The following is an 81,768-nucleotide window of genomic DNA, read 5'->3' on the forward strand; positions in this document are numbered from 1 at the left end:
ACTCGCTGCGATCTCTCGTCAGCGGGAGGCGAATTCTACAGCGTTTCAATCCGCTGTCAACCACCTTTTTCACCGCTGCCGATCTTTCGATCGAAGCCCCTCCGGTACTACCTGGAACATCTAACTCATTGAATCTCAAGGAGTTTTCCGTTCCGACTGCGCCGGAAGTGGGGCGAATTATAGACAGATCCACAGGGGCGTCAAGCACTTATTCAAGCTTTTGTTACAGAAGCTGTTTTTCGACTCGCAAGGCGCGGGATTCGTTTGGCAAGCAGCGGGATACGAAGCGCCAGCAGGAACGCACCAATACCCGCATACACAACCCACTCTTTGAGATCAGCCCGCACTATCCACAGAAAGTGCAGCAAGCCCAACACCAGAATCACATAAACCAGCTTGTGCAACTTCTTCCAGCGCGCACCCAGCCGGCGCTGACTATAACGATTGGACGTAACAGCCAACGCCAACAATCCAAGAAAGCCCAACGCACCAACAATAATGTACGGCCGCTTGCTCAATTCCACCCCCAACTGCCCCCAGTCCAGCCCCAGGACGAAGACCATATAGGAAGTCATGTGCAGCACTATATAAGCAAAGCACCACAACCCGAGCTGCCGGCGTGAGACGATCCACCCCGCCCAACCGGTCAAACGCTGTAGCGGCGTCATGCTCAGAGTGATCAGCAAAAAGATCAGCGCGCCCAACCCAAGGCGATCGACAAGAATCTTGCCCGGGTCCGGCCCCAGCGCATTCATGGCCGCCTCATACAGCCACCACAACGGCCAGATACTCGCCAGGATAAAAATGCCAAGGCGAAACAGTGGAAAGCGCATCAGTAGTTCTTCCTCAGGTCGAGCCCACTGTAGAGCCCCGCTACTTCCTCGGCGTAACCATTGAACATTTGCGTCGGACGCACGTTGGGACTAAACAGGCCGCTGGGCAGGCGCCGTTCCCGGGCCTGGGTCCAGCGCGGGTGATCCACTTCAGGATTGACGTTGGCATAGAAGCCATACTCTTCCGGCGCAATGGCCTGCCAGGTGGTACGCGGCTGCTCTGTCACCAGGCTGATACGCACAATCGACTTGATGCTCTTGAAGCCATACTTCCAGGGCACTACCAGGCGCAGCGGCGCACCGTTCTGGTTGGGCAGTTCGCGGCCATACATGCCAACCGCCAGGATCGCCAAAGGGTTCATTGCTTCATCAAGACGCAGGCCTTCTATATAAGGCCAGTCGATCAGGGCAAAATTGGAACGCTGCCCCGGCATGCTCTTGGGGTCCTGCAGTGTTTCAAAACGGATGTAGCGCGCCTTCGAGGTTGGCTCCACCTGCTTGAGCAATGCCGACAAGGGAAAGCCAAGCCAGGGTATGACCATGGACCAGGCCTCGACACATCGCAGGCGATAAATGCGCTCCTCCAGCTGATAAGGCTTCATGAAGTCTTCCAGCGCATAGCGCCCGGGCTTACCCACCTCCCCGTCCACTACCACCGTCCAGGGCTCGGTTTTCAGGCTGCCGGCATTGGCCGCGGGGTCACCCTTGTCGGTCCCGAACTCATAGAAGTTGTTGTAGTGCGTGGCGTCTTTATAGGGTGCGATCGCTTCCCCCGGGGCGGTAATCGCCTGCCAGCGGGTAGCATCAAGCTTGTCTGCAAACCAGGCCGGAGCGGTGCTCGCCTCGACATCGGCGTAGCGTGACACCTCCCCTGCACTCGCCCAACGCGGCAATGCAGAAACGGCCACGGCAGCAACTGAGCCACCCAGCAACGCGCGACGGGATACATACAGGGATTCGGGGGTGACGTCCGACTCTTGGCAATCGGAGGCTTTGGACAGCTTGATAAGCATGATGGCTCCGTAGAACTGGAGGACTGATGCACCAGTAGACTACGGAGCCCGAACGAAATTACATCACTCGATGTTTTTCCGCCGACGGATGCGCAGCAGGTACTGCACCGGACCGGAGGCCGCGTAGCCGAGGAACACCAGCAGCAGAATGCGCGGTGGATCACTGAAGACTACCGCGAACACCAGCACCACCGCGAGGATCGCTACGAATGGTACACGGCCCTTGAGGTCCAGCTCCTTGAAGCTGTTGTACTTGATGTTGCTGACCATCAGCATACCTGCTGCTGCGACCAGCAACGCCACCAGGAACGACAGTTTCGAGCCCTGGATACCGTAGTCGCTGAACGCCCATACGGTACCGGCTACAACACCCGCCGCAGCCGGGCTTGCCAGGCCAATGAAGTAGCGCTTGTCGGCGGTGCCGACCTGGGTGTTGAAACGCGCCAGACGCAGCGCTGCACCCGCGACATAGATGAAGGCAACCATCCAGCCGACCTTGCCCATGTCACCCAGGGCCCAGCCGAAGGCCAGCAGCGCCGGGGCTACACCGAAGGCGACCATATCCGACAATGAGTCGTACTCGGCACCGAAGGCACTCTGGGTGTTGGTCATGCGTGCCACACGGCCGTCGAGGCCGTCGAGCACCATGGCAACGAAAATGGCAATGGCAGCAAATGCAAAGTACTTGCTTGCCTCGCGCGGGTCACCCGCACTGAGGGCCGCCTGGGCACTCATGGAGTTGATGATGGAATAGAAACCAGCGAACAGGTTCGCAGTGGTGAACAAGTTGGGCAGCAGATAGATGCCGCGGTGCCGAACCTTGCGTCCTTCGGCGTCATGCCCTTCTTCAACATGCTCATCGATCGGTAGCAGGCTTTCGGCGTCAGAGGCCTTGTTCGGCTCTTCGGGACGTTCGCTCATGGACATTACCTTGCAACGGTGTGGAAAGTTTCGACAGAAGTCTGCGGCGAGGGTTCGCCGACAGACGATGAAGCTTTATACCAGAAGCTGACCGCCTAAACGAAAAAACGCGGCCGAAGCCGCGTTTTCATCGCATCAAAAGCCGATTAGTTCTTGGCTTTGTCGACGATTTTGTTCGCCGAGATCCAAGGCATCATCGAGCGCAGTTGCTCGCCGATGATTTCGATGCCGTGAGCGGCGTTGTTACGACGCTTGGCGGTCATCGATGGGTAGCCGGTAGCGCCTTCGCTGATGAACATCTTGGCGTATTCGCCGTCCTGGATGCGCTTCAGTGCGTTGCGCATGGCCTGACGGGATTCGGCGTTGATGACTTCCGGGCCGGTCACGTACTCGCCGTATTCAGCGTTGTTGGAGATCGAGTAGTTCATGTTGGCGATACCGCCTTCGTACATGAGGTCAACGATCAGTTTCAGTTCGTGCAGGCACTCGAAGTAAGCCATTTCTGGCGCGTAGCCCGCTTCAACCAGGGTTTCGAAACCGGCTTTGACCAGCTCGACGGTACCGCCACACAGAACGGCTTGTTCACCGAACAGGTCGGTTTCGGTCTCGTCCTTGAAGGTGGTTTCGATGATGCCGGTACGGCCGCCGCCAACGCCTGCAGCGTAGGACAGTGCAACGTTTTTGGCGTTGCCCGAGGCGTCCTGGTAGATAGCGATCAGGTCAGGGATACCGCCGCCTTTGACGAACTCGGAACGTACAGTGTGACCTGGCGCTTTTGGCGCGATCATGATCACGTCCAGGTCACCACGTGGCACAACCTGGTTGTAGTGGATGGCGAAGCCGTGGGAGAAGGCCAGGGTGGCGCCTTTCTTGATGTTCGGCTCGATTTCGTTCTTGTACAGCTGGCCTTGGAACTCGTCCGGGGTCAGGATCATGACCAGGTCGGCAGCAGCAACAGCGGAGGCTACATCGGCAACTTTCAGGCCGTGAGCTTCGGCTTTGGCAACGGTGGCCGAACCTTTACGCAGACCGACAGTGACATCCACACCGGAGTCTTTCAGGTTGCACGCTTGAGCGTGGCCCTGGGAGCCGTAACCGATGATGGCAACTTTCTTGCCCTGGATGATCGAAAGGTCGCAGTCTTTGTCGTAGAAAACTTTCATGAAAATACCCCTGTTATCTCGGCCCTTTAGGGCCATCGCTAATTTTTTGAGTTAGATGCTGAGCACTTTGTCGCCACGGGCAATGCCGGTGACGCCACTGCGCACTGTTTCGAGAATGGACGCGGTACCGATGGCCTGAATGAAGCTGTCAAGCTTATCGCTGGCGCCAGTCAGCTGAACGGTATAGACGCTGCTGCTGACATCGACGATCTGCCCACGATAGATATCGGTGGTGCGTTTGATCTCGGCACGCTGAGCGCCCGTGGCCTTGATCTTCACCAGCATCAGTTCACGTTCGATATGCGCGCTTTCCGAGAGGTCGACCAGCTTGACGACTTCAACCAGCTTGTTCAGGTTTTTGGTGATCTGTTCGATCACCTCATCATGACCGACCGTGGTCAACGTCAGACGCGACAGGGTCGGGTCTTCGGTCGGCGCTACGGTCAGGCTTTCGATGTTGTAGTTACGCTGCGAGAACAGACCGACCACGCGAGACAAGGCACCGGGTTCGTTTTCCAACAGCAGGGAAATAATGTGCCGCATGATTAGGTACGCTCCGTCTTGCTCAGCCACATATCGCGCATAGAGCCGTCTTTGATCTGCATCGGGTAGACGTGCTCGCTGTTGTCGACCTGAATGTCGATGAACACCAGGCGATCTTTCATGGCGAACGCTTCTTCGAGCTTGGGCTTGAGGTCTTTCAGGCTGGTGATGCGAATGCCCACATGACCATAGGCTTCAGCCAGCTTGACGAAGTCAGGCAGCGATTCCATATAGGAGTGCGAGTGACGGCTGTTGTAGGCCATGTCCTGCCACTGGCGGACCATACCCAATACACCGTTGTTCAGGTTGACGATCTTCACCGGCAGGTCGTACTGCAGGCAGGTCGACAGCTCCTGAATGTTCATCTGGATGCTGCCCTCACCGGTAACGCAGGCAACGTCCTGGTCCGGGAAGTTCAGCTTAACGCCCATGGCTGCGGGGAAACCGAAGCCCATGGTGCCCAGGCCGCCGGAGTTGATCCAGCGATTGGGTTTGTTGAAGCGGTAGTACTGCGCCGCGAACATCTGGTGCTGACCCACATCGGAGGTGATGAAGGCGTCGCCCTTAGTCACTTCGCACAGGGTCTCGATGACGGTCTGCGGCTTGATGACGCTACCGTCGCCCTTGTCGTAAGGGAACATGTCGCGATCGCCACGCCACTCTTCGATCTGCTTCCACCAGGCGTCGATTGCGGCTTTTTCCGGCAGTTCGCCGATTTCGCGCAAGGTCGCAACCATTTCGGTCAGGACGCTGTCGACCGGACCTACGATCGGTACGTCGGCCTTGATGGTCTTGGAGATCGATGCCGGGTCGATATCGATGTGGATAACTTTGGCGTTCGGGCAGAACTTGGCCGGACCGTTGACAACGCGGTCGTCAAAGCGCGCACCGACAGCGAAGATCACATCGGCGTGGTGCATGGCCAGGTTGGCGGTGTAGCTGCCGTGCATACCGAGCATGCCGAGGAACTGGCGGTCGGTACCCGGATAGCCACCCAGGCCCATCAAGGTGTTGGTGACCGGCAGGTTGAGCATCTGGGCGATTTCGGTCAGGGCAGCGGAGCCGCCGCCGAGGATCACGCCACCACCGGCATAGACCACTGGACGCTTGGCGGCCAGGAGCATTTCGGCGGCCTTGCGGATTTGTCCGGAGTGACCACGAACGGCCGGGCTGTAGGAACGCAGCTTGACCTTTTTCGGGTAGACGTATTCAAACTTCTCCGCCGGGTTGGTCATATCTTTCGGGATATCGACCACAACCGGGCCTGGACGGCCGGACTGCGCGAGGTAGAAAGCTTTTTTCAGGACTTCCGGGATTTCCGAGGCGTGCTTGATCATGAAGCTGTGCTTCACGATCGGCCGGGAAATACCGATCATGTCGGTTTCCTGGAAGGCATCGGTACCAACCATGGTGCTAGGCACCTGACCGGACAGGATGACCATCGGAACGGAATCCATATAGGCAGTTGCAATGCCGGTAATGGCATTGGTCGCGCCTGGACCGGAAGTTACCAGTACCACACCGGCTTTGCCGGTGGCACGGGCGTAACCGTCCGCCATATGGGTAGCGGCCTGCTCGTGACGAACCAGGATATGACTGACTTCCGGTTCTTTGAACAGGGCATCGTAAACATGAAGAAGAGCACCACCAGGGTACCCGTAGATGTGCTTAACGCCTTCGTCACGCAAAAAGCGGACGACCATCTCAGCGCCAGATAAAAGCTCCACGTTGTTCACCTCTAAAACGCCAGAATACCGCCCACGGTGGACGGGTCTTAATAGGTTTACTGCCAAGCAGAGCATGAGCGACGGAATCGCCGACTACGTCAGCACTGACTGAGCAAGTATTGGGAGCGCCCCAAAGTGTTGCGGGGTTTTCCCACCCAGCGCGAGGTAACGCGTTGCGGGGTGTAACAGGTCGGCGCGGGTGTGCGCCTCATGATCTGCTTAGCGGGTCTGCTTCTGGCAGTCCCTCTACAGCGGAATCTGGATTCTTCTTTTTCGGCGCGCGCAAGTCAAGAAAAATTATTGCCAATTTATCGCAAGGACGAACCGTCGCCACCACTATTGCCAAAGACAGCAGCAGAAAAACAAACAATACAAACAAAAAGAGCCACAATCTGTGGCTCTAAGGGGTAAAAGAGGGAAATTCAGGCAGATGGACTGATCAATTGGTCAAACTCTGCTAGCAGCCTGCGTAGCTCGCGACTTTCCTCCGGGCGATCCACGTATACCGTTTCAGCCATGACGAGGATGCCCGATGCGTTTGGCAATGGCAGGCCCTTCTCGAGAATCTCTTTCATCCGCGGCAGGAAAATCCACTGCAACCACTGATCGAAGCTCATGCTGTCGACGGCGAAGGGCACGGTACTGGCCAGTGCCTGGGCGCCTGGCGACACATCGCTCCACCAGCCCTGGGCGTGGAGTTCGTGCTCGATCAGCAGCAGGTGATCGGCAATATCGAGAATGCGCGGGTCCATCAGAGGCTGACCTGGGCTTTTTGCCGCGCCAGCGCCGCACCCGCCGAGTCGCCCTGTTTTTCACGGGCCTGGGCAATGATGTTCCACAGCCCGGCCTGCAGGTCGGGGCGACCGTTGGCGTAGGTCAGGGCGCGACGCGCCAGCTGCTCGGACTGCGCGGCATCACCTTGGGCCAGGCGCACCTGGGCCAGGCGGTAGAGCACCTGCGGCTCGCGCGGGGCGATACGCTGGGCGCGCTCCAGGCTGGACGAGGCGCCGTTGTAGTCGCCACTGCCCTGCTGTTGCTGGGCGGTGGTCAGCAACGCCAGTACCGGACCATCAAGCTGTTCGTCTGCTGAGAGGCCACCACTGGGTGCAGCACTGCGCGGAATGCCGGTGGGTGCGCTCGGGGCGGTGCTGGGCATGGTGTAGCTGCCGCCGTTGGCCGAACCGCTGTCAAACGGCGCGGCAGTGCTCGGGCCCGGTGTAATCGGCCCGGTGCTGATCGGCGCAGGCGCCGTCGAGGCCGGGAAGGTCTGGATCGGCGCCGCACCCGCCCCTTGCGGGACCATGACGGTGACACCGGAATCCTGAGGCACGGCCTGGGCCTGGCGCGTGCCGGCGTTGGCCTGGGCGGCACGGTTGGCCGTGACCCGCTCGCTGTTGGACACGCGCGTGCTGGAGTCAACCACAGGGATCGAGCCGCGTTGAACGCTGGCACAACCGTTGAGCAAAGCCAATGCCGTCAAGGCAGGAAACAACCACTTGTTCACGTCACACCCTCGTTGCCTAGTGCTTAATTCATCCAGCCCTTGACCCAGTCCATGACGGACTCGGCGGGATCCTGCGTGCCGCCACAGGCGGCGCCGGCAGGCGGTTCACTGCCGCGAATATACGGCATCTGTACGGCCCCCGGGCAACTGCCATCAGAACCCTGCCCGGTGTGTGGATCGACCCAGGCCTGCACCACGTTGTCCGGCAATGGCATATCCAGCGGCAGCGGGTCGGCCTTGCGCATGAAACTGGTCCAGACCTGCAGTGCACCGGTGGCACCGGTGAACGGTGTCTTGCCGTTGTCGTCACGACCAAGCCAGACCACGGCCAGCAGGTCCTGACTGAAACCTGCGAACCAGCTGTCACGTGAATCGTTGCTGGTACCGGTTTTACCGGCCAGGTTCAGCGAGCTTGGCAGCACACTGTAGACCGAGCGGCCGGTACCTTCGCGCATCACCCGCTGCATGGCGTTCTGGACCAGGTAGATAGCCCCCGGATCGAAGCTCTGCTGGATCTGGAACGGGTAGCGCTTGAGCGGTTCGCCCTCAGCAGTCAGCACGCTGCGAATACCGCGCATCGGCGTATTGAAGCCACCGTTGGCCAACGTCTGGTACATGGTGGCGACCTGCATCGGCGACATGCCGCCAGCACCCAGCAGCATCGACGGGAATGCCGGCCAGTCGACGTTCACACCCAGGCGCCCTATGGTTTTGAGTACATTGGGCACACCCAGTTCCAGGCCCAGCTTGGCCGTCGACAGGTTGTAGGAGTTCGCCAGGCCCTGGTACAGATAAATGGTGCCATGGGAACGGCGATCGTAGTTCTGTGGCCGCCATACCTGGCCGTCGGCACCTTTGACCGAGAACGGCTCATCCTGGACCCAACTGGTCAGGGTGTACTTGCTCGGTTTTTCCAGCGCGGTCAGGTACACCGCCGGCTTGACCAGCGAGCCAATCGGCCGCACCGCATCAATGGCCCGGTTGAATCCCGCGAAGCCTGCCTGGCGACTGCCGATCAAGGCCTGCACCTCACCGGTTTCCGGGTTGGTCACCACCATTGCCGCTTCGACCTCGTCAGCTCCTTTGCGCCCGGCCAGGCGCTTGAAGGTCTCGGCCATGGCCGATTCGGACTTCATCTGCAAGATCGGGTCGAAGCTGGTGAAGATGCGCAGGCCTTCTTCGGTCAAGTCTTCGTCACGGTAGTCTTGACGCAGCTGACGTTTGACCAGGTCAAGGAAGCCCGGGAACGAGCTGTCGGCCAGGCTGCCGCGCTTGGTTACGCCCAGTGGCATTTTCTTCGCCGCAGCGACTGCCTCGGGGGTGGCCACGCCCTGCTCGGCCAGCAGGTCGAGTACCAGGTTACGCCGTACGGTGGCACGCTCCGGATAGCGGCGCGGGTTGTAGTACGACGGCCCCTTGACCATGCCGACCAGCAGCGCCACCTGATGCAGCTTCAGTTCAGACAGCGGCTGGCTGAAGAAGAACTGGCTGGCCAGGCCGAAGCCGTGCACCGCACGCTGACCATCCTGGCCAACAAATACTTCGTTGAGGTAAGCCTCGAGAATCTCGCGCTTGTCGTAGTGCAGCTCCAGCAGCAGGGCCATCATCGCTTCGGTCAGCTTGCGGCTCAGGCTACGTTCGTTGGTCAGGTAGAAGTTCTTGACCAGCTGTTGGGTCAGGGTACTGCCGCCCTGACGCATGGCGCCCGAGGACGTGTTGACCCAGACGGCACGGGCAATCGACTTGGGCGACACACCAAAATGGCTATAAAAGTCGCGGTCTTCCACGGCCACCAGGGTTTCGAGCAGGTACGGCGGCACCTGATCAAGCTTGATCAGGATGCGGTCTTCAAGGTTCTTCGGGTACAGGCCGCCAATGAGCAGAGGCTCCAGGCGCACAACGTCGAGCTTGGAGCCATTGATACCACTGAGGCCGGCGACGTAATCACCGGAAAAACGCACGCGCACGGCCTGCGCCTGCTCCATGCCTTCATAGAACTGGAAGCCACGGGTGTTCAGGTCGACGGTATTGCCGCTGACCGCTGCAGCGCCCGGGCCATTGGCCACGCTTTCACGGCGATAGCCGAGGGCATCGAGCTCAATCAGGAAGTCTTCCTTGCTCAGCTTCTGGCCGACGAACAGCTCTAGCGGCCGGGCATACACCTTGGCCGGGATGGTCCAGCGCTTGCCGGAGAACTTCTCCTGGACCACAGCGTCGAGGTAAACGGCAAAACCGGCCAGTACCACAAGGCCGACCAGGCTGAGCTTGATGGCCCAGCCCAGCCAGGCGCGCGAGCGGCCAGACGGGCGTTTTTTCGGGGTACGGGGGGATCGGGTACGAGTCATGGCGGCGGATTATACGCACTTTATCGATCATCGACAGGCGCCCTCCGGCGGTTTGCACATCCCTCGCTTGCCGCCATAATGGCCGACTCGAAATCACTCAGACCCACAAGGATCGCCCGTGAGCCAAGTCTTGATCGCCGCGCTGCAGAACCCCGCCCTGTTTCCCCACCCGGTCAAGGACTTCCAGGTTATCGAAACCCATATTTCCTGGGTGGTGCTGACGGGCGACTACGCCTACAAGATCAAGAAACCGATGAATTTCGGCTTCCTCGACTTCACCGAACTGTCGGCGCGAAAACACTTCTGTAACGAAGAGTTGCGCCTGAACCAGCGCCTGACCGAAGGCCTGTACCTGGATGTGCTGCCCATCACCGGTAGCGCTGAGGCACCGCAACTGGGCGGTGAAGGCGAGCCGATCGAATACGCGCTGAAAATGCGCCAGTTCCCTCAGAGCCAGATGCTCAGCACCCTGCAAGCCAATGGCGAACTGACTGCCGAGCACATCGACCAGATGGCCGGACAGATCGCCCGCTTCCACCTCGATGCACCCAAAGTTGCCGTGGAGCACCCATTGGGTACCCCGGACGCGGTCATGGCGCCGGTTTCGCAAAACTTCGAACAGATCCGCCCGTTCCTCAGCGACAAGGCCGACCTGCAGCAACTCGATGCACTGCAAGCCTGGGCCGAGGATAACTTCAAGCGCCTGCATGGCCTGTTCGAAGCACGCAAGGCCGAAGGCTTCATTCGTGAATGCCACGGTGACATCCACTTGGGCAACGCCACCCTGATCGATGGCAAGGTGGTGATTTTCGACTGCATCGAATTCAACGAGCCATTCCGCCTGACCGATGTTTATGCCGACGTCGGCTTCCTGGCGATGGACCTGGAAGACCGCGGCCTGAAGTCGCTGTCGCGTCGCTTCGTCAGCCAGTACCTGGAACTGACCGGCGACTATGCAGGCCTTGAACTGTTGAACTTCTACAAAGCCTACCGCGCCCTGGTACGCGCCAAGGTAGCCCTGTTCAGCATGGGCGCCGACGCCGATGCGGTGCAGCGCGCCACTACCCTGCGCACTTACCGTAACTACGCCAACCTCGCCGAGAGCTACAGCGCTATCCCTTCGCGTTTCCTGGCCATTACCCACGGTGTTTCCGCCGTCGGCAAGAGCCATGTAGCCATGCGCCTGGTCGATGCGCTGGGCGCCGTGCGCCTGCGATCGGATGTCGAGCGCAAGCGCCTGTTCGGTGAACAGGCAGCCGCCAGCGCCGGCCAACTGCAAGCAGGCATCTACAGCGAAGACGCCAGCCAGGTTACTTACGCCCACCTGCACACCCTGGCAGAGACTGTTCTGCGCGCCGGGTTCCCGGTGGTGATCGATGCCACTTACCTCAAGCACGCGCAGCGCCAGGCCGCAGCACACGTCGCCAGCGCGACCGGCGTGCCGTTCCTGATCCTTGACTGCAATGCGCCCGACGCCGTCATCGCCAGCTGGCTGGCACAGCGTCAGGCCGAGCGAAACGATCCGTCGGATGCCACCCTGGACGTCATCAAGGCACAACACGCCAGCCGTGACCCGCTGAGCGCTGAAGAACAGTTGCAGAGCAAGCGCGTGGAAACCAACGAAAGCGGCAGCCTGGACCAACTGGTCGGGCAGATCCGTCAGCGCCTGCCAGGCCTCTGATCCCCGTCAGGACGTGAAGCAGTCGACACTTCATACCTGAATCCGGGCGCCTTCCGAGTGGTGGCACTATAGTGTCACCACAAGTCCAAACAAGGAGGCGCCTCATGAATCAGCCACGGCAACTGGACAGCGCACTGTACGCATTGGTGCATGACGAACAGATCGCCAGCTTCAATCGCGAAAAGCCTCAGGATGCTGTCATCGATTTTCGCGGCGGCGACTTTCGTGGTCTCGACCTGCGCGAGCTGGACACCGCCGGCATCGATTTCACCGACGCCTACTTTCGCGCCGCCGATCTGCGCGGCCTGGACCTTCGCGACAATGGCCTCGAAGGCGCTAGCCTTTCCCATGCGCAAATATCCGGCACCTACTTTCCCGCCGCGCTGAGCGCCGATGAAATTCTGATGTCGGTAAACTTCGGCACCCGCCTGCGCTACCGCACTCGCTGAGTGCTCTCCTGCCCCGCCAGCTGCGGCCTGGCGGGTTGTTTTCGGCTACCCGTCGGCCGAACGATGGCAAAAAGCCGCGTATTTTCCAAGTGCCGCTACACTGCTCATTGACCTGCCAGCGATACCTTCACAAGACCCGTTCAGCCGTCGCAAGGAGGCTTGATGAACGATGAACTTCAGCATCTGAAAAACCTTGGCAAGACCTCCGCGCAGTGGCTGCATGCGGTCGGCATCCACAGCGCTTCGGATTTACGGCGTCTTGGCGCGGTGAATGCCTACCAGGCGGTGCGCACCCGGGGATTTCGGGCTTCCAAGGTGCTGCTGTACGCCATTGAAGGCGCGTTGCTTGATATGCACTGGAACGACATTCCGCCCGAGCGCAAAGAAGCCCTCAATCAACAACTGGATGCCAAGACCCTGCGAAAAAATAATTGAAAATAGTGAGTCACGGTGATTGACACCGTAATGAGAATCGTTATGATTACCACAACTGGTCGCGAGATCGGTTGGGTAAGATGAAGGCCCCTGGTTCGGACTTTCAGATTATCTCCTCATCAGGCTAATCACGGTTATTGACCCGGCTTTTTGCCGGGTCTTTTTTTGCCCGGAGTTTCTCCCGGCGGCCAGCCGGGTGGATAACCCTCCAGCCACAAGGTATAAAGCGTCCGTTGCGGCCCCTTCACGCAGGACCCTCAGGACCATGCACTTTCTCTGTTTACCCGACGAATTGGCTGAAGGCCGCAGCCGCGGTTTCACTGTCGATGACATCTCGGTGTTTGCCGTGCGCCGTGCCGGGCAGGTCTACCTGTACCGCAATCGCTGCCCCCACCGCGGCATCCCGCTGAACTGGGAGCCTGACCAGTTTCTCGACAGCAGCGCCAGCCTGATAGCCTGCGGCCGCCATGGCGCGCTGTTTCTGATCGAGTCCGGCGAGTGCGTAGCCGGCCCCTGCGAAGGCGATCAATTGATCGCCCTGAGCTGCCGGGAAGACAGCCAGGGCATCTGGCTCACGGAGTAAGCAATACCGGGAGGGCACGATCGATGATGACCGCCTCACTATCGATACGGGTGCCATAGGCCAGCACTTCCACCCCCTCAGCCACGGCTGCACGCAATGCGACGGCGTAGGCCGCATCGATCTCATGCGCCGGGCGTACCGCCTCAATGCCGCTAAGGTTCACACAGTACAGTTGCACCGCGCGTACCCCCTGACGGGCGAGCGCAGCCAGCTCACGCAGGTGCTTCGCGCCTCGCTGGGTCACGGCATCAGGAAACGCCGCTACCGTCGAGCCGGGGAACCCCAGGGTTACGCTCTTGACCTCGACATAAGCCGGCCCCTGGGCGAAATCCAGGCGAAAGTCGATGCGGCTGCGCTCTTCGCCATAGGGCACTTCGCGCTTCAACCCGGTAAACCCCGCCAATTCAGGGATACGCCCGGCCAGCAGCGCCTCCTCGACCAGCGCATTGGCCCGCCCGGTATTCACGCAGGCCAGCCGTCCCTGAGGGGTTTCGCTGATTTCCCAGGTACCGGGTAGCTTGCGCTTGGGATCGTTGGAGCGGCTGAACCAGACCTGTCCGCCTTCTACCATGCAGTTGAGCATGGAGCCGGTATTGGGGCAGTGGATGGTCATCTGCTCGCCATTGGCCAGCTCGATGTCTGCGAGGAAGCGCTTGTAGCGGCGCAGCAAACGCCCACATTCAAGTTCGGGAGAAAATCGCATCAGCCTTGCCAGCTCCGCAAACCACGGGCAATACGCTCAACTGCTTGTTCCAGGCGCGGCAGGCTCTGGGTGTAGGCGAAGCGCACATGGTGGCCCGCCTGGTAGCGGCCAAAGTCCAGTCCCGGGGTGAAGGCGACATGCTCGGTTTCAAGAAAGTGCTGGCAAAACGCGAATGCATCGCCGCCAAAGGCACTGATATCGGCATACAGATAGAACGCCCCTTGCGGCTCCACGGCAATCCGGAAGCCCAGCTCACGCAGGGCGGGCAAAAGGAAGTCGCGGCGCCGGCCAAATTCGGCGCGGCGTTCTTCGAGGATGGCCAGGGTCTGCGGCTCGAAACACGCCAGTGCAGCCTGTTGCGCCATGCTCGGGGCACTGATGTAGAGGTTCTGTGCCAGTTTCTCCAGGTCCCCGACGGCGGCGGGCGGCGCCCCCCCCCCGCCGAGACGCCAGCCGGTCATGCCGAAATACTTGGAAAAACTATTCAGTACAAACGCGTCGTCATCGACTTCCAGTACGCTGGCGGCATCCATGCCGTAGGTCAGCCCGTGGTAAATCTCATCGACCACCAGGTGACCATTGTGCGCACGGGTCGCCGCTGACAGGCCAGCCAGTTCGGTACGATCGAGCACGGTACCGGTCGGGTTCGCCGGGGAGGCGACCAGGGCGCCGACCGTGTCCTGGTCCCAGTAGCGTTCGACCAGGTCTGCCGTCAGCTGGTAATTGACCTCGGGGCCGACCGGCACCAGCTGCGCGCCACCTTCGACCAGGCGCAGGAAATGGCGGTTGCACGGGTAGCCGGGATCGGCCAGCAGCCAGTGTTTGCCCGGGTCGACCAGCAGGCTGCTGGCCAGCAACAAGGCACCTGAGCCGCCCGGGGTGATGAGGATGCGCTGCGGGTCGATATCCAGTCCGTAACGCTGCTGGTAGAAGCCGGCAATCGCCTCGCGCAGCGCCGGCAAACCTCGCGCGGCGGTGTAGCGGGTATGCCCGGCAGCCAGGGCAGCCTGGCCCGCTTCTACAATCGGTGCGGCGGTGGTGAAGTCCGGCTCGCCGATCTCCAGGTGGATCACATCGTGGCCGCTGGCCTGCAACTCATTGGCGCGCGCCAGCAGGGCCATGACGTGGAAGGGTTCTATGGCGCGGCTGCGCGCACTGTAGGACTGGGCCATCAGCCTTCTCTCAAATGGGTCTAGAATAATGATTCTACCCATGTGCCGGGACGAACGTGTGGCTAAACCTGCGGTCTACTACGAAGGCAACCGGGAGTAGCGCGCCCCGATTCGATCTGGTAAGTTCGGCGGCTCGCAGTCGCAGGGCCGGCGGGCGCCGGAGATGGAGCAGCCTGCGCAATGGATTACAAGAGTGAGAGGCGGTCTATACATGTCCACCCTAGAAAAGCAGAAAGCCAGTCAGACCATGTACGGCGTTGAGCCCTATAAGGAAACCAAGGGTGAAGAGTACATGGGCGAGCCCATGAGCAAGCACTTCATCAAGCTTCTCGGGGCATGGAAGCAAGAGCTGATGACCAGTGTGGACCGGACTGTGGACCACATGAAGGACGAAGCGGCCAATTTCCCGGACCCAGCCGATCGCGCCAGCCAGGAAGAAGAGTTTGCCCTGGAGCTGCGCAACCGCGATCGCGAGCGCAAGCTGATCAAGAAGATCGACAAGACCCTGCAGAAGATTCAGGACAAAGAGTACGGCTGGTGCGACGCCTGTGGCGTAGAGATCGGCCTGCGACGTCTTGAGGCCCGTCCAACCGCCGATCTTTGCTTCGACTGCAAGGAACTGGCGGAGAAAAAGGAAAAAACCGTCGGTAAAGGCTGATAGCTGACCGACCTGAACGGGGGGCCATGGGCGCCCCGTTTCATTTGTGCACCACTGACTTTCCGGCGTTGTCATGAATCACACCAGCTATGTCGGGCGCTTCGCCCCCACCCCAAGTGGCTTTCTACATTTCGGTTCGCTGGTTGCTGCCCTCGCCTCTTGGCTCGACGCTCGGGCGGTGGGCGGGCAATGGTTGCTGCGCATGGAAGATATCGACCCGCCGCGTGAGGCCCCCGGCGCCCAGGCCGCCATCCTGCATACCCTGGAAAGCTATGGGCTGGAATGGGACGGCGAAGTGACCTACCAGAGCCAACGCCACGATGCCTACGCCGAGGTTGTCCAGCGCCTGTTCTCCATGGGCCTGGCGTACGCGTGCACCTGCTCGCGCAAGCAACTGGAAGGCTATAACGGCATTTACCCGGGCCTGTGCCGCAATGCCGGGCATGCCCAGCACGATGCTGCCATCCGCGTGCGCGTCCCGGAGTTGATCTATCGCTTCGAAGACAGGGTGCAAGGATCGTTCGAGCAGCATCTGGGCCGTGAGGTGGGTGATTTCGTCATTCGTCGACGCGACGGACTTTATGCCTATCAACTGGCAGTGGTGCTGGATGATGCCTGGCAAGGGGTGACCGATATTGTGCGGGGCGCCGACCTGCTCGATAACACCCCGCGCCAGCTGTACCTGCAGGAGCTGCTGGGCCTGTCACAACCACGCTACCTGCATGTGCCCTTGATCACCCAGCCCGACGGCCACAAACTGGGCAAGAGTTACCGTTCCGCACCGCTGCCGCCCGAACAGGCCACACCGCTGATCCTGCGTGCCCTGCGCGCGCTGGGGCAACCGACCGAGGCGAGCATGATGCAGGGTACGCCGACCGAGGTGCTGGCACAGGCCGCTTCGCATTGGAACCCCGACGCCATCCCCCGGCGCCTGAGCGTGCCTGAGGCGGACCTGCACTGACGCTAGTTGTAGGCGCAACTGTCTTTTTGGGAGCCGCCAAGCCGGGCCTGCTGTGCAGTCCATTGCGGCGGTCCGGCGCCCCGGTAAATCCTACAACTGGTGTCGGGTCAGCAATCCCACCTGTAGGCCATCGACGCAGGAGCTAGCGGGCGGCGTTCCGACTTGCCGGCGAACCAGGCACCACGGTGCCCCTGACGCACCGCGTCATCGTTTTTCGCGGGCAAGCCACGCTCCTACAGGTTGGGATGCATCGGGACGCCGGACCGCCGCGATGGGTTGCATCGCGACCCCAAAAATGGGACTGCTGCGCAGTCCGTCGCGGATAAGTCCGCCCCTACCACCGAACGCACCCAAAGCAGTTGCCCTCGCCCGGAAAGCCCAATAAATTCAATTCTTTGGCAAAAACGCACAAGCCCGTTACCATCGCCGCAGCCATTTGCGCCAATAATAAGTCCAAGCCGCAGCGCCCTAACCTTTGAGGCCAGCATGTATATCTATCGTTTGGTCCTGCTTCTGGTCGTGGGGATCTACCTGTTCTCCCCGGCCATCATGGACTGGTGGATCGAGCCCACCGGAGCCTGGTATCGCCCTTACCTGCTCTGGCTGATCCTGATCGTCGTGACCTTTATCCTGCAGAGCCAACGTGATGCCGATGAGCTTTAGCCTGACCCAGATGATCCTGATCAGCGCCGCCTACCTGCTGGTGCTGTTTGGCGTGGCCTGGATCAGCGAACGCGGCATGATCCCGCGCTCGATCATTCGCCACCCCCTGACCTACACCCTGTCGCTGGGTGTCTACGCCAGTGCCTGGGCGTTCTACGGCTCGGTCGGCCTGGCCTACCAGTACGGTTACGGCTTCCTGGCCTGTTACCTGGGGGTGTCCGGCGCGTTCCTGCTGGCCCCGGTACTGCTGTACCCGATTCTCAAGATCACCCGCACCTACCAGCTGTCGTCACTCGCCGACCTGATTGCTTTTCGCTTTCGCAGCACCTGGGCCGGGGCACTGACCACGATATTCATGCTCATCGGTGTGTTGCCGCTGCTGGCCTTGCAGATTCAGGCGGTTGCCGATTCCATCAGCATCCTTACCGGCGAACCGGTCAAGGCGCGGGTTGCCCTGGCCTTCTGTGCACTGATTACCCTGTTCACCATCTTTTTCGGCTCACGGCATATCGCGACCCGGGAGAAACACGAAGGCCTGGTGTTCGCCATTGCCTTTGAATCGGTGATCAAGCTGCTGGCACTAGGCGGTATCGGCCTGTATGCCTTGTACGGCGTATTCGGCGGCCCGCATCAGCTCGAAGTGTGGCTGTTGCAGAACCAGACAGCCCTGGCCGCGCTGCACACTCCCTTGCAGGAAGGCCCGTGGCGAACGCTGCTGCTGGTGTTCTTTGCCTCGGCCATCGTCATGCCGCACATGTACCACATGGCCTTCACCGAAAACCTCAACCCGCGCTCGCTGGTCAGCGCCAGCTGGGGCCTTCCGCTGTTCCTGCTGTTGATGAGCCTGGCGGTACCGCTGATCCTCTGGGCGGGCCTGAAGATGGGCGCCAGCACCAGTCCCGAGTACTTCACCCTGGGCCTGGGGATCGCCGCCAACAACCAGGCCTTGGCGCTGCTCGCCTATGTCGGTGGATTGTCGGCCTCCAGTGGCCTGATCATCGTCACCACGCTGGCACTCTCCGGCATGGCCCTCAACCACCTGGTGCTGCCACTGTACCAACCGCCGGCCGAGGGCAACATCTACCGCTGGCTGAAGTGGACCCGCCGGGCGCTGATCGTTGCGATCATTGCCGCCGGTTTCGGTTTCTACCTGACCCTGGGCAGCCAGCAAGACCTGGCCAACCTCGGTATCGTCGCCTTTGTCGCCACCCTGCAGTTCTTGCCGGGCGTGCTCTCGGTACTTTACTGGCCGACGGCCAACCGACGCGGATTCATCGCCGGGTTGCTGGCGGGGATTCTGGTGTGGATGGTGACCATGCTGCTACCGCTGGTAGGCAACCTGCAGGGCTTCTACATCCCGCTGCTGAACATGATTTATGTGCTCGACGACACCAGCTGGCACATGGCAGCGATCGCCTCGCTGGCCGCGAACGTGTTGCTGTTTACCCTGATTTCCCTGTTCACCAACGCCAGCACCGAAGAAGTCAGTGCCGCCGAGGCCTGCGCCGTGGACAACGTGCGCCGCCCACAACGCCGCGAACTTCACGCCGCCTCCCCCCAGGAGTTCGCCACGCAACTGGCCAAACCGCTGGGCGCCAAAGCCGCACAAAAAGAAGTCGAACAGGCCCTGCGCGACCTTTACCTGCCCTTCGACGAGCGCCGCCCCTATGCCCTGCGCCGCCTGCGCGACCGCATCGAAGCCAACCTGTCAGGGTTGATGGGCCCAAGCGTGGCCCAGGACATGGTCGAAACCTTCCTGCCGTACAAGTCAGGCAACGATAATTACGTTACCGAAGACATCCACTTCATCGAAAGCCGCCTGGAAGACTACCACTCGCGCCTGACCGGGCTTGCCGCCGAGCTCGACGCCCTGCGCCGGTACCACCGCCAGACCTTGCAGGAGTTGCCGATGGGCGTCTGCTCGCTGGCCAAGGATCAGGAGATCCTGATGTGGAACAAGGCCATGGAAGAACTCACCGGCATCCCGGCCAAACGCGTGGTCGGCTCCCGTCTGACCACCATCAGCGAGCCATGGCGCGGATTGCTGCTGGGCTTTATCACCGTGCCGGATGAGCACTTGCACAAACAACGCCTGGGCCTGGATGGCCAGACGCGCTGGCTGAACTTGCACAAGGCGGCCATCGACGAACCATTGGCACCGGGTAACAGTGGCCTGGTGGTACTGGTCGAGGACCTCACCGAAACCCAGGCCCTGGAAGACAAGCTGGTGCACTCCGAACGCCTGGCCAGTATCGGTCGCCTGGCTGCCGGGGTGGCTCACGAAATCGGCAACCCGGTCACCGGCATCGCCTGCCTCGCCCAGAACCTGCGCGAAGAACGCGAAGACGACGGTGAAATTACCGAGCTGAGCAGCCAGATCCTTGAGCAGACCAAACGTATTTCACGCATTGTCCAGTCACTGATGAGCTTTGCCCATGCCGGCAGCCACCAGCACAGTGACGAACCGGTGTGCCTGGCTGAAGTGGCCCAGGACGCAATTGGTCTGCTGGCCCTGAACCGGCGCAACTTCGAAGTGCAGTTCTTCAACCTGTGCGACCCCGAGCACTGGGTCGATGGCGACCCGCAACGCCTGGCCCAGGTCTTGATCAACTTGCTCTCCAACGCCCGTGACGCCTCACCGCCCGGCAGTGCCGTGCGGGTCAAGAGCGAAGCGAGCGAGCATACCGTCGACCTGATCGTCGAAGACGAAGGCAGCGGTATTCCGAAAAACATCATGGATCGTCTGTTTGAACCGTTCTTCACTACCAAGGACCCGGGCGAAGGGACCGGACTGGGGCTTGCTCTGGTCTATTCCATCGTGGAAGAGCATTATGGACAAATCACCATCGACAGCCCGGCCGATATACAGAGCCAGCGAGGCACCCGGATCCGTGTGACCCTGCCGCGCCATGTCGTAGCGACGTCCGCTGTGAACTGAGACCGTCGAGAGAATTGAATCAATGCCGCACATTCTGATCGTCGAAGACGAAACCATCATCCGCTCGGCGCTGCGTCGACTGCTCGAACGGAACCAGTACCAGGTCAGCGAAGCCGGCTCGGTACAGGAAGCCCAGGAACGCTTCAGCATTGCCACCTTCGACTTGATTGTCAGCGACCTGCGCCTGCCCGGCGCCCCGGGTACCGAGCTGATCAAGCTCGGCCAGGGCACCCCGGTGCTGATCATGACCAGCTACGCCAGCCTGCGTTCTGCGGTCGACTCGATGAAGATGGGCGCAGTGGACTACATCGCCAAGCCTTTCGATCATGACGAAATGCTCCAGGCGGTGGCGCGCATCCTGCGTGACCGCCAGAACGCGCCGGCTGCTCCTGCCGAAGCGCGTGGCAACGGCAAGACCGCCAGCGCAGACAAAGGCAGCAGCACTGCAGCCAACGGCGAAATCGGCATCATTGGTTCCTGCCCACCGATGCAGGATCTGTACAGCAAGATCCGCAAGGTTGCGCCCACCGATTCCAATGTGCTGATCCAGGGTGAGTCGGGTACCGGCAAGGAGCTGGTTGCCCGCGCCCTGCACAACCTTTCGCGCCGCGCCAAGGCACCGATGATTTCGGTGAACTGTGCAGCCATTCCGGAAACCCTGATCGAGTCGGAACTGTTCGGCCACGAGAAAGGTGCATTCACCGGCGCCAGCGCGGGTCGCGCTGGCCTGGTCGAAGCGGCCGACGGCGGTACATTGTTCCTCGACGAGATTGGCGAACTGCCGCTCGAAGCCCAGGCGCGCCTGCTGCGGGTGCTCCAGGAAGGCGAGATTCGCCGTGTCGGCTCGGTGCAATCGCAAAAGGTCGATGTGCGCCTGATCGCGGCCACCCACCGTGACCTGAAGAACCTGGCCAAGATTGGGCAGTTCCGCGAAGACCTGTATTACCGCCTGCACGTGATTGCCCTCAAGTTGCCGGCCCTGCGCGAGCGCGGCGCCGACGTCAACGAGATCGCCAATGCCTTCCTGGCCCGGCAAAGCGCCCGCATCGGCCGCAACGACCTGCGCTTCGGCCATGATGCCGAACAGGCCATCCGTCATTACTCCTGGCCCGGTAACGTCCGTGAACTGGAAAACGCAGTGGAGCGCGCGGTGATTCTGTGCGAGAGCCCGGAAATTTCCGCCGACCTGCTGGGTATCGATATCGAACTCAGCGACCTCGACGACGACGAACCCTTCGCCAGCCTGCCAGGCAACAGCAGTTCGGCCAGCACCACCAGCCATGAGCCGACCGAAGACCTGTCGCTTGAAGACTACTTCCAGCACTTTGTACTGGAGCACCAGGACCACATGACCGAGACCGAACTGGCACGCAAACTGGGCGTCAGCCGCAAGTGCCTGTGGGAACGTCGCCAACGCCTGGGCATCCCGCGGCGCAAGAGCGGTGCCACCAGCGATAGCTGATACCTTTCAGCCATGTGGGCGGGGAAATGCGGTAACAGAACGAAATGTGAAAAAACTGTTACCTCGCCACAATCTCGTAACAAAAGCCGGGGCTTACGGTAACGAAACCCCGGCTTTTTTTTGCCCGCCCGGGCCTGCCAAACCGCTCCAACCCCTTGTTTTACTGGGGTTTGAAAAAGTTGGCACGGCACCTGCTATATGTTTGGTACAAGAACAATAACAAGCACTGCAAAAGACAATAAAAATAAGACGAATCGGCTCACGCACAATAAGAACAAGACGGCGGAGGCGCAGCTAACTGATTCTTTTGGAGAGGAGTTGTTTTTGGGGCTTGCCCCACAACCAGGCAGAGAATAATAAAAACTGCACTCAAGCAGGGCCTGAACTGGTTGGATCACATGATCATTGCAACCTCAGCGACCAAAGCAATCCGTTTGCTCTTGAATCCCGGTTAGGGAGATCGTCCACAAGCTTTGCGTTTTGTGGATAGGGCACTCAACAAAAACAAGAAGCCCGGCAAAAAAACAATAAGAGCACGCAACTACTTCTTGGGGAGCTTCGGCTCCCCTTGTAGTTTCTCCCCCTCGCATCACCCCGCTTTGCTACCGCCTACACCATCCCCCCAGTAAATGCTAGAATCCACGCCCATCATGCGGCCATTCTTCGTTTTTGGCCGAACATTCCTTCAAACAGTGCATCCCATGCTGAAGAAGCTGTTCCAGTCGTTCCGTCCTCCCGTACGTGGTCCGCACCACAAGCGCACCACGCCTGAAGTGATCAATAGCGGTCAACACTCGCTGCAACGTGGCCAGTTCAGTCGTCATGCGGTGAGCATCGTTGAGCGCCTGCAAAATGCTGGCTACCAGGCCTACCTGGTCGGCGGCTGCGTGCGTGACCAGCTCCTGGGCATCACGCCCAAGGACTTTGACGTCGCCACCAGCGCCACCCCCGAACAAGTTCGTGCCGAATTCCGTAATGCGCGCATCATCGGCCGCCGCTTCAAGCTGGTTCACATCCATTTCGGCCGTGAAATCATTGAAGTCGCCACCTTCCGCGCCAACCACCCGGAAAGCGAAGCCGAAGACAGCCATACCTCGTCACGTAACGAGAGCGGACGAATTCTGCGCGACAACGTTTATGGCACCCTGGAAGAAGATGCGCAGCGCCGCGACTTCACCATCAATGCCCTTTACTACGATCCGGTCAGCGAGCGCATCCTCGATTACGCCAATGGCGTTCACGATATCCGCAATCGTTTGATCCGCCTGATCGGTGACCCGACCCAGCGCTACCAGGAAGACCCGGTGCGCATGCTGCGGGCCGTGCGTTTTGCCGCCAAGCTCAATTTTGGTATCGAGAAGCACACCGTGCAGCCGATCCGCGACCTGGCGCCGATGCTGCGCGAGATCCCGGCTGCCCGCCTGTTCGAAGAGTCCCTCAAGCTGTTCCTCTCGGGGCACGCTGCCGACACCTTCGAAATGCTGGTCGACCTGCAGTTGTTCGATCCACTGTTCCCGGCCAGTGCCGAGGCCCTGGAAGAACACCCGACCTACACCCACACCCTGATCAGCCAGGCATTGATCAACACCGATCTGCGCATCAAGCAGGGCAAGCCGGTAACCCCGGCCTTCCTGTTTGCCGCCATGCTGTGGCCCGCCTTGCCAGGGCGCGCGCTGCGCCTGCAAAGCCGTGGCATGCCACCGATTCCTGCGATGAACGAAGCCGCCCACGAGCTGATCAGCGAGCAATGCCAACGCATCGCGATTCCCAAGCGCTTCACCCTGCCGATTCGCGAGATCTGGGACATGCAGGAGCGCCTGCCACGTCGCAGCGGCAAGCGTGCTGACCTGCTGCTCGACAACCCACGCTTCCGCGCCGGTTACGACTTCCTGCTGCTGCGTGAAAGCGCTGGCGAAGAAACCGACGGCCTCGGCCAATGGTGGACCGACTATCAGGACAGCAACGACAGCGAGCGGCGCGACATGATCCGCGATCTGGGCAGCCGCGACGAAGGCGCAGGTAGCGCACCGCGCAAACGCAAGCGTAGCCCGAGCAAACGCAAGCGCGCTGACGGCGGCGCAGGCGAGTAAGCATGGAACGCGTCTACATCGGTCTGGGCAGCAATCTGGATGAACCGCAGGCGCAGCTGCACAGCGCGCTCAACGCCCTGCGCCAACTGCCCGACACCCAGGTGACAGCGGTTTCTGCATTTTATGGCAGCGAGTCGCTTTCACCGGGCCAGCCGCGCTACACCAATGCCGTTGCCGCGCTGGAGACCGGCCTTGCGCCATTGGCGTTGCTCGACAGCCTCCAGTCCATCGAAGCCGCCCAGGGCCGCGAACGCAAAGAACGCTGGGGCCCGCGCACCCTGGACCTGGATATCCTGCTGTACGGCGACCAGGTGATCGATGTGCCGCGCCTGAAAGTGCCCCACTACCACATGCAGGCGCGCCCCTTCGTTCTCTACCCCTTGGCCGAACTGGTGCCGGAAAGTTTCGTACTGGCCGACCAACGCCCCCTTGCCAAGCTGCTGGCAGATTGCCCGTTCGTCGGCTTGGAACGCCTGTAACCGGGCGTTCCCCCACAGGGTAACGCCCGTAACAGCGCTTTCGTAACATTGCGGTAACAGGGTAATTGACTTCAGTCCCCTCCCTCACGACTATAGGCGTCCCAAGGCGCCCGCGCGCCACAAGAAGGCGTAAATAGGCCTGGAACGGTCGTAACACTCAAACACCACGATCGATGATGTGCTGTTCCAGAAGATGAATACACGCGTTGTACGCAGTCGTTTTTCACAGCGCCTGAATGAGGATTCTTTTTCATGCCAGAAGTAACCCTGACCACCCTGCAGAGCCTCAAGGCCAAGGGTGAGAAAATAACCATGCTGACCTGCTACGACGCCACCTTCGCCCAGGCCGCAAGCCGTGCCGGCGTTGAAGTGTTACTGGTAGGTGACTCGCTGGGCATGGTCCTGCAAGGCCACGACAGCACCCTGCCCGTCACCACCGCCGAAATGGCGTACCACACCGCCAGCGTCAAGCGTGGCAACGAAGGCGCGCTGATTCTCGCCGACCTGCCGTTCATGGCCTGTGCCACCACCGAGCAGGCGTTCGCCAACAGTGGCGCCCTGATGCAGGCCGGCGCGCACATGGTCAAGGTCGAGGGCGCTGCCTGGCTGGCCGAAACCATCCGCCTTCTGGCTGAGCGCGGCGTTCCGGTGTGCGCCCACATGGGCCTGACCCCACAGACCGTGAACATCCTCGGTGGCTACAAGGTTCAGGGTCGTCAGGAAGCCCAGGCCCGGCAGATGCGCGCCGATGCCATTGCACTGGAACAGGCAGGCGCGGCCATGCTGCTGCTCGAATGCGTACCCAGTGAGCTCGCGGCAGAAATCACTCACGCGGTGAGCATCCCGGTCATCGGTATCGGTGCAGGCAGTGCCACCGATGGTCAGGTGCTGGTACTGCACGACATGCTGGGCTTGTCACTGACCGGGCGCGTGCCAAAATTCGTGAAGAATTTCATGATCGGCCAGAGCGACATCCAGGGTGCGCTCAAGGCTTACGTCACCGCCGTCAAGGACGTCAGCTTCCCAGGTAGCGAACACGGGTTCAGTGCATGAATACAGTCAAGACCGTCCGCGAACTGCGCGCCGCCGTAGCGCGGGCACGCAGCGAGGGCAAACGTATCGGTTTCGTCCCGACCATGGGCAACCTGCACAGCGGTCACGCAGCGCTGGTAACCAAGGCGGCACAGCGCGTCGATTTCGTGGTGGCGAGTATCTTCGTCAACCCGCTGCAGTTCGGCCCCAGCGAAGACCTGGACAAATACCCGCGCACCCTCGCCGCCGACCAGGAGAAACTGCTCCAGGCCGGTTGCCACTTGCTGTTCGCACCGACGGTCGAAGAGATGTACCCCGACGGTATGGACGGGCAGACTCGGGTCAGTGTTCCGCAGTTGTCCGAAGGGCTCTGCGGCGCCAGCCGCCCCGGCCATTTCGAAGGTGTTGCCACCGTCGTCAGCAAGCTGTTCAACATGGTTCAACCTGACCTCGCGGTATTTGGCCAGAAGGATTTCCAGCAACTGGCGGTAATCCGTGCGCTGGTCCGTGACCTGAACATGCCGATCCAGATCATTGGCGAGCCGACTGTACGTGCCGATGACGGCCTGGCGCTGTCGTCGCGTAACGGTTACCTCAACGAGGCCCAGCGCGACACCGCGCCAGCACTCTACCGTGTGCTCAGCGAGATGGCCGAGTCGATCCGCCAGGGGCAGCGCGACTACCCGGCAATGATTGCCCGGGGTCAGGCGCAACTGGCCACTGCCGGTTTTCGTCCGGACTATCTGGAAATCCGCCACGCCCTGACGCTGCGCCCCGCCGCGGCTGAAGATCGTGACGTGGTGATCCTGGCTGCTGCGGTCCTGGGCGCCACGCGCCTGATCGACAACCTGCACCTGAATCTCGACGACAAGTAACACCTCTCCCCTTCCTGCTCTGTAGGCCTGCTGCCTACTCCCTGTAACGCAGGCTGCATGCCTATAATTGGCATCAGCCTGCTAACAGGACGTTTTTTCCAGTGTCCAAGGCAGTTCACGCAATAAGGAAACCTGCAGCGATGGCGTATTACCGCACCCCTCACGACGTTACGACCCTGCCAGCCTGGCAGGCTCTCCAGCAGCACCGCGATGCCATGCAGGGCTTCAGCATGCGCGAGGCGTTCACGGCTGACCCCAAGCGCTTTGACCAGTTCTCCCTGAGCACCTGCGGGCTGTTCCTCGATTACTCGAAGAACCTGATCAACAGCCAGACCCGCGATCTGCTGGTCAAACTGGCCAACGAAGTCGATTTGCAGGAAGCGATAAAGTCGCTGTTCGCCGGTGAGATTCTCAATGCCTCCGAAGGCCGCCCGGCCCTGCACACGGCACTGCGCCGCCCGGTAGGCGACAAGCTGGCCGTGAACGGCGTCAACGTGATGCCCGAGGTACACAAAGTCCTCAACCAGGTCACCGAGCTGGTCGGCCGCATTCATGACGGCCTGTGGCGCGGTTACAGCGAAAAACCGATTACCGACGTGGTCAACATCGGTATTGGCGGTTCGTTCCTCGGCCCGGAACTGGTGTCCGAGGCTCTGCTGCCCTACGCCCAACGCGGTGTACGCTGCCATTACCTGGCCAATATCGACGGCAGTGAATTCCATGAGCTGTCAGCCAAACTGCGCGCCGAAACCACCCTGTTCATCGTTTCCTCAAAATCCTTCAACACCCTGGAAACCTTGAAGAACGCTCAGGCCGCACGCGGCTGGTACCTGGCCCAGGGCGGCTCGGAAGCCGAGCTGTACAAGCACTTCATTGCCGTATCGAGCAACAAGGCCGCGGCGATTGCCTTCGGCATCCGTGAAGAAAACATCTTCCCGATGTGGGACTGGGTTGGCGGTCGCTATTCGCTGTGGTCGGCCATCGGCCTGCCGATCGCGCTGGCCATCGGTACGGCCAACTTCAAAGAGCTGCTGTCCGGTGCCTACACCATGGACCAGCATTTCCAGAACGCGCCATTCGAGCAGAACATGCCGGTGCTGCTGGCGCTGCTGGGGGTCTGGTACGGAAATTTCTGGGGTGCGCAGAGCCATGCGATCCTGCCCTACGACCATTACCTGCGTAACATCACCAAGCACCTGCAACAGCTGGACATGGAATCCAACGGCAAGAGCGTTCGCCAGGACGGTACTCCGGTCAATCACGACACCGGTCCGGTGATCTGGGGTGGCGTCGGTTGCAACGGTCAGCACGCCTACCACCAGTTGCTGCACCAGGGCACGCAGTTGATCCCGGCCGACTTCATCGTCCCGGTGGTCAGCTTCAACCCGGTGGCCGATCATCACCAGTGGCTGTACGCCAACTGCCTGTCGCAAAGCCAGGCATTGATGCTCGGCAAAACCCGCGCCGAGGCCGAATCCGAACTGCGCGAAAAAGGCATGGCCGAAGCCGATGTACAGAAGCTGGCACCGCACAAGGTGATCCCGGGCAACCGCCCGAGCAACACCCTGGTGGTCGAGCGCATCAGCCCGCGTCGCCTGGGTGCACTGGTTGCGATGTATGAGCACAAAGTGTTCGTGCAAAGCGTGATCTGGGGTATCAATGCCTTCGACCAATGGGGCGTGGAACTGGGCAAGGAACTCGGCAAGGGCGTCTACCAGCGCTTGGTCGGCGGCATCGAGGACGCCGCTGAAGACGCCTCCACTCAGGGCCTGATCAACTTCTTCCGCAGCCGTCACCGCGGTTGATGCCCTGACGTTGCCCCGGGCCGCGCGAACGTGGCCTGGGGTAACGGCTACACTGTTCTGACAAAAAAATGCTCAGAACAGGACCCCACCATGTTCGATATCAGCGCCTTTCCCCATGCCGATGCCGTGAGCAAAGCGGCGCAGTTGAGCCAGGCCGATTACCAGCGCCTGTACCGCCAGTCGATAGAAGACCCAGAGGCATTCTGGGCAGAGCAGGCCAAGGCCCTGGACTGGATCACGCCCTGGAGCAGCATCCAGCACAGTGACATGAAGAGCGGCCAGGCTACCTGGTTCAAGGGGGCCCGACTCAACGTCAGCTACAACTGCATCGACCGTCACCTGGTGTCGCGCGGCGACCAGCCGGCAATCATCCGTGAAGGCGACAACCCTGCCGACTCCAGCGTCATCACCTACCGTGAACTGCACCGTCACGTCTGCCGCCTGGCCAATGTGCTCAAGCAACGCGGGGTAAAAAAGGGTGACCGGGTGTGTATCTACATGCCCATGGTGCCCGAGGCCGCCTACGCCATGCTCGCCTGCAGCCGCATCGGCGCGATTCACTCGGTGGTATTCGGCGGCTTTTCTCCCGATGCCCTGCGAGACCGCATCCTCGACGCCGATTGCCGTACAGTCATCACCGCTGATGAAGGCATTCGCGGCGGCAAGACCATTGCGCTGAAAAACAACGTCGACAAGGCGCTGCTCAGTTGCCCGGCTGTCAGCACAGTGGTGGTGATCAAGCGCACCGGCGGCACGATCGACTGGAGCGAAGGGCGCGACCTCTGGTACCACGAAGCGGTCAAGCAGGTCGGTGATGACTGCCCGCCCGAGCCAATGGACGCTGAAGACCCGCTGTTCATCCTCTACACCTCCGGCAGCACCGGTAAACCCAAGGGCGTGCTGCACACTACCGCGGGTTATCTGCTGCAGGCTGCGCTGACCTTCAAGACAGTGTTTGATTACCGCGAGGGCGAAGTGTTCTGGTGCACCGCCGATGTCGGCTGGGTTACCGGGCACAGCTACATCGTCTACGGCCCCCTGGCCAACGGTGCAATCACCGTGATGTTCGAAGGTGTGCCCAACTACCCCGACACCTCGCGCTTCTGGCAGGTGGTCGACAAACACCAGGTGAATATTTTCTATACCGCCCCCACCGCCCTGCGCGCCTTGATGCGTGAAGGCGAAGGCCCGTTGCAGAGCACTTCGCGCAAGAGCCTGCGCCTGCTGGGCAGCGTTGGCGAGCCGATCAACCCGGAAGCCTGGGAATGGTATTTCAATGCCGTCGGCGAGCAACGTTGCCCAATCGTCGATACCTGGTGGCAGACCGAAACCGGCGGCATCATGATCAGTCCGCTGGTCAGTACCCGACGGATAAAGCCCGGTTGTGCCACCCAACCGATGTTTGGCGTACAGCCCGTATTGCTCGATGACAAGGGCAAGCTCATCGAAGGGCCCGGCAGCGGCATGCTGGCGATCAAGGCCAGTTGGCCCGGGCAGATCCGCAGCGTGTATGGCGACCCGCAACGGATGATCGATACCTACTTCAAGCCCCTGCCCGGCTATTACTTCACCGGCGACGGCGCCCGCCGCGATGCCGACGGTGACCTGTGGATAACCGGGCGCATTGATGACGTGATCAACGTTTCCGGGCACCGCATCGGCACCGCCGAAGTCGAAAGCGCGCTGGTGTTGCACGACAGCATCGCCGAAGCGGCTGTTGTCGGGTACCCTCACGATCTCAAGGGGCAAGGCATCTATGCCTTTGTTACGCCCATGAACGGCGTAACCCCGGACGACACGCTCAGGCAGGAACTGCTGGCCCTGGTCAGCAAGGAAATCGGCAGCTTCGCCAAACCTGAGTTGATCCAGTGGGCACCGGCTTTACCCAAGACCCGCTCGGGCAAAATCATGCGCCGTATCCTGCGCAAGATCGCCTGCAACGAACTCGACAGCCTCGGCGACACCTCGACCCTGGCCGACCCGAGTGTGGTTCAAGGCCTGATCGATAAACGTTTGAACACATGAACGGCAGCCTTTCACGGTTGCCACGCACGCAAGGTAACCATGGAAGCGATTCGCCGCCGTATCGAAACCCAGGTGATGAGCCTGACCGGCTTGTCCCTGGGACAGCTTGACCTGGAAAACCCCAAAGGCGACCCCGGGCTGTTCGGCCCGGACAGCGCCAGCTGGCGAGTGCACGGCGACTTTCCGAGCATGCTGATCGGCGGCATCAGTGCCTTGCTCCTGCAACTCTTGCATCCGCTGGCGCTGGCCGGCGTCTGGGACCACTCCAACTTTCGTCAGGACCTGCTGGGACGCCTGCGCCGCACCAGCCAGTTCATCTCCGGCACTACCTTTGGCGCCACCCGGGATGCCAACTGGCTGATCGAAAAAGTCCGCACCATTCACCTGCAAGTGGTCGGCCATGCTGCCGACGGCACCCCCTACGCCGCCAGCGATCCCGACTTGCTGACCTGGGTACATGTGGCCGAGGTCAGCAGCTTTCTGGCCGCCCACCTGCGTTACCGCAACCCGAACCTGAGCATCGCCGATCAAGACGCCTACTACGCCGAGATTGCCCTGATTGCCGAACGCCTCGGTGCCCGCGACGTACCGCGTTCACGCCAGCAAATAGCGGATTACCTGCGCGCCATGCGCCCACAATTGCATTGTGATGAACGCAGTCACGAAGTGGTCCAGGTGTTACTGGATGCTCCTGCCCCCAGCCGCCTTGCACAGCCGGTGGGCAGCCTGATGCTACGCGCCGGTATCGACTTGCTGCCTGAATGGGCCAGCGCCATGCTCGACCTGCAACAACACCCGTTGCAACGACGCCTGATTCGCCTCGGGATCAACACCACGGCGCCGGTGTTGCGCTGGGCCATGCGCGATGGTTCGGCACACCGGGCGCGGCGGCGCATGGGCATCAGCTGAGCTCAGGATTGGAAGATCCCTGCGCATCTATGCCACCATGAGGCCCTATCAAGGCCTACCCGGCCTTCGCCGTTCTGACACTAAATCGAATAAGAGTGAGGACCCGCACCATGCAAGACGTCGTTATCGTTGCCGCCACCCGTACCGCTGTCGGTAGCTACCAGGGCGCACTGGCGGCAATTCCCGCCGTTGACCTGGGCGCTGCCGTGATTCGCCAGCTGCTGTCGCAAACCGGTATCGATGGCGAACTGGTCGATGAAGTCATCCTCGGTCAGGTACTGACCGCCGGCGCCGGTCAGAACCCGGCGCGCCAGGCCGCGATCAAGGCCGGCCTGCCCAACGCCGTACCGGCCATGACCCTGAACAAGGTGTGCGGCTCTGGCCTCAAGGCCCTGCACCTGGCCACCCAGGCCATTCGTTGTGGCGACGCCGAGGTGATCATCGCTGGCGGCCAGGAAAACATGAGCCTGGCCAATTACGTCATGCCTGGCGCACGCACCGGTTTGCGCATGGGCCACAGCACGCTGATCGACAGCATGATCAGCGACGGCCTGTGGGACGCATTCAACGACTACCACATGGGTATCACTGCCGAGAACCTGGTCGAAAAATACGCCATCAGCCGTGAAGAACAGGACGCCTTCGCCGCAGCCTCACAGCAAAAAGCGGCAGCCGCCATCGAAGCTGGGCGCTTCATCGACGAAATCACACCGATCCTGATTCCTCAGCGCAAAGGCGACCCGATTGCCTTCGCCACCGACGAGCAACCCCGCGCCGGCACCACCGCCGAGTCGCTGAGCAAGCTTAAGCCGGCCTTCAAGAAGGACGGCACCGTTACCGCCGGCAACGCCTCCTCCCTCAACGATGGCGCTGCGGCGGTCCTGTTGATGAGCGCGGCCAAAGCCCAGCAACTGGGCCTGCCGGTGCTGGCGCGGATCAAAGCCTATGCCAACGCTGGCGTAGACCCTGCGATCATGGGCATCGGCCCGGTCAGCGCCACCCGTCGCTGCCTGGACAAAGCCGGTTGGCAGCTGGCCGACCTCGACCTGATCGAGGCAAACGAAGCCTTCGCGGCGCAAGCACTGTCGGTGGGCAAGGAGCTGGAGTGGGATGCCAGCAAGGTCAATGTCAACGGCGGCGCGATTGCCCTTGGTCACCCGATCGGCGCGTCGGGCTGCCGTGTGCTGGTCACCCTGTTGCACGAAATGATCAAGCGTGACGCCAAGAAGGGCCTGGCCACCTTGTGCATCGGTGGCGGCCAGGGCGTAGCGCTGGCCATCGAGCGCTAGCACCTCGCGGGAGGGGCTGCCATGGCCCCGCCCCCGGCTTGGCTGTTAAACTGCACGTCCGCAAACCAAGGCCACGTGCATGTCCCTCTTGAATCAGGCGCTGCGCGCCGCCCTCGATGCCCGCAAGGGCCTGCTCAACGAACTGCATGCCCAAGGCACCGATTGCTATCGCCTGTTCCACGGTAGCCAGGAAGGCGCCGGTGGTTTGACCATTGACCGTTATGGCCCGCAGTTGCTGGTACAAAGCTTTCACCAAACCCTGGACGCCGAAGCGCTGCTAATGCTGCATGCCAGCATCGAGGCCGAACTGGGTCTTGAGTTGCTGCTGGTTTACAACGACCGCTCCCAGGGCAACAGCCGCATTGATCGCCGCGACCCGGTGTACACCGCCAGCGAGGCCGCCCTCGCCGACCAGATCGGCCATGAATGGGGATTGAACTACCGTGTGCGTGGCCGTCACGCCGGCCAGGACCCGCTACTGTTCCTCGACCTGCGCAATGCCCGCGGCTGGGTCAAGCAGCACAGCGCCGGCAAACGGGTACTGAACCTGTTCGCCTACACCTGTGGCGTCGGCCTGAGTGCCGCTGCAGGCGGCGCGGCCTCCGTATGCAACCTGGACTTCGCCGAAGGCAACCTGGCCGTGGGCAAGGAAAACGGCGCACTCAACCCGACACTGCCGCCGATGGAGTTCATTCAGTCCGACTATTTTCCGGCCATCCGCCAGTTTGCCGGCCTGCCTGTCAGCCAGCGCCGCGGGCACAAACTGCCGCCCTACCCGCGTCTTGAGCAGCGCGCGTTCGACCTGGTGCTTCTCGATCCGCCGGCGTGGGCCAAGAGTGCCTTCGGCACAGTCGACCTGCTGCGCGACTACCAGAGCCTGCTCAAACCCGCCTTGCTGAGCACCGCCGAAGGTGGCGTGCTGATCTGTTGTAACAACCTCGCCAAAGTCAGCCTCGACGACTGGCGTGAGCAAGTGCTGCGTTGCGCCGAGAAAAGCGGTCGGTCGGTACGCGACTGGCAAGTGCTCAAACCCGCCAGCGACTTTCCGTCGCAGGATGGCCAACCACCCCTGAAAACCTTGATTCTCCAGCTCTAAAGCAAAAAACCGGTAATTTCCGAGCGCACTTCGGAACCGATTTTACGTGCCATACTCCAAGCACTTCCGTTTCAGACAGACGACGCCGCACATGCTTAAAGGATTGAGACGCGCCCTGGGCGCCATGTTGGCCGCACTGGCCCTCTACAGCCTGCTTGGCTTTCTGATACTTCCGGGGGTGGCCCTGCGTATTGCCAACCAGCAATTGGCCAATTACGCCACGCTGCCCGCCCACCTGCAACGAATCGAACTTAACCCGTTCACCCTGGAGCTGACGCTCTGGGGCCTGCAGATCGGCGAAACCGGCAAGGAACAGGTGGGCTTCGAGCGTTTGTACGCCAACCTGCAGATCGACAGCCTGTGGACCAAGGCCCTGCACCTTGAACGCATCGAGCTGGACAAGCCACGCACCGAACTGCTGTTTGCCAAGGACGGCAGCCTCAACCTCACGCAACTGTTCAAACTGCCGCCCAGCGAGCCGGCACCACCCGCGCCCGCCAGTGATCCGTTTCCTGTGCGCATCGGCAGCATCAAGCTCCACGAAGGTTACCTGCATTTCCAGGACCTGCGGCCCAGCGAGCCGATCGAGTTCCTCTACGACTCGATGAACCTGGAACTGAAGAACCTCAGCACCCTGCCCGACGACAGCAGTGACATGACCCTTGTCGCTGTCGGCCCCTATGGCGGCCGTATCGACTGGAGCGGCAAGTTCAGTGTGGTACCACTCGCCTCCGAAGGCACCTTGAAGGTTACCGAGGGCAAGATGAAAGCCTTCTGGCCTTACGTGCGCGATGCCGTACCGCTGGTGCTGGAAGAAGGCGTCATCAGCCTCGATACCCACTATTCGTTGAACCTGTCCAAGAATACCGAACTGCTGCTCGATAAGACCTCGGTCAGCATCGCGCCGTTTGCCATCAAGGCACCGGACGGCCGCCCGTTGGCACGTCTGGCACGCCTTGATGTCAGCGAAACCTCGGTCGATCTCGCCAAGCAGCAGGTTACCGTCGGCAAGATCCGTAGCGAGAAGCTGGAAACCTGGGCGGCGCTTGAGGCAGATGGCCAGCTCGACTGGCAGAAGCTGTTCGCCAGCCAGCCGGCCAAGCCGTCGGCGAAAGAGAAAGCCGAGCCCGCTGCCGCCGAACCCGACAAAGCGCAACAAGCGGCAACGGCCGAACCCGGGAAGCCCTGGCAAGTACTGCTCAAAGACGTGCAATTACGTAATTATCAGGTGCACCTGGCTGACCGCTCGCAGAAAGAGCCCGTCGCCCTCGATGTCGGGCCGCTGAACCTCGACCTGCAAAACTTCGACAGCCTCAACCAGTCGCCCTTCAACCTCAAGCTCGACACCGGGGTTGGCAAGCAAGGCAAGCTGCAAGCCGCCGGCCAAGTCAATCTCGCGCCCGTGTCCGCCAAGCTCAAGGTCAGTACCCAGGACATCGACCTGCGTATCGCCCAGGCCTATATCAGCCCGTTCATTCGCCTGGAACTGCGCAGCGGCATGCTCGGCAGCGACCTCAATGTCGACCTCAAGAGCACCGAGCCGCTGGCCTTCAGCATCGACGGCAAGGCCCAGGTCAATCAGTTGCATACCCTCGATACCATCAAGGACCGAGATTTCGTCAAATGGCAGCAGCTGAACCTCGATGGGCTGTCCTATCGCCATGGTGATGCCCTGTCCATTGGCAAGGTCACCCTCAAGCAGCCTTACGCGCGCTTCATGATCAACGAAGACCGCACCACCAACGTCGATGACCTGTTGATCCCGCAGTCTGCCACCGCGCAATCCGTTGCTCCGGCGAAAGCCAAGGCCCCGGCGGGCAGCGACAAGCCACTGGGCATTCGCATCGGTGCTATCGATATCAATGACGGCTCGGCAAACTTTGCCGACTTCAGCCTGACGCCCAACTTCGCGACCGCCATCCAGCAGCTCAACGGCCAGATCGGCACCATCGATAGCCGTCAGCCCAAGCCGGCCAAGGTCGATATCAAGGGCAAGGTTGATCGCTATGCGCCAGTGACCATCAAAGGCGCTCTGAACCCCTTCGACCCTATGGCCAGCCTGGATATCGCCACCAGCTTCAAACGCGTCGAGCTGACCACCCTGACGCCTTACTCGGGCAAGTTTGCCGGTTTCCGCATCCGCAAGGGCCGGCTGAACATCGACCTGCACTACATCATCACCCAGGGCAGGCTCAAGGCCGAGAACAAGGTCGTGGTCGAGCAGCTGCAACTGGGCGAGAAGGTCGACAGCCCGGACGCCGTCGACCTGCCGATTCGCCTGGCGGTGGCCTTGCTCAAGGACACCGAGGGCAAGATTTCCATCGAACTGCCGGTTACCGGTGATCTGAACGATCCACAGTTCAGTGTCATGCCCATTGTCTGGCAGACGCTGCGCAACCTCGTGTTGCGTGCTGCCCAGGCGCCGTTCAAGTTCATCGGTGGGCTGATCAGTGGCGGTGACGCCCAGGACCTGGGCAGCGTGGCCTTTGCCGCAGGCTCCAGCGACCTCGCAGCGGACGCCCAGGGTGCCCTCGACAAGCTCGCAGCGGCGCTCAAGGAGCGCCCTGCGCTGCGCCTGGAGATCGAAGGAACCAGCGCCCAGAGCAGTGACGGACCGCTAATTGCCCAGCAACGTCTGGAACGTGAATACCAGAGTACCTACTACAAGATGCTCCAGCGTCGCGGCGAAAAGGTCCCGGCCCAGGCTTCGGAACTGAAAGTACCCGATAGCGACAAACCGGCGATGCTCGAAGGCATCTACCGTACCCGCATGAAGCAGCAGCCACCTGCCGAATGGGAACAACTGGACCGCGAACAGCGTACCAATCAGTTGCGCGACGCCGTGCTCAAATCCTGGGGTGAAAGCCCGCTGCTGCTACGCCAGTTGGGGCAGGCCCGGGCCAGCAGCATCAAGGATTACCTTGTCGACAAGGCCAAGCTGGAAGACGACCGGGTGTACTTCATTGATGCAAGCCTTGGCGAAGCGGAAGCGGATGGACGGGTAATCACACCGCTGCACCTGGATGCCGAGTAAAAACGAACGTCCAGCGCCGTTCGCCCAATAAAAAAGCCCCGGCAGCCAGTGCCGGGGCTTTTGTTTTTGCAGGTCAGTCGGTTTTCAGGCCATCAGCCGAAACCGCCTTAACGCCTTTGATCTTCTTGGTCATCGCGACTGCCGTATCTTTTTGCGACTTGGTCAGTGCGACGTCGGAAGACAGAGAAACCACGCCTTTGTTGGTTTCTACCTTGATGTCAGTGCCTGGAATGCCTTTCTCGGTCACCAGGTCGGATTTGACCTTGGTGGTGATCCAGGTGTCTGAGGTCGCCTCAGTTGCCTTGGTCATTTCACCGGCAGCGACAGTCAGCGGAGCCTGGGAAGGCTGTTGGGCGAACGCCGCGTTAGCCAGGGTCAGGGTCAGGGCGGTGGCAGTAGCGGCAGCAATAGCGAACTTCTTCATACGAGACACTCCTGTTTTTCGAAAAGTCTGCGCCGTAAGTCCTGGCAGCAGGGGTATGGATACCATTGCAGGGCCTGTGCCAGCTTTTGCCGTTAAAAATACATATAAAAATCAAATACTTACGAAAATAATCTGATTGTGCCATCGTGCAATTTGCAAGGCCCGGCAAAATCCTGCATGCAAGATGCATGTCCACAAGCTAAATCCTGCAGACATAAAAAAAGGACCCCGTAGGGTCCTTTTCTTCAACACATTCAGCTTAGACGCCGGATGCCTTGGCTGCAGCAACATCTTTGATCGACAGCTTGATACGGCCGCGGTTGTCCACGTCCAGAACCAGTACTTCGACTTCCTGACCTTCTTTGAGGATGTCGGTGACTTTCTCGACGCGAGCATCGCTCAGCATGGAGATGTGCACCAGACCGTCCTTGCCAGGCAGGATGTTGACGAAGGCACCGAAGTCAACAATGCGTTCGACCTTACCGACGTAGATCTTGCCGATCTCGGCTTCTGCAGTGATGCTCAGAACGCGCTGACGAGCAGCTTCAGCGGCGTCTTTGGTTTCACCGAAGATCTTGATCGAGCCGTCGTCTTCGATGTCGATCGAAGCTTTGGTTTCTTCGCAGATGGCACGAATGGTCGCGCCGCCTTTACCGATGACATCACGGATCTTGTCGGTGTCGATCTTCATGGCGATCATGGTCGGAGCATTTTCCGACAGCTCGCTACGGGACTGACCGATGATCTGGTTCATCTGACCGAGGATGTTCAGGCGCGCTTCCAGGGCTTGGCCCAGAGCGATTTCCATGATTTCTTCGGTGATGCCGTTGATCTTGATGTCCATCTGCAGCGCGGTAACACCCTTGGCGGTACCGGCTACTTTGAAGTCCATGTCGCCCAGGTGGTCTTCGTCACCGAGGATGTCGGTCAGGATGGCGAATTTCTCGCCTTCTTTAACCAGACCCATGGCGATACCGGCAACCGGTGCCTTCATCGGTACACCGGCGTCCATCAGAGCCAGGGAAGCACCGCAAACCGATGCCATCGAGCTGGAACCGTTGGATTCGGTGATTTCCGATACGACGCGGATGGTGTACGGGAACACGTCAGCGGCTGGCAGCATGGCCTGGACCGAACGACGGGCCAGACGGCCGTGACCAATTTCACGACGACCAGCGCCGCCCATGCGACCACACTCGCCCACCGAGAACGGAGGGAAGTTGTAGTGCAGCATGAAGGGGTCTTTTTTCTCGCCTTCGAGGGTGTCCAGCAGTTGCGCGTCACGGGCAGTACCCAGGGTCGCAACGACCAGGGCCTGGGTTTCGCCACGGGTGAACAGGGCCGAACCGTGAGTTTTCGGCAGAACACCCACTTCGATGTTCAGCGGACGTACGGTCTTGGTGTCGCGGCCGTCGATACGTGGCTTGCCGTTAACGATGTTTTCGCGAACGGTGCGGTATTCGATTTCGCCGAAGATCTCTTTGACTTCAGCAGCCGACGGCTGGCCTTCTTCACCGGAGAACTTGGCGATCGCCTGATCGCGCAGTTCGCCCAGGCGAGCGTAACGGTCGGCCTTGACGGTGATGGTGTAAGCCTGGGAAACAGCTTCGCCCAGTTCAGCGCGGATGGCGCTCAGCAGGGAAGTGTTTTCGGCCTTGGCAGTCCAGTCCCAAGTAGGCTTGGCAGCTTCGGCAGCCAGCTCTTTGACAGCCTGGATAACAGCCTGGAACTCGTCGTGGGCGAACAGTACAGCGCCCAGCATCTGGTCTTCGGTCAGCTCTTTGGCTTCCGATTCAACCATCAGCACGGCGTCGGAAGTACCGGCAACGACCATGTCCAGGCTCGAGGCAGCCAGTTGCTCGTAAGTCGGGTTCAGCAGGTAGCCGGTGCTTTCGTGGAAAGCAACGCGCGCGGCACCGATCGGGCCTTCGAACGGAATGCCGGAGATTGCCAGGGCGGCCGAGGTACCGATCATCGCAGCGATGTCCGGATCGGTCTTCTTGCTGGTGGAAACGACGGTGCAGACAACCTGCACTTCGTTCATGAAGCCTTCTGGGAACAGCGGACGGATCGGACGGTCGATCAGACGCGAGGTCAGGGTTTCTTTCTCGGAAGGACGGCCTTCACGCTTGAAGAAACCACCAGGGATCTTGCCGGCGGCGTAGGTCTTTTCCTGATAGTGAACGGACAGGGGGAAGAAGCCTTTGCCTGGATCGGCCTGTTTGGCACCGACCACGGTCACCAGTACGGTGACATCGTTGTCGACGGTGACCAATACGGCGCCGGACGCTTGACGAGCAATACGGCCCGTCTCGAGGGTAACGGTCGATTGACCGAACTGGAATTTCTTGATTACCGGGTTCACGGTTTCCTACCTTCTTCAGTGGCTCTGGGGGAACTGGTTCTTGCGAATTCTTGGGCAGCGCAGGGAATCGGCCCTGTGGGCAGTCCAGATAAAACTAGAGGTTGGGAGCCTGCCCTGCCCTGGCGGTAAACCGCTCAGGCGAGACAGACAGCCAACCTCATAGATACGCGCGGCGTGCTCATCGCTGCCGATGCCAGGCACCGGAAGCAATGAATGCAGCACGCCGTGCACACCACTGGCCAGGCCGCTATTAGCGACGCAGACCCAGGCGACCGATCAGGGCGCTGTAACGAGTGGTGTCTTTGCCCTTCAGGTAGTCCAGCAGCTTACGACGCTGGTTAACCATGCGGATCAGACCACGACGGGAGTGGTGGTCTTTGCCGTTGGCCTTGAAGTGGCCTTGCAGCTTGTTGATGTTGGCGGTCAGCAGTGCAACTTGCACTTCTGGGCTACCGGTGTCACCGGCGGCTTGCTGGTATTCGCCAACGATCTTTGCTTTTTCTTCAACGCTGAGTGCCATCTGGCTTCTCCAAATCAAGGGAAACCGAACAAACGGTTTCCAATAGGCCAGGGACAAATCCCTGTATTCATAAAGTGAGGCATGACCATGCCTATTAACAGCCATCCTCTTTACCGCCAGTGCCAGGCCGAAGCCTGAAACTGAAGGTTTCGATCACTCCGACCGAATCAAGCGACGTGGCGCAATACGCCCGTCTTCACTCACTTCACCGATACCAATGAAGCGACCGTTGTGATCTTGTACCCGGACCATACCGAATTTCGGCGCCTCGGGGGCTCTCACCGGTTGGCCATGCAACCAGTAGAACGCGCTGTGCTCGGAGAACTGCAGCAGTGGCCAGTCTTGCAGACCGCTGTCCGACGGCATCAGGAAGCGATCGACTGCTTCGTTGCCACCTTCGGCGTGGACCGCTTCGAGCTCTTCGAGGGTCACGGTCTGGGCCAGTTCGAACGGGCCGGCATGCGTACGACGCAATTCGGCAACATAAGCCCCACAGCCCAACACTTCGCCGATATCCTCGACCAGGGTGCGGATGTAGGTGCCTTTGCTGCAACCAACCGACAATCGAACCCGAGTGCCGTCGCACTCAAGCAGCTCCAAGCGGTTAATAGTAACAGAACGCGCTTCACGCTCCACTACTTCCCCTGCACGGGCAAGCTTGTACAACGGCTGGCCGTCACGCTTGAGCGCCGAGTACATCGGAGGTATCTGACTGATTTCACCACGAAATTGTGGCAGTACTGCTTCAACATCGGCGCGACCAACGGTCACGTCCCGAGTTTTGAGCACCTCGCCTTCAGCATCACCCGTAGTGGTGGTCTGCCCCAACTGCATCACCGTCTCGTAACCCTTGTCGGAGTCGAGCAGGTACTGGGAAAACTTGGTGGCCTCACCGAAGCACAACGGCAACACGCCACTGGCCAGCGGGTCGAGACTGCCGGTGTGGCCGGCCTTCTCGGCATTGAGCAGCCAGCGGACCTTCTGCAGGGCAGCGTTGGAGGTGAACCCCAACGGCTTGTCGAGCAGGATGATACCGCTGACGTTACGGCGAATACGTTTGACCTGGGCCACCGCTTACTCCTTGGTGTCCGGGGTATCGGCGGCCTGGTGCTGACTGTCTTCGGCAACAGCACGCTCGATCAGCGCCGACAGATGGGCACCGCGCGTCACGCTTTCGTCGTAATGGAAATGCAATTGCGGCACGCTGCGCAGTTTCATTTCCTTGCCCAGCTGCATACGCAGGAAGCCTGCAGCAGCATTGAGCACTTTGAGGCTTTGCTTGATGTCTTCAGCGCTGTCCTGGCCCATCACGGTGATGTACACCTTGGCGTGGCCAACATCGCGGCTGACGTCGACGGCGGTGATGGTCACAAGACCCACACGTGGATCTTTGACTTCGCGACGAATCAGTTGAGCCAGCTCGCGCTGCATCTGATCGCCAATGCGTTGGGTACGGCTATATTCTTTTGCCATTTTTGCTACCTGTAACTAAAGCGGCAAACGCCCGACCAGGCTTGAGCCTGACCGGGCGTTGCGTTCAGAGCCGCTGACGACCGCCTTGCGACGGGCGTTTCGCGCCTCCCATGCTCGATACTTAGAGCGTACGAGCCACTTGGACTTTCTCGAAGACTTCGATCTTGTCGCCGACTTTGACGTCGTTGTAGCTCTTCACGCCGATACCGCATTCCATGCCGGCACGGACTTCCGAAGCATCGTCTTTGAAGCGACGCAGCGATTCCAGTTCGCCTTCGAAGATCACCACGTCCTCGCGCAGTACGCGGATCGGACGGTTGCGGTAAACCACACCCTCGGTGACCATACAGCCGGCGATAGCGCCGAACTTTGGCGAACGGAACACGTCACGCACTTCGGCGATACCCAGGATGTTCTCGCGAACATCGCTGCCGAGCATACCGGTCAGGGCTTTCTTGACGTCTTCAATGATGTCGTAGATTACGTTGTAGTAACGCATATCCAGACCTTCCTGCTCGACGATCTTGCGCGCGCCGGCATCGGCACGCACGTTGAAGCCGAACAGTACTGCATTGGAAGCCAGGGCCAGGTTGGCGTCGCTTTCGGTGATACCACCGACACCGCCACCAATCACGCGTACCTGTACTTCGTCGTTGCCCAGACCGCTCAGGGAGCCCTGCAGGGCCTCGAGAGAACCACGTACATCGGACTTGAGCACGATGTTGAGGGTCTTCTTCTCTTCCTGGCCCATGTTCTCGAAGATGTTCTCGAGCTTGCCAGCGTGGGCACGAGCGAGTTTGACTTCGCGGAACTTGCCTTGACGGAACAGGGCAACTTCGCGGGCTTTCTTCTCGTCCGCAACTACCGACAGCTCGTCACCGGCATCCGGCGTACCGTCCAGACCGAGAATCTCGACCGGGATCGCAGGACCGGCTTCTTTAACCGGCTTGCCGTTTTCGTCGAGCATGGCCCGTACACGGCCGTAGTTCGAACCGCACAGAACCATGTCGCCCTGACGCAGGGTACCGTCCTGAACCAGCACGGTAGCCACCGGGCCACGGCCCTTGTCCAGACGCGACTCAACGACAACACCACGACCCGGGGCCGATGGAGTGGCCTTGAGCTCGAGGATCTCGGCTTGCAACAGAACGGCTTCAAGCAGTTCGTCGACACCGGTACCCATCTTGGCGGAGACCTTGACGAACGGCGTGTCACCACCCCATTCCTCGGACGTTACGCCTTCGACAGCCAGTTCGTTACGGATGCGATCGAGATCTGCACCTGGCTTGTCGATTTTGTTCACGGCTACAACCAGTGGAACGCCGGCAGCCTTGGCATGCTGGACCGCTTCCTTGGTTTGCGGCATTACGCCGTCGTCCGCCGCAACCACGAGGATCACGATGTCGGTAGCCTTGGCACCACGGGCACGCATGGCGGTAAACGCGGCGTGACCCGGGGTATCGAGGAAGGTGACCATACCGCGGTCGGTTTCCACGTGGTAAGCACCAATGTGCTGGGTGATGCCACCGGCTTCGCCAGCAGCTACCTTGGCACGACGGATGTAGTCGAGCAGCGAGGTTTTACCGTGGTCAACGTGGCCCATTACGGTCACGACCGGCGCACGGGTCTCGGTCTCGCCTTCGAATTTCAGCGATTCGGCCAGGGAATCTTCCAGGGCGGTATCACTGATCAGCGTGACCTTGTGGCCCAGCTCTTCGGCGACCAGTTGAGCGGTCTCCTGATCGAGCACCTGGTTGATGGTCACCGGAGTGCCCAGCTTGAACATGAACTTGACGACTTCAGCGCCTTTCACCGACATCTGGTTGGCCAGATCGGAAACGGTGATGGTCTCGCCGATTTGCACGTCGCGGATAACCGGGCCGGTAGGGCTCTGGAAACCGTGGGCATTGCGCTTCTTCGGCTTGCCCTTGCCACGGCCACCACGACGGAAGCCATCGCTTTCTTCGTCGGTGGTACGCGGAGCGGCACGCGGGGTTGGCGCCTTTTCCTTTTCCTTGACCTTGACCGAAACGCGCGGCGCTTCGTTGCGGCGCTCGCCACCGCGACGATCGTCGTCACGCGACTTGTCGTTGCGACGCACATCGTCTTTCTTGCGCTCTGCAACCGGTGCCGGCGCTGCATCAGCAGCCTCGATTACCGGAGCTGGCGCCGGAGCAGCCGGGGCTGCGGCGACAGGCGCAGCAGCCGGGGCAGCACCCGCTGGCTGGCGACGCGCTTCTTCTTCGGCACGCTGACGCGCTTCAGCTTCGGCTTTCTCGCGGGCTGCGTTCTCGACGGCCCGGCGCTCTTCCAGCTCGCGCTTCTGCTCGGCCTGGATCTCTTCCGGGCTGCGCTGAACGAATACTTTCTTCTTGCGTACTTCTACGCTGATGCTCTTGCTACCGGCAACACGCAGGGTGCTGGTGGTCTTGCGCTGCAAGGTAATCTTGCGCGGCTCTTCCACCTTCGCCTTGTGGCTGCTTTTCAGATGAGTCAGCAGAGCCTGCTTCTCACTGTCGGTCACTACCTGACCGGCGTCGGTGTGCGGCAGACCTGCCTCACGCATCTGCTGCAGCAGGCGCTCTACCGGTGCAGCGACCTCTTGGGCCAATTCTTTCACCGTGACTTGCGTCATGCACTTCTCTCCTCAGGCCGCGCCTAATTACTCGAACCAGTGGGCTCGGGCGGCCATGATCAACTTGCCGGCACGCTCTTCGTCGATGCCGTCGATGTCGAGCAGGTCATCAATCGACTGCTCGGCCAGGTCTTCGCGGGTAACTACGCCGCGCACCGCCAGTTCCATCGCCAAATCCTTGTCCATACCCTCAAGCGAGAGCAGGTCTTCGGCCGGATGGGCGTCTGCCAGCTTTTCCTCAGTAGCGATGGCCTTGGTCAACAAACGATCCTTGGCGCGAGCACGAAGCTCATTGACGATGTCTTCGTCAAAGCCGTCGATGTTGAGCATTTCTTCCAACGGTACGTAGGCAATCTCTTCCAGGCTGGTGAAGCCTTCATCGACCAGCACCTGTGCCAGCTCTTCGTCGACTTCCAGCTCGTCGATGAAGTTGCGCAGGATGTCACCGGTTTCAGCTTGCTGCTTGGCCTGGATGTCCGATTCGGTCATCACGTTCAGGGTCCAGCCGGTCAACTGGCTGGCAAGACGCACGTTCTGGCCACCACGGCCGATCGCCTGGGCCAGGTTGTCTGCACCCACTGCGATGTCCATGGCATGGGCATCTTCATCGACGATGATCGCCGCGACTTCAGCCGGCGACATTGCGTTGATGACGAACTGTGCCGGATTGTCGTCCCACAGGACGATGTCCACACGTTCGCCGCCCAGTTCACCGGACACTGCCTGAACACGCGAGCCGCGCATGCCGATACAGGCACCTTGCGGGTCAATGCGCTTGTCCTTGGAGCGTACGGCGATTTTGGCACGCGAGCCCGGATCACGGGACGCGGCCATAACTTCGATCAGGCCCTCGGCGATTTCCGGCACTTCGATGCGGAACAACTCGATCAGCATCTGTGGCGCGGTACGCGACAGAATCAGTTGAGGACCACGGTTCTCGGTGCGGATTTCCTTGAGCAGGGCGCGCAGGCGCACACCGACACGGAAAGTCTCGCGCGAGATGATGTCTTCACGGGCCAGCAGCGCTTCGGCGTTGTTGCCCAGGTCAACGATGACATTGTCACGAGTGACCTTCTTGACGGTGCCGGAGATGATCTCGCCCAGACGCTCGCGATAAGCATCTACCACTTGAGCGCGCTCGGCTTCACGAACCTTCTGGACGATGACTTGCTTGGCGGTCTGGGCAGCAATGCGGCCGAACTCGATCGATTCGATTTTCTCTTCGATCACGTCGCCGACTTTGGCTTCAGGATGGGACTCCTGGATTTTGGCCGGCCATACTTCGATTGCCGGATCATCCAGATCCTTTTCCTCGACGACTGTCCAGCGACGGAAAGTCTCGTAGCTACCGGTGTGGCGGTTGATTTCCACACGCAGGTCGACTTCGTCGTCAAAACGTTTTTTGGTTGCAGTGGCCAGAGCCACTTCCAGCGCTTCAAAAATTACGCTGGCCGGTACGCCTTTTTCGTTGGATACCGACTCAACAACCAGCAGTACTTCTTTGCTCATCGTACGCCTCGCCTTTCGCAAGCCATTGGATCCGCGCGGTCCGCGGGACCCGGCACGTCTCAGTCAAAACTGGGAATAATGTTGGCCTTGTCGATCGAATCGATCGGCAACAGGAACTCTTGATTGTCCACCTGAACAACCACATCCTGCTCCTCCACGCCACGGAGAAGGCCCTGAAAGTTACGACGACCTTCAAAGGGCGTACGCAGCTTGATCTTCACTTGTTCGCCGGCATGCGAAGCGTACTGTTCCAAAGTGAACAGCGGGCGTTCCATGCCAGGAGAGGACACTTCAAGGGTGTACTCGGAACTGATCGGATCTTCGACATCGAGAACACCGCTGATCTGACGACTGACAATCGCGCAGTCATCAACCAGAATGCCTTCCTCTTTATCGATATAGATACGCAGGACCGAATGTTTGCCTTGAGAGATGAATTCGATCCCCCAGCATTGATAGCCAAGAGCCTCGACCACCGGGGCCAACAAGGCCTGCAACTGTTCTAGCTTGCTCGACACCTGAACCCCCTCGTGCATGCTATGCAAATAAAAAATGGGCAAAGCGCCCATCCCTGATACGCCGTTGAATACCGGCGCTATGACTGTTCAGCCAAGAAAAAGCCCCTGCAAAAGGGGCTCCGCTGATACTGGTTGCGGGGGCTGGATTTGAACCAACGACCTTCGGGTTATGAGCCCGACGAGCTACCAGACTGCTCCACCCCGCGACAAAGCTGGGGCGAAAGTATACGACCGAACCCTGTTAGGGTCAATCTAACCTCCACCTACAAGAAAGCCCGCTGTAGCGGGCTTTCTTGTTTCAATTGGTACCGAGAAGGGGACTCGAACCCCTACACCCTATGGGCACAACCACCTCAAGGTTGCGTGTCTACCAATTCCACCACCTCGGCAATACTACTTTGAAACCCGTTACTTCTGCTCTTGAGCGGGAGGAACATCGCCAGTGTTAGTGGCTTCGCTCTTCTGCTCCTGGAGCACCGGTACATCATCTGTTGCCGGCTTTTGCTGCTTCACTTCGAGTACCGCTGGATCTGGCAACCCTACCTGAGTCAGCTGATGAGCTTTCTCTTTAGCAAAGTATCCTAACCCAAGAGCAGTTAAGAAGAAAGAGGCAGCTAGTATAGCAGTAAACTTACTCAGAAAGGTAGCAGAACCTTGGCTTCCGAACACAGTATTTGAAGCACCTGCGCCGAAAGATGCACCCGCTTCCGCACCTTTACCCTGTTGCAGCAACACCAGCACTACCAAACCCAGTGCGCCCAACAGATGAAACACAACGATCACTGTTTCCAGCATTTTTCAGTTTCCTGCGGCGCGACAAATTGCACCGAATTCGTCTGCGTTCAGGGATGCCCCACCAATCAGGCCCCCATCGATATCCGGCATGCCGAACAGTTCAGCCGCATTGGCCGCCTTCACGCTGCCGCCGTATAGAAGCCGCACATTTTTCGCGACTTCGGCATTCTCTGCCGCCAGCTGTGCGCGGATGGCTGCATGCACATCCTGCGCTTGCTGTGGCGTGGCCGTCAGACCGGTACCGATGGCCCAAACAGGCTCATAGGCAATCACCGCATTGGTGAAGGCGTCAACACCGAAAGCTTCGATGATGCTGCCCAGCTGACGCCCGACAATCTCAAGCGTTTTACCCGCTTCGCGCTCTTCGAGGGTTTCCCCTACACAGAGCACCGGCTTCAAACCGCAAGCCTGTGCCGCAGCGAACTTGCGATTGAGGACTTCGTCACTCTCGCCAATGATCTGGCGGCGCTCCGAGTGCCCAATCAGTACCAGCCCGCAACCTGCCTCGACCAGCTGACTCGGTGCAATTTCACCGGTCAGTGCGCCTTGCTCAGGCTCTACCGCAGAATTCTGAGCGCCGACGGTAATCGACTTCCCGTGCAGCCCATCAATCACTTGATTGATGTACAGCGCGGGTGGAAACACCGCGACCTCAACACCGCTCGGCAGGACTTGATTGCTCAAGCCCTTGATCAGCTCAGCGACGCTGGCGCGGGTACCGTGCATCTTCCAGTTACCAGCTACCATAGGGCGACGCATGCTGTACCTCGTCGGTCAAAGTGGGCGCAGATGTTACCCAACCCGATCACGGCTGGCAAGCGTATTTCAAACGCAAACTTCACTTACCAGTTTTGCCAGTGCTTCGGCATGCGCACGAACCTGATTTTCGTCGTCGCCTTCGACCATGACACGCACCAATGGCTCTGTTCCGGACTTGCGCAACAACACGCGACCACGCCCGGCCATTTCCTCGGTCACACGCGCACTGGCCTCTTTCACTGCCGGGTGCTCCAGCGGGTCAACCTTGCTAGCGCCAAAGCGCACATTGATCAGCACCTGCGGGCACTTGCGCAGCGCCTGACGCGCCTGCGCCAGAGTCTCGCCACGACGCTTGAGCGCCAACAGCACCTGCAGGGCGGCAATGATCGCATCGCCGGTTGTAGTGTGGTTACAGCACACGACATGCCCGGAGTTCTCACCACCGATCACCCAGTCGCGCTCCAGCAACTCGGCCATCACATAACGGTCACCGACCTTGGCACGCACGAAGGGGATATCGAGGTCCTTCAGGGCCAGTTCCAGCCCCAGGTTGCTCATCAGCGTACCGACGACACCACCTTGCAGCTTGCCGCGCTCCTTGAGGTCACGAGCGATGATGAACAACAACTCGTCACCATCGACGATCGCCCCGGTGTGATCAACCATCAGCACCCGGTCGCCATCGCCATCGAAAGCGATACCCAGGTGGGCATGACCCACGAGAACGGCAGCCTGCAACGATTCGATGTGAGTCGAACCACAGCTTTCATTGATGTTCAGGCCATCAGGCTGAGCCGACAGTACCGTTACCTCGGCGCCAAGCTCACGAAAAACGCTTGGAGCCACTTTGTACGTGGCGCCGTGCGCGCAATCGATCACCAGCTTCAGGCCGGCAAAATCAGTGCTGGTCGGCACGCTGCTTTTACAAAATTCGATATAGCGCCCGGCTGCGTCGTTGATCCGCGATACCTTGCCAAGCTTGCTTGACTCAACCACGGTCATCGGCTGATCGAGCAATTCTTCGATCATCAACTCCACTTCGTCAGGCAGCTTGGTGCCCTGACCGGAGAAGAACTTGATGCCGTTGTCGTCGTGCGGGTTATGCGAAGCACTGATGACAATGCCCGCCTCGGCATGGAAGGTGCGCGTCAGGTAGGCGATTGCAGGGGTCGGCATCGGCCCGAGCAGCATCACATCAGCACCTGCGGCGGACAACCCGGCCTCCAGGGCAGATTCGAACATGTAGCCAGAGATACGAGTGTCCTTACCCACCAACACCCGACAAGCGCCCATTTTGCGGAACGCCATGCCCGCAGCCCAACCGAGCTTGAGCATAAAATCCGGTGTGATTGGATATTCGCCGACACGGCCACGAATGCCGTCGGTACCAAAGTATTTTCTGCTCATAGACGCTCCTTCACACTTACTCGGCGGTTTGAACCGCCTCAATCATTCGCACGATATCGGCAGTTTCAGCGACATCGTGAACGCGCAGAATACTCGCGCCCTTGGTCATCGCCAATGCAGCCAGTGCCAGGCTGCCAAAGAGCCGCTGCTCGACAGGACGATCCAGGGTCTGCCCGATCATGCTTTTGCGCGAAACACCCACCAACAGTGGACGCCCTAGGCGGTAGAGGGACTCCATGTGCTTGAACAGGCTGAGGTTGTGCGCAAGCGTTTTGGCAAAGCCGAACCCCGGATCAAGGATGATCCTCCCGGCATCGATGCCCACAGCAGCACAGGCAGCCATTCGCTGCTCAAGATAGCTCGCCACTTCAGCGGTGACATCGTCGTAATGCGGATTGTCCTGCATGTCACCCGGCTCACCGCGCATGTGCATCAGGCACACCGGCAGCCCCGTGGCCGCCGCCGCATCCAGAGCACCATCGCGACTGAGCGAACGCACATCATTGATCAAGCCGGCACCCAGGCGCGCCGCCTCACGGATAACCGCTGGCGTCGATGTATCAACCGAGATCACCACATCCAGTTCGCGATTGATCACCTCGACCATCGGCGCAACGCGCTCCAGCTCTTCAAGTGCTGAAACCGCTCGGGCACCGGGCCGCGTTGACTCGCCGCCGATATCAATCAGCGTAGCGCCTGCCGCAACCATCGCTTCGGCATGACGCAACGCTGCATCACGCTGATTGAAGCGACCGCCATCAGAGAAGGAGTCGGGGGTGACATTGAGGATACCCATGACATGGGTACGGGACAAATCAAGAACCCGGTTGCCGCAAGGCAACCGGGTTGGGTACTGCTGTGAGGTCATATAAACCCTTAGAGTTGCGCCGCTGGGCCGCCAATCGGCGATTCCGGACGATCACCCTGCTGCGCAGGAGTGCCCGAAGCGCCTGATCCACCTTCCCAGTCGCGCGGCTCACGCGGTGTGCGACCTGCCATGATGTCGTCGATCTGATCGGCATCAATGGTTTCGTACTTCATCAGCGCGTCGGCCATTGCATCAAGCTTGTCGCGGTTGTCGGTAAGGATCTGCTTGGCGGTCGCGTAGCACTGGTCGATGATGCTGCGCACCTCGGAGTCGATCAGCTTGGCGGTCTCACCTGAAACACTGGCGTGCTGCGAGCCTGCACTGCGACCCAGGAACACCTCACCCTCTTCCTCGGCATACATCAGCGGCCCAAGTTTCTCGGACAGGCCCCACTTGGTAACCATGTTCCGCGCAATCTGGCTGGCACGCATGATGTCGTTGGACGCACCGGTCGTCACGCCATCAAAGCCCAGGGTCATTTCCTCGGCAATACGACCGCCGTACAGCGAGCAGATCTGACTGATCAGTGCGCGCTTGGAAAGGCTGTAGCGATCCTCTTCAGGCAGGAACATGGTCACGCCCAAGGCGCGGCCACGCGGGATGATCGACACCTTGTAGACCGGGTCATGCTCAGGCACGACGCGTCCGACAATGGCGTGACCAGCCTCGTGATAAGCGGTGTTCTGCTTCTCTTTTTCCGACATGACCATGGTCTTGCGCTCGGCACCCATCATGATCTTGTCTTTGGCCAGTTCGAACTCTTTCATTTCAACCACGCGCTTGCCGCCACGCGCAGCAAACAACGAAGCTTCGTTGACCAGGTTGGCGAGGTCAGCACCGGAGAAACCAGGAGTACCACGGGCAATAACGGCAGGATTGACGTTCTCGCCAATCGGCACTTTACGCATGTGCACTTTGAGGATCTGCTCACGACCACGGATGTCTGGCAGGCCAACGACAACCTGACGGTCGAAACGGCCGGGACGCAGCAGCGCCGGGTCGAGTACGTCCGGACGGTTGGTCGCGGCGATGACGATGATGCCGTCATTCATTTCGAAGCCGTCCATCTCTACCAGCAGCTGGTTGAGGGTCTGCTCACGCTCATCGTGACCACCGCCCATGCCGGCGCCACGATGGCGACCAACGGCATCGATCTCGTCGATAAAGATGATGCACGGGGCATGCTTCTTGGCCTGTTCGAACATGTCACGAACACGGCTGGCACCCACACCGACGAACATTTCGACGAAGTCGGAACCAGAGATGGTGAAAAACGGTACTTTTGCTTCGCCGGCAATGGCCTTGGCCAGCAGGGTCTTACCGGTACCCGGTGGACCCACCATCAGTACACCGCGCGGAATACGGCCACCCAGGCGCTGGAACTTGCCCGGGTCGCGCAGGAACTCGACGAGCTCGCCGACTTCTTCCTTCGCTTCGTCGCAACCGGCGACATCGGCAAGGGTGGTTTTAACCTGGTCTTCGGACAGCAGGCGCGCCTTGCTCTTGCCGAAACTCATCGGCCCGCCCTTGCCTCCGGCACCGCCTTGCATCTGGCGCATGAAGAACATGAACACGGCAATGATGACGAGGATCGGGAAGCTGGCCACCAGCAACTGGGTCCAGATGGACTGCTGCTCAGGCTGCTTGCCTTCGACCACAACGTGGTTGTCGACCAGATCGCCGATCAGGCCGTTGTCCTGAATGGCCGGACGGATGGTCTTGAAGCTGTCGCCATCAGTACGCTTGCCGGTGATGACATAGCCATCGACCGCTACGCGCTCGACCTTGCCATCCTTGACCTGCTGAATGAAGTCGGAATAGTTGAGGGTCTGCGGCTCATTCGGGCTGGAGAAGTTGTTCATCACCGTCACCAGGACAGCGGCGATGATCAACCACAGGATCAAGTTCTTTGCCATATCGTTCAATTAGCTACCCTCTGAAGCCGGCTGACGGCGCAGCCGTGCCTCGCATGATATTCACCGGCCTAACTTACTACATAACCCACACATCTGCAGGCGCCGTCTGTAACCCTTTGTGAAACCTAGACTACACGATGTTCATCCAAGTCAGGCAGGACATCCGATTGGAAAAAACTATCGGATGCCCCGAAAGCCACCGGCTTGAAGCCTTACTCGCCGCGATAACCCCGTGCCAGCAAGTACTGCTCGCGGGAACGATCCCGCGAGGAATCCGGCTTGAGCATCTGGACCTTGTCGAATTTCTGACGAGCGTCCTTCAGGTATACGTCAAACCCTTCGCCCTGAAAAATCTTGATCAGGAAATCACCACCCGGCTTGAGCACCCGGGTCGCCAGATCGAGGGCCAGTTCGCACAGGAACATGGCCTTGGGGATATCCACGGCAGGCGTACCACTCATATTGGGGGCCATATCGGAAATCACAAGGTCTACATGCGAATTACCGACCGCAGCAAGGATCTGCTCCAGCACTTCGTCCTGGGTGAAGTCGCCCTGAACGAAGGTTACGTCCGGAATGCTGTCCATTTCGAGGATGTCGGAGGCAATCAGGCGACCCTGGCCACCGATCAGACGACTGGTCACCTGCGACCAGCCACCCGGTGCCGCACCCAGGTCGACTACGCTCATACCAGGACGGATGATCCGGTACTTCTCCTGGATTTCCAGCAATTTGTAGCTCGCACGCGAGCGATAACCGTCCTTTTGCGCCTTTTTGACGTAAGGATCGTTGAAGTGTTCTTTCAGCCAGCCAAGGCTTGTCTTGGAACGCGCCACTGGGCACCTCGATGATTAGGGTCGTGATTAACTGGGCGGATCCACGGGCCCTCGGGTAAAATGGCCGCCATTTTTACAGAATCAGACACAAGGGTCAGATTATGCCGCTCAATAACGAGCAGAAGAAACAGTACAAATCCATTGGCCACGATCTGAAACCAGTTCTGATTGTGGCAGGCAATGGGCTGACTGAGGGCGTTATCGCTGAACTCGAACGCGCTCTGGCCGATCATGAACTGATCAAGGTCGAGATTCGCTCGGAAGATCGGGAAGAACGTGCCGCCGCAATCGCCGCACTGTGCAAGGCCGGTCGCGCCGAACTGGTGCAGACCATTGGGAAAAAAGCACTGATCTACCGCCGCAACCCACAGCCGAACAAGCAGCTGTCGAACATCCATCGTTACAAGTGATGTTCGTTCCGGTCAGTGGCGCGCTTAGCGCGCCCTGCCCGGCACCGGCTGAGCAGCCAGTACGATACCGCTGATCCCCAGAACAGCGAAGCAGAACACCTGCCATCGCTCCCCTACGGAAACACCGTAGCGCAAGGTGTAGTAGCCGACACACGCGGTAAACCCTACCAGCAGCATCTGGCCGCTGAAGGTCTGCCACCAGGCCGCAACCCCCCTCAACCTCACCAATACCGCCAGCTGGGTCAGCAGGCCGACTGCTGCCACGCCGATCAACCAGCGGTCAATCTGCACGGCGATGTCCTGCACCAGCAACGGCGCCAGGCCACTGACCTTGAGCGCCGGCACCAGCCCGACGTGAAACACCCACAGGCCGCCAACCCAGAAGACCTGGGCCAGCTGCCAGAGGATCCCTTCGAGGGTTGGCGCCGGCAGGTACCGGTCAGATGTGTTTGACTTCGACAATCTCGTACTCGACCGTGCCACTTGGCGTTTTGACGACGACGGTATCGCCTTCTTCCTTGCCGATGATTGCACGGGCAATCGGTGCCCCGGCAGAGAGCTTGCCCTTCTTGATGTCAGCCTCGTCCTCACCCACGATCTGATAGGTCACCTGATCGCCAGTTTCGGTGTTCTCCAGATCCACGGTAGTACCGAAGATGACCTTCCCGGTATGGGGAATGGTGGTCACATCGATCACGACCGAGTTCTGCAGGCGGCCTTCGATATCACGGATACGCGCTTCGACCATGCCCTGCTCTTCACGGGCGGCATGGTATTCGGCGTTTTCCTTGAGATCACCCAGCTCGCGGGCCTCGCCAATTGCCTGACTCAAGCGCGGGCGCTCGGTCTTGCTCAGGAACAGGTGCTCCTCCTCCAGGGCGCGAGCGCCCTGGACGGTCATCGGGTATTTGGTAATGCTCATGCTTTGAGTCCTGCATGCAGATCCTGCAAGCGGCGAACGGTCTTTTCCGGACCGAATTTCAGCGCTTCACAGATGGCTTCACCGGCCGCAATGGTGGTGGTGCAGTAAATCTTGTGCTGCAACGCATTGCGACGAATCGAGTACGAATCGGCAATCGACTGGCGACCTTCGGTGGTGTTGATGATCAGCGACACTTCGTCGTTCTTGATCATGTCGACCACGTGCGGACGACCTTCGGTCACCTTGTTCACGCGACGCACTTTCAGGCCAGCCGCTTCGATCACCTTGGCGGTGCCGACAGTGGCAACCACTTCGAAGCCCAGGGCGATCAGGTCACGGGCAACGCCAGCCACTTGCGGCTTGTCGTCGTCGCGGACGCTGATGAACGCAGTACCGCCGGTCGGCAGTACTTCGCTGGCACCCATCTGGGCCTTGGCGAAGGCTTCACCGAAGCTGTCGCCGACACCCATGACTTCACCGGTGGATTTCATCTCAGGGCCGAGGATCGGGTCAACACCCGGGAACTTGGCAAACGGGAACACCGCTTCTTTGACGCTGTAGAAGTTAGGAATGATTTCCTTGGTGAAACCGATTTCCTTCAGCGATTTGCCAGCCATGACGCGTGCAGCAATCATCGCCAGCGAGGTGCCGATGCACTTGGAGACGAACGGCACGGTACGCGACGCACGCGGGTTGACTTCGATCACGTAGATCTTGTCGCCCTGCAGCGCCAGCTGCACGTTCATCAGACCGACCACGCCCAGCTCCAGGGCCATTTTCTTGACCTGCTCACGGACTTCGTCCTGAACATGGGCTGGCAGCGAGTACGGCGGCAGCGAGCACGCCGAGTCACCGGAGTGAACACCAGCCTGTTCGATGTGCTGCATGATCGCACCGATCACTACGTCCTTGCCGTCACAGACCGCATCCACGTCCATCTCGATGGCGCAGTTGAGGAAGTGGTCGAGCAGTACCGGGCTGTCGTTGGAAACCTGTACAGCCTCACGCAGGTAGCGCTTGAGCTCGTCCAGCTCGTAGACGATTTCCATCGCACGGCCGCCCAGTACGTAGGACGGACGCACCACCAGCGGGTAACCGATAACACCGGCAGCCCGAATCGCTTCGTCTTCGCTGCGTACAGTGGCGTTTGGTGGCTGCAGCAGGTTCAGGCGCTGAACCATTTGCTGGAAGCGCTCACGGTCTTCCGCGCGGTCGATAGCGTCAGGGCTGGTACCGATGATCGGCACGCCGGCTTCTTCCAGGGCACGCGCCAGTTTCAGCGGGGTCTGGCCACCGTAGTGAACGATCACGCCTTTTGGCTTCTCGACGCGCACCACTTCCAGCACGTCTTCCAGCGTCAGCGGCTCGAAGTACAGGCGGTCGGAGGTGTCGTAGTCGGTGGAGACAGTTTCCGGGTTGCAGTTGACCATGATGGTCTCGTAACCGTCTTCACGCAGCGCCAGGGCGGCGTGTACGCAGCAGTAGTCGAACTCGATACCCTGGCCGATACGGTTAGGACCGCCGCCGAGGATCATGATCTTGTCGCGCGTCGACGGGTTGGCCTCGCACTCTTCCTCGTAGGTCGAGTACAGGTAGGCGGTGTCGGTGGCGAACTCGGCTGCGCAGGTGTCAACGCGCTTGTAGACCGGGAACACTTCGAGCTTGTGACGATGACGGCGCAGGTTCTTGTCGGTGATACCCAACAGTTTGGCCAGACGCTGGTCAGAGAAGCCTTTGCGCTTCAGGCGCAGCATCATGTCTTTGTCGATCGCCGACAGCGCGAGCGTCTTGACCTTCTCTTCTTCTTTGATCAGGTCTTCCATCTGCACCAGGAACCAGTGGTCGATACCGGTCAGGGCGAAGATTTCGTCGCAGGTCATGCCCGAACGCATGGCGTCGGCGACGTACCAGATACGCTCGGCACCCGGCACAGTCAGTTCGCGCTTGAGCACGCTGGCAGCGTCAGGGCTGGCCAGATCGACTTTAGGGTCCAGACCGCAGACACCGACTTCCAGACCGCGCAGGGCTTTCTGCAGGGATTCCTGGAAGGTCCGGCCGATGGCCATGACTTCACCCACAGACTTCATCTGGGTGGTCAGGCGGGCGTCGGCTTTCGGGAATTTTTCGAAGGCAAAACGTGGCAGCTTGGTCACGACATAGTCGATCGACGGCTCGAAGGACGCCGGGGTGCGACCGCCAGTGATGTCGTTCTGCAGTTCGTCGAGGGTGTAACCAACGGCCAGCTTGGCGGCGATCTTGGCGATCGGGAAACCAGTGGCTTTCGACGCCAGGGCCGAAGAACGCGATACCCGCGGGTTCATCTCGATCACGACCATGCGGCCGGTGTCGGGGCAGATACCGAACTGCACGTTGGAGCCGCCGGTTTCCACACCGATTTCACGCAACACCGCCAGCGAGGCGTTGCGCATGATCTGGTATTCCTTGTCGGTCAGGGTCTGCGCCGGCGCAACAGTGATCGAGTCACCGGTGTGCACGCCCATCGGGTCGAAGTTCTCGATCGAGCAGACGATGATGCAGTTGTCCTTTTTGTCGCGGACCACTTCCATCTCGTACTCTTTCCAGCCGATCAGCGATTCGTCGATCAGCAGCTCTTTGGTCGGCGACAGGTCCAGACCGCGAGCACAGATTTCTTCGAACTCTTCACGATTGTAAGCAATGCCGCCACCGGTGCCGCCCATGGTGAAGGACGGACGAATGATGCACGGGAAGCCCAGCTTCTCGAGCACGGCATTGGCTTCTTCCATGCTGTGGGCGATACCGGAGCGCGGGCACTCCAGGCCAATGGCCTTCATCGCCTTGTCGAAGCGCGAACGGTCTTCGGCTTTGTCGATGGTGTCGGCGTTGGCACCGATCATTTCCACGCCGAACTTTTCCAGGACGCCTTCGCGCTCCAGGTCCAGGGCGCAGTTCAGGGCAGTCTGGCCACCCATGGTTGGCAGCAGCGCGTCAGGACGCTCTTTCTCGATGATCTTGGCCACCGTCTGCCACTTGATCGGCTCGATGTAGGTGGCGTCGGCCATGGCCGGGTCGGTCATGATGGTGGCCGGGTTGGAGTTCACCAGGATGACGCGATAACCCTCCTCGCGCAGGGCTTTGCAGGCCTGGGCGCCGGAGTAGTCGAATTCGCAGGCCTGGCCGATCACGATCGGGCCAGCGCCGAGAATCAGGATGCTTTTAATGTCTGTACGTTTTGGCATGGGTATCACTCAATTCCGCAGGTCAGTCGGCAAGCCGCTTTGAACAATCTTGGGACAGCACCTGAACGCGGCTTGCACCGGTTCAGGGCCTTCTCGCAGGTGCTCAGCGGCGCTTGGCCATGGCATCGATGAAACGGTCGAACAGTGGCGCGACGTCGGTCGGGCCCGGGCTGGCTTCAGGGTGACCCTGGAAGCTGAAAGCGCTCTTGTCGGTGCGCTCGATACCTTGCAGGGTACCGTCGAACAGCGACTTGTGGATGGCGCGAACGTTGCTCGGCAAGGTCGCTTCGTCAACCGCAAAACCGTGGTTCTGGCTGGTGATCATCACCACGCCGGTATCCAGGTCCTGGACCGGGTGGTTGGCGCCGTGGTGACCATGGCCCATCTTCACGGTCTTGGCGCCGGAGGCCAGGGCCAGCAACTGGTGACCCAGGCAAATGCCGAACACCGGAATTTCGGTCTCGAGGATGTCCTTGATCGCCTGGATCGCGTAGTCGCATGGCTCCGGATCACCAGGGCCGTTGGACAGGAAAACGCCATCCGGGTTGAGCGCCAGTACTTCGCTGGCCGGGGTTTGCGCCGGCACCACGGTCAGGCGGCAGCCGCGGGCAACCAGCATGCGCAGGATGTTCAGCTTGACGCCGAAGTCGTAGGCAACCACGTGGTACGGCAGCTCGGCGGCATCGATGGTCGCGTGGCTGTCGGTTTTCAGTTCCCAGACGCTGGAGCGCCATTCGTAGCTGTTTTTGGTGCTGACGACTTTCGCCAGGTCCATGCCTTTGAGACCAGGGAAACCGCGAGCGGCGGCAATTGCAGCCTCTTCGCTGATGTTGTCACCGGCCAGGATGCAACCGTTCTGCGCGCCCTTTTCACGCAGGATGCGCGTCAGGCGACGGGTATCGATACCGGCGATCGCTACAACATTGTTGGCCTTGAGGTAGTCGGGCAGCGACTGCTTGTTACGCCAGTTGCTGGCGATCAGTGGCAGGTCGCGAATCACCAGGCCGGCCGACCAGACGCGATCGGATTCGGCATCTTCCGGCGTGGTACCAGTGTTGCCAATGTGCGGGTAAGTCAGGGTAACGATTTGCTGCGCATAGGAAGGGTCAGTCAGGATTTCCTGATAGCCGGTCATTGCGGTGTTAAACACCACCTCACCAACGGTTTGTCCGTCGGCTCCAATGGCTTCACCGCGAAAAATGCTGCCATCGGCAAGGGCGAGTATGGCTGGCTTAGTCAAGAAGACCTCCCGTAAATCAAGCCTGAAGGGGCGATCGCAGGTTGCAAAAAAGCGGAATGACGTATAGACACGTCACCCCGCTTTCTTAATCGAATTATCTGCGCGCTTTTAGTGGACACACTAAAGCTGTAGCTTACAGAAAAACGCTTTTTTGGTCTACCACTGATGTGCCTGAAAGGCGCAGGAATGCGACAGGGCGCATGGGAGGCTTGCGGGAGCGGATTCACCATTCCGGTTAATCCGCTCCCGCAGGGGTATTGCGATCAACGCAGGTCGAGCACGTCCTGCATGTCGTACAGGCCAGGCTCGCGCCCGTCCAGCCACAGGGCAGCACGTACCGCACCCTTGGCAAAGGTCATGCGACTGGAGGCCTTGTGGGTGATCTCCAGGCGCTCACCTTCAGCGGCGAACAGCACGGTGTGATCACCGACCACATCGCCGGCACGCACGGTAGCAAAACCGATGGTCTGGCGATCACGGGCACCGGTCTGACCTTCACGACCGTAAACCGCCACTTCCTGCAGATTACGGCCCAGCGCATTGGCAACGACCTCACCCATGCGCAGCGCAGTACCGGACGGTGCATCGACCTTGTGGCGGTGATGGGCCTCGATGATTTCGATATCCACGTCATCACCCAGTACGCGCGCAGCCATGTCCAGCAGCTTCAGGCTAAGGTTGACGCCAACACTGAAGTTGGCCGCAAAGACAATCGGAATGTCCTTGCCCGCTTCGGCCAGCAACTGCTTTTCCTCGACACTGAAACCCGTGGTGCCGATGACCATGGCCTTGCCCGCCTTGCGGCAGAACGCCAGATTCTTCAGGGTCACCGAAGGATGAGTGAAGTCGATCAGCACATCAAACTCATCGGCAACCTTTGCCAGGTCGTCGGAGAGCATCACGCCAATGCGACCCAATGCAGCCAGCTCACCCGCATCAGCGCCCACCAGCGAACTGTCCGGACGATCAATTGCCGCCGTCAGTCCGGCGCCCTGGGTCTGCTGCACAGCCTCGATCAGGGTCTTGCCCATGCGCCCTGCCGCGCCCATTACCGCTATACGTCGCATGCCTTATCCCTCTTACAAGTCGCCGAAGAAGCGCTTTACGCCTTCAAACCAACCACTGGCCTTGGGCGAGTGAGAACTGTCGCCTTCCAGCGAGTCACGCAGCTCTTCGAGCAACTCGCGCTGACGACGACTCAGGTTGACCGGTGTTTCCACCGCAACCCGGCACATCAGGTCGCCAGCACCGCCACCACGCACCGGGGCCACACCCTTGCCACGCAAGCGGAACTGCTTGCCGGTCTGGGTGCCTTCCGGGATCTTCAGCTTCACCCGACCATCAAGGGTCGGCACTTCCAGCTCACCACCCAGGGCAGCATCGGTGTAGCTGATCGGTACTTCGCAATACAGGTGCTTGCCATCACGCTGGAAGATCGCGTGCTCGCGCACATTGATCACAACGTACAGATCACCGGTAGGCCCACCGTGGGAGCCGGCCTCACCTTCACCCGACAGGCGAATGCGGTCACCGGTATCAACGCCAGCCGGCACCTTGACCGAAAGCGTCTTGAACTCTTCGACGCGGCCTTCACCGTGGCACGAGTTGCACGGATCGGTAATGATCTTGCCCTGGCCGTGGCAACGCGGGCAGGTCTGCTGGACCGAGAAGAAGCCCTGCTGCATGCGCACCTGACCAATGCCGCCACAGGTCGGACAGGTCGAAGGCGACGAGCCTTTCTTGGCACCTGAGCCATCACACGGCTCGCAGTTGACCAGCGTCGGCACACGAATGTTGACCGTGGTACCGCGCACCGCTTCTTCCAGGTTCAGCTCGAGGGTGTAACGCAGGTCGCTGCCACGCTGGGCACCACCGCGCGAACCACCACGGCCGCCACCAAAGAAGTCGCTGAACACGTCACCGAAGATATCGGAGAAGTTCGCGCCACCGAAGCCAGCGCCACCGCCACCCATGCTCGGGTCGACACCCGCGTGACCGTACTGGTCGTAGGCCGCGCGCTTGCTGGCATCGGAAAGAACTTCGTAAGCCTCGTTGGCTTCCTTGAATTTCTCTTCAGACTCTTTGTCATCGGGGTTACGGTCCGGGTGATGCTTCATCGCCAGGCGGCGATAGGCCTTTTTCAGGTCCGCCTCACTGGAGCCGCGCTCAACCCCCAGAACTTCGTAATAGTCACGCTTTGCCATAAGTCTTTGCACTCTTGAGGACGTTCGGCAAACCTCTGCGCATTTCGCGCTGTGCCGCCAGCATCCACCTCAACCTCCTCCCGAAGGCCTGACAGATGCTGTAAAAATTCGGGTATTCCAGACACGCCAACGCGGGAGCAAGCCCCCGCGCGGCGACATCCTACCAGTCAACCGCTAGTGAGCAGTCAGCCGGCCGACAACCTGTAGCAATTACTTGTTGTCTTTGACTTCTTCGAACTCAGCATCGACCACGTCGTCGTGCTTAGGCTCTTCGGCTTGCTGCTGCGCACCCGCTTGTGGCTGCTCAGCCTGTTGCTCGGCGTACATCTTCTGAGCAACCGGGGCCGATACTTTCGACAGCTCTTCGACCTTGGCGTCGATGGCAGCCTTGTCGTCGCCTTTGATGGCGGCTTCCAGGGCAACCACAGCAGCCTCGATCGCGGTCTTCTCTTCAGCGGTAACCTTGTCACCGGCATCAGCGACCATTTTGCGAGTCGAGTGAACCAGCGCATCACCCTGGTTACGGGCAGTGGCCAGCTCTTCGAACTTGCGGTCTTCTTCCGAGTTCGCTTCGGCGTCGCGGATCATCTGCTGAATTTCTTCATCAGACAGACCCGAGTTGGCCTTGATCACGATCGACTGGGTCTTGCCAGTAGCCTTGTCTTTGGCGCCTACGTGCAGAATGCCGTTGGCGTCGATGTCGAAGGTTACTTCGATCTGTGGCACGCCACGTGGTGCTGGTGGGATCTCGGCCAGGTCGAACTTGCCCAGGGACTTGTTCTGTGCAGCCTGCTTACGCTCACCTTGCAGCACGTGAATGGTCACAGCGCTCTGGTTGTCATCGGCAGTCGAGAACACTTGCGACTTTTTGGTCGGAATAGTGGTGTTCTTCTCGATCAGCGCGGTCATCACGCCCCCCATGGTTTCGATACCCAGGGTCAGCGGGCTGACGTCCAGCAGCAGTACGTCTTTCACGTCACCGGCCAGTACCGCACCCTGGATCGCAGCACCCATGGCAACCGCTTCGTCAGGGTTGACGTCTTTACGGGCCTCTTTACCGAAGAAATCGGTAACAGCCTTCTGTACCAGCGGCATACGGGTCTGACCGCCCACCAGGATCACGTCGTCGATCTTGCTGACGTCGATACCGGCATCTTTCATGGCGATACGGCATGGCTCGATGGTGCGCTGAACCAGGTCTTCGACCAGCGACTCCAGCTTGGCGCGGGAGATCTTCACGTTCAGGTGCTTAGGACCGGTGGCATCTGCAGTGATGTACGGCAGGTTGACGTCGGTCTGCTGGCTCGAGGACAGCTCGATCTTGGCCTTTTCAGCAGCTTCTTTCAGGCGCTGCATGGCCAGCGGGTCACCTTTGAGGTTCATGCCGCTTTCTTTCTTGAATTCGTCGACGAGGTAGTCGATCAGACGAATGTCAAAGTCTTCACCACCGAGGAAAGTGTCACCGTTGGTGGCCAGTACTTCGAACTGGTGCTCGCCATCGACTTCGGCGATTTCGATAACCGAAACGTCGAAGGTACCACCGCCGAGGTCATAAACGATCACAGTGTGATCGCCCTTGGCCTTGTCCATACCGTAAGCCAGTGCAGCTGCGGTAGGTTCGTTGATGATACGTTTTACGTCCAGACCGGCGATGCGACCGGCATCCTTAGTGGCCTGACGCTGGCTGTCGTTGAAGTACGCCGGAACGGTGATGACCGCTTCGGTGACAGGCTCGCCGAGGTAGTCTTCGGCAGTCTTCTTCATTTTTTTCAGGATCTCGGCAGAGATCTGAGGTGGTGCCATTTTCTGGCCGTTGACTTCGACCCAGGCGTCGTTGTTGTCAGCCTTGACGATCTTGTACGGAACCATCTGGATGTCTTTCTGCACGACATCTTCGTCAAAACGACGACCGATCAGACGCTTTACTGCGTACAGGGTGTTGTGCGGGTTGGTCACCGCCTGACGCTTGGCGGATTGACCGACCAGAATCTCGCCATCGTTGGCGTATGCAATGATCGACGGCGTGGTACGAGCGCCTTCAGCGTTCTCGATGACCTTGACGTTGCCGTTTTCCAGAATGGAGACACACGAGTTGGTGGTCCCCAGGTCGATACCAATGATTTTGCCCATGTTCACTCTCCCGAAACTTGAATTTTGTTGCCGCAGCAGTGGTGGCTAACTGCGGTAATACTTGAATGCTTGACACCTAGATGGGGGCGCCCGAAACGATTTCAAGCCTGCTCGTCAATCGATGGCGAAACCGCTGCCGGGGCCTTGCTGACCACGACCATGGCCGGGCGCAGCAGGCGACCATTGAGCTGATAGCCCTTCTGGAAGACCTTGAGCACGCTGTTGGGCTCGACTTCGGCGCTTTCCTGCATGGCCATTGCCTGGTGATGCTCGGCGTTGAAGGGTTCGCCGTGCGGGTCAATCGCCTCGAGGTTGTAGCGCTTGAGGGTGTCATGGAACATCTTCAGGGTGAGCTCGATGCCTTCGCGCATTGGGCGAATGCTCTCGTCGTCCGGGCTCGAAAGCTCCAGGCCGCGCTCCAGGCTGTCGATGACCGGCAGCAGGTCACCGGCGAATTTTTCCAGCGCAAACTTGTGCGCCTTCTCGACATCCTGTTCGGCACGGCGACGGATGTTCTGCAGATCGGCAGCGGTACGCAGGGATTGATCCTGGGCCGCCGCCAGCTGCTCTTCGAGCACCTGCACGCGGGCGCTCAGGTCTTGTGCGCCAGTTTCTTCGGCGTTCAGATTCTGTTCATCCAGCTGTTCGTCAGCCATAAAATCTCTCCTCTCGAATAATGTCAGCGAGCTGAACTCGCGCTTCTGCCGGCTATATGGGGTCGCAAAACCCAGGTTCAAGGGGTAGAGAGCAGCCCAAGCAGATTCGTTCATAACCCATCGCAATCAGAACAGCCTGCTGATAACCAAATCGAACTAAGCACAGCCATTGCCAGAGGATTTTAAAACACTGTATAAATAACCAGACTTCTCGCCTGGGAGCCGCCCCAATGCTGGTGCACCTGTCTGTACACAACTATGCCATCGTCGAACACCTGGACCTGGAGCTCGCCCGCGGGATGAGCGTCATTACCGGTGAAACCGGTGCCGGCAAATCGATCATGCTCGACGCCCTGGGCCTGACCCTTGGGGATCGTGCCGACAGCGGCGTGGTGCGCCCAGGTGCCGACAAGGCCGACATCCTCGCCACCTTCGACCTTGTGGATATTCCCGAGGCTCGCACCTGGCTGGCCGAACGCGACCTGGACAACGACGGCCCGTGCATCCTGCGCCGGGTCATCACTGCCGAAGGGCGCAGCCGCGGCTACATCAACGGCACCCCTTGCCCGCTAGGCGACCTCAAGGCACTGGGCGAACTGCTCATCGATATCCACAGCCAGCACGAGCACCAGTCGCTGCTGAAGACCGACACCCATCGGCGACTGCTCGACGAATATGCCGGCGCCACCGACCTGGCCCGCCAGGTACAACTGGCGGCCCAGCGCTGGCGCCAGACCCGCCAGGAACTCGAGCGCCTGTCCAACTCGGGCGACGAACAGCGGGCCCAGCATCAACTGCTGAGTTACCAGCTCGAAGAGCTCGACAACCTGGGACTGGGCGAGAATGAACTGGAACTCCTGGAACAGGAACACAAGAACCTGACCAACGCCGAAGCCTTGTTCGGCATCTGCCGCCAGGTCATCGACCACTGCAGCGAGAACGACTCAGGCAACGTGCTCAACGCCCTGACCGCCAGCCTCAACCGCCTGACCGCCATACAAAATGCACCCAAGGCCTTGGGCGAAGCCGCCAACATGATCGCCAGCGCACAGATCCAGGTCGAAGAAGCAGTGGGTGAGCTCAACCGCTTCCTCGATCACTTCGATGCCGACCCGGCACGCCTGCAGCAGCTCGAAGAGCGCCTCGACAACATCTATACGCTGGCGCGCAAGCACCGCGTACATCCGACCGAACTCTCCAGCCTGCAACAGCGATTGCTGGAGGAACTCGAAGGTCTCAACGCCAATGACGAGTCGATCGAGCGCCTTGCCGACGAGCTGGCCGCCTTTGCCCGTCACTACCAGGACAAGGCTGCTGAACTGAGCGGGTTGCGCAAGCAGGCAGCCACCCAGCTGGCCGGCGCCGTGGAACAGGAAATCCAGCGCCTGGGCATGCCCGGCGGCCGCTTCAACATAGAGTTGCACGCCAACGACAGTGACGAGCTGTCACCGCATGGCCTGGAACAGGTGGAATTGCTGGTCAGCGCCAACCCTGGCCAACCGCTCAAAGGCCTGGCCAAAGTCGCCTCCGGTGGCGAACTGTCACGGATCAGCCTGGCTATCCAGGTGATTACCGCGCAAACCTCTCGCATCCCGACCCTGGTCTTCGATGAAGTCGACGTAGGTATCGGCGGCCCGACCGCAGAGATCGTTGGACAACTACTGCGCCGCCTGGGTGAACGCGGCCAGGTATTGACCGTCACCCACCTGCCGCAAGTGGCTGCGCAAGGCCACCACCACTTGTTCGTGCACAAGGTACGCAACAGCGATGCTACCCATACTGCCGTGGCCAACCTTGGCAAGCGCGAACGCGTTGAAGAAGTCGCGCGAATGCTCGGCGGCATTGACCTGACCAAGGAATCACTGGCTCACGCCCGCAAAATGGTGGTGACCAGCAAAGCCTGAAGCAAAGGCCAGAAAACACAAAGGCGACCTGAGGTCGCCTTTGTTGTCATACACGAAGAAACAATTGCTTACTTTTTCTTGCGCACGTACAGGACCAGATTATGGTCAACCAGGTCGAAACCGTGCTCAGCAACGATTTCCTTCTGGCGCTTTTCAATTTCACTATCGAAAAACTCGATAACCTCGCCAGACTCCACGTTAACCATGTGGTCGTGGTGGCCGCCATCGGCCAGCTCGAATACGGCGTGACCGCCGTCGAAGTTGTGGCGCACAACCAGGCCTGCGGCTTCGAATTGGGTCAGAACACGGTAAACCGTGGCCAGACCTACATCTTCGCCAGCCTCCATCAGCGCCTTGTAGACATCCTCAGCACTCATGTGACGCTGCTCGGTAGAGTCGAGCATCTGTAGAATTTTTACTCGAGGCAGGGTCACCTTGAGACCAGCTTTGCGCAGTTCGCTATTTTCAACCATGGTCAGCTTTCTCGCCGATGCTGCTTCGCAGCTTCTCTGAATACGGGTATGATCGGGGTTTACGTTGTCCAGCCAAGATAGTGGAAGTCGCCCACCGATGCAAAACACCAAGCTCTTGCTAACCAGCCTCACCTTTGTGGGACTGCTCGCACTCGCCGGTTGCTCGTTCCCCGGGGTTTACAAAATCGACATCCAGCAGGGCAATGTCGTCACGCAAGATATGATAGACCAATTACGCCCCGGAATGACCCGTCGGCAAGTAAGGTTTATCATGGGCAACCCGCTGATCCAGGATACCTTCCATACCAATCGTTGGGATTATCTGTACAGCCTGCAGCCAGGTGGCGGTGAACGCCAGCAGGAGCGCATGAGCATCTTCTTCAACGAGAACGATCAACTGGTCAGCCTGTCCGGCGACTTCATGCCGGGCGTCAGCCGCGACCAGGAAATTCTCGGTGGCAGCGGCGACACCAGTGTCGCCCCGGTTGAGCCAGGTACCACCCAGCCAGTCGAGCCGGTGAAAGAAACTCCAGCCAAGCCGGGCTCTCTGGAAGAGAAAATCCAGAAAGAAGTCGATACCATCAAAACCATTCCGGTACCGACGCCTGCCCCACTGGAAACATCGCCGCAATAAGTACATTGCAGACAAAGAAAAGCCCGGACATTCCGGGCTTTTTTGTGTCTCAGCGCTTGGCTTTCTTGAACACCCTGGCCACTTTGTCGGCGCGCTGCTTGCGTACTTCCTTGGGGTCGATCAGCAACGGCCGGTACAACTCGATGCGGTCACCGTCGACAACGGCTTGCTGGTCAGCCTCTTTTATAACCTTGCCGAAGATACCCAATGGACAGGCCTCTGTATCCAGCCCCGGCACCTGCTCGGCGAGCCCCGACAAGCGCACTGCCTCACGCAGTGTGGTACCGGCCGCTACCTCTAGCGTCATGAGCCATTGCTGGTCAGCGGTTGCATAGACAACCTCAACCTGCACCACACCCTCAACCATTGACTTGCTTTGCCCGCTGGCAGAACGCATCCACCAGCGTATTGGCCGCCTGGTTGAATAGCGGGCCCAATGTCGCTCGCACCAACGGCCCGGCGTAATCAAAGGACAGGTCCAGGCTGATCTTGCAGGCCTTCTCGCCCAAGGGCTTGAAGATCCACAGCCCGTGCAACTGGTTGAACGGCCCCTCCTCCAGGTTCATCTCGATGGACTGCCCAGGTACCAGTACATTGCGGGTTACAAACTTCTGGCTCATCCCGCCCTTGGCAACTTCCAGGCTGGCGCGCATCAGCGTGTCACTGACTTCGAGCACCGTGCTGGCCGAGCACCAGGGCAGAAACTCAGGGTACCGCGCTACATCGTTGACCAGGTCGTACAACGCCTGGGCGGGATAAGGCAGTAGGGCCGAGCGTTGAATATGGGTAGTCATCCAGGTGTCACTTCCAAAGCTGAGCGGCAAACACAATCAGAATGCCGAGGGGCGCCACATAGCGCATCAAGAAGAAAGTCAGAGCAAACAACAACGGGCTGCGCATGGCCAACTCGTCGCGCACCGCTTCACGGCCCATGATCCAGCCGGCGAAAACCACGAAACACAATCCACCCAGCGGCAACATGATTCGCGAAGTGAAGAAATCAATCACCCCGAAGAAGTCCAGGCCGCCGCTCGCGCCCCACTGGTAGAGCTGCAGGCCGCTGCCGTCGTTCACAAAAAAGCGCGCCTGCTGCCAGATATTGAATGAAAACACCGTGCCCAAGCCAACCAGCCAGCAACTGAATGCCAGCCAGGTCGTGATCCAGCCACGGCGAACACCGGTGCGCTCCACCAGGTAGGCCACCATCGGTTCCAGCAGGGAAATCGCCGAGCTCCAGGCCGCCACTGCCACTAGAACAAAGAATACGACGCCCATCAACTGGCCAAACGCCACATTGCCGAATGCAAATGGCAGCGCAACGAACATCAGGCCCGGGCCTTCACTAGGGTTCAAGCCCGCCGCAAAGACAATCGGAAACAGGGCCAGGCCAGCCAACAACGAAACAAACGTATCGAGCAGCGCAACGGCAACAATGGTGCCGCCAATCGACGCACCTTTAGGCATGTAGGCGCCGTAGATCAACAGCGAACCGACACCGACACTCAACGAAAAGAAGGCGTGCCCCATGGCAGGCAACAAACCGTCGAGCAGGCGCGAGGTGTCAAAGTCGAACATGAAATGCAGGCCCTGCATAAAGTGCCCGGTGGTCAGGCTGTAGCCCAGCAGAATCACCAGCAGCAGGAACAGCAGCGGCATCATGATCCGCAGACTCTTCTCCAGGCCTGCCACAACACCGCGTGCAATCACCAGCGCCGAAAGCAGCATGAACAGGCTGTGCCACAGCACCAGCCGCCAGGGATCACTGATGACCCCATTGAAGTAGGTACCGACCTGGTCGGCCGTCACACCCTGAAAATCACCTTTGCCCATGTTGATGATGTAGTCGAACGACCAGCCACCGACCACGCTGTAGAAGGACAGGATCAACAGCGCCGTGATCATTCCGGCAAACGCCCACCAGGACCAGCGCGGTGAGTGCCCCGCTTCCAGTGCCAGGTCACGCAGGGCATTGGCCGGGCTTTGACGGGTGCGGCGGCCGATCAGGGTCTCGGCGAGCATCACCGGAATTCCGATCAGGGCAATGCAGGCCAGGAACACCAGAACAAAGGCACCTCCGCCGTAGACGCCGACCATGTAGGGGAATTTCCAGATACTTCCAAGCCCTACTGCAGCACCGGTTGCCGCCAGCACAAACACCCAGCGACTGGCCCAGCCACCATGGACAGAAACCTTGTCCGTCGACATCAACACGCTCAACTGTGGAAAAAAGAGCGCGCATTGTCCGGGATTCAACTCACAGGCTCAAGCGCACTGCTACCCCGTAGCCGACAGCGCAACGACTGCCTATAATGCCGCCCCTATGGCTAAACAAAAGAAACATCCGACAGGGACCATCGCGCAGAATAAAAAGGCGCGACACGATTACTTCATCGAGCACAAGTTCGAGGCCGGATTGGTCCTGTCCGGTTGGGAAGTAAAAAGTCTGCGTGCCGGCAAGGCGCATCTGACCGACAGTTACGTGGTGCTCAAAGATGGCGAGGCCTGGCTGATGGGCAGCCATATCACGCCACTGACCGCGGCCAGTACCCATGTCATTGCCGACCCGACACGTACCCGCAAACTGCTGCTCAACAAGCGCGAGCTGGAACGCATTCATGCTGCCGTGCAGCAAAAGGGCTACACCTGCGTGGCCTTGTCGATCTACTGGAGCAAGCACCTGATCAAGTGCGAGATCGCACTGGGCAAGGGCAAGAAGGAATACGACAAGCGCGATACCCAGCGCGAGCGTGATTCCGACCGCGAACTGCAGCGTGCAGTGCGCAACAAGGGCAAGGAAGACTGAGCCTTTCCGGCAGGTGACCCCGGCCGCCTGTCATCGCCTCATCGCCGGCATTGCCGGCGATGCAAGGCAAAGCCTTGCCATTACGCGCTAGCGTCCGATGCGCCGCTCTGCCCGCGCCGTTCGCTGCACTTCCTGGCGCACCTCATCGAGCACTTCCTGCACATACAGAATGTGCCGGCTGGAGACTTCGCGCGCATCCTCCGCACGCCCTTCCACAATCGCCAGGTACAGCTCCCGATGCTGGCTGATCAGCATGTCGCGGGTTTCGGCACGCTGCTTGTACATGCCGCCAATGTTGGTCACCACGTTGCGCTTGAGCAGATCGAACAGGCCGCGGATGGTATGCAGCAACACCGCGTTGTGACTGGCCTCGGCAATCGCCAGATGGAAACGCGCATCGGCAGCGCCCTCCTCGGCCCGATCCACCTCAGCGGAACGGGAATAGCAATCCTGCAAGGTGTCGAACGCAGCCTTGAGCCGTTGTCGGTCGGGTTCTGTCGCACGGATCGCGGCGTAATAGGCACACGATGCTTCCAGGGTGTGACGGAACTCAAGCAAGTCACGCTGGGCTTCCGGGTTGCTCTCAAGCAATTGCAGCAAAGGATCGCTGAAGGTCGTACCCAATGACTCGGCCACGTAGTTACCGCCGCCCTGGCGACTGATCAACAAACCCTTTGCCACCAGTTTCTGGATTGCTTCGCGCAATGACGGTCGCGATACACCGAACTGCTCGGCCAATGCCCGTTCGGCAGGCAGCCGCTGGCCGGCAGCCAAGGTGCCTTCAAGAATCATCCCCTCAAGCCGCTCGACGATATCGTCGGACAAACGGCGTTGGCGGACCTGATCAAAAACCATCACATGCACTCCACAAGCCCAAGAACGTTTGGGGCCGTCTATTTTGGCCTATCCGCCTCTCGCCGACACCCATCAGTTGGCAAATTTCCGAGCTATTCAGCCCTCACGTCCGCCCCTGCTCCGACGAAAGTTTTGCCGAGACAAATTGACACACCCGCTACGAGGCTTTTAACCTAGCGCCTCGACATTGTAAATTGGTATTACCAATTATCCAATGCCAGCGTCAGACCAACAACAATTAGGGGCCACCCCATATGCAAACCTGGCAACAGCTTTACAGTCCGCTTGGTAGTCTTGGCCTGTCCGCGCTTGCGGCAGTCATCCCGATCGTCTTCTTCTTTCTCGCGCTGGCGGTGTTCCGTCTCAAGGGTCATGTGGCGGGTAGCATTACCCTGGGCCTGTCGATCCTGGTCGCGATCTTTGCCTTTCAGATGCCCGCCGACATGGCGCTTGCCGCCGCCGGATACGGTTTTGCCTATGGCCTGTGGCCCATTGCCTGGATCATCGTTGCGGCGGTGTTTCTCTACAAACTGACGGTAAAGAGCGGCCAGTTCGAAGTCATCCGCAGCTCGGTACTGTCGATTACCGATGACCAGCGCCTGCAGGTACTGCTGATCGGCTTCTGCTTCGGTGCCTTCCTCGAAGGTGCGGCAGGCTTTGGCGCACCGGTGGCGATTACTGCCGCCCTGCTGGTAGGCCTGGGCTTCAACCCGCTGTATGCCGCCGGCCTGTGCCTGATCGCCAACACCGCCCCGGTGGCATTCGGTGCCCTCGGTATCCCGATCATCGTCGCTGGCCAGGTCACCGGTATCGACGCCTTCAAGATCGGCGCCATGACCGGCCGCCAGTTGCCGTTGCTGTCGATGTTCGTACCGTTCTGGCTGGTGTTCATGATGGACGGCCTGCGCGGCGTCAAAGAGACCTGGCCTGCTGCACTGGTAGCCGGCCTGAGCTTCGCGGTAACCCAGTACTTCACTTCGAACTTCATCGGCCCGGAACTGCCGGACATCACCTCGGCCCTGGCCAGCCTGGTTTCCCTGACCCTGTTCCTCAAGGTCTGGCAGCCCAAGCGTTCGTTCACCAGCGCTACCGGCAGCGTTGGCGCCGCCGTGGTCAATGGCGGTGGCAGCCAGCCTTCGCCGTATAGCTTCGGTGAAATCTTCAAGGCCTGGTCGCCGTTCCTGATTCTCACCGTGCTGGTCACCATCTGGACCCTCAAACCGTTCAAGGCGGCCTTCGCTGCCGGCGGCTCGATGTACAGCTGGGTGTTCAACTTCGCCATTCCGCACCTTGATCAACTGGTGATCAAGACCGCCCCGATCGTCGCCACCCCGACCGCGATTCCGGCCGTATTCAAACTTGACCCGATTTCCGCCACCGGTACCGCGATCTTCTTCTCGGCGCTGATCTCCATGCTGGTCCTGAAGATCAACTTCAAAACTGGTCTGACCACTTTGAAGGAGACCTTCTTCGAGCTGCGCTGGCCGATTCTGTCGATCGGCATGGTGCTGGCCTTCGCCTTTGTCACCAATTACTCGGGCATGTCTTCGACCATGGCCCTGGTACTGGCCGGCACCGGCGCGGCGTTCCCGTTCTTCTCGCCGTTCCTTGGCTGGCTGGGCGTGTTCCTGACCGGCTCCGACACCTCGTCCAACGCCCTGTTCAGTTCGCTGCAGGCCACCACGGCACACCAGATCGGGGTTAACGACACCCTGCTGGTCGCGGCGAACACCAGCGGTGGCGTGACCGGCAAGATGATTTCGCCACAGTCGATCGCGGTCGCCTGTGCGGCCACCGGCCTGGTCGGCAAGGAATCGGACCTGTTCCGCTTTACCCTTAAACACAGCCTGTTCTTCGCCACCATCGTCGGCCTGATCACTCTGGTTCAGGCCTATTGGCTGACCGGCATGCTGGTTCACTAAAGTGTCAGAGGCCGGGCGCGGTTCAGCGCGCCCGGCATCCGCCCCTTACAACCGACGCAGCGAGACCACATGATCATTTCTGCCTCTACCGACTACCGCGCCGCAGCGCAACGCAAGCTGCCGCCGTTCCTGTTCCACTATGCCGACGGCGGCGCCTACGCCGAGTACACGCTGCGCCATAACGTCGAAGACCTGGCCAGCATTGCCCTGCGCCAGCGCGTGCTGAAAAACATGTCCGAGCTGAGCCTTGAAACTCAGCTGTTCAATGAAACATTGAGCATGCCCGTAGCCCTGGCGCCGGTTGGCCTGACCGGCATGTATGCACGTCGCGGTGAAGTCCAGGCGGCGCGCGCCGCAGCAGCCAAGGGCATTCCCTTCACCATGTCGACGGTGTCGGTGTGCCCGATCGAGGAAGTCGCGCCGGCCATCGATCGTCCGATGTGGTTCCAGCTGTACGTACTCAAGGACCGTGGTTTCATGCGCAACGCGCTGGAGCGCGCCAAGGCTGCCGGCGTTACCACGCTGGTGTTTACCGTCGACATGCCGGTGCCGGGCGCCCGCTACCGCGACGCATACTCGGGCATGAGCGGACCGAACGCACCACTGCGTCGTGTCTGGCAGGCCATGACCCACCCACAGTGGGCGCTCGACGTCGGCCTGCTGGGCAAACCTCACGATCTGGGCAACATCTCCAAATACCGTGGCAGCCCCACCGGTCTTGCCGACTACATCGGCTGGCTGGGAGCGAACTTCGACCCGTCGATCTCCTGGAAAGACCTTGAGTGGATCCGCGAGTTCTGGGACGGCCCGATGGTGATCAAGGGTATTCTCGACCCTCAGGATGCCAAGGACGCAGTGAAGTTCGGCGCCGACGGTATCGTCGTCTCCAACCACGGCGGCCGTCAGCTCGACGGCGTACTGTCCAGCGCCCGTGCACTGCCGGCGATTGCCGATGCGGTGAAGGGCGACCTGAAGATCCTCGCCGACTCCGGTATCCGCAGTGGCCTGGATGTGGTGCGCATGATTGCCCTGGGTGCAGACACTGTGCTGATCGGTCGCGCATTCCTGTATGCCCTGGCTACCGCAGGCGAAGCCGGCGTGAAGAACCTGCTGGACCTGTTCGAGAAAGAGATGCGCGTGGCCATGGTGCTTACCGGCGCCAAGTCCATCAGCGAAATCACCCGCGACTCGCTGGTACGCGAACTGGGCGCCTGAAACCTGCGCCTGCACCCTTCCAAGCCTGATTGACCGGGGTACGCCGCGCATCAGACGCCACGGCCCCGCGAGGAGATTGCATGAGTCTGCCCGCCGCGTTCCTCGACACGGTAGAACACCTGATCCCCCGCGAGCGCCGCTTCGACGACCCGCTCTCGACCCTGGCATTCGGCACCGACGCCAGCTTCTACCGCCTGATCCCCAAGCTGGTGATCCGCGTCGAAAGCGAAGGCGAAGTCGCCACCCTGCTCAAGGCGGCGCATGCCCAGCAGGTCGCGGTCACCTTCCGCGCCGCCGGCACCAGCCTCTCCGGCCAGGCCGTCAGTGACTCGGTACTGCTGGTGCTGGGGGATAACTGGAACGGTCGCGATATCCGCGACGGTGGTGCGCAGATCCGTCTGCAACCCGGGGTAATCGGCGCTCAGGCCAATGCCTGGCTAGTGCCGTTCGGCCGCAAGATCGGCCCGGACCCGGCCTCGATCAACGCTTGCAAAATCGGTGGCATCGTCGCCAACAACGCCAGCGGCATGTGCTGCGGTACCGCGCAGAACAGCTACCACACCCTCGCCGGCATGCGCCTGCTGCTGGCTGACGGCACCTTGCTGGACACCGAACAACCGCACAGTATCGAGCAGCTGCACAAAACCCACGGTGCCCTGCTTGAACAGCTCGGTGAACTGGGTCGGCAAACACGCGCCAATACCGAACTGGCGGCAAAGATTCGTCACAAGTACCGCCTGAAGAACACCACCGGGCTCTCCCTCAATGCCCTCGTGGACTACGACGAGCCCCTGGATATCCTCACCCACCTGATGGTCGGTTCCGAGGGTACCCTCGGTTTCATCAGTGCCGTGACCTACAACACCGTGCCCGACCATCCGCACAAAGCCAGTGCGCTGATCGTCTTCCCGGATGTCGAAACCTGCTGCAGGGCAGTGCCGGTGCTCAAGCAGCAGCCAGTGTCGGCCGTGGAACTGCTTGACCGTCGCAGCCTGCGCTCGGTGGAAAACATGCAGGGCATGCCCGAGTGGGTGAAGAGCCTGTCTGCGGGCGCCTGCGCATTGCTGATCGAGTCACGTGCCGCCACCCAGTCGCTGCTGCATGAGCAACTGGCGCACATCAGCGCATCGATTGCCGGGTTTGCGGTGGAAAAGCAGGTCGACTTCAGTGAAGACCCGTTGGTCTACAACCAGCTGTGGCGCATCCGCAAAGACACCTTCCCGGCGGTCGGCGCCGTGCGCGAGACTGGTACCACGGTGATCATCGAAGACGTCACCTTCCCCGTCGAGCAACTGGCCGAGGGTGTGAATCGACTGATCGCGCTGTTCGACAAACACGGCTATGACGAGGCCATCCTCTTCGGCCATGCCCTGGAAGGCAACCTGCACTTCGTCTTCACCCAGGGTTTCGACTCGCCGGAGCAAGTGGCGCGTTATTCCGCCTTCATGGAAGACGTCGCCCATCTGGTTGCCGTGGAGTACGGAGGCTCGCTCAAGGCCGAACACGGCACCGGGCGCAACATGGCGCCCTTCGTCGAGCTGGAATGGGGTGCGGACGCCTACCAGTTGATGTGGCAACTCAAGCGTCTGCTCGACCCCACCGGCATCCTCAATCCCGACGTAGTGCTGACCGACGACCCGCAGCTTCACCTCAAGAACCTCAAGCCGTTGCCTGCCGCCGACGAGATCGTCGACAAGTGCATCGAGTGCGGGTTCTGCGAGCCGGTGTGCCCGTCCAAAGGGCTGACCCTCAGCCCCCGGCAGCGCATTGTCATGTGGCGCGATATCCAGGCGAAAAAGCGCGCGGGCAGCGACACCGCCCAGCTCGAACGCGACTACCAGTACCAGGGCATCGATACCTGTGCCGCCACGGGGCTGTGTGCCCAGCGCTGCCCGGTGGGCATCAATACCGGCGAGCTGGTGAAAAAACTGCGCGGCGAGTCTGCCGATCATGCCAAGACCGCCAACTGGCTGGCTGACAATTTCCACACCGCTTTGAGTGGTGCACGCTTTACCCTGCGCGCGGCTGACACTGCACGCAGGCTGCTCGGCGCCCCGCGTCTGAGTCGTCTCAGCGGCCGTTTGAGCCAGATCAGCCACGGCCGTGTACCACAGTGGACAACAGCAATGCCGCAACCGCTGAAGCCTGTTCAGTTCAGCGCGCCGCGCGGCGATGCACGGCCACGCGTGGTGTACCTGGCGGCCTGCGTTTCGCGGGTCATGGGACCAGCTGCGGGCGATAGTGAGCAAACCTCGCTGCTCGACAAGACCCGTGGTTTGCTGGAGAAAGCCGGCTACCAGGTGGTGTTCCCGGAAAACCAGGACAACCTCTGCTGCGGCCAGCCCTTTGCCTCCAAAGGCTACGCCGAACAGGCCGAGCACAAGCGCCAGGAGCTGATCAACGCCCTGCTCCACGCCAGCCGTGGCGGGCTTGATCCGATCTACTGCGACACCAGTCCCTGCACCTTGCGCCTGGTTCAGGACCTCGCCGAAACCCGCCTGGACCTCTATGACCCAGTGCGTTTCATCCGCACTCACCTGCTCGACAAGCTGGAGTTCACGCCCCAGGACGAACCGATTGCGGTGCACGTAACCTGCAGTACCCAGCACCTCGGTGAAAGCCAGGCGCTGATCGACCTGGCCCGACGCTGCAGCAAGCAGGTTGTGATTCCGGAAGGCATCCATTGTTGCGGCTTTGCCGGCGACAAGGGCTTCACCACGCCGGAGCTCAATGCCCATTCGCTGCGCAGTCTCAAGGAAGCGGTGCAGTACTGCGGTGAAGGGATTTCCACCAGCCGCACCTGTGAAATTGGCCTGAGCAACCACGGCGGAATTGATTACCACGGGCTAGTCTATCTGGTGGACCGCGTCACTCGGGCACGGGTGGTGAAATCTTCCTGAACCCCTGGCAAGCCGTGCAGTCCACTGAACAAGACCCACATCCCCAACGCCACTCCCGCAAGGAGATCGACATGAAGCGTACTGCGATTACCGGACTGTTCATTGCCGCCGCACTGCTTGCCTCGCCTGTGTTCGCGGCTGACGACCTGTGTGCCACCAACCTGCAGAAGATCAACGACGAAATGGCCACCGCCAAGGCAACCTCCGAGAGCCTGGGTGAAACCCTGGAAACACGCCTGGAAAAAGCCAAGGCCGCCCAGGCCAGTGGCAACACCGAGGAATGCATAGCCATTACCAGCAAGATCATCAGCCGCATGCAGAAAACCGAGAAAGGCGGATATTGAGCCTTGCGCCTGGTGACGGGTCAGCAGTCGACGTCACCCGGGCGATGGCGTATACTCGCGGCAAGCGTTGAAAAACGCTTCAGCTAGAGCGCAACAAATGGGGCCGATTAGGATTCGACGCCGGTCGTGAAACTCTAGGTGCATGCCGAGTTGGTAACAGAACTCGTAAATCCACTGTTGCAACTTTCTATAGTTGCCAATGACGAAAACTACGAGGGTTACGCTCTCGCTGCGTAAGCAGCTGAGCCCGCTCTCCTGGTAGCTTCGGCTCCAGCAATCACTAGGGGATGCCTGTAAACCCGAAGTGATTGTCATACAGAACAGGATCGCCACCCGAGTACGTTGCGGACAAAGGGGCTAAATACTACGCAACTCGTCCAAAGCACCCTGCCCGTCGGGCGGCTGCGGATTAACTCAATAGACACGGCTAAGCATGTAGTACCGACAGCGGAGCACTGGCGGACGGGGGTTCAAATCCCCCCGGTTCCACCAAATCCACAAAAAAAGACGTCCTCGGACGTCTTTTTTTGTGCCTGAAACTCAGCATCGGCTGCTAGCGTGGCCGAGCTGTTTCACACCCTTGAATTGCGCGGTGCCTGGCTTTGCATGACGGTCCAGTAGACCGGAAATGCGTTCAGCCCCACCACGCCGCAGCGGTAATTCGAAGCTTCGCGCGGCCTGACCAGGTCGCCCGCCATCCAGCTTGCGGTGTTGGCTGCCAGCACCCGGCCATCGGCATTGAGCAATACCGCTTCGTTGGGAAAACGCATCAGCCCGCGTACCAGCAACGGCTCCAGTGACTCCAGCGACACATCCGCCGCAGCCACGCCAATGAAGCGGTCACCGTCAAACATGGGCACCGAGAACGCGACGATGTACTCCCCGGTACCGTTGACGTCGACGAATGGCCCCGCCACGCACGGCTTGCCGGTGTCGCGAACACGCGAATACCAAGGCATGGTCAGGTAGTTGTAGAAGTTGTCGCTGCGGCGATTGAAGTCCAGCTTCAGGGGATGGACGCTGTGGTCCGTCTCGCCGCACCACCATTCGATGTGCATGTCGGCATCGGCTACTTCACCTGGTGCCAATACCACCCCGGCGCCATGAATCCTGAGGCTGTCGATGCCCAGCAAGCGTACCGCATCCGCCTCCAGGCAGCGGAGATCCCGCAGCCGGGGGCGCCCACCGGCGGTGCGCGCCTGTTTCCAGATGCACGCAACCTGGGCGCTCAGTACGCCTAAGCCTTCGAAGATGTTACCAATTGCAACGTTGATATTGGACGCAAACTCCGCAAACTCAGCACGGTCTGCTTCATCACTCATGGCTCAATCTCGCACTGCTTGGGGGGTGGGCGTGTGAACGGCATCAATTGATCAGGTGTGAAGGAGCAATATCCGTTCCATTTACTCGAGCTGGGCAATTTGCTCCAGCCGCAGTGCGGTCAGCTTGCGCATCTCCTTGATGACGTGAGCGCGAGCCAAGGCCACCGCCAGCGCACTGTCGTTGGCCTTGATCGCGTCGACAATGGCGCTGTGTTCCCGTTGCATCGCCGGGATATCCGGCTCGGCGCCATAAGCCAGCCAAAGCAACTCACCCAGCTCCGCCTGCAAACGCACTTCACTGTGCGTCAGGCGCACCGACTGTGCTGCCACCGCTATTTCGATGTGGAACCGGGCATCGGCCTGGCGCTGCTCCCTGGCATCGCCAGCAGTTCCCAGCGCGTCGATCAGCATCTGCAGCCGGTCGTGTTCATCCGGCCCTGCGCGTTGCGCTGCCAGCTCGGCGGCAGCGGCGGCGATTGCCACATGCTCGTCAGTGAAGTCACGCAGCTCCAGGGCGCTGAAACTGCGCAAGCGGGTGTAAAGGGCCTGCACGCTAGTTTGCGGCGGCGCGCAAATGAAGCTGCCGCCGCTGCGCCCACGGCGCGTTTCGATCACGCCACGACTGCGCAATACCGCCAGGGCATCGCGCAAGGTCACCGGGGCAACCCCCAGGCGCGCCGCCAGAATCGGTTCGCGCGGTAGCTGCTCGCCTTGCGCCAGAAGGCCCAGCGCAATCATCTCTTCCAGATGGCGGATGACCGAGTCGGTTTTACCTTCCTGCTTGAAACGGATCAGGTGAGAGGTCGCGGGCATGGGCATTCGTCAGTCATTGAGTACGTACAGTCATATGACCGCAGGGTCAGAATTAGATATGAAACCGTATCTTATAGAGTTATTTACGTCATTCAAAGCACACATCAATACCTAAAAATTATAACAATCCGGACAAAACCGCAAAAAACGCTGAGGCATGGTGCTTCTCAGCATCAAAATTATATGGTTCCATACAATTTATGTGCGCCAACTCTAAAAAACACAAGGAGCATTCATGAGCCAGCTGAACAAAGCCGATTGGCAAGCCAAAGCCCTCGCCCTGAGCATCGAGGGAAGGGCGTTCATCAACGGCGAGTACGTTGATGCCGTTGGCGGCGGTACCTTCGCCTGTCACAGCCCCATCGATGGTCGCCTGCTGGCAACGGTGGCGAGTTGTAACGGTGACGACGCGCAAATCGCCGTCGCCAACGCCCGCGCCGTTTTCAATTCTGGAGAATGGTCAAAATGCGCCCCCGTCGAGCGCAAGGCGGTGCTGAAGCGCTTTGCCGATCTTCTCGAAGCACACGCAGAAGAACTGGCGCTGCTCGACACCCTCGACATGGGCAAGCCCATCAGCGACGCCCTGGCGGTGGACGTTGCCGGCTCGGCGGATGCCATTCGCTGGAGCGCCGAGGCCATCGACAAAATCTACGACGAGGTGGCGCCGACTTCCGCCGATCAACTTGGCCTGGTGACCCGCGAGCCGGTCGGGGTGGTGGCAGCCATCGTGCCGTGGAACTTCCCGTTGATGATGGCCAGCTGGAAACTGGGCCCTGCCCTGGCCACCGGCAACTCGGTGATCCTCAAGCCCTCCGAGCGCTCGCCCCTGAGTGCCATCCGCATCGCGCAACTGGCCTGTGAAGCAGGCTTGCCCAAAGGCGTTCTTAACGTACTGCCAGGCTACGGGCACACCGTCGGCGAAGCGTTGGCGCTGCACATGGATGTCGACACCATCGTCTTCACCGGCTCGACAAAAATTGCCAAGCAGTTGCTGGTGTACTCCGGCCAATCGAACATGAAGCGGGTGTGGCTGGAGGCCGGCGGCAAGAGCCCGAACATCGTCTTTGCCGACGCCCCGGACCTGCACGCGGCAGCAGAAGCCGCCGCCGCGGCCATCGCCTTCAACCAGGGCGAAGTGTGTACCGCAGGCTCGCGCCTGCTGGTGGAGAAATCCATCAAGGCGCAATTCCTGCCGCTGGTGGTTGAAGCAATCAAGGGCTGGAAAGCCGGCAACCCGCTGGACCCGCAAACCAACGTGGGTGCACTGGTCGATGCCCGGCAACTGGAGCAGGTGGTGAGCTACGTCGAAGCCGGCAAGGCTGCCGGCGCCACGGTTGTGACCGGCGGTACGCGGGTGCTGGAAGAAACCGGCGGCACCTATTTCGAACCCACCGTATTCGATGGCGTCGACAATGCCATGAAGATTGCCCAGGAAGAAATCTTCGGGCCGGTACTGTGCGTGATCGAGTTCGAAACAGCAGAACAAGCAGTCGCTCTGGCCAACGACACGCCCTACGGCCTGGCCGCGGCACTCTGGACCCGCGACCTGTCCAAAGCCCACCAGACCGCGCGGGGCCTGCGGGCTGGCAGCGTCTGGGTGAACATGTACGACGGTGGCGACATGACCGCGCCGTTCGGCGGTTTCAAGCAGTCGGGCAACGGACGTGACAAGTCCCTGCACGCATTCGACAAGTACACGGAAATCAAAGCGACCTGGATCAAGCTCTGACCTGACCCGACCTGAGGAGGCGCGCGCCTCCTCTGTACTCAAACACCCTCGTTTCCGCAAAGGGCGCCGCCATGAACAGCTCTGTAAGTCCGGATGCAGCCGTTGATAAAGATGCCGAACAACTCAAGGCATTGGGGTACAGCTCAAACTTCGACCGAAGCATGAGCCTGTGGCAAAACTTTGCTTTGGGCTTCACCTATCTATCCCCCGTCGTAGGCGTTTACACGCTGTTCGGGCTATGCCTGGCGGCCGGTGGGCCGCCAATGTTCTGGTCGTACCTGTTGGTCGGCATCGGCCAGATGCTGGTGTGCCTGGTGTTCTGTGAAGTGGTCTCGCAGTATCCCATTTCCGGGGGTGTGTACCCGTGGGCCAGGCGCCTTGTCGGCAAGAAGTGGGCCTGGATGGTCGGCTGGGTATATGCCATCTCGCTGTGTGTGACGGTAGCTGCAGTAGCCCTCGGGGCCGGCCCGTTCATTGCCAGCCTGCTCGGCTTTGAGTCCAGTCCGGCGACCAACACCCTGGTGGCACTCGCGCTGACTGCAATTGCGACCCTGCTCAACCTCAGCGGCACGAAGCTGCTCGCCCGGGTGGCGATTTTCGGTTTCGTCTGCGAGCTGGTCGGCGCGCTGGTGATCGGTACCTACCTGCTGGTGTTCGAACGGCATCAATCGTTCGGAGTTCTGTTCGATACCTTCGACATTGCTATCGACGGCGCCTACTGGCCGGCCTTCCTCACCGCAGCGTTGGCAGGGATGTTCCTCTACTACGGTTTCGAAGCCTGTGGCGACGTGGCCGAAGAAACGCCCAACCCAAGCCGCAAGGTCCCCAAGGCCATGCGCATGACCATCTGGATCGGTGGCGCAGCGTCTATGTTTGCCGCACTGGCATTGATTCTCGCAGTGCCCGACATCCGCGCCGTGATCTCGGGCGCCGACGCCGACCCGCTGTCGACCATTTTCGGTTCGGCATTCGGTCCGCTGGGTTCGCGGATCGTGATGGCGGTGATCACCGTCTCGTTTGTTTCCTGTGTGCTCAGCCTGCAGGCCTCTGCAAGCCGCTTGCTGTATGCCTATGCGCGTGACGAGATGATGATCGGTAGCGGTCTGCTGAAACGGCTGTCACCCAACACCCATGTGCCCACTGCTGCACTGGTGGTGTGTGGGGTGATCCCGGCGCTGATCGTCTGTGTCGGCTTCTACCTGCAGAACGCCATCGCCCTGGTGGTCAGCTTCGCCGCCGTCGGCATCTACCTGGCCTTCCAGATGATCGTTGGTGGCGCACTGTATGCCCGCTTGCGCGGCTGGAAGCCGAAGGGCAAGTTCACCCTCGGTGCCTGGGCCTGGCCGGTGAACATTGCAGCCCTGGTGTATGGCGTGCTTGCGATGGTCAACATGTCGTGGCCGCGCACCCCGGATGCCCCTTGGTACGTCAACTACAGCATTCTGGTCGTGGGCCTGACCGTCATCGCTGTCGGACTGGTCTACATGCTGCTGTTCCGCCCGCATGAGCGCAGCAATGCCCCGGCGTCGGATGCCTGGAAAAACTGACTGAAGCGTTTGGGGGCCCGGCCCCCCCCGGGGCCCCCGGGGGGTTCCCCCCCCCCGCGGCCCCCCCGCGAGAGCGCGGCCCCCCGGCGGCCCGCCGGGCACCGGAGCGGGCGG

General features: G+C 60.2%; 69 protein-coding genes, 2 tRNA genes and 1 other RNA gene. 30 read left to right on the forward strand and 42 right to left on the reverse strand.

What is annotated here, in order from left to right:
• Nucleotides 1–212: 212 nt before the first annotated feature.
• The 9 genes from msrQ to mrcB form a co-directional block, all read right to left on the reverse strand.
• Entirely contained in the window at nt 213–833 is a 621-nt protein-coding gene (msrQ, locus tag I5S59_RS19150; protein WP_197878028.1) for a protein-methionine-sulfoxide reductase heme-binding subunit MsrQ, read from the reverse strand.
• Nucleotides 833–1,846, reverse strand: coding sequence for a protein-methionine-sulfoxide reductase catalytic subunit MsrP (gene msrP, locus I5S59_RS19155; RefSeq protein ID WP_197878029.1), 1,014 nt, complete (start codon nt 1,844–1,846; stop codon nt 833–835). The genes msrQ and msrP overlap by 1 nt, the downstream gene beginning before the upstream one ends.
• A gap of 63 nt (nt 1,847–1,909) precedes the next feature.
• Nucleotides 1,910–2,767 carry a CDP-diacylglycerol--serine O-phosphatidyltransferase gene (pssA, locus tag I5S59_RS19160; RefSeq protein WP_028944488.1) on the reverse strand — a complete coding sequence of 286 codons (858 nt, stop codon included), beginning with the start codon at nt 2,765–2,767 and terminating at the stop codon, nt 1,910–1,912.
• 146 nt (nt 2,768–2,913) lie between these two features.
• Nucleotides 2,914–3,930, reverse strand: coding sequence for a ketol-acid reductoisomerase (ilvC, locus tag I5S59_RS19165; protein WP_128322980.1), 1,017 nt, complete (start codon nt 3,928–3,930; stop codon nt 2,914–2,916).
• Nucleotides 3,931–3,981: 51 nt separating this feature from the next.
• Entirely contained in the window at nt 3,982–4,473 is a 492-nt protein-coding gene (gene ilvN / locus I5S59_RS19170) for an acetolactate synthase small subunit (protein ID WP_010223016.1), read from the reverse strand.
• 2 nt (nt 4,474–4,475) lie between these two features.
• The gene (locus I5S59_RS19175; RefSeq protein WP_197878030.1) at nt 4,476–6,200 is read right to left on the reverse strand and encodes an acetolactate synthase 3 large subunit; all 1,725 of its coding nucleotides are present in this window, start codon (nt 6,198–6,200) and stop codon (nt 4,476–4,478) included.
• A gap of 422 nt (nt 6,201–6,622) precedes the next feature.
• Nucleotides 6,623–6,952 (reverse strand): YqcC family protein, encoded by a 330-nt coding sequence (locus tag I5S59_RS19180; protein WP_197878031.1) that lies wholly within the window; start codon nt 6,950–6,952, stop codon nt 6,623–6,625.
• The gene (locus I5S59_RS19185; RefSeq protein WP_128322983.1) at nt 6,952–7,704 is read right to left on the reverse strand and encodes a tetratricopeptide repeat protein; all 753 of its coding nucleotides are present in this window, start codon (nt 7,702–7,704) and stop codon (nt 6,952–6,954) included. Before I5S59_RS19185 ends, I5S59_RS19180 begins: the two co-directional genes overlap by 1 nt.
• Nucleotides 7,705–7,727: 23 nt before the next feature.
• On the reverse strand, nt 7,728–10,049 hold the full coding sequence (gene mrcB, locus I5S59_RS19190) for a penicillin-binding protein 1B (protein ID WP_197878032.1): 2,322 nt from the start codon (nt 10,047–10,049) through the stop codon (nt 7,728–7,730).
• 118 nt (nt 10,050–10,167) lie between these two features.
• Between mrcB and I5S59_RS19195 the strand changes: the two genes are divergently transcribed.
• The 4 genes from I5S59_RS19195 to I5S59_RS19210 all read left to right on the forward strand — a co-directional run bounded on the left by I5S59_RS19195 (nt 10,168) and on the right by I5S59_RS19210 (nt 13,197).
• On the forward strand, nt 10,168–11,730 hold the full coding sequence (locus tag I5S59_RS19195; RefSeq protein ID WP_197878033.1) for an AAA family ATPase: 1,563 nt from the start codon (nt 10,168–10,170) through the stop codon (nt 11,728–11,730).
• A 104-nt stretch (nt 11,731–11,834) separates the two neighbouring features.
• Nucleotides 11,835–12,179 (forward strand): pentapeptide repeat-containing protein, encoded by a 345-nt coding sequence (locus I5S59_RS19200; RefSeq protein ID WP_197878034.1) that lies wholly within the window; start codon nt 11,835–11,837, stop codon nt 12,177–12,179.
• Nucleotides 12,180–12,341: 162 nt separating this feature from the next.
• Nucleotides 12,342–12,614 carry a TfoX/Sxy family protein gene (locus tag I5S59_RS19205; protein ID WP_128322987.1) on the forward strand — a complete coding sequence of 91 codons (273 nt, stop codon included), beginning with the start codon at nt 12,342–12,344 and terminating at the stop codon, nt 12,612–12,614.
• 265 nt (nt 12,615–12,879) lie between these two features.
• A complete protein-coding gene (locus I5S59_RS19210) occupies nt 12,880–13,197 on the forward strand; it encodes a Rieske (2Fe-2S) protein (protein ID WP_197878035.1) in 318 nt (105 codons plus the stop codon).
• Here I5S59_RS19210 and sfsA read toward each other — a convergent pair.
• Together sfsA and I5S59_RS19220 are read right to left on the reverse strand one after the other, a co-directional pair.
• Complete coding sequence (gene sfsA / locus I5S59_RS19215; protein WP_197878036.1) at nt 13,187–13,900, reverse strand: DNA/RNA nuclease SfsA; 714 nt, start codon at nt 13,898–13,900, stop codon at nt 13,187–13,189. The genes I5S59_RS19210 and sfsA overlap by 11 nt on opposite strands.
• Nucleotides 13,900–15,072 carry a pyridoxal phosphate-dependent aminotransferase gene (locus I5S59_RS19220; protein WP_197878037.1) on the reverse strand — a complete coding sequence of 391 codons (1,173 nt, stop codon included), beginning with the start codon at nt 15,070–15,072 and terminating at the stop codon, nt 13,900–13,902. Before I5S59_RS19220 ends, sfsA begins: the two co-directional genes overlap by 1 nt.
• A 211-nt stretch (nt 15,073–15,283) precedes the next feature.
• Between I5S59_RS19220 and dksA the strand changes: the two genes are divergently transcribed.
• The 15 genes from dksA (at nt 15,284) to I5S59_RS19295 (ending at nt 36,388) form a co-directional block, all read left to right on the forward strand.
• Nucleotides 15,284–15,730 carry an RNA polymerase-binding protein DksA gene (gene dksA, locus I5S59_RS19225; protein ID WP_128322991.1) on the forward strand — a complete coding sequence of 149 codons (447 nt, stop codon included), beginning with the start codon at nt 15,284–15,286 and terminating at the stop codon, nt 15,728–15,730.
• 73 nt (nt 15,731–15,803) lie between these two features.
• Entirely contained in the window at nt 15,804–16,691 is an 888-nt protein-coding gene (gene gluQRS, locus I5S59_RS19230; RefSeq protein WP_197878038.1) for a tRNA glutamyl-Q(34) synthetase GluQRS, read from the forward strand.
• Nucleotides 16,692–17,177: 486 nt separating this feature from the next.
• Nucleotides 17,178–17,354 (forward strand): hypothetical protein, encoded by a 177-nt coding sequence (locus I5S59_RS19235; protein WP_003250005.1) that lies wholly within the window; start codon nt 17,178–17,180, stop codon nt 17,352–17,354.
• Nucleotides 17,338–20,292, forward strand: coding sequence for a sensor histidine kinase (locus I5S59_RS19240; protein ID WP_197878039.1), 2,955 nt, complete (start codon nt 17,338–17,340; stop codon nt 20,290–20,292). The genes I5S59_RS19235 and I5S59_RS19240 overlap by 17 nt, the downstream gene beginning before the upstream one ends.
• A 22-nt stretch (nt 20,293–20,314) precedes the next feature.
• Entirely contained in the window at nt 20,315–21,754 is a 1,440-nt protein-coding gene (locus I5S59_RS19245) for a sigma-54-dependent transcriptional regulator (protein WP_197878040.1), read from the forward strand.
• 701 nt (nt 21,755–22,455) lie between these two features.
• Nucleotides 22,456–23,844, forward strand: coding sequence for a polynucleotide adenylyltransferase PcnB (locus tag I5S59_RS19250; protein WP_164897220.1), 1,389 nt, complete (start codon nt 22,456–22,458; stop codon nt 23,842–23,844).
• Between the two features lie 2 nt (nt 23,845–23,846).
• Nucleotides 23,847–24,323, forward strand: a complete 477-nt coding sequence (folK, locus tag I5S59_RS19255; protein WP_197878041.1) for a 2-amino-4-hydroxy-6-hydroxymethyldihydropteridine diphosphokinase — start codon at nt 23,847–23,849, stop codon at nt 24,321–24,323.
• A 252-nt stretch (nt 24,324–24,575) separates the two neighbouring features.
• Nucleotides 24,576–25,376 (forward strand): 3-methyl-2-oxobutanoate hydroxymethyltransferase, encoded by an 801-nt coding sequence (panB, locus tag I5S59_RS19260; protein WP_197878042.1) that lies wholly within the window; start codon nt 24,576–24,578, stop codon nt 25,374–25,376.
• Complete coding sequence (panC, locus tag I5S59_RS19265; protein WP_197878043.1) at nt 25,373–26,230, forward strand: pantoate--beta-alanine ligase; 858 nt, start codon at nt 25,373–25,375, stop codon at nt 26,228–26,230. Before panB ends, panC begins: the two co-directional genes overlap by 4 nt.
• 140 nt (nt 26,231–26,370) lie before the next feature.
• Nucleotides 26,371–28,035 carry a glucose-6-phosphate isomerase gene (gene pgi, locus I5S59_RS19270; protein ID WP_197878044.1) on the forward strand — a complete coding sequence of 555 codons (1,665 nt, stop codon included), beginning with the start codon at nt 26,371–26,373 and terminating at the stop codon, nt 28,033–28,035.
• Nucleotides 28,036–28,125: 90 nt separating this feature from the next.
• Nucleotides 28,126–30,060, forward strand: coding sequence for an acetate--CoA ligase (gene acs / locus I5S59_RS19275; protein WP_197878045.1), 1,935 nt, complete (start codon nt 28,126–28,128; stop codon nt 30,058–30,060).
• A 39-nt stretch (nt 30,061–30,099) separates the two neighbouring features.
• Complete coding sequence (locus tag I5S59_RS19280) at nt 30,100–30,969, forward strand: oxygenase MpaB family protein (RefSeq protein ID WP_197878046.1); 870 nt, start codon at nt 30,100–30,102, stop codon at nt 30,967–30,969.
• Nucleotides 30,970–31,079: 110 nt separating this feature from the next.
• Entirely contained in the window at nt 31,080–32,258 is a 1,179-nt protein-coding gene (locus I5S59_RS19285) for an acetyl-CoA C-acetyltransferase (RefSeq protein ID WP_197878047.1), read from the forward strand.
• A 79-nt stretch (nt 32,259–32,337) separates the two neighbouring features.
• On the forward strand, nt 32,338–33,354 hold the full coding sequence (locus I5S59_RS19290) for a class I SAM-dependent rRNA methyltransferase (protein WP_197878048.1): 1,017 nt from the start codon (nt 32,338–32,340) through the stop codon (nt 33,352–33,354).
• Nucleotides 33,355–33,445: 91 nt separating this feature from the next.
• Nucleotides 33,446–36,388, forward strand: a complete 2,943-nt coding sequence (locus tag I5S59_RS19295) for a DUF748 domain-containing protein (protein WP_197878049.1) — start codon at nt 33,446–33,448, stop codon at nt 36,386–36,388.
• A 73-nt stretch (nt 36,389–36,461) separates the two neighbouring features.
• Here the strand turns inward: I5S59_RS19295 and I5S59_RS19300 are convergent, their stop codons facing one another.
• From I5S59_RS19300 to rlmE, 16 genes are all read right to left on the reverse strand, one after another.
• Nucleotides 36,462–36,812: a BON domain-containing protein gene (locus tag I5S59_RS19300; RefSeq protein ID WP_197878050.1), complete on the reverse strand. Its 351-nt coding sequence runs from the start codon at nt 36,810–36,812 to the stop codon at nt 36,462–36,464.
• Nucleotides 36,813–37,071: 259 nt separating this feature from the next.
• The gene (gene pnp, locus I5S59_RS19305; RefSeq protein ID WP_128323006.1) at nt 37,072–39,177 is read right to left on the reverse strand and encodes a polyribonucleotide nucleotidyltransferase; all 2,106 of its coding nucleotides are present in this window, start codon (nt 39,175–39,177) and stop codon (nt 37,072–37,074) included.
• A 250-nt stretch (nt 39,178–39,427) separates the two neighbouring features.
• Entirely contained in the window at nt 39,428–39,697 is a 270-nt protein-coding gene (gene rpsO, locus I5S59_RS19310; RefSeq protein WP_010222985.1) for a 30S ribosomal protein S15, read from the reverse strand.
• 153 nt (nt 39,698–39,850) lie between these two features.
• Nucleotides 39,851–40,768 (reverse strand): tRNA pseudouridine(55) synthase TruB, encoded by a 918-nt coding sequence (gene truB, locus I5S59_RS19315; protein ID WP_197878051.1) that lies wholly within the window; start codon nt 40,766–40,768, stop codon nt 39,851–39,853.
• A gap of 3 nt (nt 40,769–40,771) precedes the next feature.
• Nucleotides 40,772–41,170 (reverse strand): 30S ribosome-binding factor RbfA, encoded by a 399-nt coding sequence (rbfA, locus tag I5S59_RS19320; protein ID WP_197878052.1) that lies wholly within the window; start codon nt 41,168–41,170, stop codon nt 40,772–40,774.
• Nucleotides 41,171–41,291: 121 nt separating this feature from the next.
• Nucleotides 41,292–43,805: a translation initiation factor IF-2 gene (gene infB, locus I5S59_RS19325; protein ID WP_197878053.1), complete on the reverse strand. Its 2,514-nt coding sequence runs from the start codon at nt 43,803–43,805 to the stop codon at nt 41,292–41,294.
• A 27-nt stretch (nt 43,806–43,832) separates the two neighbouring features.
• Nucleotides 43,833–45,314: a transcription termination factor NusA gene (gene nusA / locus I5S59_RS19330; protein ID WP_197878054.1), complete on the reverse strand. Its 1,482-nt coding sequence runs from the start codon at nt 45,312–45,314 to the stop codon at nt 43,833–43,835.
• Between the two features lie 59 nt (nt 45,315–45,373).
• On the reverse strand, nt 45,374–45,832 hold the full coding sequence (gene rimP / locus I5S59_RS19335) for a ribosome maturation factor RimP (protein WP_197878080.1): 459 nt from the start codon (nt 45,830–45,832) through the stop codon (nt 45,374–45,376).
• 129 nt (nt 45,833–45,961) lie between these two features.
• Nucleotides 45,962–46,038, reverse strand: a tRNA-Met gene (locus I5S59_RS19340).
• 97 nt (nt 46,039–46,135) lie between these two features.
• Nucleotides 46,136–46,221 (reverse strand) — tRNA-Leu (locus tag I5S59_RS19345).
• Nucleotides 46,222–46,240: 19 nt separating this feature from the next.
• On the reverse strand, nt 46,241–46,627 hold the full coding sequence (gene secG, locus I5S59_RS19350) for a preprotein translocase subunit SecG (RefSeq protein WP_197878055.1): 387 nt from the start codon (nt 46,625–46,627) through the stop codon (nt 46,241–46,243).
• A gap of 3 nt (nt 46,628–46,630) precedes the next feature.
• Nucleotides 46,631–47,386 carry a triose-phosphate isomerase gene (tpiA, locus tag I5S59_RS19355; protein WP_197878056.1) on the reverse strand — a complete coding sequence of 252 codons (756 nt, stop codon included), beginning with the start codon at nt 47,384–47,386 and terminating at the stop codon, nt 46,631–46,633.
• A gap of 66 nt (nt 47,387–47,452) precedes the next feature.
• The gene (gene glmM / locus I5S59_RS19360) at nt 47,453–48,793 is read right to left on the reverse strand and encodes a phosphoglucosamine mutase (protein ID WP_197878057.1); all 1,341 of its coding nucleotides are present in this window, start codon (nt 48,791–48,793) and stop codon (nt 47,453–47,455) included.
• Nucleotides 48,794–48,809: 16 nt separating this feature from the next.
• Nucleotides 48,810–49,661: a dihydropteroate synthase gene (gene folP, locus I5S59_RS19365; RefSeq protein ID WP_197878058.1), complete on the reverse strand. Its 852-nt coding sequence runs from the start codon at nt 49,659–49,661 to the stop codon at nt 48,810–48,812.
• Nucleotides 49,662–49,669: 8 nt separating this feature from the next.
• Nucleotides 49,670–51,577 (reverse strand): ATP-dependent zinc metalloprotease FtsH, encoded by a 1,908-nt coding sequence (gene ftsH / locus I5S59_RS19370; protein WP_197878059.1) that lies wholly within the window; start codon nt 51,575–51,577, stop codon nt 49,670–49,672.
• 212 nt (nt 51,578–51,789) lie between these two features.
• Nucleotides 51,790–52,413 (reverse strand): 23S rRNA (uridine(2552)-2'-O)-methyltransferase RlmE, encoded by a 624-nt coding sequence (rlmE, locus tag I5S59_RS19375; RefSeq protein ID WP_128323015.1) that lies wholly within the window; start codon nt 52,411–52,413, stop codon nt 51,790–51,792.
• A gap of 101 nt (nt 52,414–52,514) precedes the next feature.
• Between rlmE and yhbY the strand changes: the two genes are divergently transcribed.
• Nucleotides 52,515–52,823, forward strand: a complete 309-nt coding sequence (gene yhbY, locus I5S59_RS19380) for a ribosome assembly RNA-binding protein YhbY (protein ID WP_038606752.1) — start codon at nt 52,515–52,517, stop codon at nt 52,821–52,823.
• A 24-nt stretch (nt 52,824–52,847) separates the two neighbouring features.
• On the opposite strand, the gene I5S59_RS19385 is transcribed toward yhbY, so the two are convergent.
• From I5S59_RS19385 to grpE, 8 genes are all read right to left on the reverse strand, one after another.
• A complete protein-coding gene (locus I5S59_RS19385; protein WP_197878060.1) occupies nt 52,848–53,285 on the reverse strand; it encodes an MFS transporter in 438 nt (145 codons plus the stop codon).
• Entirely contained in the window at nt 53,263–53,745 is a 483-nt protein-coding gene (gene greA / locus I5S59_RS19390) for a transcription elongation factor GreA (RefSeq protein WP_197878061.1), read from the reverse strand. Before greA ends, I5S59_RS19385 begins: the two co-directional genes overlap by 23 nt.
• Nucleotides 53,742–56,963: a carbamoyl-phosphate synthase large subunit gene (gene carB, locus I5S59_RS19395; protein ID WP_128323017.1), complete on the reverse strand. Its 3,222-nt coding sequence runs from the start codon at nt 56,961–56,963 to the stop codon at nt 53,742–53,744. The genes greA and carB overlap by 4 nt, the downstream gene beginning before the upstream one ends.
• Nucleotides 56,964–57,066: 103 nt before the next feature.
• Entirely contained in the window at nt 57,067–58,203 is a 1,137-nt protein-coding gene (gene carA / locus I5S59_RS19400; RefSeq protein WP_197878062.1) for a glutamine-hydrolyzing carbamoyl-phosphate synthase small subunit, read from the reverse strand.
• Nucleotides 58,204–58,466: 263 nt separating this feature from the next.
• The gene (gene dapB, locus I5S59_RS19405; protein WP_197878063.1) at nt 58,467–59,270 is read right to left on the reverse strand and encodes a 4-hydroxy-tetrahydrodipicolinate reductase; all 804 of its coding nucleotides are present in this window, start codon (nt 59,268–59,270) and stop codon (nt 58,467–58,469) included.
• A gap of 12 nt (nt 59,271–59,282) precedes the next feature.
• Entirely contained in the window at nt 59,283–60,407 is a 1,125-nt protein-coding gene (dnaJ, locus tag I5S59_RS19410; RefSeq protein WP_128323020.1) for a molecular chaperone DnaJ, read from the reverse strand.
• A 210-nt stretch (nt 60,408–60,617) separates the two neighbouring features.
• Entirely contained in the window at nt 60,618–62,537 is a 1,920-nt protein-coding gene (dnaK, locus tag I5S59_RS19415; protein WP_197878064.1) for a molecular chaperone DnaK, read from the reverse strand.
• 101 nt (nt 62,538–62,638) lie between these two features.
• On the reverse strand, nt 62,639–63,193 hold the full coding sequence (grpE, locus tag I5S59_RS19420; protein WP_128323022.1) for a nucleotide exchange factor GrpE: 555 nt from the start codon (nt 63,191–63,193) through the stop codon (nt 62,639–62,641).
• 230 nt (nt 63,194–63,423) lie between these two features.
• Between grpE and recN the strand changes: the two genes are divergently transcribed.
• The gene (gene recN / locus I5S59_RS19425) at nt 63,424–65,097 is read left to right on the forward strand and encodes a DNA repair protein RecN (RefSeq protein ID WP_197878065.1); all 1,674 of its coding nucleotides are present in this window, start codon (nt 63,424–63,426) and stop codon (nt 65,095–65,097) included.
• 68 nt (nt 65,098–65,165) lie between these two features.
• Here recN and fur read toward each other — a convergent pair whose 3' ends face one another.
• The gene (fur, locus tag I5S59_RS19430; RefSeq protein ID WP_197878066.1) at nt 65,166–65,570 is read right to left on the reverse strand and encodes a ferric iron uptake transcriptional regulator; all 405 of its coding nucleotides are present in this window, start codon (nt 65,568–65,570) and stop codon (nt 65,166–65,168) included.
• Between the two features lie 97 nt (nt 65,571–65,667).
• On the opposite strand from fur, the gene I5S59_RS19435 reads away from it, so the two are divergent.
• Nucleotides 65,668–66,204: an outer membrane protein assembly factor BamE gene (locus I5S59_RS19435; protein ID WP_197878067.1), complete on the forward strand. Its 537-nt coding sequence runs from the start codon at nt 65,668–65,670 to the stop codon at nt 66,202–66,204.
• Nucleotides 66,205–66,253: 49 nt separating this feature from the next.
• Here the strand turns inward: I5S59_RS19435 and I5S59_RS19440 are convergent, their stop codons facing one another.
• Genes I5S59_RS19440 through I5S59_RS19450 form a run of 3 tightly spaced genes read right to left on the reverse strand, consistent with a single transcriptional unit; the run spans nt 66,254 to nt 68,409 of the window.
• Nucleotides 66,254–66,571 (reverse strand): RnfH family protein, encoded by a 318-nt coding sequence (locus tag I5S59_RS19440; protein ID WP_197878068.1) that lies wholly within the window; start codon nt 66,569–66,571, stop codon nt 66,254–66,256.
• Complete coding sequence (locus tag I5S59_RS19445) at nt 66,564–66,998, reverse strand: type II toxin-antitoxin system RatA family toxin (RefSeq protein WP_197878069.1); 435 nt, start codon at nt 66,996–66,998, stop codon at nt 66,564–66,566. Before I5S59_RS19445 ends, I5S59_RS19440 begins: the two co-directional genes overlap by 8 nt.
• A gap of 7 nt (nt 66,999–67,005) precedes the next feature.
• Nucleotides 67,006–68,409, reverse strand: coding sequence for a sodium-dependent transporter (locus I5S59_RS19450; RefSeq protein ID WP_197878070.1), 1,404 nt, complete (start codon nt 68,407–68,409; stop codon nt 67,006–67,008).
• 115 nt (nt 68,410–68,524) lie between these two features.
• On the opposite strand from I5S59_RS19450, the gene smpB reads away from it, so the two are divergent.
• Nucleotides 68,525–69,007, forward strand: a complete 483-nt coding sequence (gene smpB, locus I5S59_RS19455) for an SsrA-binding protein SmpB (protein WP_128323029.1) — start codon at nt 68,525–68,527, stop codon at nt 69,005–69,007.
• A gap of 87 nt (nt 69,008–69,094) precedes the next feature.
• Here the strand turns inward: smpB and I5S59_RS19460 are convergent, their stop codons facing one another.
• Nucleotides 69,095–69,862 carry a GntR family transcriptional regulator gene (locus I5S59_RS19460; protein ID WP_197878071.1) on the reverse strand — a complete coding sequence of 256 codons (768 nt, stop codon included), beginning with the start codon at nt 69,860–69,862 and terminating at the stop codon, nt 69,095–69,097.
• 254 nt (nt 69,863–70,116) lie between these two features.
• Here I5S59_RS19460 and I5S59_RS19465 point away from each other — a divergent pair, with 254 nt between their 5' ends.
• The 5 genes from I5S59_RS19465 to ssrA all read left to right on the forward strand — a co-directional run bounded on the left by I5S59_RS19465 (nt 70,117) and on the right by ssrA (nt 76,735).
• On the forward strand, nt 70,117–71,784 hold the full coding sequence (locus I5S59_RS19465; RefSeq protein ID WP_197878072.1) for a lactate permease LctP family transporter: 1,668 nt from the start codon (nt 70,117–70,119) through the stop codon (nt 71,782–71,784).
• A gap of 69 nt (nt 71,785–71,853) precedes the next feature.
• Entirely contained in the window at nt 71,854–72,999 is a 1,146-nt protein-coding gene (gene lldD / locus I5S59_RS19470; protein WP_197878073.1) for an FMN-dependent L-lactate dehydrogenase LldD, read from the forward strand.
• A gap of 80 nt (nt 73,000–73,079) precedes the next feature.
• Nucleotides 73,080–75,899, forward strand: coding sequence for an FAD-binding and (Fe-S)-binding domain-containing protein (locus tag I5S59_RS19475; RefSeq protein ID WP_197878074.1), 2,820 nt, complete (start codon nt 73,080–73,082; stop codon nt 75,897–75,899).
• Nucleotides 75,900–75,970: 71 nt separating this feature from the next.
• Nucleotides 75,971–76,243: a hypothetical protein gene (locus I5S59_RS19480; RefSeq protein ID WP_197878075.1), complete on the forward strand. Its 273-nt coding sequence runs from the start codon at nt 75,971–75,973 to the stop codon at nt 76,241–76,243.
• A 99-nt stretch (nt 76,244–76,342) separates the two neighbouring features.
• Nucleotides 76,343–76,735: a transfer-messenger RNA gene (gene ssrA / locus I5S59_RS19485) on the forward strand.
• Nucleotides 76,736–76,815: 80 nt separating this feature from the next.
• Here the strand turns inward: ssrA and I5S59_RS19490 are convergent.
• Both I5S59_RS19490 and I5S59_RS19495 read right to left on the reverse strand, forming a co-directional pair.
• Nucleotides 76,816–77,565, reverse strand: coding sequence for a cache domain-containing protein (locus I5S59_RS19490; RefSeq protein WP_197878076.1), 750 nt, complete (start codon nt 77,563–77,565; stop codon nt 76,816–76,818).
• 81 nt (nt 77,566–77,646) lie between these two features.
• On the reverse strand, nt 77,647–78,378 hold the full coding sequence (locus tag I5S59_RS19495) for a FadR/GntR family transcriptional regulator (protein WP_197878077.1): 732 nt from the start codon (nt 78,376–78,378) through the stop codon (nt 77,647–77,649).
• 235 nt (nt 78,379–78,613) lie between these two features.
• Here I5S59_RS19495 and I5S59_RS19500 point away from each other — a divergent pair, with 235 nt between their 5' ends.
• Nucleotides 78,614–80,107, forward strand: coding sequence for an aldehyde dehydrogenase (locus I5S59_RS19500; protein WP_197878078.1), 1,494 nt, complete (start codon nt 78,614–78,616; stop codon nt 80,105–80,107).
• 71 nt (nt 80,108–80,178) lie between these two features.
• Nucleotides 80,179–81,654, forward strand: a complete 1,476-nt coding sequence (locus I5S59_RS19505) for an APC family permease (protein ID WP_197878079.1) — start codon at nt 80,179–80,181, stop codon at nt 81,652–81,654.
• Nucleotides 81,655–81,768: the final 114 nt, after the last annotated feature.

Origin of the sequence: Pseudomonas alkylphenolica (assembly GCF_016009175.1) — a bacterium.
In the GTDB taxonomy this organism is placed as follows: Bacteria; Pseudomonadota; Gammaproteobacteria; order Pseudomonadales; family Pseudomonadaceae; genus Aquipseudomonas; species Aquipseudomonas alkylphenolica_B.

Coding starts and splice junctions, on each gene's coding strand:
- msrQ (WP_197878028.1), bottom strand. CDS start 833: ATGCGCTTTCCACTGTTTCGCCTTGGCATTTTTATCCTGGCGAGTATC.
- msrP (WP_197878029.1), bottom strand. CDS start 1,846: ATGCTTATCAAGCTGTCCAAAGCCTCCGATTGCCAAGAGTCGGACGTC.
- pssA (WP_028944488.1), bottom strand. CDS start 2,767: ATGAGCGAACGTCCCGAAGAGCCGAACAAGGCCTCTGACGCCGAAAGC.
- ilvC (WP_128322980.1), bottom strand. CDS start 3,930: ATGAAAGTTTTCTACGACAAAGACTGCGACCTTTCGATCATCCAGGGC.
- ilvN (WP_010223016.1), bottom strand. CDS start 4,473: ATGCGGCACATTATTTCCCTGCTGTTGGAAAACGAACCCGGTGCCTTG.
- I5S59_RS19180 (WP_197878031.1), bottom strand. CDS start 6,952: ATGGACCCGCGCATTCTCGATATTGCCGATCACCTGCTGCTGATCGAG.
- mrcB (WP_197878032.1), bottom strand. CDS start 10,049: ATGACTCGTACCCGATCCCCCCGTACCCCGAAAAAACGCCCGTCTGGC.
- I5S59_RS19200 (WP_197878034.1), top strand. CDS start 11,835: ATGAATCAGCCACGGCAACTGGACAGCGCACTGTACGCATTGGTGCAT.
- I5S59_RS19205 (WP_128322987.1), top strand. CDS start 12,342: ATGAACGATGAACTTCAGCATCTGAAAAACCTTGGCAAGACCTCCGCG.
- I5S59_RS19210 (WP_197878035.1), top strand. CDS start 12,880: ATGCACTTTCTCTGTTTACCCGACGAATTGGCTGAAGGCCGCAGCCGC.
- sfsA (WP_197878036.1), bottom strand. CDS start 13,900: ATGCGATTTTCTCCCGAACTTGAATGTGGGCGTTTGCTGCGCCGCTAC.
- I5S59_RS19220 (WP_197878037.1), bottom strand. CDS start 15,072: ATGGCCCAGTCCTACAGTGCGCGCAGCCGCGCCATAGAACCCTTCCAC.
- dksA (WP_128322991.1), top strand. CDS start 15,284: ATGTCCACCCTAGAAAAGCAGAAAGCCAGTCAGACCATGTACGGCGTT.
- gluQRS (WP_197878038.1), top strand. CDS start 15,804: ATGAATCACACCAGCTATGTCGGGCGCTTCGCCCCCACCCCAAGTGGC.
- I5S59_RS19235 (WP_003250005.1), top strand. CDS start 17,178: ATGTATATCTATCGTTTGGTCCTGCTTCTGGTCGTGGGGATCTACCTG.
- I5S59_RS19240 (WP_197878039.1), top strand. CDS start 17,338: ATGCCGATGAGCTTTAGCCTGACCCAGATGATCCTGATCAGCGCCGCC.
- I5S59_RS19245 (WP_197878040.1), top strand. CDS start 20,315: ATGCCGCACATTCTGATCGTCGAAGACGAAACCATCATCCGCTCGGCG.
- I5S59_RS19250 (WP_164897220.1), top strand. CDS start 22,456: ATGCTGAAGAAGCTGTTCCAGTCGTTCCGTCCTCCCGTACGTGGTCCG.
- folK (WP_197878041.1), top strand. CDS start 23,847: ATGGAACGCGTCTACATCGGTCTGGGCAGCAATCTGGATGAACCGCAG.
- panB (WP_197878042.1), top strand. CDS start 24,576: ATGCCAGAAGTAACCCTGACCACCCTGCAGAGCCTCAAGGCCAAGGGT.
- panC (WP_197878043.1), top strand. CDS start 25,373: ATGAATACAGTCAAGACCGTCCGCGAACTGCGCGCCGCCGTAGCGCGG.
- pgi (WP_197878044.1), top strand. CDS start 26,371: ATGGCGTATTACCGCACCCCTCACGACGTTACGACCCTGCCAGCCTGG.
- acs (WP_197878045.1), top strand. CDS start 28,126: ATGTTCGATATCAGCGCCTTTCCCCATGCCGATGCCGTGAGCAAAGCG.
- I5S59_RS19280 (WP_197878046.1), top strand. CDS start 30,100: ATGGAAGCGATTCGCCGCCGTATCGAAACCCAGGTGATGAGCCTGACC.
- I5S59_RS19285 (WP_197878047.1), top strand. CDS start 31,080: ATGCAAGACGTCGTTATCGTTGCCGCCACCCGTACCGCTGTCGGTAGC.
- I5S59_RS19290 (WP_197878048.1), top strand. CDS start 32,338: ATGTCCCTCTTGAATCAGGCGCTGCGCGCCGCCCTCGATGCCCGCAAG.
- I5S59_RS19295 (WP_197878049.1), top strand. CDS start 33,446: ATGCTTAAAGGATTGAGACGCGCCCTGGGCGCCATGTTGGCCGCACTG.
- I5S59_RS19300 (WP_197878050.1), bottom strand. CDS start 36,812: ATGAAGAAGTTCGCTATTGCTGCCGCTACTGCCACCGCCCTGACCCTG.
- rpsO (WP_010222985.1), bottom strand. CDS start 39,697: ATGGCACTCAGCGTTGAAGAAAAAGCAAAGATCGTTGGCGAATACCAG.
- rbfA (WP_197878052.1), bottom strand. CDS start 41,170: ATGGCAAAAGAATATAGCCGTACCCAACGCATTGGCGATCAGATGCAG.
- infB (WP_197878053.1), bottom strand. CDS start 43,805: ATGACGCAAGTCACGGTGAAAGAATTGGCCCAAGAGGTCGCTGCACCG.
- nusA (WP_197878054.1), bottom strand. CDS start 45,314: ATGAGCAAAGAAGTACTGCTGGTTGTTGAGTCGGTATCCAACGAAAAA.
- secG (WP_197878055.1), bottom strand. CDS start 46,627: ATGCTGGAAACAGTGATCGTTGTGTTTCATCTGTTGGGCGCACTGGGT.
- tpiA (WP_197878056.1), bottom strand. CDS start 47,386: ATGCGTCGCCCTATGGTAGCTGGTAACTGGAAGATGCACGGTACCCGC.
- glmM (WP_197878057.1), bottom strand. CDS start 48,793: ATGAGCAGAAAATACTTTGGTACCGACGGCATTCGTGGCCGTGTCGGC.
- folP (WP_197878058.1), bottom strand. CDS start 49,661: ATGACCTCACAGCAGTACCCAACCCGGTTGCCTTGCGGCAACCGGGTT.
- ftsH (WP_197878059.1), bottom strand. CDS start 51,577: ATGGCAAAGAACTTGATCCTGTGGTTGATCATCGCCGCTGTCCTGGTG.
- yhbY (WP_038606752.1), top strand. CDS start 52,515: ATGCCGCTCAATAACGAGCAGAAGAAACAGTACAAATCCATTGGCCAC.
- greA (WP_197878061.1), bottom strand. CDS start 53,745: ATGAGCATTACCAAATACCCGATGACCGTCCAGGGCGCTCGCGCCCTG.
- carB (WP_128323017.1), bottom strand. CDS start 56,963: ATGCCAAAACGTACAGACATTAAAAGCATCCTGATTCTCGGCGCTGGC.
- dapB (WP_197878063.1), bottom strand. CDS start 59,270: ATGCGACGTATAGCGGTAATGGGCGCGGCAGGGCGCATGGGCAAGACC.
- dnaJ (WP_128323020.1), bottom strand. CDS start 60,407: ATGGCAAAGCGTGACTATTACGAAGTTCTGGGGGTTGAGCGCGGCTCC.
- dnaK (WP_197878064.1), bottom strand. CDS start 62,537: ATGGGCAAAATCATTGGTATCGACCTGGGGACCACCAACTCGTGTGTC.
- grpE (WP_128323022.1), bottom strand. CDS start 63,193: ATGGCTGACGAACAGCTGGATGAACAGAATCTGAACGCCGAAGAAACT.
- recN (WP_197878065.1), top strand. CDS start 63,424: ATGCTGGTGCACCTGTCTGTACACAACTATGCCATCGTCGAACACCTG.
- fur (WP_197878066.1), bottom strand. CDS start 65,570: ATGGTTGAAAATAGCGAACTGCGCAAAGCTGGTCTCAAGGTGACCCTG.
- I5S59_RS19435 (WP_197878067.1), top strand. CDS start 65,668: ATGCAAAACACCAAGCTCTTGCTAACCAGCCTCACCTTTGTGGGACTG.
- I5S59_RS19440 (WP_197878068.1), bottom strand. CDS start 66,571: ATGGTTGAGGGTGTGGTGCAGGTTGAGGTTGTCTATGCAACCGCTGAC.
- I5S59_RS19445 (WP_197878069.1), bottom strand. CDS start 66,998: ATGACTACCCATATTCAACGCTCGGCCCTACTGCCTTATCCCGCCCAG.
- I5S59_RS19450 (WP_197878070.1), bottom strand. CDS start 68,409: ATGTCGACGGACAAGGTTTCTGTCCATGGTGGCTGGGCCAGTCGCTGG.
- smpB (WP_128323029.1), top strand. CDS start 68,525: ATGGCTAAACAAAAGAAACATCCGACAGGGACCATCGCGCAGAATAAA.
- I5S59_RS19460 (WP_197878071.1), bottom strand. CDS start 69,862: ATGGTTTTTGATCAGGTCCGCCAACGCCGTTTGTCCGACGATATCGTC.
- I5S59_RS19465 (WP_197878072.1), top strand. CDS start 70,117: ATGCAAACCTGGCAACAGCTTTACAGTCCGCTTGGTAGTCTTGGCCTG.
- lldD (WP_197878073.1), top strand. CDS start 71,854: ATGATCATTTCTGCCTCTACCGACTACCGCGCCGCAGCGCAACGCAAG.
- I5S59_RS19475 (WP_197878074.1), top strand. CDS start 73,080: ATGAGTCTGCCCGCCGCGTTCCTCGACACGGTAGAACACCTGATCCCC.
- I5S59_RS19480 (WP_197878075.1), top strand. CDS start 75,971: ATGAAGCGTACTGCGATTACCGGACTGTTCATTGCCGCCGCACTGCTT.
- I5S59_RS19490 (WP_197878076.1), bottom strand. CDS start 77,565: ATGAGTGATGAAGCAGACCGTGCTGAGTTTGCGGAGTTTGCGTCCAAT.
- I5S59_RS19495 (WP_197878077.1), bottom strand. CDS start 78,378: ATGCCCGCGACCTCTCACCTGATCCGTTTCAAGCAGGAAGGTAAAACC.
- I5S59_RS19500 (WP_197878078.1), top strand. CDS start 78,614: ATGAGCCAGCTGAACAAAGCCGATTGGCAAGCCAAAGCCCTCGCCCTG.
- I5S59_RS19505 (WP_197878079.1), top strand. CDS start 80,179: ATGAACAGCTCTGTAAGTCCGGATGCAGCCGTTGATAAAGATGCCGAA.